This window comes from Arthrobacter sp. HS15c, from assembly GCF_040812005.1.
In the GTDB taxonomy this organism is placed as follows: Bacteria; Actinomycetota; Actinomycetes; order Actinomycetales; family Micrococcaceae; genus Arthrobacter.
Window position 1 is genome coordinate 230,685 of record NZ_JBFOHM010000007.1, and the last position, 95,312, is coordinate 325,996.

87 protein-coding genes, 3 tRNA genes, 1 rRNA gene and 3 pseudogenes (1 of these 94 only partly in view) are annotated in these 95,312 nt (G+C 63.4%); 48 read left to right on the top strand and 46 right to left on the bottom strand.

All coding sequences use genetic code 11. The features are described 5' to 3' along the window. A protein-coding gene (locus ABV518_RS13560; protein WP_367767598.1) for an FMN-binding negative transcriptional regulator crosses the window boundary here: on the top strand, positions 1 to 350 show its 3' portion. The gene continues 280 nt to the left of window position 1, outside the view; 350 of the gene's 630 nt are visible here — the last part of the coding sequence; the start codon falls outside the window, past its left edge; the stop codon is at positions 348 to 350. A 10-nt stretch (positions 351 to 360) separates the two neighbouring features. Here ABV518_RS13560 and ABV518_RS13565 read toward each other — a convergent pair whose 3' ends face one another. After that, entirely contained in the window at positions 361 to 2,097 is a 1,737-nt protein-coding gene (locus tag ABV518_RS13565) for a lipase family alpha/beta hydrolase (protein WP_367767599.1), read from the bottom strand. 172 nt (positions 2,098 to 2,269) lie between these two features. On the opposite strand from ABV518_RS13565, the gene ABV518_RS13570 reads away from it, so the two are divergent. Next, a complete protein-coding gene (locus ABV518_RS13570) occupies positions 2,270 to 3,016 on the top strand; it encodes a hypothetical protein (RefSeq protein WP_367767600.1) in 747 nt (248 codons plus the stop codon). A 132-nt stretch (positions 3,017 to 3,148) separates the two neighbouring features. Here ABV518_RS13570 and mmuM read toward each other — a convergent pair whose 3' ends face one another. Next, a complete protein-coding gene (gene mmuM, locus ABV518_RS13575; protein ID WP_367767740.1) occupies positions 3,149 to 4,114 on the bottom strand; it encodes a homocysteine S-methyltransferase in 966 nt (321 codons plus the stop codon). A 127-nt stretch (positions 4,115 to 4,241) separates the two neighbouring features. On the opposite strand from mmuM, the gene ABV518_RS13580 reads away from it, so the two are divergent. After that, positions 4,242 to 5,027 carry an IclR family transcriptional regulator gene (locus tag ABV518_RS13580; RefSeq protein WP_367767601.1) on the top strand — a complete coding sequence of 262 codons (786 nt, stop codon included), beginning with the start codon at positions 4,242 to 4,244 and terminating at the stop codon, positions 5,025 to 5,027. Positions 5,028 to 5,073: 46 nt separating this feature from the next. On the opposite strand, the gene ABV518_RS13585 is transcribed toward ABV518_RS13580, so the two are convergent. From ABV518_RS13585 to ABV518_RS13610, 6 genes are all read right to left on the bottom strand, one after another. After that, positions 5,074 to 5,655, bottom strand: coding sequence for a hypothetical protein (locus tag ABV518_RS13585; RefSeq protein WP_367767602.1), 582 nt, complete (start codon positions 5,653 to 5,655; stop codon positions 5,074 to 5,076). A 32-nt stretch (positions 5,656 to 5,687) separates the two neighbouring features. Next, complete coding sequence (locus tag ABV518_RS13590) at positions 5,688 to 6,455, bottom strand: IclR family transcriptional regulator (protein WP_367767603.1); 768 nt, start codon at positions 6,453 to 6,455, stop codon at positions 5,688 to 5,690. 61 nt (positions 6,456 to 6,516) lie between these two features. Further along, positions 6,517 to 7,956: an amino acid permease gene (locus tag ABV518_RS13595; RefSeq protein ID WP_367767604.1), complete on the bottom strand. Its 1,440-nt coding sequence runs from the start codon at positions 7,954 to 7,956 to the stop codon at positions 6,517 to 6,519. A 193-nt stretch (positions 7,957 to 8,149) separates the two neighbouring features. After that, positions 8,150 to 8,968, bottom strand: coding sequence for an SDR family NAD(P)-dependent oxidoreductase (locus ABV518_RS13600; RefSeq protein ID WP_367767606.1), 819 nt, complete (start codon positions 8,966 to 8,968; stop codon positions 8,150 to 8,152). Between the two features lie 127 nt (positions 8,969 to 9,095). Beyond that, positions 9,096 to 9,791, bottom strand: coding sequence for an ABC transporter ATP-binding protein (locus ABV518_RS13605; RefSeq protein WP_367767607.1), 696 nt, complete (start codon positions 9,789 to 9,791; stop codon positions 9,096 to 9,098). A gap of 52 nt (positions 9,792 to 9,843) precedes the next feature. After that, positions 9,844 to 10,977, bottom strand: a complete 1,134-nt coding sequence (locus ABV518_RS13610) for an FtsX-like permease family protein (protein WP_367767608.1) — start codon at positions 10,975 to 10,977, stop codon at positions 9,844 to 9,846. A gap of 238 nt (positions 10,978 to 11,215) precedes the next feature. On the opposite strand from ABV518_RS13610, the gene ABV518_RS13615 reads away from it, so the two are divergent. Beyond that, positions 11,216 to 12,493, top strand: a complete 1,278-nt coding sequence (locus ABV518_RS13615) for a sensor histidine kinase (protein ID WP_367767742.1) — start codon at positions 11,216 to 11,218, stop codon at positions 12,491 to 12,493. Beyond that, positions 12,490 to 13,143: a response regulator gene (locus tag ABV518_RS13620; RefSeq protein ID WP_367767609.1), complete on the top strand. Its 654-nt coding sequence runs from the start codon at positions 12,490 to 12,492 to the stop codon at positions 13,141 to 13,143. Before ABV518_RS13615 ends, ABV518_RS13620 begins: the two co-directional genes overlap by 4 nt. 135 nt (positions 13,144 to 13,278) lie before the next feature. Here ABV518_RS13620 and ABV518_RS13625 read toward each other — a convergent pair whose 3' ends face one another. Both ABV518_RS13625 and ABV518_RS13630 read right to left on the bottom strand, forming a co-directional pair. Next, positions 13,279 to 14,682 (bottom strand): GntP family permease, encoded by a 1,404-nt coding sequence (locus ABV518_RS13625; protein WP_367767610.1) that lies wholly within the window; start codon positions 14,680 to 14,682, stop codon positions 13,279 to 13,281. A 57-nt stretch (positions 14,683 to 14,739) separates the two neighbouring features. Further along, positions 14,740 to 15,285 (bottom strand): gluconokinase, encoded by a 546-nt coding sequence (locus ABV518_RS13630; RefSeq protein ID WP_367767611.1) that lies wholly within the window; start codon positions 15,283 to 15,285, stop codon positions 14,740 to 14,742. Between the two features lie 190 nt (positions 15,286 to 15,475). Between ABV518_RS13630 and ABV518_RS13635 the strand changes: the two genes are divergently transcribed. Beyond that, positions 15,476 to 16,210 (top strand): FadR/GntR family transcriptional regulator, encoded by a 735-nt coding sequence (locus ABV518_RS13635; RefSeq protein ID WP_367767612.1) that lies wholly within the window; start codon positions 15,476 to 15,478, stop codon positions 16,208 to 16,210. Positions 16,211 to 16,305: 95 nt separating this feature from the next. Then, a complete protein-coding gene (gene ctaD / locus ABV518_RS13640; protein WP_367767744.1) occupies positions 16,306 to 18,060 on the top strand; it encodes a cytochrome c oxidase subunit I in 1,755 nt (584 codons plus the stop codon). 27 nt (positions 18,061 to 18,087) lie between these two features. Here the strand turns inward: ctaD and ABV518_RS13645 are convergent, their stop codons facing one another. The 4 genes and pseudogenes from ABV518_RS13645 to ABV518_RS13660 form a co-directional block, all read right to left on the bottom strand. After that, the gene (locus ABV518_RS13645; RefSeq protein ID WP_367767613.1) at positions 18,088 to 18,426 is read right to left on the bottom strand and encodes a hypothetical protein; all 339 of its coding nucleotides are present in this window, start codon (positions 18,424 to 18,426) and stop codon (positions 18,088 to 18,090) included. After that, positions 18,312 to 19,082, bottom strand: a complete 771-nt coding sequence (locus ABV518_RS13650) for a plasmid pRiA4b ORF-3 family protein (RefSeq protein ID WP_367767746.1) — start codon at positions 19,080 to 19,082, stop codon at positions 18,312 to 18,314. The genes ABV518_RS13645 and ABV518_RS13650 overlap by 115 nt, the downstream gene beginning before the upstream one ends. Before the next feature lie 116 nt (positions 19,083 to 19,198). Further along, positions 19,199 to 19,486, bottom strand: a pseudogene (locus tag ABV518_RS13655) (hypothetical protein); the annotation flags it as partial. A 3-nt stretch (positions 19,487 to 19,489) separates the two neighbouring features. Further along, complete coding sequence (locus ABV518_RS13660) at positions 19,490 to 19,624, bottom strand: hypothetical protein (RefSeq protein WP_367767615.1); 135 nt, start codon at positions 19,622 to 19,624, stop codon at positions 19,490 to 19,492. 28 nt (positions 19,625 to 19,652) lie between these two features. Here ABV518_RS13660 and ABV518_RS13665 point away from each other — a divergent pair, with 28 nt between their 5' ends. Continuing rightward, positions 19,653 to 19,871, top strand: coding sequence for a hypothetical protein (locus ABV518_RS13665; RefSeq protein ID WP_367767616.1), 219 nt, complete (start codon positions 19,653 to 19,655; stop codon positions 19,869 to 19,871). Between the two features lie 33 nt (positions 19,872 to 19,904). Here ABV518_RS13665 and ABV518_RS13670 read toward each other — a convergent pair whose 3' ends face one another. Both ABV518_RS13670 and ABV518_RS13675 read right to left on the bottom strand, forming a co-directional pair. Continuing rightward, positions 19,905 to 20,486: a dihydrofolate reductase family protein gene (locus ABV518_RS13670; protein ID WP_367767617.1), complete on the bottom strand. Its 582-nt coding sequence runs from the start codon at positions 20,484 to 20,486 to the stop codon at positions 19,905 to 19,907. Between the two features lie 163 nt (positions 20,487 to 20,649). Beyond that, a complete protein-coding gene (locus ABV518_RS13675; protein WP_066274236.1) occupies positions 20,650 to 20,853 on the bottom strand; it encodes a cold-shock protein in 204 nt (67 codons plus the stop codon). Positions 20,854 to 21,181: 328 nt separating this feature from the next. On the opposite strand from ABV518_RS13675, the gene ABV518_RS13680 reads away from it, so the two are divergent. The 8 genes from ABV518_RS13680 (at position 21,182) to ABV518_RS13715 (ending at position 31,561) form a co-directional block, all read left to right on the top strand. Continuing rightward, positions 21,182 to 21,568, top strand: a complete 387-nt coding sequence (locus ABV518_RS13680) for a TfoX/Sxy family protein (RefSeq protein ID WP_367767618.1) — start codon at positions 21,182 to 21,184, stop codon at positions 21,566 to 21,568. A 2-nt stretch (positions 21,569 to 21,570) separates the two neighbouring features. Continuing rightward, positions 21,571 to 22,851 (top strand): flavin-containing monooxygenase, encoded by a 1,281-nt coding sequence (locus tag ABV518_RS13685; RefSeq protein ID WP_367767619.1) that lies wholly within the window; start codon positions 21,571 to 21,573, stop codon positions 22,849 to 22,851. Between the two features lie 254 nt (positions 22,852 to 23,105). Beyond that, a complete protein-coding gene (locus ABV518_RS13690; protein ID WP_367767620.1) occupies positions 23,106 to 23,963 on the top strand; it encodes an alpha/beta fold hydrolase in 858 nt (285 codons plus the stop codon). Positions 23,964 to 24,028: 65 nt separating this feature from the next. After that, positions 24,029 to 25,540, top strand: a complete 1,512-nt coding sequence (locus tag ABV518_RS13695) for a DUF3375 domain-containing protein (RefSeq protein WP_367767621.1) — start codon at positions 24,029 to 24,031, stop codon at positions 25,538 to 25,540. Further along, positions 25,537 to 26,187, top strand: coding sequence for a DUF4194 domain-containing protein (locus tag ABV518_RS13700; protein WP_367767622.1), 651 nt, complete (start codon positions 25,537 to 25,539; stop codon positions 26,185 to 26,187). The genes ABV518_RS13695 and ABV518_RS13700 overlap by 4 nt, the downstream gene beginning before the upstream one ends. Further along, positions 26,184 to 29,624 (top strand): ATP-binding protein, encoded by a 3,441-nt coding sequence (locus ABV518_RS13705; RefSeq protein ID WP_367767623.1) that lies wholly within the window; start codon positions 26,184 to 26,186, stop codon positions 29,622 to 29,624. Before ABV518_RS13700 ends, ABV518_RS13705 begins: the two co-directional genes overlap by 4 nt. Beyond that, positions 29,614 to 30,903: a Wadjet anti-phage system protein JetD domain-containing protein gene (locus tag ABV518_RS13710; protein ID WP_367767624.1), complete on the top strand. Its 1,290-nt coding sequence runs from the start codon at positions 29,614 to 29,616 to the stop codon at positions 30,901 to 30,903. The genes ABV518_RS13705 and ABV518_RS13710 overlap by 11 nt, the downstream gene beginning before the upstream one ends. 37 nt (positions 30,904 to 30,940) lie before the next feature. Further along, complete coding sequence (locus tag ABV518_RS13715; RefSeq protein ID WP_367767625.1) at positions 30,941 to 31,561, top strand: hypothetical protein; 621 nt, start codon at positions 30,941 to 30,943, stop codon at positions 31,559 to 31,561. 18 nt (positions 31,562 to 31,579) lie between these two features. Here ABV518_RS13715 and ABV518_RS13720 read toward each other — a convergent pair whose 3' ends face one another. Next, on the bottom strand, positions 31,580 to 31,831 hold the full coding sequence (locus tag ABV518_RS13720) for an antitoxin MazE-like protein (RefSeq protein ID WP_367767626.1): 252 nt from the start codon (positions 31,829 to 31,831) through the stop codon (positions 31,580 to 31,582). Positions 31,832 to 32,027: 196 nt separating this feature from the next. Between ABV518_RS13720 and ABV518_RS13725 the strand changes: the two genes are divergently transcribed. Together ABV518_RS13725 and ABV518_RS13730 are read left to right on the top strand one after the other, a co-directional pair. Further along, the gene (locus ABV518_RS13725; RefSeq protein ID WP_367767627.1) at positions 32,028 to 32,756 is read left to right on the top strand and encodes a hypothetical protein; all 729 of its coding nucleotides are present in this window, start codon (positions 32,028 to 32,030) and stop codon (positions 32,754 to 32,756) included. Between the two features lie 110 nt (positions 32,757 to 32,866). Then, positions 32,867 to 33,340, top strand: a complete 474-nt coding sequence (locus ABV518_RS13730) for a hypothetical protein (RefSeq protein ID WP_367767628.1) — start codon at positions 32,867 to 32,869, stop codon at positions 33,338 to 33,340. 14 nt (positions 33,341 to 33,354) lie between these two features. Here the strand turns inward: ABV518_RS13730 and ABV518_RS13735 are convergent, their stop codons facing one another. Both ABV518_RS13735 and ABV518_RS13740 read right to left on the bottom strand, forming a co-directional pair. Continuing rightward, positions 33,355 to 33,909, bottom strand: coding sequence for a hypothetical protein (locus ABV518_RS13735; protein WP_367767629.1), 555 nt, complete (start codon positions 33,907 to 33,909; stop codon positions 33,355 to 33,357). Between the two features lie 212 nt (positions 33,910 to 34,121). Next, complete coding sequence (locus ABV518_RS13740; protein WP_367767631.1) at positions 34,122 to 34,700, bottom strand: DUF6318 family protein; 579 nt, start codon at positions 34,698 to 34,700, stop codon at positions 34,122 to 34,124. A gap of 518 nt (positions 34,701 to 35,218) precedes the next feature. On the opposite strand from ABV518_RS13740, the pseudogene ABV518_RS13745 reads away from it, so the two are divergent. Beyond that, positions 35,219 to 36,805 (top strand): annotated as a pseudogene (locus tag ABV518_RS13745) (alkaline phosphatase). 103 nt (positions 36,806 to 36,908) lie between these two features. On the opposite strand, the gene ABV518_RS13750 reads toward ABV518_RS13745, so the two are convergent. After that, the gene (locus ABV518_RS13750; protein WP_367767632.1) at positions 36,909 to 37,283 is read right to left on the bottom strand and encodes a hypothetical protein; all 375 of its coding nucleotides are present in this window, start codon (positions 37,281 to 37,283) and stop codon (positions 36,909 to 36,911) included. Positions 37,284 to 37,446: 163 nt separating this feature from the next. Between ABV518_RS13750 and ABV518_RS13755 the strand changes: the two genes are divergently transcribed. The 4 genes from ABV518_RS13755 (at position 37,447) to ABV518_RS13770 (ending at position 41,239) form a co-directional block, all read left to right on the top strand. Continuing rightward, positions 37,447 to 38,088, top strand: a complete 642-nt coding sequence (locus ABV518_RS13755; protein WP_367767633.1) for a response regulator — start codon at positions 37,447 to 37,449, stop codon at positions 38,086 to 38,088. Continuing rightward, positions 38,085 to 39,833, top strand: a complete 1,749-nt coding sequence (locus tag ABV518_RS13760) for a sensor histidine kinase (RefSeq protein ID WP_367767634.1) — start codon at positions 38,085 to 38,087, stop codon at positions 39,831 to 39,833. Before ABV518_RS13755 ends, ABV518_RS13760 begins: the two co-directional genes overlap by 4 nt. Positions 39,834 to 39,928: 95 nt before the next feature. Continuing rightward, entirely contained in the window at positions 39,929 to 40,654 is a 726-nt protein-coding gene (locus tag ABV518_RS13765) for a hemerythrin domain-containing protein (RefSeq protein ID WP_367767635.1), read from the top strand. Positions 40,655 to 40,693: 39 nt separating this feature from the next. Beyond that, positions 40,694 to 41,239 carry a hypothetical protein gene (locus ABV518_RS13770; protein ID WP_367767636.1) on the top strand — a complete coding sequence of 182 codons (546 nt, stop codon included), beginning with the start codon at positions 40,694 to 40,696 and terminating at the stop codon, positions 41,237 to 41,239. Between the two features lie 386 nt (positions 41,240 to 41,625). On the opposite strand, the gene ABV518_RS13775 is transcribed toward ABV518_RS13770, so the two are convergent. Both ABV518_RS13775 and ABV518_RS13780 read right to left on the bottom strand, forming a co-directional pair. Then, on the bottom strand, positions 41,626 to 42,135 hold the full coding sequence (locus ABV518_RS13775; RefSeq protein ID WP_367767637.1) for a hypothetical protein: 510 nt from the start codon (positions 42,133 to 42,135) through the stop codon (positions 41,626 to 41,628). Positions 42,136 to 42,188: 53 nt separating this feature from the next. Then, positions 42,189 to 43,415, bottom strand: coding sequence for an exonuclease domain-containing protein (locus tag ABV518_RS13780; RefSeq protein WP_367767638.1), 1,227 nt, complete (start codon positions 43,413 to 43,415; stop codon positions 42,189 to 42,191). Between the two features lie 163 nt (positions 43,416 to 43,578). Between ABV518_RS13780 and ABV518_RS13785 the strand changes: the two genes are divergently transcribed. After that, on the top strand, positions 43,579 to 44,466 hold the full coding sequence (locus tag ABV518_RS13785) for a GntR family transcriptional regulator (RefSeq protein WP_367767639.1): 888 nt from the start codon (positions 43,579 to 43,581) through the stop codon (positions 44,464 to 44,466). Here the strand turns inward: ABV518_RS13785 and ABV518_RS13790 are convergent. Continuing rightward, a complete protein-coding gene (locus tag ABV518_RS13790; RefSeq protein WP_367767640.1) occupies positions 44,368 to 45,642 on the bottom strand; it encodes a S8 family serine peptidase in 1,275 nt (424 codons plus the stop codon). The genes ABV518_RS13785 and ABV518_RS13790 overlap by 99 nt on opposite strands. Positions 45,643 to 45,722: 80 nt before the next feature. Here ABV518_RS13790 and ABV518_RS13795 point away from each other — a divergent pair. Then, a pseudogene (locus ABV518_RS13795) lies at positions 45,723 to 45,827 on the top strand (ribokinase); the annotation flags it as partial. Between the two features lie 386 nt (positions 45,828 to 46,213). Here the strand turns inward: ABV518_RS13795 and ABV518_RS13800 are convergent. Then, positions 46,214 to 47,458, bottom strand: a complete 1,245-nt coding sequence (locus tag ABV518_RS13800; RefSeq protein WP_367767641.1) for a DNRLRE domain-containing protein — start codon at positions 47,456 to 47,458, stop codon at positions 46,214 to 46,216. Positions 47,459 to 47,968: 510 nt separating this feature from the next. On the opposite strand from ABV518_RS13800, the gene ABV518_RS13805 reads away from it, so the two are divergent. Continuing rightward, positions 47,969 to 48,235 carry a hypothetical protein gene (locus ABV518_RS13805; RefSeq protein WP_367767642.1) on the top strand — a complete coding sequence of 89 codons (267 nt, stop codon included), beginning with the start codon at positions 47,969 to 47,971 and terminating at the stop codon, positions 48,233 to 48,235. Between the two features lie 84 nt (positions 48,236 to 48,319). Here the strand turns inward: ABV518_RS13805 and ABV518_RS13810 are convergent, their stop codons facing one another. Further along, a complete protein-coding gene (locus ABV518_RS13810; protein ID WP_367767644.1) occupies positions 48,320 to 49,186 on the bottom strand; it encodes a GyrI-like domain-containing protein in 867 nt (288 codons plus the stop codon). Between the two features lie 190 nt (positions 49,187 to 49,376). Between ABV518_RS13810 and ABV518_RS13815 the strand changes: the two genes are divergently transcribed. From ABV518_RS13815 to ABV518_RS13860, 10 genes are all read left to right on the top strand, one after another. Next, positions 49,377 to 49,772 carry a hypothetical protein gene (locus ABV518_RS13815; RefSeq protein WP_367767646.1) on the top strand — a complete coding sequence of 132 codons (396 nt, stop codon included), beginning with the start codon at positions 49,377 to 49,379 and terminating at the stop codon, positions 49,770 to 49,772. Between the two features lie 268 nt (positions 49,773 to 50,040). Beyond that, positions 50,041 to 50,799 carry a prolipoprotein diacylglyceryl transferase gene (locus ABV518_RS13820; protein WP_367767648.1) on the top strand — a complete coding sequence of 253 codons (759 nt, stop codon included), beginning with the start codon at positions 50,041 to 50,043 and terminating at the stop codon, positions 50,797 to 50,799. Further along, a complete protein-coding gene (locus ABV518_RS13825) occupies positions 50,796 to 51,125 on the top strand; it encodes a hypothetical protein (RefSeq protein WP_367767650.1) in 330 nt (109 codons plus the stop codon). The genes ABV518_RS13820 and ABV518_RS13825 overlap by 4 nt, the downstream gene beginning before the upstream one ends. A gap of 1 nt (position 51,126) precedes the next feature. After that, positions 51,127 to 52,731, top strand: coding sequence for a radical SAM protein (locus ABV518_RS13830; protein WP_367767652.1), 1,605 nt, complete (start codon positions 51,127 to 51,129; stop codon positions 52,729 to 52,731). Between the two features lie 20 nt (positions 52,732 to 52,751). Next, entirely contained in the window at positions 52,752 to 53,126 is a 375-nt protein-coding gene (locus tag ABV518_RS13835) for a hypothetical protein (protein WP_367767654.1), read from the top strand. Positions 53,127 to 53,208: 82 nt separating this feature from the next. Then, the gene (locus tag ABV518_RS13840) at positions 53,209 to 53,913 is read left to right on the top strand and encodes a hypothetical protein (RefSeq protein WP_367767656.1); all 705 of its coding nucleotides are present in this window, start codon (positions 53,209 to 53,211) and stop codon (positions 53,911 to 53,913) included. Positions 53,914 to 54,143: 230 nt separating this feature from the next. Continuing rightward, positions 54,144 to 55,136 (top strand): 2-keto-3-deoxygluconate permease, encoded by a 993-nt coding sequence (locus ABV518_RS13845; RefSeq protein WP_367767658.1) that lies wholly within the window; start codon positions 54,144 to 54,146, stop codon positions 55,134 to 55,136. Further along, complete coding sequence (locus ABV518_RS13850) at positions 55,133 to 56,338, top strand: four-carbon acid sugar kinase family protein (protein ID WP_367767660.1); 1,206 nt, start codon at positions 55,133 to 55,135, stop codon at positions 56,336 to 56,338. The genes ABV518_RS13845 and ABV518_RS13850 overlap by 4 nt, the downstream gene beginning before the upstream one ends. Next, a complete protein-coding gene (pdxA, locus tag ABV518_RS13855) occupies positions 56,338 to 57,342 on the top strand; it encodes a 4-hydroxythreonine-4-phosphate dehydrogenase PdxA (protein WP_367767662.1) in 1,005 nt (334 codons plus the stop codon). Before ABV518_RS13850 ends, pdxA begins: the two co-directional genes overlap by 1 nt. 159 nt (positions 57,343 to 57,501) lie before the next feature. After that, entirely contained in the window at positions 57,502 to 58,275 is a 774-nt protein-coding gene (locus tag ABV518_RS13860; protein ID WP_367767664.1) for a DeoR/GlpR family DNA-binding transcription regulator, read from the top strand. Here ABV518_RS13860 and ABV518_RS13865 read toward each other — a convergent pair. The 8 genes from ABV518_RS13865 to ABV518_RS13900 form a co-directional block, all read right to left on the bottom strand. Then, entirely contained in the window at positions 58,272 to 58,964 is a 693-nt protein-coding gene (locus ABV518_RS13865; RefSeq protein WP_367767666.1) for a hypothetical protein, read from the bottom strand. The genes ABV518_RS13860 and ABV518_RS13865 overlap by 4 nt on opposite strands. A 46-nt stretch (positions 58,965 to 59,010) precedes the next feature. Then, positions 59,011 to 59,298, bottom strand: coding sequence for a putative quinol monooxygenase (locus ABV518_RS13870; RefSeq protein WP_367767668.1), 288 nt, complete (start codon positions 59,296 to 59,298; stop codon positions 59,011 to 59,013). A 111-nt stretch (positions 59,299 to 59,409) separates the two neighbouring features. Continuing rightward, the gene (locus ABV518_RS13875; protein WP_367767670.1) at positions 59,410 to 60,582 is read right to left on the bottom strand and encodes a Gfo/Idh/MocA family protein; all 1,173 of its coding nucleotides are present in this window, start codon (positions 60,580 to 60,582) and stop codon (positions 59,410 to 59,412) included. Between the two features lie 66 nt (positions 60,583 to 60,648). Continuing rightward, the gene (locus ABV518_RS13880; protein WP_367767672.1) at positions 60,649 to 61,470 is read right to left on the bottom strand and encodes a sugar phosphate isomerase/epimerase family protein; all 822 of its coding nucleotides are present in this window, start codon (positions 61,468 to 61,470) and stop codon (positions 60,649 to 60,651) included. Between the two features lie 45 nt (positions 61,471 to 61,515). Then, positions 61,516 to 62,502: an ABC transporter permease gene (locus ABV518_RS13885; RefSeq protein ID WP_367767674.1), complete on the bottom strand. Its 987-nt coding sequence runs from the start codon at positions 62,500 to 62,502 to the stop codon at positions 61,516 to 61,518. A 3-nt stretch (positions 62,503 to 62,505) separates the two neighbouring features. Beyond that, positions 62,506 to 64,014: a sugar ABC transporter ATP-binding protein gene (locus tag ABV518_RS13890; RefSeq protein WP_367767675.1), complete on the bottom strand. Its 1,509-nt coding sequence runs from the start codon at positions 64,012 to 64,014 to the stop codon at positions 62,506 to 62,508. A 55-nt stretch (positions 64,015 to 64,069) separates the two neighbouring features. After that, positions 64,070 to 65,230, bottom strand: coding sequence for a substrate-binding domain-containing protein (locus tag ABV518_RS13895; protein ID WP_367767677.1), 1,161 nt, complete (start codon positions 65,228 to 65,230; stop codon positions 64,070 to 64,072). Between the two features lie 44 nt (positions 65,231 to 65,274). Further along, on the bottom strand, positions 65,275 to 65,757 hold the full coding sequence (locus ABV518_RS13900) for a hypothetical protein (RefSeq protein WP_367767679.1): 483 nt from the start codon (positions 65,755 to 65,757) through the stop codon (positions 65,275 to 65,277). Positions 65,758 to 65,955: 198 nt separating this feature from the next. Here ABV518_RS13900 and ABV518_RS13905 point away from each other — a divergent pair, with 198 nt between their 5' ends. Then, positions 65,956 to 67,023, top strand: a complete 1,068-nt coding sequence (locus tag ABV518_RS13905) for a LacI family DNA-binding transcriptional regulator (RefSeq protein WP_367767680.1) — start codon at positions 65,956 to 65,958, stop codon at positions 67,021 to 67,023. 112 nt (positions 67,024 to 67,135) lie between these two features. On the opposite strand, the gene ABV518_RS13910 is transcribed toward ABV518_RS13905, so the two are convergent. Next, on the bottom strand, positions 67,136 to 67,924 hold the full coding sequence (locus ABV518_RS13910; protein WP_367767681.1) for an IclR family transcriptional regulator: 789 nt from the start codon (positions 67,922 to 67,924) through the stop codon (positions 67,136 to 67,138). A gap of 174 nt (positions 67,925 to 68,098) precedes the next feature. On the opposite strand from ABV518_RS13910, the gene ABV518_RS13915 reads away from it, so the two are divergent. Both ABV518_RS13915 and ABV518_RS13920 read left to right on the top strand, forming a co-directional pair. Next, complete coding sequence (locus tag ABV518_RS13915; protein WP_367767683.1) at positions 68,099 to 68,917, top strand: Asp/Glu racemase; 819 nt, start codon at positions 68,099 to 68,101, stop codon at positions 68,915 to 68,917. A gap of 12 nt (positions 68,918 to 68,929) precedes the next feature. Beyond that, entirely contained in the window at positions 68,930 to 70,321 is a 1,392-nt protein-coding gene (locus ABV518_RS13920; protein ID WP_367767684.1) for an SLC13 family permease, read from the top strand. A gap of 103 nt (positions 70,322 to 70,424) precedes the next feature. On the opposite strand, the gene ABV518_RS13925 is transcribed toward ABV518_RS13920, so the two are convergent. After that, positions 70,425 to 71,045, bottom strand: a complete 621-nt coding sequence (locus ABV518_RS13925; protein ID WP_367767686.1) for a flavin reductase family protein — start codon at positions 71,043 to 71,045, stop codon at positions 70,425 to 70,427. A 58-nt stretch (positions 71,046 to 71,103) separates the two neighbouring features. On the opposite strand from ABV518_RS13925, the gene ABV518_RS13930 reads away from it, so the two are divergent. Further along, a complete protein-coding gene (locus ABV518_RS13930) occupies positions 71,104 to 71,658 on the top strand; it encodes an HAD-IA family hydrolase (RefSeq protein ID WP_367767688.1) in 555 nt (184 codons plus the stop codon). A 562-nt stretch (positions 71,659 to 72,220) separates the two neighbouring features. On the opposite strand, the gene ABV518_RS13935 is transcribed toward ABV518_RS13930, so the two are convergent. After that, on the bottom strand, positions 72,221 to 72,430 hold the full coding sequence (locus tag ABV518_RS13935; protein WP_367767689.1) for a hypothetical protein: 210 nt from the start codon (positions 72,428 to 72,430) through the stop codon (positions 72,221 to 72,223). 478 nt (positions 72,431 to 72,908) lie between these two features. Beyond that, complete coding sequence (locus ABV518_RS13940; RefSeq protein WP_367767691.1) at positions 72,909 to 73,052, bottom strand: hypothetical protein; 144 nt, start codon at positions 73,050 to 73,052, stop codon at positions 72,909 to 72,911. A gap of 34 nt (positions 73,053 to 73,086) precedes the next feature. Between ABV518_RS13940 and ABV518_RS13945 the strand changes: the two genes are divergently transcribed. Then, a complete protein-coding gene (locus tag ABV518_RS13945; RefSeq protein WP_367767693.1) occupies positions 73,087 to 73,509 on the top strand; it encodes a hypothetical protein in 423 nt (140 codons plus the stop codon). A gap of 187 nt (positions 73,510 to 73,696) precedes the next feature. Here ABV518_RS13945 and ABV518_RS13950 read toward each other — a convergent pair whose 3' ends face one another. From ABV518_RS13950 to ABV518_RS13960, 3 genes are all read right to left on the bottom strand, one after another. Continuing rightward, the gene (locus ABV518_RS13950; protein ID WP_367767695.1) at positions 73,697 to 74,275 is read right to left on the bottom strand and encodes a hypothetical protein; all 579 of its coding nucleotides are present in this window, start codon (positions 74,273 to 74,275) and stop codon (positions 73,697 to 73,699) included. A 683-nt stretch (positions 74,276 to 74,958) separates the two neighbouring features. Then, entirely contained in the window at positions 74,959 to 75,192 is a 234-nt protein-coding gene (locus tag ABV518_RS13955) for a helix-turn-helix domain-containing protein (RefSeq protein WP_367767697.1), read from the bottom strand. Positions 75,193 to 75,202: 10 nt separating this feature from the next. Then, entirely contained in the window at positions 75,203 to 77,968 is a 2,766-nt protein-coding gene (locus ABV518_RS13960; RefSeq protein ID WP_367767699.1) for an ATP-dependent RecD-like DNA helicase, read from the bottom strand. Positions 77,969 to 78,143: 175 nt separating this feature from the next. Between ABV518_RS13960 and ABV518_RS13965 the strand changes: the two genes are divergently transcribed. From ABV518_RS13965 to ABV518_RS13985, 5 genes are all read left to right on the top strand, one after another. Beyond that, positions 78,144 to 78,290 (top strand): hypothetical protein, encoded by a 147-nt coding sequence (locus ABV518_RS13965; RefSeq protein WP_367767701.1) that lies wholly within the window; start codon positions 78,144 to 78,146, stop codon positions 78,288 to 78,290. 51 nt (positions 78,291 to 78,341) lie between these two features. Then, on the top strand, positions 78,342 to 78,950 hold the full coding sequence (locus ABV518_RS13970) for a helicase associated domain-containing protein (RefSeq protein ID WP_367767703.1): 609 nt from the start codon (positions 78,342 to 78,344) through the stop codon (positions 78,948 to 78,950). Between the two features lie 663 nt (positions 78,951 to 79,613). Beyond that, positions 79,614 to 81,893: a site-specific DNA-methyltransferase gene (locus ABV518_RS13975; protein WP_367767705.1), complete on the top strand. Its 2,280-nt coding sequence runs from the start codon at positions 79,614 to 79,616 to the stop codon at positions 81,891 to 81,893. After that, on the top strand, positions 81,890 to 84,466 hold the full coding sequence (locus ABV518_RS13980; protein WP_367767707.1) for a DEAD/DEAH box helicase: 2,577 nt from the start codon (positions 81,890 to 81,892) through the stop codon (positions 84,464 to 84,466). The genes ABV518_RS13975 and ABV518_RS13980 overlap by 4 nt, the downstream gene beginning before the upstream one ends. A gap of 368 nt (positions 84,467 to 84,834) precedes the next feature. Continuing rightward, the gene (locus tag ABV518_RS13985) at positions 84,835 to 85,044 is read left to right on the top strand and encodes a hypothetical protein (RefSeq protein ID WP_367767708.1); all 210 of its coding nucleotides are present in this window, start codon (positions 84,835 to 84,837) and stop codon (positions 85,042 to 85,044) included. Between the two features lie 88 nt (positions 85,045 to 85,132). Here the strand turns inward: ABV518_RS13985 and ABV518_RS13990 are convergent. From ABV518_RS13990 to ABV518_RS14005, 4 genes are all read right to left on the bottom strand, one after another. Further along, positions 85,133 to 85,207 (bottom strand) — tRNA-Val (locus ABV518_RS13990). A gap of 40 nt (positions 85,208 to 85,247) precedes the next feature. Beyond that, positions 85,248 to 85,318, bottom strand: a tRNA-Cys gene (locus tag ABV518_RS13995). Positions 85,319 to 85,365: 47 nt separating this feature from the next. Next, a tRNA-Gly gene (locus ABV518_RS14000) sits at positions 85,366 to 85,438 on the bottom strand. 1,120 nt (positions 85,439 to 86,558) lie between these two features. After that, positions 86,559 to 89,627: a DUF3427 domain-containing protein gene (locus ABV518_RS14005; protein WP_367767710.1), complete on the bottom strand. Its 3,069-nt coding sequence runs from the start codon at positions 89,625 to 89,627 to the stop codon at positions 86,559 to 86,561. A 330-nt stretch (positions 89,628 to 89,957) separates the two neighbouring features. On the opposite strand from ABV518_RS14005, the gene ABV518_RS14010 reads away from it, so the two are divergent. Next, entirely contained in the window at positions 89,958 to 90,992 is a 1,035-nt protein-coding gene (locus ABV518_RS14010; protein ID WP_367767712.1) for a DUF262 domain-containing protein, read from the top strand. 1,023 nt (positions 90,993 to 92,015) lie between these two features. Here the strand turns inward: ABV518_RS14010 and ABV518_RS14015 are convergent. Next, positions 92,016 to 94,154: a DUF262 domain-containing protein gene (locus ABV518_RS14015; RefSeq protein ID WP_367767715.1), complete on the bottom strand. Its 2,139-nt coding sequence runs from the start codon at positions 94,152 to 94,154 to the stop codon at positions 92,016 to 92,018. A gap of 502 nt (positions 94,155 to 94,656) precedes the next feature. Here ABV518_RS14015 and ABV518_RS14020 point away from each other — a divergent pair. Further along, positions 94,657 to 94,953, top strand: a complete 297-nt coding sequence (locus ABV518_RS14020) for a hypothetical protein (protein ID WP_367767717.1) — start codon at positions 94,657 to 94,659, stop codon at positions 94,951 to 94,953. A 238-nt stretch (positions 94,954 to 95,191) separates the two neighbouring features. On the opposite strand, the gene rrf is transcribed toward ABV518_RS14020, so the two are convergent. Continuing rightward, a 5S ribosomal RNA gene (gene rrf, locus ABV518_RS14025) occupies positions 95,192 to 95,308 on the bottom strand. Positions 95,309 to 95,312: the final 4 nt, after the last annotated feature.

The window sequence follows — 95,312 nt, forward strand, 5'->3', positions numbered from 1 at the left end:
ACGGCCGTGTAGTGCCCACGTGGAACTACTCCACGGCGCACGTGTACGGCAATCTGGTGGTCCACGACGACCCAGCCTGGCTTGCCGGCCAGGTCAGGCGGCTCACCGGACTTAACGAAGCCGAATTTGAGCACCCATGGAGCGTGGACGACGCGCCGGAGCGCTACATCTCCGGCCAACTGCGCGCGATCGTTGGCCTTGAGCTGGTCATCACCCGGATCGAAGCGAAGACTAAGCTGAGCCAGAACAGACCCGACGCCGACATCGACGGCGTGGTCGCCGGGCTCAGCGTCCGGGGGCAGTCCGAGAGCGCCGCCGACGTCGAGCGGGCCCGTCCGTCGCGCGCCTAGGCAAGAGTCGCTACAACTGGTTGGCGACAAATACTCCGACGTAAATCAAGGCGCCAGCGGCGATGAAGTACCAAGATGCCCCGGCAATGACGGCTATGACGATGAGACCCGCCAGCACGAGCGCGCCGGTCTTGGTGACCTTGCCAAGGATGCGGCTGACCCTGCTAAAGATCGGCGCTTCCTCCGTTGCAGGGGAATCATGCGAGGCATCCACCCTGATGAATTCGGCAATCTCGTGCATTCGAGCGCTCAGGGCTTCGATCCTGTGTGCCTTGTCTACTTTCGGCGCCAGCATATGCCCGTGGCCACCGGGATATCTGTGCTCCATGGAATTGGAGGCCAAATCATCGAATCCGTCGAATCCCCCTGTACCTACGTCCTGACTTCCAAGACCGTTGAGCATGGAGCACAGCCAGCCAACGGGAACATCCCGTCGACCGCGGTCGCAATGGATGTTGCCGTTTTTCCACTTACTCGTAGCAGCGGAAAAATGACCGAGTTGCTGCTTCGAGATAATTTCACCCCACGGAAATTCTTTGGGTAAGACAGAAGCGGCCAAATAGATTCTCCGGAAACGCATACTCGGCACATTCAACAGACTTCGGCCAAGCATGTATGTACCGTTGCTGTGTCCAACGAAGAACATCCTGTTCGGATCATGAGTAACAAAGTTGTCCCCGTACCAGCGCAGTAACCGCCGCGCATTCCTTCGCCGGATCCAAGGTAATGCGAAGTTTCCCGCTCCGAAGTACCCATACGTCGGTGCAATCACCTTTGCTGCTGCCCAGTCGAGATCGGTCTCGTCAACAAGAGGTTCTATGTCGGGGTTCGCCGGTCTGCGGATAAATCCCTCAAGCCTACTTATCCAACCTTCCGTCTTGGATGAGCGGATTCCGTGAACGATGAACACCACCGGATCCTGACTTTCCGCCGCTCTAGTACCCATCCCAGGGACGTTTCCGCAGATTGCCTGCCGCAGGTTCCCGTACCGCGCATCCGCATCGCCAGCTTGGCGCAAGTCGACGATATCGTCGTGGCCGGCATTACTAATCTTGACGGTGGCAGCCTGGAGTATGAATCTCGCGTCCAAGATGTTGTCCTCGGATATGAGCTCGTCGTTTGTACCCAGGACTTGCACGATGTCGGGGACCACGGCGGCCCGGCCGTCCGCGGGGTTTCCCTCACTCATCATGTATTCAAACCACCTCAAGCGCAGGTCCGTAATGTACTCCGACCCTTCTTCCAACTGCTCGAACATGTAGTCGCCGAACAAGGAAGCCAGACGCACGCCCCACCTGAGACGGCGATTCATTCGGTGGATCTCGTATCCCGCGTTAGGGCTGGCAATGAGCACGACTCTGGAAACGCGGCTTGGCCAAGGGGTTCTTGGCTCCGGAATGAACCTGCGAGCAGCGTCCTCTGCATCCTGCAACAGTGCCTCTCGCACCAGAAGCCCGCCCAGGCTATGTCCAATCAGAATTATCTCTTCGGGACAGTTTTCGCCCGCAACTTCACCGGCCCAATCGCGGATTTGAACTGCCAAACCTTCAGCAGCCTCCCGCGGCCTCGCTTTACTGAAATAGCCGATGCCGTGCTCATACACCCGAAACTGCCACCCGAAAAAGTACTCATCCGCCTTTAAGCGTTCAAGAAAGTCATGACTTTCTTGAGGATCCCACTGGAGACTAGGCACATAGACAACCAATCCTGTCTTTTTGGTCGTGGCGGATTGATCGTCGTCATTCATTCTGCAGCTCCAAGCAACGGAAATCTATATCGTGGACCTGACCGTATGCCTCTGCGAGGTCAGTGTCTAGAGGCAAAACAGGGTGGCAATTCTCGGGCTTGCAGTTTTTTGTTGACACCCCGGACCGCCCTTGCTATACCGAGAAGCCATCGGATTCCCGCTAGGAGCAGCAATGGAGCAAAAACGAATGACGCCCATGCGCATTACCGGCATCGTGTTCCTTGCTTCATTCCTGCTGATTTCAGTTACGGCGTGCGGTGCAATTCGTTCTGCTTTCGCGAATCTTGGTAAGGGCACCGACGAAACCGTTCAACTCGCTACTCATCTCCAGCCGCCCGTCAGCTTGAATGGGGCGGCCAAGAAACTCGACGACCTCATCGCCGAATCCCCCACAACAAATATGTCGGCCGAAGAGCAGCGAATCCTCGATGCGGCCAAACGGCGGAGCGCGCTACTGAAGGAACTTGCGTCGATGATTGGGGTCTCCGATGAAATCACTGAGTATATTAGTGATGATGCTGTGGTCCTCGTGGAAGGCTCGCTTCGCCGAAAAGTCACCCCGGAATTTGCCGCTCAGATGCGGCAGCGAGAATCCGCACTGTTGAAGGATGCTCTCTGCTCATCCTTCTCAGACATGATGTCGCCCCAAGATGAAGCAGACGCGGCGTCAGCGACCAAAAACTTCACGGAAATCCCGAACCCCGACCGGGAACTCCTGGACGAACTGAATCGGCGCATCGAAGATGCGGGCTACGCCTTGGGTGAGTTCAACTTATTTGTGGACCTCAAAGGATTGTCTTCAGCCTCGATGACAAGGGTAGAGGGTTATCTGGATGCGCTGCAGGACACCATGTCTGCGGCGACGTGGGAGAGCTCTGGCGCCTTTAATGCATATATGAGGCACTGCGTCCTGAAATGAACCGAACCACGAAGCCGTGGTCGACGCCTTCGATCCCTACTGCAACACTCCATACCCCCGGCATGACACCGCGGCAGCCAGGGCAGCGGAATCATCAGCCACCCCGGACCGCCCAAGTGTTCGTAACGACGCTTACCGCTGCCTAAGGCGGCCAGAAGCCAGGGCGGCGATGTCCCGGGGCGTGGTGCGGCAGCAGCCTCCCACGATCCGGGCCCCGAGCTCCCGCCAGGCGCCGGCTCCTGCCGCGAGGCCACTGGGCTCGGCCTGGACCATTTCAGCGCCGTCGCCGGATGCAGATGCCCAGGTCTTAGTGGCGGCGTCGTAGCTTTCGCCGGAGTTCGGATACGTGACCAGCCGCTTCGAGCCCGCCCCGCCGAGGACTGCGAGGGCGGCCGGGACCAGGTTCAGCGGCACGCAGTTCACGCCCACTGCCACGACGCGCGGCTCGGCCCCGCAGAGTTCCGCTACCGCAGTCAACGGGGTGCCGTCGCTGATATGCGCACCGTCCCGCAGCGAGAAAGAAAACCAGGATTCGACGTCGAACTCCGCTGTCAGGGCCAGCAGTGCCTCTGCTTCGGCAAAGGACGGCAGGGTCTCGCAGGCCAGGAAGTCGGCACCTGCCTCCACCAAGGCCGCGATGCGGGGGCGGTGGAAATCCTTGAAGGCCTCGGCGTCCAGGACATAGTCCCCGCGGTATTCAGAGCCGTCCGCGAGGTAGGCGCCGTAGGGGCCCACGGACCCGGCGATCAGCAGCGGCCCGGCCTGTGGGTGCACGGCAAGGTGTGCGCGACGGGCGTCGTCCGCCAGCTGGACCGAGAGCCTGACCAGGTCCAGTGCCGCGTCCTCGGAAAGCCCGCGCTGCGCGAACCCGAGGGGCGTGGCCTGGTAACTGGCGGTGGTGGCCACGTTGGCGCCGGCGTCGAAGTAGTCCCTGTGCACTTCACGGATCAGCTGCGGATGTTCCAGCAGGACCTTGGCGGACCAAAGCGGGTCATCCAGGCTGCAGCCACGCGCTTCGAGTTCGGTAGCCAGGGCGCCGTCCGCGATGAGGTGCGCTCCGGCATCCAGCAGGCGGGACAGCGTGGTGTTGCGGGGCATGGCAGGCACTCCGGGAATTTACGGCGGGGAAAGGCTTCTGTTCATCATAAGCAATTTGAAATGCCTTTAACGAGCATAGCGAACTGTGACCGCCCGGGAGCCCGGCAGCTCCATTAGACTCTCGCTTATGTCGAAAACCTCCAGCATGGGCCGCGGCATGCTGGCCATCCTGGCTCTCGGTGCACGGCATGGGGCCGGCCTTTCGGGCGGCACCGTCGCAGGGATCGCCGCGGACCTGGGCAAGGACCGCAGCCAAGTGTCGCGGAACCTCCGCACCGGTGAGCAGGAGGGATTCCTCGGCCGGACCGGCGAGCGAACCTACACCCTGGACTGGTCCGTCCTGGCCGACGCCCAGCAGTTGACGGCGCAGAGGCTGGACTCAGACGGCGCCGTGGCGCTGGAGCAGCTGGCCCGCGACACGGACGAGGGGTGCTTCCTGGGCGTCCTGCACGGCGCGAGCACCGTGACCATCGGCGAAAGCGTTCCGGCCAGCAGTAACCTGGTGGGCTCATGGCTGGGCAGGCCCTACCCCGCGTACTGCAGCGACGCCGGCCAGGCTGTGCTCTGGGAGTCGTCGGACGCCGAAGTGCGGACCGTGTTCGCCGGCGTCGATTTTGTTCGGCACGGCCCCAATACCCCGTCCGACGTCGGCGATTTCCTCAAGCGGCTGGCTGCGGCCCGGGTGCGGGGTTTCTCAGTGGTGGATCAGGAAGCGGAGCCGGGGCTCTATTCGCTGGCCGTCCCCATCCGGGATTTCAAGGGCGATGTGGCGGCGGCGCTGCAGATCGTGGGCACCAGGGCACGCCTGGAACCGCGCCGGACGGAGTTCGCGGCTGCCCTGCTGGAGCAGGGACGTTGGCTTGAAGCCAGGCTTGGCTTCCAGCCCCGGGAAGGCAGCCAGAACATTTCCTGACGTCCTAGGGCAACGCCAGCCCTTCAGGCCAGAATCGGCTTCGCGATCAGATTGTCCGACCCCGCGGAAGTTTGCCTTCTCCCAGGTTTTCGAATTGTCGAACGGCGATTGCCGCTCCCGCAGTGGCCCAAGAAAGTCCGATGAGAAGAATTGGAAACTCTGCGTGGATGAACCCGGTCAAAGCAGCGGGTGCCTGCATTAGCGCCGCGAACAATGGAATGACGGTCCTCCTAAACGGCTGGCCTGGGTTGTAGCAGGCGATTCCCAGGGCAAGCATTCCGATGAACACCCCGACTCCGCCAAGCAGCACCAGCGCCGAGTAGGGGAAGACGAACGCATCACCACGGGAAATTGGAGCGCCGGGGACAATTTCCATCACCCCCGCCGCACCGGCGGAGGCGAAGGCAGCGCCAGCAGCAATCGCCCCCCAAATTGCTAGAGCCCTTCGGGGTCCTTGGAACCCGGAAAGGAGAATGCATAGACCCAGCGCGCAGACTAGCAAGCCGGCTGGAAATAGAAGGTCCGGCTGCTTGCCCGTCGTAATAATGACCATGGCTTTGATGATCCAGACTGTGCCTGCCGCAACCAGCAGGACTCCCGCAGTGGGTTTCTTAAATTGGCCACCCATGAACGAAGGCTACTGCCCCACGGCGTCAGCATCTAGCGGGCGGCAGCGGCGGCGCCGAGGCGGTCCGCGGCCCCGCGCAGGACAGCGGCAACGCCCGCAGCGTCATCTCCCACATCGGCCCGGCGTCCCAGCACACTGAGTGCGGCCAGGATGTTGCCGCCGGCGTCGCGGACGGGGACGGCGAGTTCCACGATGTCGTGCTCAAATTCCTCGTCGCAGGTGATGTAGCCGCGCGGCAGGTCGCGGGCCATCAGTTCCCGGACCTCATCGACGGAGTGCGCGGCGCCCGGGCCGCCCACGCCGATGAAGTTCACCTCGTGCAGCAGCTGGTCGAGGGCAGGCTGGTCGTGGTCCCAGAGCAAGGCCCTGCCGGCGCCGGTGCACCAGACCGGCGTCACCATGCCCGGGGCAACAAAACTGCCCAGGCTGGCGTCGTTGCTGGAGGCGCGCAGCAGGATGGCCCGGTAGCCGTCCCGGACAGAGAGCCTGGCCCGCAACCCCAGGGCGGCAACCAAGGACTCGAGTTCGGGCTTGGCGTCACGCACCCATCCGGTGTTGAGCGAGGCGGCAAGGCTGAAGTACCGCGGCCCGGTCCGGAACGGACCCCGGTCCACCCGCTCCAGCAGGCCCAGCTCACACAGTTCCTGCGTCAGCCTGGAGACACGGCTTTGGTCCATGTCCAGCTCCGCGGCCAGCTGGGAAACGCCCACCAACTGCCGCCCGCGTTTCTCGCGGTCAACCACCAGCCGGACAATCCGAAGTCCCTGCGCCAGCGATGACGCTTCAGCGGACGAATCCACGCTTTATTGCCCCTCCCGGCCGGTGACTACGCCCTATTCTTCCACGGTGACCCGGGGCCGGTTACTGGACTGCCGCCGTCGAACGTTTGCGGCCGTGCCGGAAGTAGAAGTAGGCGTAGCAGGCGGCAACGAACGGGATGCCGAAGTAGAGGGCAGCCACCTGGTTGGGGTCCAGCGCGATGCCCACCAGCGAGATGACGCACAGGGTGAACGCCAGGATGGGCACCAGCGGGAACAGCGGGGCCTTGTAGGCGAGGGCGCCAACATCTCCGCCGTTCCGCACGAAGGCGCGGCGGTGGAAATAGTGCGCGGCGGTGATGGACATCCACACGCCCACCACGGCGAAGCCGGCCACGGACACCAGCACCAGATACACCGTTTCCGGGGCCACCACGCTGCTGACCAGCGACGCGATGCCGCCCACCATGCTCACCGACAGGGCGATCAGCGGGATGCCGCGGCGGGTGAGGCGCCGGAAGGCCTGGGGCGCGTGGCCTTCGTCGGCCAGGGAGTAGAGCATCCTGGCGCAGGAGAAGAGGCCGCTGTTGCCGGCGGAGAGCAGGGCCGTGATGATGACAAAGTTCATGATGTCTGCTGCGAACGGGATCCCAATGGCGGAGAAGACCGTGACGAAGGGGCTCTCGTCCAGCCCCACCTCGGTATACGGGATGGTGGACGCAATGACGGCGATGGCGCCGACGAAGAAGATCAGCAGCCGGATCACCGTGGTGCGCATGGCTTTGGGTATGGCCGTGGCGGGGTCCTTGGTTTCGCCCGCTGCCACGCCGATCAGTTCCGAACCGGAGAAGGCATAGAAGACTGCGAGCACGGTGACCAGGACGCCGGTGAACCCGTTGGGGAACAGCCCGCCGGCCGTGTTGAAGTTTTCGAAGAGGAACGGGTGGCTGCCGCCGTCGCTGAGTGGCCGGAAGCCGAACAGCGCGGCGCCGCCGAGGACGATCAGGCCGATGATGGCGCCCACCTTGATGATGGCGAACCAGAATTCGGACTCGCCGAAGAACTTGGCGGACACGGCGTTGAAGCCGAACAGCACGGCAGCGAAAACCAGGCACCAGACCCACACGTCAACGTCCGGGAACCAGCGCTGCATCAGCAGTCCGGACGCCGTGAACTCGGAGCCGATGGCCACCGCCCAGCACAGCCAGTACAGCCACGCCGTGGCGAAACCGGTGGCGGGCCCGATGGAGCGGGCAGCATAAATGTGGAACGCGCCGGACACCGGGTACGCGATGGCCAGTTCACCCAGGCACGCCATCACCAGGTAGACCACAAACGCGCCCACCAGATAGGCGAGCACCGCGCCCAGCGGACCCGCCTGGGAAATGGTGTACCCCGAGCTGAGGAACAGGCCGGAGCCGATGACGCCGCCCATCGCGATCATCACCAGGTGCCTGGCGCCCATGGACCTCCGAAGTCCGGGTTCGGCCGGCGCAGGCCCGGCGGGCGTCGCGTCGAGCGTCAGGGGTGATGGGGATTCCACGGGCGTCTCCAGGAGGGGTGTGTCAGCAGGTGTGCGGCAAATGGGCGCACTCCCCTGCCCGTCCCGGGTCACGAAGATGTGCACGTCAACAGAGAGAAATTAGCACAATCACCGAATTTCGCTCGTTAAAATCATGCCAACTTGCTCATATTGCACACTTGTTACCCAGCGTGACCCGCCACCGGCTGGAGACTCAGCCGGCCACCAGCGCTTCGCTGGCCTCCCACAGTCCCTGCGCCAGCCCGGCGTCGTACGCCTGCGCGTTGGCCTTGGCAAGGGCGCGCTTGTAGTAGTACGCGCCCGAAACCCAGTCGGTGCCGGCGGTGCCGTTGATGAGCCAGAGCAGGGTGTCGGCGCCCTGGTCCGGGCTGAGCATAAAGCGGTTGGCCAGGGTCTTGTAGGCGTGCCGCCACGGGCTGGTGGAGTCCGCCGCGAAATTGGTGCGGACTACGCCCGGGTGGAATGCCGCCGTCGTGATTCCCTGCTCGCCGAAGCGCCGGTGCAGCTCGGACGTGAAGATGATGTTGGCCAGTTTGGCGGTGCCGTAGGCGCGGTGGGTGGAGTAGCTGTGCTCAGCGTTGAGGTCGAAGAGGTCCAGTTTGCCGAAGCTGTTGGCGCCGCTGGCGGTGTTGATGACCTTGGCGTTGCTGGCGCTGAGGACGTCCATAAGCTCGGTGGTGAGCAGGAACGGGGCCAGGTGGTTGATCTGGAAGGTGGATTCGTTGCCGTCCACGGTGAGCTGGTGCTTGCCCATGATGCCGCCGGCGTTGTTGGCCAGGACGTCGATCCGGTCGTAGTCGTCCCGAAGCTGCGCGGCGAGGGTGCGGACCTGGTCCAGCTCCGCGAAGTCGCAGACGAAGTAGTCGGCGTCCAGCTCCTTCGCGATGGCCTGCGTCTTTTCCTCGGAACGGCCGACGACGACCACCCGGTCCCCTGCTTCGGCCAGCGTCCGCGCGGCTGCTGCGCCGATGCCGTCGCTGGCGCCGGTGATCACGATGGTGCGTTGGGTCAAGGGGTGTCCTTTGGTTGCGCTTCAGCGCTCGGGTGGAACACGCTGCCTCTGGCACAACGACGGCGGGACGGCCGGTGTTCCCCGGCCGTCCCGTCCTGCGGATGGCCCGGTTGGTCCGGGCAGGGTTTCAGATGCCCGCCGGAACGGGGGCGGTGAGCCGGCCGTCGCGCATAGTGGCGACCGAATCGGTCAGCGGGACGAATTCGGTGTCGTGCGTGACCATCACTGTGGCCACTCTGAAGTCGTCCGTGACGCGGCGTAGGAGCCGGACGATGGAGTCGCTGCGTTCGTGGTCCAGGGCGGCGGTGGGCTCGTCCACGAGCAGGACCTTGGGGTCGCCCATGAGGGCCCGGGCGATGTTGACCCGCTGGCGCTGTCCGCCGGAGAGCTGGTGCGGACGTTTGTCCGCGCTGGAGCCGAGTCCGACGACGTCGAGCAGCTCCGCAGCTTTCGCGCGGCCGGCTTTGACCGACTTTCCGCGCAGGTGGTCACCTATGATGAGCTGTTCGGCGGCTGTCAGGGAGGCGAGCAGGTTGGGCTGCTGGAAGATGATGCCGATCTTTTCCCGCCGCAGCGCGGTGAGGTCCTTGTCGCCGAGCCCGGTTGCGTCGGTGCCGTCGATGAGCACCAATCCGTGAGTGGGGCGGACGAGTGTGGCGGCCGCGGCCAGGAGGCTGGATTTGCCGGAACCGGAGGGCCCGACGACGGAGACCATCTGGCCCGCCTGGACAGTGAGGTTCACGGTGTCCAGGGCTTTGATGGTTCCGTCCCCGTCCGGGTATTCGAGAGTGACGTTGACGAGGTTCAGGGGGCTGGTGGACATTGTGTTTTTTCCTTTGAGAATGGGCTCGGGGCGGACTCTGGCTCCGGAGGGTTTAGTTCCCACCGAGGGCGATCAGGGCGTCGACCTTGGTGACGCGGCGGACGGCAAGGGCCGCACCGGCCAGGCCGAGGGCGATGATTCCGAGGATGGGCAGGAGCGTCGTGGCGGGGGTGACCAGGAAGGGGGCTGCCTGCGCTGCGAAGAAACCGCCGAGGATGCCGATCCCGCCGCCGATGCCCGCACCGGCCAGCAGGACGATCGCGGCCTGGGTGATGGCGTCACGCAGAATGTAGGCGCTCGACCCGCCCATGGCCTTCAGGACCGCGATGTCGCGGGTCCGCTGGACCGTCCAGACTGTCAGGAAGGCCACGATGACCAGTGCCGAGATGCCGTACAGAAAGGCCTGCATCAGGGTCAGCGAGCCGTTCTCGCTCTTGTAGGAGCCCAGCGCCTGGAAGGATCCGGTGCGCGAAGCGCTCACGGTGTGTGCCGCGGCGTTGGCGGCCGCCTCGTCAACGGCGGCACCGTCCTGATAGGTGATGGCGGCGACGGTTCCGAGCTGCTTCGGGTCGGTCAGGTGGGCGAGTTTGGTCCAGGCGGGCAGCGCGGTCCAGACCACGCTGGTGTGGGAGTACCACTGGTCCTCCACCACGGCACTGATGGTCAGTTCGGTTCCACCGACGCTGGCCTTGTCGCCAACAGCGAGGGAAAGGGCCTTGGCGACTGTTTTGCCGACTACTACGGTGTCCGCGGTGACACGGGACGGCGCCAGCCGGCCGTCCGGTGCGACGCCGAAGACGGCCACATTGGTGGTTCCGGTGCCCAACCCGGTATCCGAGGCCACGGCCTGGAACCGGGTCTGGCTGATGCCCAGGGCTTCGGCGGTTTCGACGCCGTCGCAGTTCTTCCAGTACTCGACCTGCGCGGCGGTGACTTCGCTTTCGGTGAAGGAGGCCTTGGGCCCGTTCGTGCCGGGTGCGCCGAAGACGATGCTGTCCACCGGCTTGGAGTCGGCGCCGCTGCCGGTGACGGCCCCGAGTTTGTCGATGGCCGACGTCGACTGCTCGCCCAGGCCGGCTGTCAGACCTGAGAGCATCACCAGCAACAGGGTGATCAGGGCGACGACGGCGCCCATCAGGGCGAACCTGCCCTTGGCAAAGCGGATGTCGCGGATAGCAAGAAACACGTTTTCTCTTCCTTCGGTGGGTAAGACCGGGGCCGTCGGGGCCCTTGTTCCACCCTCCCGCGGCCGGGTGCCGACGCCATCGCGCAGGCGGTTGAGCGGCGGCGGAAGAACGGTCGATCTCCGGGTCAACCATTTGGTTGATCCGGCGTTAGCCGGACGCGCATAAGCTGGTCAAATGCCCGCCACACAATCCCCGCCGACCCTGGATGGGACCGGTCCTAAAGGACCGGACGACGCAATGCTCAGCGGCCTGGATACTGCGCCGACTGTGGCGATCCTGCACGTGCTGAGAGTGACGCTGCACGTCGGTTTCGCCGCCCTCCTGGGCGTGGCCGTCATTAGGCTGCTGGTATTCGGTGGCGGGGATCCCCTGCTGCCTGTCTGGGCCGGGACGGCACTGCTGCTTGCCGGCGTCTACCTGGCCGGAACCATCCTGGAAAAGCGCTTCGCCACAAACGGCACGGGATTCGACCCGCGCCGCTACGGCGTCCTGTGGCTGGGACTCGTCACTGCGCTGTGGGCGGTTCTGCTGGCCGCGAGCGCGGACTTCGCCTGGGTGGCCTTCCCCCTCTTTTTCCTGCACCTGCACCTGCTCCCGCGGCGGATTGCGCTGCTGACCATCGCGCTGATGACGGCGGCGGTGATTGCCGCCCAGTGGGCTGTCAGCGGGCTGGCCGTCCCGCATCTCGCAGTCGTTTTGGGCCCTATGTTCGGCGCGGCGTTCTCTGTGGCGACCGGGCTGGCCTACCGCGCGCTCTACCGCGAGGCGGAGAACCAGCGCCGGGCAGCAGATGAACTCCGCCGGACGCGTACGGAGCTGGCGGCATCACAGCACGACGCCGGTGTCCTGGCTGAGCGCGAACGGCTGGCCCGGGAAATCCACGACACCCTCGCCCAGGGGCTGTCGAGCATCGTGCTGGTTGCCCGCGCGGCGGAAAAATCGCTGGCCGCCGGCGACACCGCCACCGCTGCCGCGCGCTTCGCACTGGTGCAGCAGACGGCGTCGGAGAACCTGGCTGAGGCCCGGAACTTTGTCCGCGGGCTCTCCTCACCACAGCTGCACGAGTCATCCCTGGTGGAGAGCCTGCGGCGGCTCTGCGTGAGCACCGAAACCAGCGCAGCCGCCGAGGGCCCGGGACTGCGGTGCCGTTTTGAGCTCGACGGCGACCCCCTTGAGCTGCCGCAACCGTACCGGGTGGCCCTCCTCCGGGCCGCCCAGGCGAGCCTCGCCAACGTCAGGGACCATGCCAAGGCAGGCAACGCCGTCGTGACCCTCGCCTTCCTGGGCAGCGAAGTCACCCTGGACATTTACGACGACGGTGTCGGCTTCGACCCGGCCGGGCTGGCCGCGCGGATGGATGCCCGGGCAGACGGGAGCGGCTTCGGGATCCCGTCGCTGCGGGAACGGGTGACCGCGCTCAAGGGCTCCCTCGAACTCGAATCGGCACCGGGCGAGGGGACTGTGGTGGCCATTCGCCTGCCCCTGAACGACGTCCCTGGGAGGGACGGACAGTGAACCAGATCCGCATTCTGCTGGTCGATGACCATCCGGTGGTCAGGGCCGGGCTGCGGGCCATGCTCAGCGACTTCGAGGGCATCTCAGTGGCGGCGGAAGCAGCCGACGGCGACGCCGCACTCAGGGAACTGAAACGGCTGCAGACCCTGGGTGACCCGGTCGACGTCGTGCTGATGGACCTGCAAATGGGTGCCGGCATGGACGGCGTCACCGCGACGGCGCAGATCAGGCTGCTGGAGGCGGCCCCGCCGGTCCTGATCCTGACCACCTACGACACGGATGCGGACATCCTGGCCGCCGTTGAGGCAGGCGCCAGCGGTTACATGCTCAAGGACGCCCCGCCCGAACAGATCCGGCAGGCCGTGCTGGCAGCCGCCGCCGGCCAGACAGCCCTGGCTCCCAAAATTGCGGCCCTGCTGATGAACCGGATCGCGAATCCCGCCCCTGCACTCACGCCGCGGGAGATCCAGTTGCTCGAACTGCTGGCAACCGGACTGTCCAACCGGGCCATCGCCAAGAAGACCTTCATCTCCGAGGCGACCGTCAAAACCCACCTGGTGCACATCTACGGAAAACTCGGCGTGGACAACCGCACCGCGGCCATCTCCGAGGCAACCCAGCGACGCATCATCCGCGCCCCCGGCCAGTAGCTGCCTGCAACTGTCCGACGATGGCGGGACCGCCCGATTTCCCGGCTATTCCGTTAAAAGTAGGTAGCAGCACATGCCGTTTTGAGGGTTCAAAACGACATGTGCTGCTACTTAGTTGGGCTGGCGGCGGGGAGGTTAGCCGGCAACCCCGGCGAGGAAGAACAGGGCCGCGGCGATCGCGAAGCCCATGACGCCGATCAGGGTTTCCATCACGGTCCAGGTCTTCAGGGTGGTCTTGACGTCCATGCCGAAGAAACGGCCCACCAGCCAGAAGCCGGAGTCGTTGACGTGGGAGACCACCACAGAGCCGGCGGCCACGGCGATGACCAGCGCGGCAACCTGCATGCCGGTCAGACCCGCCAGTGCCACGGCCGGGGCGATGAGGCCCGCGGTGGTGGTCAGTGCCACGGTGGCGGAGCCCTGGGCGATGCGCAGGATGGCGGAGATCAGGAAGCCGGCCAGGATCAGCGGGATACCCAGGTTGCCCAGGACGTCGGCCAGCGCGGCACCGATGCCGGAGGCGCGGAGCACTCCACCGAACATGCCGCCGGCGCCGGTGATCAGGATGACCGAGCAGACCGGGCCCAGCGAGGATTCGAGCAGTTTCTCGATGGCGCCGGCGTCCTTGCCGCGGCGGGCACCCAGGACGAACACGGCCACGAGCACGGCGATCAGCAGGGCCACCGGGGTTTCGCCGATGGTCCGCAGGATCTGGAACCACTGCTCGGACTTGACGGTGTCGGACAGCGCACCGGAGGAGGCCAGGGTGTTCAGTCCGGTGTTGATGAAGATCAGGACCAGCGGCAGGAGCAGCAGTCCGATGATGGTGCGAAAGCGCGGCGGGTGGGACTCGGCGTCGGCGCTGGCGTGGCCCAGGATTTCCGGCACGGGGAGGACCAGCTTTTTGCCGGTCCACAGACCGAACAGGTAGGCAGTGACGTACCAGGTGGGGATGGCGGTGATGAGGCCGGCGATGAGGACCAGGCCGATGTTGGCGTCAAAGAACGCGGCCGCGGAGACGGGGCCGGGGTGCGGCGGCAGGAAGATGTGCATCACGGAGAACGCGCCGGCGGCCGGGAGGCCGTAGCGCAGCACTCCCCCGCCGAGGCGGTGGGCGACGGCGAAGACGACGGGCAGCATGACTACCAAGCCGGCGTCGAAGAAGATGGGGAAGCCGAAGATCAGGGAGGCGAGGCCCAGGGCGAACGGGGCACGCTTCTCGCCGAAGACGCCGATCAGGTAGTCGGCCAGGACCTTGGCGCCGCCGGACGTTTCAACGATGCGGCCGAGCATGGCGCCCAGTCCGACCAGGAGCGCCACGGTGCCCAGTGTGGTGCCGAAGCCGTTGATCAGCACCGGGACCACCTGGTTGGCGGGGATCCCGGTGGCGAACGCCGTCGCGAGGCTGATCACGATCAGGGCGACGAGTGCGTGCATCCGCAGCTTGATGATCAGGAACAGCAGCGCAACGATCGCAGCCGCCGCGATGAGCAGCAGGGGGCCTGCGCCCAGCGTTTGGGTCCATCCTTCGATGACCATGGTTCTCCTTTGAAACAGAATTTATTGGGGAATGGGGAGTTGGAACTGAGCGAACGCTCAGGAGTTGGAGGGCGCCGGATCCGCCGGCAGCTTGAGCGCCGCGATCACCGCGGCGACGATCTCCTCCGGGGAGAGCGAGATGTCCAGGCGCAGGCTGCCGGCGGCGAGTTCGCCGTCGCTCAGCGGCTCCAGCGTGGCCAGCTGGCTGGGCAGGAGCGTCGGCGGCATGAAGTGGCCCTCGCGGCCCTGCATGCGCTGGCCGATCAGGTCGGCGCCGCCGTCGAGGTGGATGAACAGCACCCGGCCCTGCGCTGCGGAGAGCAGCTGGCGGTAGGTCTGCTTAAGCGCGGAGCAGGTCAGGACGGTGCTCCGGCCGGCCGCGGCCTGGGCGGTCATCCAGTCCTGGATCTCCTGCAGCCAGGGCCAGCGGTCCTCGTCCTGCAGGGGAATGCCTTGGGTCATCTTGTCGATGTTGGACTGCGGGTGGAACTCGTCGGCCTCGGCGCAGGCCCAGCCAAGCTGCTGGGAGAGTGCTGCCGCGATGGTGGACTTGCCGGACCCGGCAACGCCCATCACCACCAGATGCGTGGCTGGATTCTGCATGTTTGTACCTCCGGTGAAGACGTCGTTGGCTAAAGGAAGAAGCTCGCCGCGCACCTGCTGGAAAGTGCGCTGGAGATAAGGTATCACCATTTGGCACCACAGATACTATCTTTGAGTGTCACAAGTCATACCTTTTGCTTAATCTTCGATATCCTGTGAGGGCGCTGCAGCGCATAGAGAGGCAGGAAACATGTCGACGGCGACAGAGGGCACCGCGGATACCGCAGACGACGGCGGGGCCTCCCCCGCGATGCACGAACGCGTTCTGGAGGCGGTTGGCGTTGCCATCGCGTCCGGGAGCCTTCCGCCCGGCAGCCGGCTGACGCTGGACGTGCTGCAGCAGGAGTACGGGATTTCCCGCACTGTCGCCCGGGACACCATGAAGGTCCTGGAGTCGATGAACCTCGTGTACTCCCGCCGCCGCGTGGGCATCGTGGTCCAGGAACGCGCGCTCTGGAATGTCTACGACCCCAAGCTGGTCCGCTGGCGCCTCGCCTCGGACAACCGCGCCGAGCAGTACAGCAGCCTCACCGAGCTGCGCATCGCCGTCGAACCCATTGCCGCCGCCGGGGCTGCCCGCCGTGCCAGCGCCGCCGAACGCGCCAAGCTGCTTTCCCTGGCGGCCGACCTGCGCCGCCTGGGCGAGGCAGGCGAACTTGAAGCCTTCCTGGCGGCGGACATCGAGTTCCACCGCCTGCTGCTGCACAGCTGCGGCAACGAGATGTTCACGGCGCTGGAAGGCATGGTGGCCGAGGTGCTCACCAGCCGCACCCAGCAGGGCCTCATGCCGTTCAAGCCGCGGAACGAAGCGCTGCAGGCACACGAGGACGTAGCCGCCGCAGTGGCCGGCGGGGATGCGGTCACGGCCGAGACCGCAATGCACTCCATCCTGGACGAGGTCCGGAACGCGATGGGCCTGAACTGACTCTTCCCGCGCGCCGAGCTCCTGGAGTAGCCTGCAAATAGGGGCTCACGCAACGGGCCCATCAGCGCCGTCAAGGCGGATCTGTGAGGTGGAAAATGGCCATCACCGGGCATTCACGTCCAGGGACCGCGGCACCTGCCGCGCCTGCCGTTGTACCGCGGCGCAAAGGCAGCATGGTGGTCAGGTGGATCACCTCCACGGACCACAAGATCATCGGCTACATGTACCTGATCGCGTCGTTCGTGTTCTTCATCATCGGCGGCATCATGGCCCTGCTGATCCGTGCCGAACTGTTTGAACCCGGCATGCAGATCCTGCAGACCAAGGAGCAGTACAACCAGCTCTTCACCATGCACGGCACCATCATGCTTCTGATGTTCGCCACCCCGCTCTTCGCCGGATTCGCGAACGTGATCATGCCGCTGCAGATCGGGGCTCCGGACGTGGCCTTCCCGCGGCTGAACGCCCTGGCTTTTTGGTTCTTCCTCTTCGGGTCCACCATCGCGGTCTCCGGTTTCATCACTCCCCAGGGTGCGGCCGCATTCGGCTGGTTCGCGTATGCGCCGTTGAACAACACCACGTTCACGCCCGGCGTGGGCGGTGACCTGTGGGTCTTCGGCCTGGCGCTGTCCGGTTTCGGCACCATCCTGGGCGCGGTCAACTTCATCACCACCATCATCTGCATGCGCGCCCCGGGCATGACCATGTGGCGGATGCCGATCTTCACCTGGAACACCCTGGTCACAGCCATCCTCGTGATCATGGCCTTCCCGCCCCTCGCCGCGGCGCTCTTCGCCCTCGGTGCGGACCGGAAATTCGGCGCCCACATCTATGACCCGGAGAACGGCGGTGCGGTCCTCTGGCAGCACCTGTTCTGGTTCTTCGGCCACCCCGAGGTGTACATCATCGCCCTGCCGTTCTTCGGCATCGTCTCCGAGATCTTCCCGGTCTTCAGCCGCAAACCGATCTTCGGCTACAAGGGCCTGGTCTACGCCACCATCGCCATCGCGGCCCTGTCCGTGACGGTGTGGGCCCACCACATGTACGTCACCGGTTCGGTGCTGCTGCCGTTCTTCGCGTTCATGACCATGCTGATCGCGGTGCCTACCGGGGTGAAGTTCTTCAACTGGATCGGGACGCTGTGGCGCGGTTCCCTGACCTTTGAGACGCCCATGCTGTGGAGCCTGGGCTTCCTGGTCACGTTCCTCTTCGGCGGCCTGACCGGCATCATCCTGGCGTCGCCGCCGCTGGACTTCCACGTCTCTGACTCGTACTTCGTGGTGGCGCACTTCCACTACGTGGTGTTCGGGACCGTGGTGTTCGCGATGTTCGCCGGATTCTACTTCTGGTGGCCCAAGTGGACCGGCAAGATGCTCAACGAGCGGCTCGGGAAGATCCACTTCTGGATGCTGTTCCTGGGGTTCCACGGGACGTTCCTGATCCAGCACTGGCTGGGAGTCATGGGCATGCCCCGCCGCTACGCCGACTACCTCGTGGAGGACAACTTCGCGTGGATGAACCAGTTCTCCAGCTACGGCTCCTTCCTTCTGGGCGCGTCGATGATCCCCTTCTTCTGGAACGTGTACGTCACGTCCCGCCCCGGCGACAAGGTCATGGTCGATGATCCCTGGGGCTTCGGCGCATCGCTCGAATGGGCCACGTCCTGCCCGCCGCCGCGCCACAACTTCACCTCGCTGCCGCGGATCCGTTCGGAGCGTCCCGCCCTGGACCTGCACCACCCTGAGCTCCGCGTCCGCGAGCACGACACCACCCACAGCCCCGCGGCAGCAGCCCTGGGCGCCGCCGACATCGGCGAAAAGGACGTCCGGAATCCCAATCCGGACCAGTAGCGGGGGCTGAGCCCGTCGAAACACCGGTTACTTCGCGCCTGAAATCTCGCGCTCCACGTCCCGGACCTCCAGCAGAAACTTCGCGCCGCCGTCAGTCAGCTGTGCCTGGTCGAAGTACCCCTTCTTCGGCTCCATCAGGTGCAGGCATCCCAGCTTCCACCTCACAGTCCGGTTGATGTCGGCGACCCAGTCGTCGGGGATGGGGTGGGCGGACCGGGTCGCAAAGCCCGCGCTCACCATGGCATCGCGGATCACTTCCGTCTGGCGGTTCCATGGCGGTTCGATGCCGCTGAGGCGCCACTCCGCATACAAGCGCGTGACCAGGCGGACGGCGTCGTGGTCCGGCCGGGCCACCGTGTCCACCATGTAGTCCCACAGATTAGCCGGCCGTTCGAGTGCGCGTCTCCCGGGGGCGTGAGCACGAGCCTGCCCTTGAACTTCCGGAGCAGCTTCCACGCCAAGACGTGCTCGCGCAGTTCCCGGACGGGCAGCACGTTTGCCTCACGGTTCCCCTTGCCCATGACGGCATCAAGCCAGCCGAGGTCGTCGAGGGCACGCTGGACCATGGCCGGCTTCAGATAGCCGTCCTTTGTCAGCTCAATCCCGTCGCCCGCAGCGTTGTCCAGGAGCCAGCGGACCGGCCGGATCGCGGCGTCCCGCTCCTCGTCGGGGACGGGCTGTGGCCACCATTGGAGGCTGAGCAGCCGCAGCTTCCGGTTGGCGGCAGCGGAGTCGAACTCGGCGGCATCAAAGGACGGGCTGAAGTCGCCGGTAACCGTATAGGTCCACTGCGCAGCTTCCTGGTGTTCCGGATGCGTTGGGTCCCCGAGGATCTGGACCAGCCGCTGGTAGCCGTGGGGGCCGCCGGAATCCTCCACAGGTCCCCGGTTGGCGCCGTCGACGCAAACCAGTTCGCCTGCCGGCAGCTCGGCCGAACCGAGCAGTTGCACCTGATGTGTCCAGCCGTCACCGAAGTCGTAGTCGTATTCAAGCGCGGACGTGGGTGCCTCGGCATCAAGCAGGTCGGAAGCACGACGTCGGAAGCCGGCTCTGCGTCCAGGTCCTCCATTCCGTCGCCGGGACCGATGATCACGCGCGCCTTTCCGGCGGGATCCTCACACCGGCCGCCGTAGAGGTGGCGGTTTTCCCAGCCGAAAGCGGCCTGGACGGCGAGGTGGAACTCGGCAACGGTCAGCAACGCGGGCACTTTCAGCCGGCGCCAGATCAGCGGCTCGGTGTCCTCGATGCTGATCCGGAGGTCAAAGGCAGGGACGGTACCGTCTGATTGCATGCTGGCCATTTTGCCAGACCCGGCGGCGTAGACTCCCACCATGAAATCGGGGTGGGGGATCCTGGGTGTCTTGGCGGCGATAGCCGTCGCCGTGGTGCCCTCTGCGGGGTGCACGATCAATGCCTGCCCGGCCATCGGCTACGTCAGGACCCTGACGGTGAACATCGAGGGAAATGTGGCAGCCGTCAGTGACGTTAGCGTGTGCAATGAGACCGGATGCTCCCAGCCGGAGCCTACGGCCGCCTCGCCGGCCCCGCTGAAGTCGGTGGTCACGGAGTTCTCCCCCGAGCCGCAACCGACTGTGAGCCATCCACCGTTCTACGGCCACAGGTATGACCGGGACACGTGGGTTTTCAACGTGGCTTTTGGCGACCCCGCAAAGGTGACGGTGAAGGCCCTTGCCACGGACGGCACCGTGTTGGCCGAAGAGGAGCACGACCTCGTCTGGACCAGGGTGGGCGGAACTGCACACTGCGGCGGGCCCGTGACTACGCCGCCAATACAGCTTTCCGTACCCTAAGGCGGTGGACGTCGGTTCCCGCCGCTCAGACGGTCAACGGCGCACCCGAAAGCGCAGGTGAAGCACCCGGTCGCCTTGAATCACCACGTCAGGATCCTCCAGCATGTGTTGCGCGTGGACGGACCCGAAGTAGCGCTTGCCGGACCCGAACATGACGGGTATGACGTCCATGCGCACCTCGTCGACCAGGCCCGCGGCAAGCGCCTGGCCACCGACGTCGCCGGCGGCGACCTCGACGATGCGGTCACCCGCGAGCTCCTGCGCCTTGGCCACGGCTGCCTCGACGCCGTCGACGAAGTGAAACGACGCCTCGGGGTTCCAGCCCTCGGGCTCCGGCCGGTGCGTCACGACGACCACGTGGTCGACCCCGCCCGGAGGCTTCCCGTCCCAGCCGTCCGTCATGTCGAAGACATGGCGGCCGGCGATTGTCGCCCCGATCTGGTCCCAGTACTCCCGGGTGTAGTCGTAGGACGCTTGGGACACCTTCAACTCGCCGCTCTCGTCCAACGGGACGTCACCGCTGAGCAACCAGTCAAACAGCGGTCCGGGCTGGTCGTCCTCGTCCGCGATGAAGCCGTCTATTGACACCGAGGCGTACATGACTACTTTGCCCACGGGAGCTCCTCTGCTTTGGGGTGCCCCCAATATTAGTTTGCATTGACGAAGCTCCATAGCGTCCCCGCAAAAAGCACATCCGGATTAACAAAAGCAGGGCCGGTCAAATGACCGGCCCTGCTTTGAAAATATGAAACCCTAAGGCCTCAGTTTCTCTAAGGAATTAGAGGGACTGGATGTTTACGGCCTGGGGACCCTTGGGGCCCTGCTCGGTTTCGAAGGAGACCTTCTGGTTCTCTTCGAGTGAGCGGAAGCCGGAGGAAGCGATCGCAGAGTAGTGTGCGAAAACGTCCTGTGAAGAGTCATCGGGGGAAATGAAGCCGAAGCCCTTTTCAGCGTTAAACCATTTGACGGTACCAGTAGCCATTATTTTTGTCCTTCGTGAAGGTAGAGGAAAAGTCCCGACTTTCGGGTCCTCCGGTGTGGGGTGTTCAAAACCGCTACTTCAGAAGAACGCGGACTTTCGACCGCGCGTACTGCCTGAACTACCAACTGCATAAACACAACAACAAAATCAACTGTACAGGAGTTTCCGGACAGCATTTACCACAACTCAATACAGCGCAGTGACCGAGCGTCCGGCAGCCCAGCCGCGCGCCGCCGTCGTGCCTTGCCTTCCGCGCCCTGTACGCGGCGGCGACGCGGGCATATCCTGCCAACAGACCCAGCCCGCCCCTACCCCCGGGAGAACAGCCATGGAGATGCCCAAGGCGTCCGACGCCGACAAGGAACGCTTCCGGTCGGTGGTCCCGGACCGTCCGGACGTGGTGGTGAAGCCGATGTTCGGCAACCTCGGCGCGTTCGTAAACGGCAACATGTTCGCCGGACTGTTCGGCCCTGTCATCGGGGTGAAGCTCGACGACGAGGCCCGGGTGCAGCTCGAAAGCACTGAGCGGACGGTCCCTTTCGGGCCGGCCGAGCGGCCCATGGCGGGCTACGCCGGGTTGCCGGAGGTGTGGAACGCAGAGGGCGACGGCGACGACGCCCGGGTGCGGGCGTGGGTGGAGAAGGCCCTGGACCACGTCGCCACCCTCCCGCCCAAGGAACCAAAGGAACGCAAGCCCAAGGCCGCCAAGAAGTAGCCATGACCTCCTCCGATGCACTACGCGAACAGGCTCCGCAGAGGGTCAACACCGTGGTGCTCGGCGCCGGGCAGGCGGGCCTGGCCACCAGTTACTGGCTCACCCGGCACGGCGTGGAGCACGTGGTGCTGGAGAAGCGGGACGCGCTCGGCGGGGCGTGGCAGGGCCGGTGGGATTCGTTCTACTTGAACACCCCCAACTTCCTGTTCAGGCTGCCGGACCTCACCTACGACGGACCCGAGCCGGATGCCTTCCTCCCCCGCGATGCCGTCATCGACCTGTTCCGCGACTACGCGCAGCGGATCGCCGCGCCCGTGCTGCTGGGAACGGAGGCCACACGGATCGCCCGGGCGGACGGACAATTCAGCGTGGAAACCAACGGAGGGTGGTTCGCGGCGGAAAACGTGGTGCTGGCGAACGGTGCGTTCCAGCGCCCGCGCATCCCCTCGGCGTCGTCGAACATCCCCCGGCACGTGCACCAGTTGCACAGCCAGGATTACCGCAACCCGCAGCAGCTGCCGGAGGGTGCCGTGCTGGTGGTGGGCACCGGCCAGTCCGGCGGGCAGATCACCGAGGACCTGCTGGCGGGCGGCCGCACCGTCCATCTCTCCGTTTCGAGCTGCCCGGAGGCGCCCCGCCGGTACCGCGGCCAGGACATCCTGCACTGGATTCTGCAGATCAACCTGCACGGTCCGGAGCACGGCCTCAACGGCTTCCGGGTGGAAAATCTCCCCTCCCCCGCCGGACGCTTTATGTGCAACCCGCTGGTCTCGGGCCACGGCGGCGGCCACAGCGTCCACCTGCGGGAGCTGGGGCGCCGCGGGGTGCAGCTGCACGGCCGCTTTGAGGGGGCGGACGACGGCGTACTCGCGTTCAGCGACGACCTCACCGAACGCCTGGCCATGGTGGAGGCCGGGTTCGGCCAGCGCCTCAAGGCAATGACGGACGCGTATATCGAGAAAGCCGGCATCGACGCGCCCGCCGCCGAACCGGTCCCTGTTGATCAGTGGCTTCCCGGGGAGTCAGGCGCACGGCTGGACCTGGACGCGGAGAACATCGGGACCGTCATCTGGTCAACGGGCTACGGGCTGGACTTCAGCTTTCTGGATATCCCGGTGCTGGACGAGTGGAACTACCCCCGGCACACCGCCGGCGTCACCGAAGTTCCCGGCCTGTATGCGGTCGGGCTGCCCTGGCTGACCCGGCAGGCGTCGGCAACACTGGGACTGGTAGGCGACGACGCCAAGTACGTGGTGGAGCACATCGCAGGCCGGGGTACCTGAGCCAGACCCACGACGCTCTCTCACTTCCTGCAGGTTTTTGGGCCACCCTCTCTCACTTTCTGCAGGTTTTTGGGCCACCCTCTCTCACTTTCTTCAGGTATTTGGGCCACCCTCTCTCACTACCTGCACCTCAAGGGGCATCCGGCCGCGAGTCAAATCGCGGTTTAGAGCGGCAACGCCCCAGAGTTCAGGGCGGGCCCGGGTAGATGCAGCCGACCCTGTCGAACCCCACCGTCCGGGCGTAGCATCCTGCCATGGAATCTATTCGGGTCATCCTGCTTCCCGGGAGCGTGCTCCCAGCGCAACCCGCCTACGACGAACTGATCAAAGCCCTGGGACCGGACGTGCAGGCCGTCGCCAAGGACCTGGAGCTCTACGCGGGCGACGAGCCTCCAGCGGATTGGAGCCTGGACACCGAGGTCGACGGCGTGCTGCGGGAGGCCGAAGCCCTCGGCTGGGAGACCTTCCACCTCGTCGGATATTCCGGCGGCGGGGCAACCGCGCTGGCGTTTGCCGCCAAGCACCCTGACCGGCTGCTCAGCCTGGCGCTCCTCGAACCCGCCTGGGCCGGAAACTGGGACTGGAGTCCCGCCCACGCGGCGCTCTGGAAGCAGTACGAGCAGCTGGAGACTCTCCCTCCGGAGCAGTTCCTGTCCGCCTTCATGAGGCTGGGAGTGAAGTCCAACGTCGTCCTGCCGCCACAGCAGCCCGGTCCGCCGCCGCCGTGGATGGCCAAGCGGCCCGCCGGCATCAGGGCCTTCCTGCAGACATTCAAAAGCTATGACCTGGACAGGGCGCGTCTGGCCGCGTTCCGGCCGCCCGTGTTCTTCGCCCTGGGCGGCCTGAGCAACCCGGATGACTACGGCGAGATTGCCACCCGGCTGGCACGGGTGTTCTTCCCGGACTTTCATCTGGAGGTGTTCCCCAAGCGCCACCACTTCGACCCGGCGCACCGGATCGAACCGCAGCGGCTGGCTGAGCTGCTCCGGCGGCACTGGGATCAGGCGGAAGGCAGCCCGGCGGCGGGACCTAGCGACTTCAGGGAACTGCCGCGCGTCACCTCTGAATCAAGCACGGCGGAGATTCTGGATGACCTTCGTGGCGACCGTTGATCGTTCATCTGCACACCACAGCCGTAATCGGCAGGTAATCCACTACTCCTCCGCAGAAATTGTCGGTGGCGGCGTGTAGCTTTGGGCTGACCAGTCATCCCGCGCTGCTGCCACAGATCCGCCCCGAGGACGCCATGGATTTCTACGCCATCAACAACCTGCGTGAGAACCACCCAGGATGGTCCCTGCTCCGCGCGCAGAACGCCCCGCTGGCCATCAGTTTCTTTATGAAGGCCTTCACCGGACCCAACCAGCGGGACATTGGCCGGCAGGAACTCGTAGACCACCTGGACGACGTCCTGTTCGGGCTCCGTGACGTTTACGGCGAGGACAAATTCCCCCGCCCTGCTTCCGAATACCTCGATGACTGGGCCGCCACGGAACGGGCCTGGCTGCGCAAGTACTACGTGCCCGGCCAGGACGAGCCGCATTACGACCTCACCCCTGCAGCGGAGGACGTGGTCCGCTGGGTGGAGAACCTGCGGGGCCGGGACTTCGTGGCCACCCAATCAAGGCTCACCAGCATCTTCGCCGTACTCAAGGCCCTGGTGCAGCAATCCGAAACCGATCCCGAGGTAAGGCTGGCCGAGCTCCAGCGCCAGCGGGACGGAATCGACGCCGAGATGCAGCGGATCAGGGACGGCAATGTCAGGGTGATGACAGCCCCGGAAGCCCTGGACCACTTCCAGCAGTTGACCACCCTCGCCAAGGACCTGCTGGCCGACTTCCGCGAGGTCGAGCAGAACTTCCGCAAACTGGACCGCCAGGTCCGTGAACAGATCGCCACGTGGGAGGGTGGGCAGGGCGAGCTCCTGGAGACCATCTTCGCCAACCAGCAGGGCATCAGCAGCTCCCTCCAGGGCCGCACCTTCCAGGGATTCTGGGACTACCTGATGTCGCCTCAGCTCCGCTCCGAACTGCAGGACCTGCTGGAGCGCGCCACCCGGATCGAGGCGCTGTCCGGCGTCAAGGACCTGCACGCCGTCACCAAGCTCCACCAGGACTGGCTGCCCGCCGTCGACCAGACCCAGGCCACGGTCCGGCAGCTCTCCGAGCAGATGCGCCGCCTCCTCGACGACAAAGTATTCCTCGAAAACAAACGCATCATGCGGCTGATCCGCAGCATCGAATCCGGCGCACTCGGCACGCGGGAGGCGCCGCCGTCCGGCATATTTATGGAGATCGCCGCGCAGTCGGTGGACGTGGCACTGCCTTTCGAGCGGCCGCTCTATGAGCCCAGCCGGAAGGTGATGGTGGACGACGACATCGTCACCGCCGATGACGCGGACGTGGACGCAGGTGCCCTGTTCAGTCAGTTCCATGTGGACATGGAGCGCCTGAAAACCAATGTGGATGCCGTCCTGGCGGACGCCGAACAGGCCACGTTGGTAGAGGTCATCCAGGCCCACCCGCTGCAGCAGGGGCTCGCCGAGATCGTTGCGTACTACCAGCTGGCCAGCGAATCCCCGTGGGCCAGCATCCACGACGATGTGCCCCAGCAACTGCAGTGGGAACTCCCGGACGGCAGCATCCGCGAAGCGACCATCGATCAGATCATCTTTGTGAGGCCGGCATGAATCCCACGGACACCACTGCAACACAGGCCCGCACGCCCGAGGAACTCCCTGGCGTTGTCACGAGGCTGTTCCGCGGCGTGGTCTACGCCGAGTCGGACGAGAAGGTCTGGCAGTCGCTGATCACCCTGGAGTCGCAGACCCGCGACTACGTGGCAGTGCTCGGGCTGGACCTGATCCTGGACGAATCGGAGGGCTATGCGTTCCTCAGGTCGCGGGAGGATCCGGAGGGGGACCTCCCCCGGCTCATCCCCCGCCGCCGGCTCACCTTCGACGTGAGCCTCCTGCTCGCCCTGCTGCGCGGCCGGATGCTCGAATTCGACACCAACAGCAGCGAACTGCGCCTCATCATGTCCCAGCAGGAGATCACGGACATGGTGGCCGTCTTCCTGCCCGAATCCAGCAACCAGGCCCGCATCCTGGACCGGCTCGGCGCCAACATCAAGAAAGTGGTGGAGCTGGGCTTCCTCCGGAAACTCCGCGGCCAGGCAGACACGTATGAGGTGGCCCGGATCCTAAAGGCCTACGTCGATGCCCAGTGGCTGGAGGAGTTCGACGCACGGCTCGCCGACTACCGCGCGTCGCTGGACGGATCACCGGGCGCCGCCCTGGAAACACGCGAAGGCACCACCGAAAGGGAAGTCCCGTGACCGCCAATCTGCAGGACAGCCTGTTCAGCCTGGAGGACCCGGAGGAGCCGGGCGAGAACACATCGGACGACGCCGGCACTCCCCCGGGCTACCGGTTGCACCGTTTGGAACTGCTCAACTGGGGCACGTTCCATCAGGGTGTGCGCACGTTCCGGCTGGACGGCGCCAACAGCCTCCTCACCGGCGACATCGGCTCCGGGAAGTCCACCGTAGTGGACGCGATCACCACCCTGCTGCTGCCCGCCAACAAGATCGAGTACAACAAGGCAGCGGGCGCGCAGAAGAAGGAACGCAGCCTCATGTCCTATGTGCGGGGCTACCACAAGAGCACCCGCAGCACCGGCGGCGAGAACTCCAAACCGGTGTCGCTGCGCGAAACGGGTGCGCTCACCGTGGTGCTTGCGGTCTTCCACAACGCCGTGCTGGGCAAGTCGGTCACGCTGGCCATTACCCTCTGGGCGGTCCAGGAAGCCGGCCAGCCCAACCGTTTCTACTCGCTGGCTGAGGCGGACCAGTCCATCGCGCAGGACTTCGCCAACTTCGGCCAGGATCCCTACAAGCTGAAGAAGAAGCTCAAGGCGGCGGGCGTAACGGTCCATGACACCTTCGAGCCGTACGCGGCGGCTTTCAAGCGGCAGTTCGGCATCAGCGGGGACCAGGCCATGGAGCTGTTCCACCGCACCGTGTCCATGAAGCAGGTGGAGAACATCACCCACTTTGTGCGCACCAACATGCTGGACGACGACGACGTCGACGCCCGGATCAAGAAGCTGATCAGCCACTTCGAGGACCTCAAGAAAGCCCACGGCGCCGTGCTGCGCGCCAAGGACCAGATCGCCCTGCTCTCGCCCATCCGGGACGGTGCCGCCAGGCACGCGAGCCTGACCCATGAGGACGCGGAGGCCAGGGCCCAGCGCGACCAGCTGCACCCCTGGTTCACCAACCAGCGCCTGATCCTGAGCCGGGCACACGCGGCCGAACTGGAGAGCACCGGCAAGCGCCTGGGTGAGGACAACGCCGCCCTCACAGCAAGGATCACGGAACTCCGGCACGAGCTCAGCGCCGTCGCGGAGGACATCCGCTCGAACGGCGGCGGCCGGCTGGCGGCCATCGACGCGGACGTCGCGAGGCTGGGCGGCGAAGCCGCGGCGCAGCGGACGCGCTACCAGACCTACGCCGCTGCCGCGGCGGAACTGGGCCTCCGCGCCCCGGAGGACCGGGTGCTGTTCGACGCCAACCGGGACGGGCTGGCGGCAGTCGAATCAGGGCTGGCCCACCAGTACAACGGGCTTCAGGAGAGCCGCACCGAGCTGACCATGACGCGCACGGTCCTCAACGGGCGCGCCGCCGACATCAAAGCGGAGCTGACCAGCCTCCAGTCCCGGCGCAACCTGCTGCCGCTGCAGCAGCTGGAGATCCGGCGTCGGCTGTGTGAAGGTACGGAAGTGCCGGAGAAGGCGCTGCCGTTTGCCGGCGAACTGCTGCGGGTCCGCGACGGCGAAGCAGGCTGGGAAGGCGCGGCGGAACGCACCCTGCGTGGCTTTGCGCTGTCGCTGCTGGTGCCGTCAGAACACTATGCGGCGGTGAGCAGCTGGGTGGATGCCAACAATCTCCGCGGCCGGCTGGTCTACCTGAAGGTGGGCGAGGCCTACTCCCCCAAAACGGCGGAGCCGGGCACGCTGGCCGCCAAGATTGCCATCAAACAGGGCACGCCGTTCCGAGATTTCCTGCTGGAAGAACTGGCCGGCCGGTTCGACTACGTCTGCTGCGACAACCTGGCGGATTTCCGCCGCCACCCCAAGGCGCTCACGGCCAATGGCCAGTTGAAGGGTGGCCGCGGCCGGCACGAGAAGGATGACCGGAAGGACCTGGCGGACCGCCGGAACTACGTGCTGGGCTGGGACAACCAGGACAAGATCAACCGTTTCCTGGCGGAGCTGGACGACGTCAAGGGCCAGCTGCAGGTGGCGGGGACGCAGCTGGGCAAAGTGGACGGGCAGCTCGGTGACATCGGGCGCAAAAACCAGCAGCTGGGAACCGTCCGGTCGGTAGCGGATTTCGGCGAGATCAGCTGGGAGCTCACGGCCCGGCGCGTTGAGGAGCTGAAGGAGGAGCGTCGGCAGCTGGAGTCGGCCAGCGACGTATTGCAGCAGCTGGCAGTCCGGGAAACCGCCCTGAATGCCGACCTGAAGCGGTTCGAAGAGCGCGCCGGCAAACTCCAGCAGCGGCTCGGCGCCAATGAGAAGGATTCGGAGAACCTAGCGGAGGCCATCGCGGAGTGCCGTGCGTTGCTGCAGGACGAGCCGTTGACGGACGACGGCGGGCTGCTGGCTGCCGTCGCCGGCCTCGCCGCCGCGGCGCCCGGGGAGAAGGTCCTCACCTACAAGAACACGGTGGCGGTGGAGAGCGCGGTGCGGGCCGGTCTCACGGCCACCATCGACGCGCTGTCCAAGCGGCTGGCCAGGGCGGAAGCCGACACGGTGCGGCTAATGGCTGACTTCCGGAACAAGTATCCGAATGAAACCACCGAAATCGACGCCTCGCTGGACGCCGCGGGTGATTACGAACGGCTGCTGGACCAGCTGGAGAAAAACGATCTCCCCAAGTTCGAGGCGCATTTCAAGGACTCGCTGAACCAGAACACCATCCACGAGGTGGTGGCCTTCAACGCGTTCCTGGACAGCCGCCGGCAGGACATCGTGAACCGGATTACCGAGATCAACCTGTCCCTGGCCAGCATCGAGTACAACCGCGGCCGGCACATCCAGCTGGAGCACCAGAACAGCACCGACCTGGACGTCCGGCAGTTCGGGACGGACCTGCGGGCCTGCTCGGAGGGGACTATCGGGGACGAGGACCAGTACTCCGAGCAGAAGTATCTGCAGGTGGAACGGCTGATCGAACGGTTCCGCGGGCGGGACGGCTTCACCAACCTCGATGAACGGTGGACGGCGAAGGTCACGGACGTGCGGAACTGGTTCACCTTCTCCGCGTCCGAGAAATGGACCGAGACCGGCGAGGAACTCGAGCATTTCACGGATTCCGGCGGCAAGTCCGGTGGCCAGAAGGAGAAGCTGGCGTACACCATCCTGGCCGCGGCGCTGGCGTTCCAGTTCGGCCTGGGGGCAGGGCAAGGTGCGGGCCGGGGCGCCGCCACGGGCCCGGGCCGGAGCGCGGGCAAGGGCCGCAGTTTCCGGTTCGTGGTGATCGACGAGGCGTTTGGCCGTGGATCCGACGAGTCGGCGCGGTACGGCCTGGAGCTGTTCCAGCGGATGAAGCTCCAGCTGCTGATCGTCACTCCCCTGCAGAAGATCCACGTGATCGAACCTTTTGTGGCACACGTGGGCTTCGTCGCCAACACCAACGGCAACGATTCCAAGTTGCGGAACCTGACCATCCAGGAGTACCGGGAAGAGCAGGACCGGTATGCCGGGTGACGGCCCAGCGGTCCGGGCGCATGCAGGGCGGGCGCAGGGCTGGACGTCTTTGGCGGACCTGCGCGCACTGTCATTGAAGTCCTGGAACAGCGGTGCGCTGCTCCGCGAACTGCTGGAACCCTCCGGACTGCACCCCCGCCGTCGAACGTTAAAGCGTCCGACGGCGGCGGGCCTCCTCCGCGATTATGCGGCGGCCCGCGCGTGGGCAGCTGAGCTGGTGTCCGCCGTCGGCCCGTTCAGCCTGGAGACTGCGGAGGTGGGCAGCAGGACGATCGGCTCCAACCAGCTGCCGGCGGTTGCCGTGTTTGCCACCGTTGACGATGAGATTGGGTTCACCGGTAAGGCGAAGGACGCGGCCCGGTTCGTGGCGCTTGCGGAGAAACTGTCCGCGCTGGACCCCGCGTTCCGCGGATGGGCGCTGCGGCGGCCGCTCCAGCTGCTGGATCTGGACGCGGACGCGCTGACCGCGGCCCGGGTGGCGTTGTGGCTTCGCGATAATCCGGAGCCCGGCGTCTACGTCCGGCAGCTCAGCCTGCCGGGAGTGCACACGAAGTTCATCGAGAACCACCGGAAGGTGATCGGCGAGCTGGTGGAGGCGCTGGGCACTGACGCAGCGAGCGCTGCGGTTGAGTCCGCCGATGAGACGCTTCCGGAGGTGCCGGCGGAACCCGGCTCGCTTTTGGGCCAGCCACCCGCGCGGACGCCTGGTGCCCGCTTCGCGGCGCGGCATGGTTTCCTGCATCAGCCCGAGCTCGTGCGGTTCCGGGCGCTGGATCCCGGGATGCAACTCTTGGGCGAAGCCCGGGACATCACCGTCACCGCTGAAGCGTTTGGCTCGCTGCGGCTGCCTGTGAAGGCGGTAATCGTCACGGAGAACCTGGTGAATTTCCTGGCTCTTCCGGACCGCCCCAAGACACTGGCCATCTACGGCGGAGGTTACGGTTTCTCCTCCGTGCGCGATGCCGGTTGGCTGCGGGACTGCGAAGTCCTTTATTGGGGCGATCTGGACACGCACGGCTTCCGGATTTTGGATGAGCTGCGGGCCGTCCACCCGCACGTGGTCAGCGTGCTGATGGACGAGGCCACACTGTTGGCCCACCGCGAAGCGTGGGGCAGGGAGCCGTCGCCGTCCACGGCGTGGCTCAAGAGGCTGACGGCCGAGGAGTCCGCGCTCTACGAAGCGCTGGGCAACGATGCCTACGGCCCATCCGTCAGGCTGGAGCAGGAACTGATTCGCTGGGACTGGGCGCTGGAGCGGCTTGGCACGGCTGGAGGTTGAGCCCGCCTCAACGAATCCAGTTCGCTAGGGTGTCAGGATGGATAGGAACGACATCTCCGAAGAAGAACTAAAAGATGCGGTAATCCACTCGTTATCTGCCCAACTCGTGGCTGATGGCTTGATCGACCCCAGCGGACTGTCGAAGTATGAGTACAAGGCGGCTGCGCTCGCAGCGTTGAGGCGTCTTAAGAGTGAGGGAGCGGAATTCTACCTCATCGTCGATCACAAAGATTCCGTCTTGGAGCAGGCCAAGGAATTTGCCGAAGCAGGCAAAGCTGATTTTGCCATTATGTTCTACGCCATGTGGATCGAGCACTGGCTGAACGGTATGTATGTTTGGAAATCAACAAGCCGGGGTGCACCGCAAGAAGAGGTAGTCGGCCAACTGCGCAACAGCAGTATGAAGCAGAAGCTCACGTCAAAGTGGAACACGGCATTCGGTGACGAACTCCCCGCCAACTGGGTCCATCTGATGCTCGATATCGCAGGCCATCGCAACGATTACGTCCATTACAAATGGCGGGTTCAAGGCGAATTCGAGGAATTGTCGAAAATGAAGGATATGAAGATAGAGCTGCTGCGCAAAGCAGAGTGGATAGTAGGCGAGCTCGAATCCCTGGAGCATCAGATGGTTTATGGAGGATTCCCTCACATCTGACGGCTTGGTCATGAAAACTCAGGCCGCTCTCGATCGCATCAGCCTGAAACCCTGCACAACTCGCCTCGGTTCACTCCGGCCAGTCTTCCGAAATCTGCTCAACGAAATCCTGGTCGTCACCGGCGCGGTAAGCGGCGACAACTGCCATAGCTTGCCGGCGCGCTTCACTCCTGAATTCCTCCGTGCGTCCAGCACCCACATTTGAATCTGTCGGAAGCCGCGCTCGCGCATGGCGAGCCTGTGGCATGCAACGCGATCCCTTACGCTCATAGGTCAATGTCATATGTAACGCGTCCGCTCCGATCAAAAGTTCAACGGCCCGGACCGCGGTCGCGGCTGCGTCCTTGAGCCCGTCGAAACCCGGCGGTTGGGTTGTCAATCCCCTGCCGGAGACAATGGCGGCGTCGAGATTTAGAATGACTATTCACAAGTAGAAGCGCACCACGCTCCTGCTCGGGGATCATGAATGGGATGGATGATCATGGGCAACAGCGCACCTGACTCCGGTGAAGAACCACGCTCTGTCCCGCCGCGGATGCCGACCACCCCACCGAGGACCGGAGCAGCAGAGGAGTTTACGGCGCCCGCCAATGAACCCGCGGGCAGCCCCTCCGTTCAGCTGGCCGGCAGGGACGAGGCGTCAGCGGCACCGCTCGACAACTATGCCGAATTCATCCGCCGGTTGGAAACAGCGGCGGGGAACCTCATTCCCCGGCGGGATGCCCTGAGCGCGGCCCTGGACGCCGCCGGACTCCTCGTAAACCAGAACAACGCAGGCGTCGAGCTTTGGGGTCAGCGGCGCACTCGCATCCGTCAGCTCCTCAACCTTCAAGCTGCAAAGCAGCAGGCCCGGACCTACCGGAGCCTCACCGGGCTCCATGAGGTTGCCCTGAAGATGGAGCAGATGTTCAGCAATCGCGCGCAGCGTGTGCAGCAGGTGTGCAGCAGGCTCCAGGCGCGCCGGGACCAGATCAACGCGTCCCTTGTTGAACTGGACAAGAGCAAGGCCAAATTGACGTCCTCGAGAAGGATCGCGCAGGAGCGGGAGAATCTCAGCAAAATCGCCGCGGACCTGTCGGTCTCCACCGATAACCTCAGCTTCGGTGTTCCCGACCCCAGCCTTCGTGACAGCCTCCGTGAGGCCCGGGAGGCAATAGTTTTTGCCGAGGCCCTCCTGGAAGTGAAAGGGAACTGATCATGCCGAACCCACAAACCAAGCACCGGGTTGTCTGCAGTTTCACGGACAGGGAGTGGACCGGGAGGCCGGACGATGGAGCGGGTGCTTTGTTCGGCAAGTTGTCGGTTATGGGACTCGCACTGTGCTTCCTCCTGATGCTCCTGATTCCTGGCCTGAGGGATGTGGCCGCCGTGGCGTTGTTCGTAGCCATGTTTGCAACCACTTTCACCGTCCTGAGCATCCTCGCCAAGAGTTCCCGGGAGCGGGGATTTCTCCAGGGCGTGACCGCGTCTGTGAACGACGTGCTGCACGAACTCTCCGTCGGCAGCGCTGCCGGGCTCGGGGCGGACGATCTGCGCCTGCTGCTCGTCAATGGCGGAACCAGGCCACTGTCAGTGAACGGGGTGGCCGGCCTGGAACTCAAAATCATTCGGAGTACGTCACCGAAGGCTTCGCTGCACGCCAAACCCATCCTGAAACCCGTAACCACCACATACGTCGTGCTGGCAGCCACCCCGCCCGATTACGGAGTGGAAAGCTTCGACCGCCTGCTCGAGGCAGTCACCGCAGACCCGGGCGCTGCTTCCCCCGGAGCCGACTGAGATCTGAACCGGCATCACGTCGCTCCCGCGGCGTGCGGCGCGGGACGGCGCCAGTCACGGAACCAGGCATGATAGGCGGCCAGAAGCAGAAGCGCCGCTGCGCCCACACCCATGGCAAATGACAGGAGCAAAACGCCGACGGTGATCGCAAGGAGCAGGATGCCTTCGACCTTGTCCACCCTGGGTGCTGCCAAACGCAGGCCGGTCGCACACAGCAGGCCCAGGAGGAGTGCGAGCGCACCAATCACGAACGTCAGCCCGAACCAGCGCAGCCGCAGGTAGTCCTCCAGGAAGTTGGAAACCGAAACGAGCACAGCGGCGAGGGCGGCCAAGCGGACCGCGAACCGACTCAGCTTGGCAGCCCGTCCAGGCAGGTGATCGTGTGTGGCCCAAAAGCTCCCAAGAGCCCACAGGGTGGCCCCCAGGAACACCATCGCCACGGAAAGCAGTGCGACGGCGGTGTATTCGAGCGGAGTCTCGGGATTCCAGTACCGAATTTCCCCAAAGGCATTTACCGCGGCACGAGCGCCGAAGGCGAAGCCGGCAAGTGCAGCAGTAACAACGACCAACCGTGATTCCGCCAGGGCGACCCCCGGGAGGTACTGACCGGCACCTTTTCGAGGCTGAGGAAGATCTTTTTCCAACATCGGTCACACCCATCCTTTATATAGGCGTGGCGTCCTGTCTCGGCAGATGACGCCGTGGTCCACAGATTGGCCCTGCCGCTGATTCTTGTCAAGACGATTGCGTAACTACACTTCTCGCCGAATCAGTAGTGACGTCAACCCACCAGGTGCCCCATGTCGTCGACAAACCATCCGCCGTCGCGATAACTGAGGAAGACCACGATGGGCTGGTTCACAAGCTCGTGAGGCTCCTGCTTTTCCTCCCCGGCTGCGTTGAAGAACCGGATCTCCTCCTGGCGGACGAGGAGGGTGACATCACCGGTCAACGACCCGTCCTTGACCATCGCCGACACACTTTCGGTGAAAGTCCGACCGCCGCCAAGCCAACCGCCGTCGGCGTAGCCGGCCTTGATGCCGTCAGCCAGCCGTATACAGAACTTGCATTCCTGGCCGGTGTAGCTCAACCATTCGTCAGTCTGTCCCGTCTCAAAACCATAGCCGGATAGTTCGATGAAGTACCGGACAAAGTTCTCCAGCCCCTCCTTGGTCTCGGCATCCGAGTCTGGTCTCTTTATCGGCTTCTGGACATGCCGCGCAGGCCCTTGCGGACCGCCCGCAATCCGCGAAGGTGTGGGAGTGGACGCTGCGGGGAAGGTCTCCGGCGCTGTGACCTCTTCTGAGGAAACCTGCGGCCGGGCCGCTTCGGGATTTCCGCAGGCTGAGAGTAAACACATCAAAGTGATGCAAGCGGCGGTCATACTGAGTGAGCACAGTGAATGAGGCATGGATGTCCCCCCCCCCCCCCCGACATTCCGGATTTGTGAGCTGTCCCGTAACGGTAACCGAAACGGCGCGTCCGGCCGGAAAGTTATCCACAGGAACATCGCTGAGAGCTCCTCCCCATGGCCCGACTTCTCCCAGGCGATCCGAAACACTTCCGCGCACAGATCCTCGGCGGTGGAAGCACTCTCAGCGCGGCGGCGAAAGTAGCGGTAGATGCGGTCGTGGCAAGCAGCGTGGGCCGCCATGAACCGCTTTGTCGTTCCAGTTCCACACGCTCCCCCAGATGCGTTTGTGAGCTCATACCCCGTTAATGTCCGGCAGCCCGGCAAGTGTAACGGGGATCCTAGATTCCCTCCGCCCCGGAGCCGATTGAGCCGCCGCAGCCGGTTAACAACTCTTGTCACGCAGTTAACCGCCCATTCACACCGTCCTCAGAGCCCGTCCAACCGGCCGCCGTAGGTTCGAAGCCATGGACAACATCTCACGCAGATCCCTGATTTCCGCAGGCCTCGGGGCCGGCCTGGTCGCCGCCCTGCCGGGTGCCGCCGTCGCCGTTTCAACCGCGGACGACGCCGGTCTCCGCACCGATCCGTTCCTGCTCGGCATCGCCTCGGGCGAGCCGTGGCCGGACGGCTTTGTGATCTGGACGCGGCTGGCGCTGGATCCCATCGCGGAGAACGGCCTGGGCGGCATGCCTTCCCGCGACGTCGCGGTCGCCTGGGAAGTGGCTGAGGACGCCGGCATGCGCACCGTAGTAGCCCGCGGCGTCGAAACCGCCCGGATCGAAACCGGGCACTCCGTCCACGTGGAGCTCAAAGGCCTGCGGTCGGGGCGCGAGTATTTCTACCGGTTCCGTACTGGCCGCCACGTCAGCGCAGTGGGCCGCACGCTGACCAGCCCGGCGCCGCACGAGACGCCGGCGGCGCTGGCCATGGCGTTCGCCAGCTGCTCGCAATACGAGCACGGCTACTTCACCGCCTATTCCCGGCTGGCACAGGACCACCCAGACCTGGTGCTGCACCTGGGCGATTACATGTACGAGTACAAAAAGGGCAGCTACGTGATCGGCGGCGGCAACCCGCGCGACCACCAGGGCCCCGAGACGTCCAGCCTTGCCGGCTACCGGCAGCGGCACGCGCAGTACAAGTCCGACGCCGACCTGCAGGCCGCGCACGCGGTCGCACCGTGGCTGGTGGTCTGGGATGACCACGAGGTGGACAACAACTGGGCGGACGAGGTCCCGGAGAACACGGACGCCGCCCAGCTGAACGACACCACCGAGCGGTTCCGGCAGCGCCGCGCCGCCGCATTCCAGGCGTACTACGAGAACATGCCGCTGCGGGCTTCATCGGTGCCGGCCGGGTTCGACATGAAGATCTACCGGACCATCCAGTGGGGCCAGCTCGCCAACTTCCACATGATGGACACCCGGCAGTACCGCGACGACCAGCTCGCCGGAGATGGCTGGAAGAAGAACGTTACCGAACGCCTGGCCGAGGACCGCACCATCACTGGCGCCGAACAGGAGAACTGGCTGCTGGACGGCTTCCGGAACTCCACCCAGCGCTGAGACATCCTGGGCCAGCAGGTGTTCTTCGCCGAGCGGGACCGCGCCCAGGCACTGGACGTCGACGACGTCTCCATGGACGGCTGGGACGGCTACGCCGCGTCGCGCCGCCGCATCACCCAGGGCTGGGTGGACGCAAACGTCCGCAACGCCGTCGTCCTCACCGGCGACGTGCACCGCAACTGGGCCAACGACCTCAAGGCCGACTACAAGGACCCGGCCTCCCCCGTGGTCGGCTCGGAACTGGTCTGCACGTCCATCACCTCCACCGGCAACGGCACCGGCTCCACCGCCGATCCGACGATGGCCTGGAACCCGCACCTGAAGTTCTACAACGACAACCGCGGCTACGTGAACACCCGCATCACGAAGGATGCGATGACCGCTGACTTCCGGACGCTGGACTACGTCACGACGCCGGGATCCCCCGTCAGCACGAAGGCCTCCTTCGTGATCCAGGACGGAGTGCCCGGCCTGGTCGGTGGTTGAGCCTGTCGAAAGGGGTTGACGACGGCGGCGGGGCGGCCAGGTCTCCAGCTGACCGCCCCGCCGCTGTTGTTGGCGATAAGATCCGTGACGGCTGCGAACAGACTCAGTCCAGGACCGGCGTCGGGCGGCGCCCCGGCGAGAACATCAGCACGACGGCCGCGATCGTGACCAACACGAACACGCCAACCAGCAGCTTGATGCCTGCCGGCACGTCGACGAAGAACGCCGGCAGGGTGGTGAGGGTGATGAGGATGATCGCGCCGGCAGCGACGCGGAGCGCGGCGCGGTTGCCGGTACGCCACGTAACGATCACGGCGGCCAGGCCAACCAGGCCGAGCACGCTGTCGATAATGAGGATGCCGCTCGGCGGGCCAACCTGGCCGTCCGGAGTGGGGAACAGCACGCTCAGGATGTTAAACGCGCTGTAGATGCCGGCCAGCAGGAGGCCGGTCCTCTGACGTTTCGATGCGGTGTTCATGGTTTGCTCCTCAGATGGGTCGGATGAAGTGGACAACTCCACTGTCGGCCCGCGCCGCCTCCCTCCACGAGGGACGGCCTGCCCCTCCATCTTCCCGCGGATCCCCGGCGAAAGGGAGGAAGTTCCCGGATCAACCGGGAGCGTACGTGCCCATAATGGGTTCATGAACCTCAGGGTGCTGATCGCGGACGACCATCCTGTGGTGCGCGGCGGGCTCCGGGCGCTGATCGAGACCCTGGAAGGACTTGAGGTGGCCGGTGAGGCAGGCGACGGCGAGACCGCCGTGCGGGAGGCACAACTCCTGCGGCCCGACGTCGTACTCATGGACGTCCGGATGCCCGGTATCGACGGCGTGGAAGCCACCCGCCGGATCCGTGCCGCGGTGCCGGAGACGGCAGTGCTCATGCTGACCATGTACGACGACGACGCGACAGTTTTCACCGCGATGCAGGCCGGAGCCCGTGGCTACCTGCTCAAGGGAGCCGGGCAGGAAGAGATCGTCGCTGCCATCCGCGCGGTGGTCACCGGTCAGGCGATCTTCGGGCCGGGAGTGGCGGCACGCATCCTGGGCTACTTCACTGCACCACCCACACCAAGTCCCGCCCCCTTCCCGGAGCTCACCGCCCGCGAGCGCGAGATCCTCGACCTGCTCGCGTCCGGACGGCGTACGACGGCGATCGCCGAGGCGCTGTTCCTCTCCCCCAAGACGGTCAGCAACCATCTGACCAGCATCTTTGCCAAGCTCGAGGTGTTGGACCGGGCCGCCGCGATCATCCGTGCCCGTGAAGGCGGGCTCGGCACGTGACCGCCTCTCCTGCACTGCTCGCGCTGGCCGTCCTTGGTTTGAGCGCGGCCGTCAGCGGGTTGGCGTTGCTCGGCGTGCGGCGGGTCCGGCCGAGCGCCGTACTCATGATCCTCGCAGGACTGACCATCATCTCGGGGGCCGTTCTGGAAGCGACGGGGGGAGGCTACGCGCCGCGCCTGGCATTCATCATCGGCGGCATTTTGCTGGCGCCGCTCGCACTGACCGCGTACCCGGCGGTCACCTGGCGCCACCCGGTGGACTTCGTCTCGCTGGTGGTGATCGGAGGCTCGGGCGTACTGGCGGTGGCCTGGGCAGAGAGCGACGCGGCTGTCTTCGCGATGCTCCTGGTGACCGTTTGTGCCCTGACAGCGCACACCTGGTGGAAGATCGAACGTGCCACGGACCCCGACCGGTGGGCCCTCAAGTGGATGGCGCTCGCGGGTTCACTGGTGGGGATCACCGCGTTCATCACCCCGTTTATGCTGCTCGGCACGGCCGGAGAGGTGACAGCCTACCTCGCCATGAGCACCGTCGCACCCGCCCTGTACGTCGGGGTCCGCCGGCCCGAGGTCGTCGATGTCAGGGGCCTGATGGTGCGGTTCGTGGTCTTAGTGACCGCGGTGGTCGGCTACGTGGCCCTCTTCATGACCGTCGAGTCCCTGGCCGAGATCCTGGGAGGCCGTGTGCCGCCTGTGGGCACGCTGGCGATCATCGGCGCCGTCGCGGCGATGACCTTCCATCCGCTGCAGGTTGTTCTGCGGGCCGTTGTGGACGAGCTCCTCTTCGGCGCGCGTCCGGACCCGCTCGGGGCGGCCACCCGGGTGGTCGGCCACATCGGTGACGACCCGGTGCTCGCACTGCGGGCGATTCGCGAAGCACTGGTCCTCCCGTACTCTGCGCTCCGCCTGGACGGGAAGACCGTCGCCGAGTCCGGGGCAGCGGTCACCCACACCAGGACCCTCGCGCTCGCCCTGGGCCCGGACCGGTCGGGGGAGCTCGCGGTGGGCCTGCGGCCCGGTGATCTGGCCCTGTCTGCGGGTGACAGCCACGTGCTCAGCCTGGTCGCGCCACTGCTGGCCCAGACCCTGCGCGCCCGGGCATTGGCCGACGAGCTGCGGGAGTCACGTGGCCAGGCCATCACCGCAATCGAGGAGGAACGCCGCCGGCTGCGCCGCGACCTCCACGACGGCCTCGGCGCCCGGCTGTCCGGGATCGCGTTCACGTCGGACGCCATACGTAATACCCTGCGCAACGACCCTTCAGGAGCAGAGGACCTGCTGCGGACCCTGCGCCAGGAGACAGCGACCGCGCTCGAGGACATCCGGGGGCTGGTCTACGCGATGCGCCCGCCTGCGCTCGACGAGCTCGGTCTCGTCACGGCCCTGCGGCAGCAGGCACTGGCCCTGCGGGCTCCTGACGGGACACCACTGCGGGTCGATCTGCGCGCAGACAGGCTGCAGGTGCTGCCCGCGGCCATCGAGGTGGCGGTCTACCGCATTGTCGTCGAGGCGCTGACCAACGTGGCCAGGCACTCGACGTCAACCAACGCGACGGTCAGCCTCACACTCCGTGAGGAGGCCCTCGAGGTCGAGATCACCGACGACGGGAGCACCGGTACGACGTGGCAGGCCGGCGTCGGCATTGCCTCCATGGGAGAGCGGGCGGCCGAGGTCGGCGGCACGCTCTCCGCCGGGAGCACCCCCCGGGGCGGCCGGGTGCATGCAGTGCTGCCAATCCCGCCGTGACACGTCCCCGGGCCATTGTGCGGCAGGAGGGCCAGGGATACGATGCTGGCGGGGAGAGGTCCTGGTCCGGCATGACGACCGTTAGGGGCAATCCAATGACCGACTTCTTCACCATGAATCCCGGCGAGACCGCGGCTCCTCTGCCGCCCGGGCCCGTCCTGTGCACCGGGACGGCAGGCATGCGGCGCATTCACCGCGTCTTCCTGTGGGCCTACGAGGAGGCGCCCGGCCTGGTCCGGTCCGCCACGGCGGGCGACACCGTCCGCGCCGCCTACGTGGGTGAAGTGCTCGGGAACTTCGACAAGCTGCTCCACATCCACCATGAGAGCGAGGACGAACTCATGTACCCGCAGCTGGCGGAACGGGCGCCGGCGTGCGCGCTGCACGTGGGGCAGATGCTTGAGCAGCACAGGCAGGTGACACAACGGCTCGAAGTGATCGAGCCGCTCCGCCTGCGCTGGACGGAAACGGCGGACGCAGCGACAGGCGAGGAACTCGCTGGGCTCTACGAGGACCTGTCGGCTGTCCTCAACGTGCACCTGCGGCGCGAGGTCACTGAAGTGATGCCCGCCGTCGACAGGGTGCTGACCCAGAAGGAAATGCAGGCAGCCGCGGAGCACGGAAGCAACCAGGTCTCCAACAAGTTCCTGGTGGGCTACCTCGGGATGGTGCTGGCCACGAATCCGCCCGCAGACCGGAGGGAACTGTTCAAAGAGATCCCGGCACCGGTCCGTCTTGCCTACCGTCTGATCGGGCGCAGGATGTACCGGAAGCAGTACGCGACGCTTTTCCCGGGACGCCCTATTCCAGAGACCCTGTAGCCTTCTGGATCCAATGCTGTATGGGGGTAGGATACAAGCATGTCGGCAGAGGTGACGGATGAGCTCATCCGTATAGCGGTGGATGCTGGGGCGGCAGCTGAGAAATACCGTCGAGAGATGCTTGCGGCCTCGGATCGGCGCGCTGAAGCAGTTTTCGCGCTTTGGGCGGAAGGCATGCCTGTTCGCAAGATCGCCGAGGTCATCGGTGTGAGTCCCTCCGTCAGCCAGCGCTTGCTTGAGAAAGCCAGGGAAAGCCGGCCACGCCTGCTACGCCGTGAAGATCGAGTCTCTTACGAGCTGCATCGAGCCGTCGCGGCAAAAGTCACCGTGGATCCCGACCCGGTACTCCGCAAGGCGCGGACAAACCTGCTGAGGATGACATCGCGCACGCGCGATGTTTACGCTCAGGGCTGGGTGGCCGAGTGGGACGAACTCGTCAATGGCGGTGACATCAGCCGGCTTGTGGAGAGCATGCTGCGCCCGGACGAGCGTGGTATCGAACTTCGCCAGATGACACCGTTCGCCGGCGTCCTCTCCCAGGACGAGCGGCTCGTCGCAATCCACAAGGCCGCGCGTGCGGCGTAGCGAACTCGAGCACGCTATCCGCGCGGCCACCGAAATCATCCGCCGAGATGAAGTTTTTGTCATTGGCAGCCAAGCCATACTCGGGTCGTTTACAGAAGACGAACTACCAGCGGAGGCAACCCTTTCCGACGAAGTCGACATTGCTCCCATTGACGGATGATGACGCCCAGTCTCTGGCCACTGAACTGGACGCGGCGATCGGCGAAATGTCCCACTTCCACGAGACCCACGGCTTCTACGTCCAAGGTGTCGGCCAAGACACGGCGGTCCTGCCGACAGGATGGACGGACCGCCTAGTCACGTGGATCAGAAACACGTCCGGGACCTGACGGGGCGGCCCGATGAGCCGGATCCCGGACCCGCGTTGCCGCGTTGTACTCGGCGGTCTAAATGTCCTCAGCCCGGGCTTGGATCAGGTTGGCGAAGGGAAGCCTTCCGTAGAGGCTGACAAAGGCTTCGTGATAAGCAGCTTCGGCCGAATTGACGTCCGCCGCCGCCAATTCTTTCCAGGCGATGACCAGTGACTGAGATTCCGCAAGCTGCCAGAGAAGCCGCCCGCCCCAATGCCCAACCGGCTTCCCGCCGCCGAAGTCGACAAACTCCTGAATGCGCTTTCGTAGGCCACGATTACCGGTGCTTCCTGGACCGGCTTTACCGACATAGAGGACATCCGCGTCCCCGACCCACTCCTTCTCCAAGGCGGCTTGAAGCATGGACGGATCCCGGTTCTTGAACCAGCCACCCACGCTCTTCGCAAGGAACAACCGTTCGAAGCCCTCAGGTTTGAGGACTGCATAGATTCCGGGAACCCGCGGAACGCTATTGATGTCCAGCTGCTCGAACGACCGAAATCCGGCGAATCCGTCATCTTTGAGCGTCAGTTTATTGATCTGCACCAGTAATTCCTCATCTCAAGACGCTGTGGAGGTTACTTGGAAACAGGCCCAGCTCAATTTCGCAGCAGCGTTGCCAGGTAGCTCTCCCCCACCACCGGAATTCCATAACCGCGCGCCTTCTTGGCCTTGCCGGACAGGCTGTCCGGGTCGGCTGCGACTAGCAGTTTCACGGCTTTGGTGACCCCCGGGTGAATGGAAAAACCCGCGGCACGAAGGTCAGCTTCGATGTCAGAACGATCCCGCGACATCTCCCCGGTGAGGACAACCTTGTCACCTGCTGTGAGCACGAGGGACTGTACCGCAGCGCCCGTCTGCTCGTCCTGCCCAATGACAGGTCCTGCAAGTCCCTGCGTAATGGACTCTTGGCTGATGTCCAGGAGGTCGCCCACTATGCGGAGGTCAGATTCCTCCTCAGGAGTGATTATTCCGTCTTCCCAGGCCGCCGCGAGCATGGAAATCATGTAGCTAACGTGGAGCTGGTCCGCCACATTTCGGCTGATGCCCAGGGAATCGGTCAGGGCCACCAGCCCGTCTGCCTCGGACGCCGAAATCTGCCAGTCCAGGAGCGCCCGGTCCAGCATTGCAAGATATGCGTTGTGCTCGTCCGGTCCAGTAACTTCCGGCAGGCGGTCCACGAGCCTTTCCAGGAAGTGGGGCTGGGGATCACTTCCTGAACGACGAAAAGCCCGTGGTAACCGTTTAGGTTCGGCGATCGGCCACGACGCAAAGTAAGCCCTGTCCAGGGCCGTGAACCATTCCGGATTCTCGGCGTCCATACGAATGTAATTACCGAGAACGTGTGCAGCCGCCTCTGCGTCGTCACCTGCGGAGTGCGCGTTCGCCAATTCCAGTCCGAAGCTGTCGCAGCAGTCTTTCAACGACCTGCCCGCGCCCGGAAGGTAACGGCGGGCCAGCTTCATCGTGCAGAGGCATTCGTGGGCTTCGAATGGCAATTCCAAGCCGGCCCGGTCCATCTCATGTGAAACGAAGCGGTAGTCGAAGTGCACGTTGTGAGCGACCAACACCCGGCCGGTCAACAACTCCATAACGTCATGGGCGATGTCACCGAAGAGGGGAGCATGCAGGATGTCGGCAGCCCTGATGCCGTGGATGTGTTGGGGCCCAAGATCGCGCTGTGGATTCACCAGCGTCTCCCACCGGTTACTGACGGTACCGTCCGGCTCGACATGCACCACAGCGATCTCAGCAATGCGGTGGCTTCCTGGGAAGAGCCCTGTTGTTTCCACATCGATGACGGCGAATCCTGCGTCCATGGTCATGTCCCCTTAATGACTACTGCGTCTGGCGTGGGCAGACGCCTTCGTCCCCCAGAGGCCACTATTGCACCCGGTTCAGACATTCTCGGGTACGACATGTCAGCCTTCGTGTCTCACTCATCCGCGTGCGCCGCGTCCCTTTCACCACCACTCGGCAAGCCTCTGCGTGTCCAACAAGCGCGTCACACCGGTAGGCTCGGATTCCCCAGACCACGAAGCGAGGCATAGCGTGCACGAGGACGCCGCCAGGTTCCTGTCCCAGCCGGTGGAGGCCCAGCCCGGCTCGATGCTCCCCACCGAAACCGAGTTCGGCTCGGACATGAAAGTCAGCCGCACCGTTGTCCGTGAAGCCCTCATGCTCCTCGAAGAGGACGGCCTCATCCGCGCCCGCCGCGGCGTCGGCCGGTTCGTCGCCGACACCCTCCCCCGCATCGGCATCGAGCGGATCCGCCCTTTCGAGGAAGTCCTCGGCGGCCCCGGCCAGCACCTCGAAATCGAACGCATCCAACGCGAGCGGCAGCCCGCCTCAGAGTTCGTCGCCCCCGGAGTCGGCGTGGAGCCCGGCGCCGACTGCTGGCTCTGGGAATCCGTCCTAATCCGCGACGGCGAGGCCATCGCCCACCTGCAGGAGAACATCTCGGCGCTGCCCGTGAGCCTCGGCAGCAGTTCCGCGGCCGCTGCACCGCTGGAAATAGACGACGGCGGCAGCACCCTGCTTGCCAGCCTCAACACCCGCTTCGGCAAGGTCCTCGGGCCCCGCGAGTGCCAGATCAGCCTCAGCCAGGTGGGGCCCAGCCGCGCGAAGCTGCTGGACCTGAGGGCTGCGGACCCGGTCCTCGTGCTGACGCAGTACGTCAGGCACGGGAACCGGCCCTTCTCCCTGGCCAAGTGCCTCATCGCCGCCCGCGCCGGGCACATGTCAGTGATGCAGTCCCTCCAGTCCTTACAGGAGCGTTCAGGGTTGGGGCCGCACGCAACCGACCGCATCGCAGGCGTTCACAAGGCCGTTGGCCCAGTACGTGCCAGTGCCGTTAATCTTCTCGTCTGCGGATGATTCGACCTTGGCGCGGACTGATGCATTTCCGGTCCCGGCAGGAGAAATGCTCCAGACGAGCGCAGCAACGCCGGCGGCGATGGGTGAGGCCATCGAGGTGCCGCTGGCGATGTCGTATCCCTCGGAGCGGCCGTTCGTGCCACCGAGGGCGAACGGGTGCTTCGGGAACGTCGAGTACACGCTGACACCGGGAGCTGCCAGATCCACCCACTTACCGTAGGTAGAGAAGGAGGCCTTGACGTTCCTGTTGTCGGTGGCGGCCACGGCAATAACGTTGGGGTAGGCGCCCGGATAGATCTTGGCCTGCGTGCCGGCGTTGCCGGCCGCAGCAACGATCACGACGCCTTTGTTCCAGGCGTCATTGACGGCATTTTCCAGGGTCCGCGAGGAAACGCGCTGCCCCAGGCTCATGTTGATCACCTTGGCACCATTATCGACAGCCCAGCTAATGCCCTTGGCAATGGCCGAGGAGGAGCCGGACCCTTGGTTGTTCAGGACTTTGCCGTCCAGGATCGAGCAGCCCGGGCACACACCGGAGACACCGGACCCATCATCGGCGGCGGCAATGATGCCGGCCACATGCGTGCCGTGGCCGTAATAGTCCACCAGATCCACACCGGCCGGCGGAGCCGAATCACTGAAGTTCGCGCGGGCAACAACCTTTTCCGAGATGTCGCTGTTGTCTGTGGTGACGCCGGTATCGAGCACGGCGACCTTGATGTCGGCACCCTTGGTGGTGCCCCACGCCTCGACCGCGTCCACATCAGCGTCGGGTGTACCCTCGTCCATGACCAGCTTGTCGGCGGTGTTGTAAATAGCCTGACCCGTATTTTGCAGTGCGTACTGCCGGGGGAAATAGTCGGTGTCAGCGACCGTCACCACCTCGTCCGGCTCGGCATACTCAACGTTCGGGTTCCGGCTGAGGGCGTCGACGAGCTGGAGTTCCTTGCCCGCCGGAACCCTGATGAGGCGGGCGCCGGTGCTGCCAATCCCCGGGCCGTCGCCGAGGCCATGGCGGCTCAGTACCCCGGCGGCCGCCGCACCGTCACGGAACTTGACCATGATCTGCCCCGCGACGTGCGACGGCCCGGGCGCTGCGTTGCCTGGGCCGGCGAAGGAGATGGCGCCGAGCCCCATGATGAGTGCCGCGAAACCGGCGATAACTGTCTTATTCATGGGGTAATCTTGCGCCTGCCCGGACCGGCTGGATAGTGGTTGCGGAAAGTCTGCGGATATTCAGGCGGCCGGTGCACGCTGACGTGGCGGTGCTTCCCGGGGCCACGGGCGCGGCGCTGATTGTGGTGGACCGCGACGGCGAGAACCAGATCGTCATCTGCCCGGGCGCCAACTCGAACCTGTCCCGCACTGCGGCGGGCGTCGCCGTCGGACTTCCCGGACGTCCGCCGCATCACCCGCGAGGCGTACCTCCGCGCCGGCCATTTCACGGCGGACCATCCCTACATGAGCGTGCTGGAGGACGTGGAACACCGGGCCGAGCACGCGCAGGTGTGGGTGGCGGAGGCCGCCGGGCAGGTAGCATGACGAGTGCAATGTTCATGGAGCGTACCCACGCCTGCTGTGGGTGTTCCGGCTCACTCAAAGTCGCAGACGTGATCATTGCCGAAACCGGCGCGGACATGTCCCGCTTCGAAACAAAGCTCAACAGCCTCGGCTTCGACGTCACCATCACCCCGGCCACCGCAGCCTGAAAGCAAAGCAAACAGACTTCATTTTCACGTTAGACCCTTCAGGCAGCAGCGTACACGCGTACCCAGTCAACCCTCATTTCACCTGTGCCGTTGGTAGTTGAATCAGGGAACCAGTCCAGTTGCAAGGCCTGGTGCATCGGACCGGGAGGCTGATGTGCCGGGTCGGTGTCCCTGAACCATTCCGCACCATCCACGTAACCGACAATCCCGGTGGCAGACCAGTCGACCGCGTAGTTATGGAACTGCGAAACGTCCAGCTTCCGGCTGGCTGTGGTTTGCTTGTTTTCGCAAGAGTAGTGGTGGAAGAAATTGATGATGTTCCAGTCACCGGTGGTCTCGGCGTAGTCGATCTCACCGTCGCAGGGCCAGTTCTCGGAGTCAGGCCACAGGATCGATACCATGTGGTATTCGTTGTCGCCTGAGCCTGCTGCCCGGACCTCCCAGCGCCCGTACTTCTGGTTAGCGAACTTGGCACCCATCCCGGCAGTGGTGCCGTCAGCGGTGCCGTTGATGACCATCTTGGAACCGTCCACTGTTACCTGCTGCGGGCTGCGGATACCATTACCCGCGTGTCCCGGGCTGTTGTAGACATTCCACTTGTTAGCGTCCGGCGCGCCAGTGTAATTGAACTCGTCGCCGGCTGCAGGCGTTCCCCAGTTGAACGTGGCAGCAGCAGTAGTGCCGTCACCCGAAGGGGGCGGGGGAACGGTAGGGTCCGCTTCCGTTGTCACTACCAGCTTTGGCCGAAGCGCCTGGTTAGTGTACTCATCGGACTTGAAGCCAAACCACTTTTTCGCATTGGACTCGAGCTTGAAATTCCTGTCACCACTGCCTTTACCCATACCAGCCGTGACGTCCCACTCAACCCATCTGCCGGCGCCGAACCCGCCGGCTTTACCCAGCCAAGTTCCGCGTGCCGGGGCGTTGTTCCACGTAACGCCGGTTTCCGTCCAACTGCCGGAAGTTGTGTAAATGTCCACAAACTCGGTGGGCGACGCAGACGATTCGGAATAGGCCCGGAGCTTCGCCGACGCGATACGTTCCCCGGCAGGAACCTGTACATTGAACCGCAAAAGCGCGTTCCGCCAGACACCTTTACGTCCATCAGTGGACCAGCGGATGCTATTACCGTGGTTCACCGATGGGCGGTCAGCCTGCACGAATGTATCCGCAATTGGAGCCAATGTGACCGTGCCGGCTGCGGTCGCGCTGGTGCCTGTCACAACAAAGGCAACCAGCATCACCAATGACACTGCAGCGGAAGTAATCCGGCGTGGATGCATTGATTTTCCTTTTAGACTCATGGTTCCGGCATCCGTTCAGACATGGCTACTGGGCCATTCCAATTCTTCCCAGGGTGATCCTGTGCCTGGACCCCAGAAGGCCGCCCGAGGCGACCCAAGTCAGACCGAAAGGTATGAGGAACGGAATCCGCTCGCTCGGTGAGGTGTGGGAACAGCCGCTCCGCTGTCTCGCCCAACCTGTTCGCTCCTGTCGGGGCATCCGCAGCAATCTTGTCTGCGGTACAACGACATGCCACGCGATATCCAGCATGGCCAAGGTCATTGACATCCAGCACTTTGGGCCCAGACGGTGACGGTATGCAGCGATTCGGGAGATTGCGCACAGACATGGCGACCTACTTTTCTGCCAAGTCGCGGGAGTCCCAGCGTGCCAACCGTGAGCTGATGTTGGATGTTGTGAGGTGTTTCAGAGTTCACGCCAGCAACGGAATGAATTCAGTGCTTTGAGATTGGCCCCACCGTTTGGTTTTGTCAAGAGATTGTATAAATGTGGTTCGCGCATCCCAGTTTCTGCTGCTGACTCTCGGCTCGACTATGCAGGAGGCCGGGAAGCACGGGATCGATCAGCTCGACAAGAAGTTCCTGGTGGGCTATCTCGGGATGGAGTTGGCCACAAATCCACCCGAAGACCACAGGGAAATGTTCAATGAGATCCCCGCTCCTGTCCGCCTTGGCTACCGTCTGGTGGGGCGCAGGATGTACCGGGAACAGTACGCGATATTCTTCCCCGTACGCCCGACGCCCAAGACACTGTAGTTGGCGCGCGGGCAGCCTGATCGCTGCCCAAAAGGAGTAACGCGTAGCAGCCACAAGGCTGCGCGTGCAACCTAGCACTCGTCGTCATGCCCGCTCCACCGGCAGCCACAGCTCGGTGGTTGCGGTGCTGAAGTCCTCGGCCCGGTCGAGAATGGCAACGACCGACGGGCCGGGCCTCAGCCGCCAGGGGTTGGACGGGAACCAGTCGGCGGCGGTCGCCGCCCAAGTGGACTGGAGGGCTGCCGGGTAGGGTCCGGCGGTGCGGAACACCGCCCAGGTGCCGGCCGGGACCTCAATGGCGTCGAGGTCTTCGGGCACCGGCGTTCCTTCGCTGACGGCAACGCCGTGCAGGTACGTCAGCTCGCTGCCCTCGGTGTAGTCGGGGTCGACGTCGGCACTCACCTGCAGCAGTCCGTCCGGTTCGGTGTTGCTCATCGCCCTAAGGCGAAGGTGCTCCGCCGCGGGCAGCGACGCAATATGCGCCTGGATGTGCGGGTTAGGGCCCTGGTGGATGAGCGGCACGCGGGCCGTGTGGCCAACGAGCCGGAAGGCCGGTCGATCGGCGATTCGAGTATCCATCGTGGTATTTCCTTCTATCGTCAGGCGGAACCTGAGCTGCGGTTGTGTCCGAAGGGGGCCACCGTCCCGGCGCACATCGGCGGGGCCGACGCCATGCACCGCCCGGAAAGCCCGGTTGAACGCTTCGGTGGAGCCATAGCCGAAGCGCACCGCAGTCCCCAACAGGTCGTGGCCACCTATGACATCGGCCGCGGCGACGGTCATGCGCCGCCGCCGGATGTACTCGGACAACGGCATGCCGGCCAGTGACGAGAACATCCGGCGGACGTGGTATTCCGTCGTGCCGAGGCCGCTTGTCAGGCCGGCGACGTCGATCTCCTCGGTGAGATGCTCCTCGACGTAACCGAGGACTTCGTTCAGAACTGCGATCACGGTTTCCCCCTTCCGCATCAAGCCTCGCTCATCGACGCAACCCCGCACCCAACTATTGCGGTTCGATCCGATCGGGCTCAGCTTCGCCGTGGGCGCGTCGACCCACCTGCGTTGACGGAGCTATATGCGCCCGCTACGCTTCACTCACTGCGCGCTGGGGAGCCCGACAAGAAATGGAAGGATCCCCGCAATGAACCCTCTGATCCGCTTGGTCCTCGCCTCCGGCGCCGGCCTGGCTCTCGCCATCACTGCCTCGCCGGCCTTGGCCGCGCCGCCGTCCGACTCTCGGAACAGCCCCGCCGTGGTGCAACACGTCGAATACAACTTCCCCGATGGGTCATCCATGGAGTACCGCGCCGCGACTCGATACATCGGGAACGAGTACTACACAACCAACGCCCGCGATCAGTCGACTATTGGGGACTCGTCGTTCGACTACAAAACGCATTACATGCTGAACCCCAAGGTGACCAAGTTGACCAGCCAGAACACGCTTACCGAGGATGGCGTCACGTGCCGCGCCAACTCCCAGTCCGTCAGCACCAACGGTGAGACACGCACACAGAAGACGAATTCGAGCTGCTAGCACCCGCGGAGGCGAACACGGTTTATTCGCCTGCTGCTACACACCTAATCCGCCCGGCGGTACGACGAGCCCGACCGCATCCTGGGCCCCGAGACCAGCACCCTAGGAGGGCTACCGGCAGCGGCACGCCGCCGGGTTCCAGGCGTACTCCGAGAACATGCCGCGACGACCAGCTGGCCGGCGACCTCGATCTCCTCCGATCATGCTCCGCTCCGCCGCCCAGATGTGGGACCGGAGGGGCAGCAGTGGTCACTGTTACACTCTGCTCATGATCGGGCTTCCCTTCGCGGGAGACGGGCTGGTGCACGCCGGCTTTATGGGGCTGGGAATCTTCGCGGCCCTGCTGTTCTACGCCTGTGAGAAGCGCCGGCGCGGCCTGTCTGACCCACGGCTGTGGCCCATTGCCGGTTTCGCTGTCGCCTTCGGGGCCATCGGTTCAAGGGTCCTCACGTGGGATGTTTCCCGGCAGGTCTCCTTGGCGGACTGGTGGGGCAACGGCGACCGAAGCATCCTCGCGGGCCTGGTGGGCGCGTGGCTCGGCGTTCATTTGGGTAAACGGCTGACGGGTTACCGCGAGTCCACCGGGGATTTGCTGGCGCCCGCGGTCGCCTTGGCACTGGTCATCGGGCGGGTGGGCTGTCTTCTCACGGAACTGCCCGGCACCCCGACTGGCGGCGCGTGGGGGATATCGCTCACGCCCGGGCAGGCTGCGATGCTGGGCGGACTTCCCGGTGTAGGGCTGCACCCGTCCTTTGCCTATGAAATCGTGTTCCATGTTGCAGCATTCGCCCTCATGTGGCGTTATCGGGACCGCCTGCCTGCTCCTGGCGACCTCTTCATCTGCTACGTGACTTCCTACGCCTTGTTCCGGTTCGGAGTCGAATTCGTCCGCGGCAACGAGGTGCTCTGGCTGGGGATGAGCCGGCCCCAATGGTTCCTCCTCATGATTCTCCCCCTGCTGTCCTGGCGGATGCTGCGGGTCTTCGGGAAACCACTCCGCCCGAAGGTGGAAGGAAGAGTGGCATGAGCAAGGACAACCCACCGCTCAAAAAAAGTGAGGAGAACCCTGAACCAGGGCTCGGCCCCATGGGGTTCGGAATCCTGTTGGGGACTGCTGCCCTTTATGCCCTCTATCTCGTGTTACCGATAGTTTTCGGCGGACCGTACAACATGCGTTTCCTGACCGGGCCGTCCGCCTTCGTTCCCATCGCCGGCTATCTGGCGATAGCGATCATATTGGCGGTCAGGCCCCGCACGTCCCGGTGGGGTGCGGGACTGCTGATTGGTCTGGGGATTTTCACCCTGCTCGGCGGCGGGCTATGCGTTGGCAGCCTCGCGCAGTGGAGAGCCTGAGATGAATCCGTCACCGTACTCTTCCCGGCAGGCGCTGCCCGGCCCCGGCCAGCCGCTCCGCGGTGACCGCATCCACCGGTACGTCACAGCGTTCTGTCCCCACTGCCACGAGACAAACCCCCCGCTCGCACAGGTGCGGCGCCTCTCCGGCGCGCTGCTGATCCGCGATGACCGGGTTTGGCTCGAACGCGGCTGCCCGGACCACGGACTTGTCAGCACCTTGTACGACGAGTCACCGGAAATCCTGCGCTACCTGGAGAAGTGGCAGGCGCCGACCAAGCAACACATCCCGGACCAGGCCGACAACTACCGCCTGATACCGGAGGCCTACGCCTACGGGCTGCCCGCCATGCAGACCCAGCACACGTGCATCCTCCTGCAGGACATCATCGAGCACTGCAACCTGCGCTGCCCCACCTGCTTCACCGCCTCCGGCCCCCAGCTGCAGGGAGTGGCGCCGCTCAGCGAAATACTCGAGAATATCGACACCAGGCTTGCCCGCGAAAACGGGCGGCTGGACGTGCTGATGCTCTCCGGCGGCGAGCCGACGCTTTATCCCCAGCTCGCCGAACTCCTGGATGAGCTCGTCGCCCGCCCGATCGTCCGGATCATGGTGAACAGCAACGGCATTCTCATGGCCACCGACGACGAACTCCTCGCACTGCTGGCCAGGCACCGGGACCGCGTGGAGATATACCTCCAATACGACGGCCCGTCCAAAGAAGCATCCATCCACCACCGAGGCGGAGACCTCACCCGGTTCAAGGACATGGCCATCGCGCGGCTGTCCGAGGCAGGTATTTTCACCACCCTGACGATGACAGCGACACTCGGCGTCAACGACGGCGAGGTCGGCGCCGTCGTCATGAGGGCATTGGAAACCCCGTTCGTGGGTGGGGTTGCGCTGCAGCCGGTATTCGGTTCAGGACGCGGCCACGGCATCGACCCCACGGACAGGCTCACCCACACAGGGGTCCTGGACCGGCTCGAGGAGCAAACCGGAGGGGTGGTCTCATGGCATGACCTCACAGCACTCCCCTGCTCACATCCGCATTGCGCGTCCGTGGGCTACATGCTCAAGGACGACTCAGGGGTCTGGCGTTCGCTGACAGCCCTCATCGGGCACGACCAGCTGCTCGCCTGGCTGGAACTCAACCCTGACAGCATCGCCAACCGCATCGCCGACAGCACCATCCCGCTCGAGCTGCGCAACCTCATGAAGTCCTCCCTGCTGGACCTGCTCAGCGAGCAGTCCTCGCTGTCCCACCCGCGGACAATGGATCTTTGGAAGAACATCTGCACCCAGTGCGACCTCGGCATCGGCACACTCACCACCCTGGCAGCCGGCAAGCTTCCAGGGCAGCAACAGCGGCTGCGCCGGCTCCTCGCCGAACGGATCACCCGCATCATGGTCAAGCCCTTCATGGACATCTCCACCATGATCGAGGAACGGCTCACGCAATGCTGCGTCCACGTGGGCACCAAGAGCGACGCCGGCGATCACCAGTGCGCTCCGTTCTGTGCTGTCCAGGCGTGGCCGGCCCTGGCTAGGCAACGAATAAGCACAGCCACGGGCACACGGCTTCTCCCAGTCCGCCAGGTCTGAGTCAGCGATAGGGAGGAATCATGAGTTCCGCTTCTGACGCCCGCCGCATCGCAGCCGGGCCGTTGCCCTCGCAGCTGGTGCGCTCCAAGCACGCAGGCCGGCGCGGACACAGTCCCGACCCTGAAACGGATCCGCAGTCCCCCCAGGCCTTCGATCCGCTGCGGCTCTGCATCTTCGCGACCGTTGCCCTGCTCGGCTGGGCAGCCGGTCCGGTGGCACTGGCCGTGTTCGCCGCAGTCGGCTTCGCGGGCTATTGGAAAGCGCGACGGAAGGGCCTGACGAAGTCGAAGTGCTACCTCCGCGATACGAGGCTGGTCCTGGCCTACCTGGGCATCCTGTTAGCGGCTGGGTTGTGGGGAATATACTCGCTGGCAGCCCAACTGTTCGGCTTCTAAGCCACCAGCAGTGTGTCCGCTTCCGGGGCGGCCGTCGACCCATGTACAGCAGGTCAGGCGGGACCTACACTAAGCCATGCCCATGACCGGCCGAGCTGTCTCTGTTGTGATACTGCTCGCCGTTGAGGGAGTACTGGCACTCCTGGCGGTGCTGGTCCACCAGGGCTTCATGGCGGTGTACGGCGATGTGACCGCTACCGCGTTCGAGGGGTTCGCGTGGGGTTTGACGTCCGGTCCTTCAGGAATGGCACTGGGTCTGGTAGCGGTGGTTGCCATTGTCAGTTTGGTCCTCTCGCCACGGCTGTGGATGCGTCTGACAGCCGTGGCCATCCCGGTTCTCATGCTGCTCGTGATGCTCGCTGTCACCCCCTTGGCCCTGGGGCAGAAGACCGGGAAGTACGACTCCTCTCCGCAGTGCGTGACCGAGGGTACGGATGAGCCCATGGCCAGTGCAGACCGCGAGTCCCAGCGGGCATTCGATTCCATCGAACACATTGGCCTTTACAGCGGTGGCGGCATGAGCGGCGTGGGCGGCTGCAGCCGCTGGTTTGCGATCTCGGAAGGCGTCGACGTGTTGCAGCACTATCGTGCTGCGCTGCCAAGGGCGGGCTGGGAAGTGGTCGAGGATGACGGGAGCCACCTGCGGGCCCAGCATGAAGGTCTGGCGTTCGAGGTGATGCCCTGCCCTGGAGGCGGTATCGTCTGGGCCGGAAATGACGACGACCCCGCATTCGGACAAGGAATTCCTGGGCTGGCGGGCACCGAAATTTGTCCGCACGACCTCTGACACCGGCAGCATGCCAACGGAGAGCGCAAACCCTGCAGCTATCACCAGGGTGGTCTCTCTGTCCGGGTGCCGGCACGACTCAACAGTGATCCGCTTCCGGGACATTTAGGTTAGATTGCGCATTTCGCGCAATGAAGGTTGCGCTAAACGCGCATCGTCCGTATGATCTTAATCATGATGTGAGCCGGGCGGCTCAATCCCCACTCCCCCACCAACAATGAGGTTGCTAGATGTCTGTTCCAATCAAGGCCACCATGGAAAAAATCCCGGGCGGCATGATGCTGATTCCGCTGCTGATCGGCGCTCTGCTGGCCACCTTCGCACCGGATTCCGCCAAGTTCTTCGGATCGTTCACCGGCGCGCTGTTCACCGGGGGCACCACAATCCTGGCCGTGTTCTATGTGTGCATGGGTGCAAGCATCGACATCAAGGCCACCCCCTACATCCTGAAAAAGGGCGGCGTCCTTTTCGGCGCCAAGGTGCTCTTTGCAGTCATCATCGGCGTCATCGCCGGCAGGTTCCTGGGCGAACTTCCCATCGACGGCGGCCTGCTGACGGGCCTGTCGGTCCTGGCCATCCTGGCAGCCCTCAATGACACCAACGGCGGCATGTACATGGCGCTGATGGGCCAGTACGGCAAGCCCAAGGACGTTGCTGCCTACTCCGTGATGACGCTCGAATCCGGGCCCTTCCTGACGATGGTCACCCTTGGCGTGGCCGGCCTGTCGGCGTTCCCGTGGCAGGCACTGGTTGGCGCCATCATCCCCCTGCTCCTTGGAGTTCTGCTGGGCACCCTGGACCCGGCCATGCGCAAGTTCCTTTCCTCTGCGGCCCCCGTTCTTATTCCGTTCTTCGCCCTCGCCCTTGGCTTCGGCCTGAACCTCGAAAAGGTCCTCAGTGCCGGCCTGCTCGGTGTCGGGCTTGGCCTGTTCGTACTGATCGCCGGCGGCGCGGTGCTGTTCTTCGCCGACAAGCTGAGCGGCGGCAACGGCATTGCCGGCCTGGCCGCAGCCACCACCGCGGGCAACGCTGCCACGGTCCCCATGCTGGTGGCCGCAGCCAACCCTGCGTACCTCCCCGCAGCCGGACCAGCCACCGTCCTGGTTGCCGCATCCGTAGTGGTCACCGCCATCGGCTGCCCGCTCATGGTCGCCTGGTACGCCAAGCGCCTCAAGAACAAGGAAACGGCAGCGGCAACTCCCGAGGTGTCCGCAGCGGTATGAGCACCAACGCAGCCACGCGCTGGGCAATCATCGCCGACGACCTGACGGGAGCGGCAGATGCTGCCGCAGCCTACGGACCCACGCACACCAGTTCCGTGATCTTTGACCTCGAGGGCGTCTGGCCCGACGCCGAGATCCTGTCGATCAACACGGAAAGCCGCTACCTGCCTGAGGCGGAGGCCGCCGCGGCGGTCACGGCCGCGGTCGGGCACGCCCTGGGGCAGCACCGGCGGATCTTCAAGAAGATCGATTCGCTGCTTCGGGGCAACGTCGGGGCGGAAGTCGCCGCAACACTGGCGGGAATCACCCCGGGCAGCAACAAGGGCCTTGCCATTGTTGCTCCGGCCTTTCCGGCGACGGGAAGGACCACCCACGGCGGCATCGTCCACGTAGGCGGTGTTCCGAACACTGAAGGAAACTTCGGCGGTGACGTCGCCCGGGCACTGGAAGCGGGCGGCCTCACGGTCGCGGTGGTTCCCGGACAATCCGGACGCACGCCGGAGGAACTCGCACAGCACCTGCGGGACGCGCAGGAACGCGGGAGTGCCGCCGTCGTACTTGATGCAGAGCACGACGGCGACCTCAGGATCATCGCGGCCGCTGCGGACCTGCTGGGCTTTCCGGCGCTCCTGGTCGGCTCCGGCGGTCTGGCGGGGCATATCGCGCCGCGCCGCGAGGATAGGACTGCGCGGAACGCGCAGGTGCGGCCCGTCCACCGGACCCTGACAGTGATCGGCAGCTACTCGGCCCTCGCCCGGCAGCAAACCGACGCACTCGTCGCCGCCGGGGCCGAGCACATCACCCTGGACCACGCCACCCTGGATGACGCAGCGGTCCCCCGCCGGGTTGCCGAGGCGATGTCCCGGAACGATGTGGTGCTGACGCCGGACCCGATGGGCACCATCGACAAGTCGCAGGCACTGGTGGTAGCTGAAGCCCTGGCCCGCGCCACCGCTGCAGGCATTGGGCACTGTGACGCCCTCGTCATGACCGGCGGGGAAACGGCCACGGCAGTCCTGAAGGCCCTCGGTGCCGGCAGCTTCACCGTCCTGGGTGAGATTGAACCCGGCGTCGTGATGAGCCTGCTGCCTGAACCCCTCCCCCTGCTGGTCACCAAGGCCGGCGCGTTCGGCGACGCCGGCACGCTGGCCCGGACCACACAATTTCTCACTGCCACAACGACTGAAATGAGTATCAAATAATGGGACGTCCGATAGTTGCCATCACCATGGGCGATGCGGCCGGCATTGGCCCGGAAATCATCGTCAAGGCCCTGGCCGACACGGAACTCCGGTCGAAGGCCCGCATGCTTGTTGTGGGCGATCTTCGCCGGCTGCAGCTCGCCGCGGACATCGTCGCCAGCCCGCTGGCCCTGCGCAAGGTTTCGGAACCGTCCGAGGCCCTGTTCGCGGAAGGCACCATTGACGTGCTGGACATCGACTGCATCCCGGAGGACCTCGCCTGGGGCGAGCTTTCGGCCGCAGCCGGACACGGTTCGTTCCTCTTCATCGAGAAGGCCGTTGCACTGGCCATGGACCGCCAGGTGGATGCCATCTGCACCGGCCCGCTGAACAAGGCTGCGCTGCACGCCGCGGGCCACAAGTACCCCGGACACACCGAACTCCTCGCCGAACTGACCGGCACCGAAGAAGTGTCCATGATGCTGACCGCGCCGAAGATGCGCGTCATCCACGTGACCACCCACATCGGCCTGATCGATGCGATCGCCAAGATCAACGGGGACCTGGTGTACCGGACCATCAAGCGCGGGTATGAACTGCTGCGCGCCTCGGGCATTGAGAACCCGCGGATCGCCGTGTGTGCCATCAACCCGCACGCCGGCGAGAACGGGCTGTTCGGCTATGGCGAAGAAGCCGAGAAGATCCAGCCGGGCATCGAGAAGGCCCAGGCGGACGGCATCGACGCCTTCGGTCCGCTCCCGGCCGACACCCTGTTCTTCCTGGCCGGCCGCGGCGACTTCGACCTGGTGGTGGCGCAGTACCATGACCAGGGCCACGGCCCGGTGAAGGTCCTCGGCCTGGAAAACGGAGTGAACATCACCGTGGGCCTGCCCGTCGTGCGCACGTCCGTGGATCACGGCACGGCTTTCGACATCGCGGGCAAGAACATCGCGGACCACGAGTCCCTTCTGGAGGCCCTGCGGCAGGCAGTGGACCTGGCGCCGTCACGCGAAGAAGCTCCCTAAGCTCCCGCGAGGGACGCACGGCCGGTCAGCGTAGAATTGCTGACCGGCCGTTGCCCGTGGTGGAGCGTGCCGAACCCCCGGTGGTTGAGCCTGTCGAAACCCGCTCCGGGCGGGGGCCGCAACTAACATGGAAACCATGCCCACGGGAAGGAAACCGGAATGCTGAGCGCAAACGCGCGGCGCGAGGAGATCTACCACCTTGCCGTGACCACCGGCCTCGCGTCCGTGGAGGAACTCTCCGCCCGGTTCGAGGTCACCGCGTCCACCATCCGCCGCGACCTGGCGCTGCTGAACGGGCAGGGCCGGCTGGCCCGCACCTACGGCGGCGCGATGGCGCTGGGCGCGCACCCCGAGGCGTCGCTGCGGCAGCGCACCGGCCAGGCGTTCGAACAGAAGCACGCCATCGCCCGCTGGGCTGCCTCCGTGATCCGGCCGGGTGAGAACATCCTGCTCGACGCCGGTTCCACCGTGGGTGCACTGGCCCACGAACTGCGCGGGTTCGACAAGCTGTCCGTGACCACCCCGGGCATCAACACCATGCAGGAACTGGCGGACTCGGAGGGCATCGAGGTGGACTGCCTGGGCGGACGGCTCCGCACCGTCAGCCAGAGCTTCGTGGGTCCGCTGGCCGAGGCCGCACTGGAACGGATGAGCTTTGACCGGGTTTTCCTGGGCGCCGACGCGGTCACCGCCGAGGACGGCATCTGCGAGGCCAGCCACGAGCAGACCCGGCTCAAGGAGCTCATGGCCCGGCGCGGGAATGCCGTGTATGTGCTGGCGGACTCGTCCAAGTTGGGCCTGCGGCCCTTCCACGCCTGGGCGCGGTTGGCGCTGCCGTGGACGTTGGTGACGGACGACGGCGCCGACCCTGGGCAAGTGCAGAAGTTCCGGGACGCCGGGGTACAGGTTGAGGTGGCAAAGGTTTCTGGCTAAGGCGGGCCCTGCAGCAGGCTGCTGATTTGTACCAGTGCCACCGCTTCGACGGCGGAGCGGGGGCTCGTGAGGACCGGCGCTGCGAGCCCGGTCAGCAGGGCCGCCGCGGGTTCCATGCTGGCCTGGGCAAGGACGACGACATCGGAGCGGCTTGCGAGCGTGTCCGCCGCCTGGGCGATCCTCGAGTGGTAGAGCTCCGCATCCCCCGCCAGGAAGGCGTCCCACGCCCCCTCCACAACGCTGACCTCCACGGTGATGTCGGCTTCCGCGTCCACAGCCTCCTCGGCGAGGACACGGCTGGTTGGCTCCACGGTGCTGGCGAGAGCCACGAGGACTCCGATGCGTGGACCGAGCGTGACGGCCCGGCGAAGCATCGGCCGATCAATCCGAATCACTTCCAGCCCGTCGCCGGACAGGCCCTCCGCTACTTCGCCGAGGGTGGAGCAGGTGCACAGGACCACCTGGCATCCAGCACCTCGAAGTTCCACGAGATGGGCGGCGACGACGGCCCGCACGCTCTCCTCAGTTCCGTCTTGCCGGGCAAGCTCCAGGGCATCGGGGTCCACCCGGTGGACGGTGGCGGCGGAAGGCAGGTACTCCCGGGCAAGGGCCTCAAACCCGGCCTCATGGACCTGCGCCGTGTGGAGGAAGCCGACTTTACCGGCGGCATCGATGCGTGGATCGGTCATGGTTCCCGACTTTAACAGGCCTGCCGGCCCGCCCGGCTCAGCAGGTTCAGCTGGAAGCTCCGGTAAGAGGGGTTATGGGAGTTACGGAGAACGGTGCGGCCAGCAGGGACTCCACCCCTTTCACGAACCCCTTGACATAGTCTTTTTCATTGTGGGCCTGGAGGTCCTCGCGGCGGGCCCATCCCTCAAAGAGGACAAACGTACCGGGCGTGTGGTCGTCGGAGAAGACGGTGTATTCCAGGCATCCAACGTCTTTGCGGCTCGCGAACTCGAGCTCGGCGAGGGCTTCCCGCAGCACTGCTTCGCGCCCCTCCTTTGCGATGAACACTGGCATGAGCCAGACTTCCGTTTCTTCTTGACTGACTGTTGTGTGTGGCAGTGTGACGTCCTCGAGTGGTCCTGTGCTTTCGGGAGGGGCGGCTTGGCCGCCGCCCCTCCCGTCGGGTCATGAATTGATCTGCGGAACCTCTACCCACGATTCCTTGGCGGCGGATTCGACGATTGCGTCATCGATCAGCGCCACTTGGTAGCCGTCGGCAAAACTCGGGCTGACGCTGCCGCCCTCCGCAATGGCCTTGAAGAAGTCGTAGGCCTCGATGATCTTCGTTTCGCCGTATCCAATGCCCAGGGCAGGGATGGGCCAGAGCCCTTCTCCGTAAGGGTGGGCCGGGCCGGTGTAAACGGTGCGGAAGCCGCGGCGGTCGGACTGGTCTGAAGCGAAGCAGACCTGCAGCTCGTCGCGCCGCTCGTAGTTGAAGACGATGCTTCCCTCCGTTCCGTGGATCTCGAAGGTGATGTAGTTGTTCCGGCCGTGGGCGTTGCGTGTTGCTTCCACGGAACCCACGGCGCCGTTGGCGAAACGGATCATGGTCATGACTTCGTCGTCGACGTCAACGTCGCCGCGGGGCCCTTCTTCGCCGCGAACGGTGCCCAATGCGTCGGCACCGCCGGACTGGAGCGGCCGGTCGGGGATCCAGGTGGACAGGACGGCGTTCACGGCGCTGAACTCGCCGACGAGGTAGCGGGCCATGTCGAAGACGTGCGTTGCGATGTCACCAAGGGCACCGGAACCTGCAATGGATTTCTGGAAGCGCCAGGAGAGCGGCGAGTTGGGGTCGGCGCTCCAGTCCTGCAGGTAGGTTCCGCGGAAGCTGAGGATGCGGCCAATGGCGCCTTCCTCGATGTATTTCTTTGCCAGCGCAACGGCAGGGGTCCGCCGGTAGTTGAAGGCAACCATGTGGACGATGTTTTTGTCTTTGACCGCGTCGTACATGGCCTTGGATTCTTCAGCGGTACGGGCCAGGGGCTTTTCGCAGATGATGTGCTTGCCGGCTTCCGCCGCGGCAATGGCAATCTCGGCGTGGAGGTGGTTCGGCGTGGCAATGTCCACCACGTGGATGTCCGGATCGTCGATGATGCTGCGCCAGTCCGACGTGGATTTTTCGAAGCCGAAGCGTCGGGCTGCTTCGGCAGCGAGGTCTTCGTTGGCTTCGGCAATGACCTTGCGGACCGGCATTGCCGGCGCGGGCCAGAAGAACATGGGCATGGCGGCGTAAGCCAGTGAATGGGCCTTGCCCATGAAGCCGCCTCCGATGAGGCCGACGTTGAGGTTCTGCATGTGAATCTTGTTCCTTCCGGAAGGCGGGGCAGATGCCGGCTGTGGCACTCCCCTGCGGTTGAAAAATCAGTTGGAGAGGAGCTTGTCCAGGTACTTCTTGCTCAGGGCTGCTGCCTCGCGGGGGTCACCGTCGTAGTTGTCCAGTTCCACCATGAGCCAGCTGTCATACCCGCTTTCGCGGATGGCGGCGATGATGTCCGGGAAGTCCAGCTCGCCCTGCCCCAGCGGGAGGAAGGCGAAGGGATCCTGCTGGAAGTCCTTGAGGTGGACGTGCCGGATACGGTCCGGGTATTTCCGGATGACCGCGGCCGGGTCCGCCCCGCCGGCAGCAAGGTGGGCGGTGTCCGGGCAGAATCCGATCCGCGTGAGTGGCATCAGCTTGTCCAGCTCGTCCGGGCCCTCCACGATGGTGCTCAGATGCGGGTGGTAGCTGGCTGACAGCCCGAAGCTTTCCGCGATATCGGTTACTTGGTTCAGCCCTTCGGCGAGCCGCCGGTAGTCTTCCTCGGTGGTACCGGCCGCGCGGCGCGCTCCGCCTCCCACCACAAGCCGTTCCGCTCCGAAGCCCGCAGCCAGCTCGGCGGCACGGTGGATCCGGTGCAGCTCGTCCGGAAGGATGTCCGCGTAGATGAAGTTCGCCCCGGTGTAGACGCTTGTCAGTTCGACGCCGGCGGTACCCAGGATCTCCTTGAGTTCTTCGGTGTTTTCCGCATATTCCGCGAGGTTGCCGTCGAACATTTCAACACCCTGGTAGCCCACTGATGCGATGTCCGCGACGGCGTCCCGCATGGATCCGTGGGTCAGGTAGAAAAGGTCCTTCACACTGGTTACACCTTGGGGGTGGCCTACGACGCCGCCCCAGGTGATGGAACAGTAACCGAGTTTCATTGCTTCTGCCTTTCAGCTGCTGAGGAAGATGTGGGGGTCACGGTGCTACTTCTTGCGTGCGAGCGCGACGGCCAGGATGATGATTGCGCCGCGGACCACCTGCTGCTGGCTGCTGTCGAGGCCGGCGAGGATCAGTCCGTTGTTGATGAGACCGATCAGCAGGGCGCCGAAGAGGGTGCCGATGATGGAGCCGAACCCGCCGAAGAGGCTGGTTCCACCCAGGATGACGGCTGCGATGGCGGATAGTTCATCGCCGGCTCCCCATTGGAACCGGCCGGACTGCAGGCGGCCGGCGTACAGCATGCCGGCAACGCTGGCCACCATGCCCGAGATGAGGAGCACCTGGAATTTGATCCGCCTGGTGTTGATGCCGGTGAACTCGGCCGCGTTGCGGTTGCCGCCCGTGGCGAGGACCTGCCGGCCGAACCTGGTGCGGTTCAGGACGACGGCGCCGATGGCGACGAAGATTGCGCTCCAGACCACCAGGCCGGGAACCGGGCCAAAGTCTCCGGATCCGAACAGCATGTTGAAGGTGTCGTTCAGGATCGGCTGCGGGGCCGAGGCGGTGATCCACTGCGCGACGCCGACGGCGATTCCCAGCATGCCCAGTGTCACCAGGAAGGAGGGGATCCCGAGGAGACTGACCAGCGCACCGTTGACGGAGCCCACCACGAGTCCGACGGCGAGGCCCGCGAGGATGCCGGGAACAATGCCCCACTGTGCCAGCGCCATGGCTGTGCAGACGCTGGAGAGGCCGGCCACGGAGCCCACGCTGAGGTCGATTTCCGCGCACGAGATGACGTACGTCATGCCGACGGCGATGACCGTGATGGTGGCCGTCTGCCGGAAGATGTTGAGCAGGTTCTGCGGGGACAGGAAGCCCTGGTCGCGCAGCAGGACGGCGAAGAAGATGAAGACGACGACGAAGCCGATGTAGATGACGTAGCGCCGCCAGTCCAGCTCTTTCAGCTTGGACCCAAAATTGCGGGTTACCGCGGCATCGCGGGGGGTGATGGTGTTGGCGTTGCTCACTGGTCAGACTCCCTGGACTGCAAGTTGAAGATATTCCTCGTCAGCGATCTCGCTGCGGGGGATGTCACGGATGACGGAGCCGTCCTTGAGGACGAGGACGCGGTCGCTGACCGCGAGTAGTTCGGGGTACTCGGATGAGATGACGATGACGGCTTTGCCGGCACTGGCGAGTTCGCGGATCATGTCCAGGATTTCGCTTTTGGTGCCGATGTCGACGCCGGCTGTCGGTTCATCCAGGATGAGGATGTCCGGGTCGGTGCCCAGCCATTTGGCGATGACCACCTTCTGCTGGTTGCCGCCGGAGAGCAGCCGCACGGGACGGTGGGGGTGGGCCGCCTTGACTGCGAACTTCTTGATGAGGGACGCCGAGAGCTCCTTGCCTTTGGTGGCGTCCAGCAGCGGTCCGCGCCTGATCTGGCCCAGCAGCGGCAGCAGGAGGTTGTCACGGACCGAATGGTCCAGGACAAGGCCTTGCGCCCGCCGGTCCTCGGGGATGAGGGCGATGCCGGCGTCGATGGCCTGTTGCGGTGAGGCTATGGTGCCTTTTTTCCCCCTGATGAGGATTTCACCGCTGTCAAGCCGGTCGATGCCGAACAGTGCGCGCGCGAGTTCCGTGCGCCCGCTTCCCATGAGTCCGGCCAGTCCCAGGATTTCGCCGGGCTGAAGCGTGAAGGAGATGTCCTTCACCCGCCGCCCGACGTTCAGGCCGCGGACCTCGAGCAGGGGTACTCCGTCGTGGGCCACGGTGTCCCGTTCGCGGTACGCAAGCTGGCCTTCGATTTTCTTGCCAACGATGCCTTCCACGATCTGTTCGGGCGTCACTGCGCTCAACGGTTCGGTCAGGAGCCGGCGGCCGTCGCGGAGAATGGTGATCCGGTCCGCGAGCCGGTAGACCTCGTCCATGCGGTGGGAGATGTAGATGATGGAAATGCCGCGCTGCTTGAGCCGGTCAATCAGTTCGAACAGCGCTTCGGACTCGTGCCGGGCAAGGCTGGCGGTGGGCTCATCCATGATCAGTACCTGGGCGTTCTGCGAGAGTGCCTTGGCAATCTCGGTCAGCTGCCAGTACGCGGTACCGAGCCGGGAGACCTCGGCGTGGGGGTCCACATCCACTTCCATCTCGGCGAAGATTTCCTTGGCCCGCCGGGCCGAGGCCCTGTCGTCAATGAATCCGCCCGCGCTGAGGGGCTCGGCGGCAAGGAAAATGTTCTGGGCCACGGTCAGGCTGGGCACCAGGCTGAATTCCTGGAAGACCATGCCGATGCCGGCTGCCTTGGCTTCCTGGATCGAGTTGATGACGGTGGGTTTCCCGCCGATGAGGATCTCGCCCGCGTCCGTCTGGTAAACGCCCTGGAGGATCTTCATGAGCGTGGATTTTCCGGCGCCGTTGCCGCCTGCCAAGGCGTGGACTTCGCCCTTCCGGACGTCGAAGCTGACGTCCTTCAGCACGGAGACACCGTTGAAGCCTTTGGAGATCGAACGCATTTCGACGGCATTGTCTGCGGTGTTCATTGTTGCCCTTTCGGGACCGTGCGGGGGCAGGCAGCCCCCGCACGGTCAGGTCTGGCTACTTTTTGTAGGACTCTTGGATGTCCTTGGGAGCGTCCTCGTGGTAGACCTGCTTCCAGGCCTCCAGGACGTTGGAGTGGTCCACCGGCAGTGCGCTCAGCGCCACGTAGGCCGGTGCCTGCTTGCCGATGAGGGCTCCTGCGGCCAGCCGGGCCTCAGTGACGCCCTGGTCGAAGGGAACCTGGGCGCCGAGGCCGACGATGAGCTGGTCTTTGGCCAGGGCGATGGCGACGTTCTTGCCGAGGTCCTCGGTGGCGATCTTCAAGTCCGGCCGGCCCGCGGCGCGGGCGGCAGCCATGACACCTTCTGCCGGGACGTCCCATACCGCCCAGATGCCGGAGAGGTCGGCGTACTTGCTCAGCATGGCGTTGGCGGCTGCCTGCGCGTCGCCGGCGAAGTCCGGACCCGCGATGCCCTTCTCTTCGACGATCTGGATCTCGGGGTATTCCTTAGTGATGGTTTCCTTGAAGCCCTGGTAGCGCTGCTTGGTCACAAAGAAGTCAGCCTGGTGGAATACAAGCCCGATTTTGCCCTTGCCGCCGGTGGCCTTGGCCATCTGGTGCGCGGAGACGACGCCGTTTCCGTAGTTGTCCGCGGAAACGACCGAAACGTAGTCGGTGCCGGCGGTCAGTCCCTGCGGAATGTTGTCCATGAAGACGATCTTGGTTCCGGCGGCCGCGGCCTTCTTGTAGGCCGAGGCGGTGGCCACGGGGTCGGTGGGGATGGACACAATAATGTCCGGATCCTGCGTCATGACGGTCTCGATGTCCGAGACCTGCTTGTCCGGCTTGAAGTTCGCGTCGGTGGTGGCAATCACCTGGATGCCGAGCTTTTCGAACTCGCTCTTGAGGCCGTTGGTCTGGGCAGTGGCCCAGTCGTTGCCGCCGTAGTGCATCACGATGGCGGCTTTGGCATTGAGTGCCTTGACCTTTTCAATCTCCTGCGGCGTCAGGTCTGCAACTGAGGCCGGGGACGGAGATTCACCGTTGGGACCCTTGCTCAGGACCTGTCCCTTGATCTTGTCGAGGGCCTGCTGGGCCTTCTCGGAAACGCCGGCATCAGGGGCGTTGGAGGTGCTCGCGGTTGAACTGCTGCAGGATGCGACGGAAAGGGACAGAGCTGCGGCCAAGGCCACCAGGGGAAGCCTGCGGATCATCATTGTTCTCCAGTGCTTGTATGGAATGGGTGGTGTGGTTGTTTGGGTCAGGCCAGCGCTATGGCGAGGGCAGGGGGAACCGGCGACAGGACAAGGCCGCCTGCGGCTGCGGCTGTGCGGACAGCGGCCGCCTTATCGGAAGCCTTCACGAAGGCTTCCGCGTGGACTTTGTCTATGAAAAGGCCCAGCGAACACGGTCCGCGGTGGGCTTGGACCCACCTGACCGCCTCCCCTGCTGCCTTTGCCATCCCTCCGGCGGCGTCGGCTACTGACCCCTGGATGGTCGTCAGTGACACAGGCGCGCCGGATTGGTCGAGGGAAACAACCAGGCTTGCCCACAGGGTGTTGTCATCGAACACGCCGACAACAGCCGAGGAACCGGCGGGGACAAAAGTGCGGACAGCTGCTGCGAGATCATCACGTGCTGTGCCCGTAAGCAGTACCTCAAGATGTGCCCACTGGGCTTCATCAATGTTCCGGAAGCCGGTTCCGGGATGCAGCGAAAGAGCGGCCGCGATTGTGTCGCTCATCCCGCTCACTCTCTGTCCCGGTTGCCTTCCGTGAACGCTTACGAAGCTTCCGTGAACGTTTACGGTACTTAGCGTAAACGCTAACGGAGATGGTGTCAACGATCACGTGGCAGGCTGGTGCGGGGGCAGGGACGTAAGCTTAAGCAGGCTCACAAGCTGTCCCAGGCTCAGCTGGCACAGTGCAGGACAAGGAGAGGCATGGCAGGCATGGCAGTCCGCCGGGAGGGCAATGACCGGCCTCCGGCAACGCCGTCGCGCAGGAAACCCACCATCAATGATGTGGCGCAGCTGGCCGGCGTCTCTTTTGGCACTGTCTCGCGGGTCCTGAACGACGCGCCGGATGTCAGCGCCTCGACCCGCGAACGCGTTCTCCAGATCATCAAGGACATCGGCTACCGGCGGAACCGGGCGGCCACGGCACTGGTTACCAGCCGCTCGACGTCCATCGGCATACTTTCCGACGGCTCGCCCCGGTTCGGCCCGGTGGGAACGCTGCTGGCGCTGGAAAACGTGGCACGGAAGAAGGGCTACGCCGCAACGGTCATCAGCGTTGAGAAGCCCTACGAGGAGTCCGTCCAAGCCGCCCTCGACAGCCTTGACGATACCGGCGTGGGAGGGATCATCGTCATCGCCCCGGTTGTTGACATGGCGGCAGCCGTTTGGAACGCCACATGCCGCGTACCGGTGGAGATGATCGCCGCCGGAGCCTCGTCAACCCCCAATGTCTTCACCTACTCCGAAAACCAGGAGCTCGGAGCCAGGCTTGCCACCCAGCACCTCATAGACCTGGGCCATAGGGACATCGCCCATATTGCCGGTTCCATGGACTGGTTCGATGGACGGGTCCGCAAGCGCGGCTGGGAAGCGACGCTGCGGGATGCAGGGCTGGAGCCGGGGCTTTGCGTCGAAGGTGACTGGAGCCCCAAATGGGCCTACGAAACGGGACTCCGGCTGGTACGCGAGGAAAAGGTTCCGCAGGCCATTTTTGCCGCCAGCGACCACACCGCGCTGGGGCTGATCCGCGCTTTCACCGAAAACGGCATCCGGGTTCCGGATGATGTCAGTATCGTCGGATTTGATGACGTTGAGGGGTCGGATTATTTCCTGCCTCCGCTGACGACTGTGCGGCAGGACTTCAACGCGCTGGCGCTGATGAGCACCGAGGTGCTCCTCGGTGCCATGGAGGGACGGGACGTGGACCGCACGCCCATTCCGCCCACCCTGGTGGTGCGCGACAGCGCCCGCCAGGCAAGCTCCCGCAAGTAGCAACCTGCAGGGGCTTTCCGCCGCGAAGAATCAGGAACGACGACGGCGGCACTTGCGTCCCGCCGTCGTGCCTCCCTGGCGTCCGCGCACCTCCGGCAGAGGGTGGGGCGGATTACATCGGGGCGGCCTGGCCGCCGTCATACCCCAGCGCGCGGCTGGCTTCGAGCCCCGCCCGGGCCACCACCGGCCCCAGCCGCTCGACGTCGCCGGGCCCGATCCGCTGCGTGGGGAATCCCAGGCCGATGGCGCACGCGAGCCGTCCGGCATGGTCAAAGACGGGCGCGCTGATGGAGCCCACGTCCTCGTTCCGTTCCCCGAACGCCGCGTAGAACCCCTGCTCCTTCGCCGCCGCGGCCTGCTGCCGGAGCAGCTCCAGGGAGGCCGGCGTGTCGGGGGTAAACCGGTCCAGGCCGTGCTCGTCCAGCGCGGCCCAGGCCTCGGGGTCGAACGCCAGGAAGATCTTTCCGGGGGCGCCGGCATGCAGCGGCATCACCATGCCCACCATGAACGGCCGCATCACCACGTGCCGGGTCTCGGCCACGGCAATGATGGTCCGGAACGCGCCGTCCCGGACATACAGGCATGCCGTTTCGCCGGTCTCATCGCGCAGCTGCTGCAGGACCGGCTTCACCAGCCGGACCACGTCCAGCCCGAACGTCCCGGGGGTAGCCCAGCGGACCAGCCCGATGCCGATCCGGTAACGGTCGCCGTCGCGGTCCAGGAAGCCCTCCCGCAGCATGTTCTGCACCAGGCGCTGGCAGGTGCTGGACGGCAAACCGGTCTTCCGGATGATCTGCTGCAGCGTGGGCTCCGGCTCCTGCACCGAAAAACAGTCCAGGATCTCCGCCACCTTGTGCAGGACCAGCAGGGGTGAGGCCCCAGCACCCGCTTCCGTCGCCACTGTCTTCAAATTTCCCTTCCGAACTTTTCCACGAACCTTCAGTTTAGTGAGCACTGAGCGGGCCTTTCGCATGTGACCCATTTGACATCCTCACCGGATAACCCACATCATGGGATCAGAACCCACTTTATGGGTTGTACACAAAAACCCCCATCACAACGACGTGGAGAAGCCATGAGCACCCCCGACATCACCTGCGAAACCGCTCCCGAGCCCAAGCGTCCCGGGACCAGCCGGGTGGGACTGATCGTCCCCAGCTCCAACACCACCATGGAGACCGAACTGCCCGAACTGTTCCGGCGCCAGGCAGAGGCGACCGGCCACAAGTACACCTTCCACTCGGCCCGCGCCGGCATGAAGAAGGTCACCCGGGAAGAGCTGCTGGCCATGGTGGGCAAGGCAGCCGGCTGCGCCGAGGCAGTGTCCGACGCCGATGTGGACGTCATCGCCTACGCCTGCCTGGTTGCCGTCATGGCCCAGGGCCCCGGAGCCCACGAGGGCTCGGAGAAAGTCATCGCCGACGCCGCCGCCGGCAACGGCCACCCCGCCCCCGTCACCAGCAGCGCCGGCGCCCTGGTGCGCACCCTGCAGGAAATCGGCGCGCTTAAGGTGGCCATGATCACGCCCTACATGAAGCCGCTCACCAAGATGGTGGTGGACTACATCGAGGGCTCCGGCATCACCGTTCTGGACGCCATCAGCCTCGAGGTGGCGGACAACCTTGAGGTCGGCTGCCTTGATCCGCAGAACCTGCCCGCGCTTGCCCGCAGCCTGCAGCGCGAAGGCGCGGACGCCGTCGTGCTGTCCGCCTGCGTCCAGATGCCGTCGCTGGCTGCGGTCCAGGCAGTGGAGGACGAGCTCGGGCTGCCGGTCATCACTGCGGCCACTGCCACCACGTATGAGATCCTTAAGGCTCTCGGCCACCAGCCTGCCATCACCGGGGCCGGCAGCCTGCTGTCCGGCGCCGGCGTCCTCACCCCGGCCAACTCCTAGGCGGACGGCACCATGTCCCTGTCACTTATCGCGTTCCTGGTCCTGGTGGCGGCTTTTGCCATCGGTTCCTTCACCAAGATCAACGCCGGCCTGCTGGCCACCGTTGCCGCGTTCGGTGTCGGCACCCTCCTGGCAGGCATGTCCATCAAGGACGTCATCGGCCAGTTTCCTGCCGGGCTCTTCTTCATCCTGGTGGGCGCCACCCTGCTCTTCGCCATTGTCCGGATCAACGGCACCATCGACCTGCTGGCCTACTGGGCTGAACGGCTTGCGGGCGACCGGAAGATCCTGGTGCCCATCCTGATGTTCCTGCTGACGGCCGCTCTCGCTTCGGCCGGTGCGTTCACCCCCGCCGCGATCGCCATCGTGGCGCCGGTGGGGCTGGCGCTGGGCATGCGGTTCGGCATCAGCACCCTGGCCATGGGACTGGTGATCGTCCAGGGCGCCAACGCCGGTGCTTTCTCCCCGGTCAACCCTTTCGGTGTGCTGGCCAACAAGATGCTGGACGGCGCCGGTGCCGCGGACGGTTCCTTCAAGCTCTACGCCTACTGCTTCGTTTTCAATGCCATCCTGGCCGCAATCGCCTACGTCCTGGTGCAGGCCATCATGAAGCGCCGGGCAGCCAAGGAGGAGGCGCGTCTCCAGGGCGGTGAGACCGGCGGCGCAAAGCACGACGGCGGCGCTGCCGCTCCCGCTGTCAGCAGCGCTTCGGCCCCATCCGGTTCGGGAACGGCTGTGCTCACCGCGCCCGCGCAGACTTCCGTGGCTGCCGGAAGCGCCACCAGGACCGGCCCCGAGAAGGTGGCCGCAACCCCCATGCGCATCCTCACCTTGGTAGGCATCGCCGCCCTGCTGGTGCTCACCACCGTCCTGGGCATTGACGTCGGCGTCGCTTCGCTGGTCATTGCCACGGTGCTGATCGTCCTGGACTCGGACGTGCAGAAGCCGGCAGTGGAAAGCATGCCGTGGTCAGCCATCATCCTGGTGACCGGCATCGTCACCTACGTGGGCATGCTCGAAGAGATGGGTGCTCTGAAGGAGCTGCAGGAAGGCATCGCCGGCCTGGGCAACAGCTCCCTTGCCGCCCTGATCACCAGCTATGTGGTGGCGATCGTCTCGGCCTTCGCCTCCACCACCGGCACCCTCGGCGTCATCAGCCCGGTGGTGGCACCCATCGCCATGGATCCGTTGCTGACGCCCATCGGGGTAGTGACGGCCATCGCCATCAGTTCCTCGGTGGTTGACGTGAGCCCGATGTCCACCAGCGGCGCGTTGCTGATGGCGAGCGCGCAGCCCAAGGACGAGCGGATGTTCTTCCGGGCGCTGTTGCTCTGGGCCATCGCGATGATCGGCGTGGTGCCGCTCCTCGTGTGGTTCGTGTTCGTCCAGTTGGGCCTCGGCTGATCACCGGACATCGGACGGGATAGGGGTGTCCTGCGTGGCAGGGCATCCCTTTCCTTCTTTACGCGGCCTGGCTTCCCTTGGCTCTGCCTGGCTTCCGCCGGTTTCAGGCCTTCGGGCGGAAAGGCCCCGGCCAGTCCTTGAGCCGGATCCGTTTGAGGTCTTGGACGGTGCCCAGCATGCCCCACTCGTCCAGGCCCAGCCGGGACAGCGGCTCCAGGAGGTCAATCCGAGGGTGGCTGCCGTCCAGAACGGCGTCACTCACGGCGGCGTGTGTCACTTCGCCGAAAACCAGGATGGAGTCCCCCATCGGCAGGACCGAGTGGAGGCGGCATTCGAGTACCGCCAGCGATTCCTTGACCCGCGGCGCAGCCACGGTGAGGCTCGGCTCCCGGGTGAGGCCGGCGGCGTCAAACTCACTGACATCGGGCGGAAAATTGGTGCCGGTGGCGTTGACCTCCTCCAGCAGCGCTGCCGGGGCGAGGTTCACCACGAATTCTTTGGACTCGGTGATGTTGCGGAGCGAATCCTTCTCCCCCACCGAGGTGAACTGCACGATGGGCGGATTCGTGGACGCCACGGTGAAGAACGAGTGCGGGGCCAGGTTGTCAACGCCCTCCGGCGAGACGCTGGATACCCAGGCGATGGGCCGGGGCACCACCACCGCGGTGAGCAGCCGGTAGAAATCACTGGCGGACGTGGTTGCCGGATCGAAATCAGTGCGCATACTGCCAGACTAACGGTCAGGGAAGTTTGGGGAAGGAGACAGCCTTTACCAGCCGGCGATGGAGGCCATCGGCATCGGGTCCCGCGAATTCGCCACGCTGGACACACTCCACCGCGAGAACCTGGACCAGGTGCTCCGCCATCACGGCTTCGATCCGGACCGGCTGGACGCAGGAAACCTGGAGGCGTTGAACACATCGTGGCACCGTCTGCCCCCATGGCCGGAGAGCGTGGAAGGCCTGGCCGCCGTCCGCCGTAGCTACACCGTGGGTCCCCTGTCCAATGGCAACACCTCGCTGTTACTGGACATGGCCAGAAACGCCGGCCTTCCGTGGGACGTGATCATCGGCTCGCACATGACGCGCACGTACAAGCCGCTGCCGGCGGCCTACCTTCGGACTGCGGAGTTCCTGGACCTCAGGCCAGGTGCTGTGATGCTCGTGGCCGCCCACAACAACGACCTGCGTGCTGCCCGGGAGGCCGGCCTGGCGACTGCGTTCATTGCCCGCCCCACCGAATACGGCCCTGGCCAGGTTGCGGATCTGACGCCGGAGAGCGACTGGGACCTCTCGGCGGCAAGCATTCCGGACCTGGCGCACCGGCTCGGAGCCTGAACCGGGGGACGGGGCAGGCCTGCTCCAGCTCTTGCGGCCACAGTCCCTCTTCGGGAGATTCAGCCCTTCCCTTAACCGCGGCCACGTTTTCTCCGCGATCGGCTTCCTGTTGTGGATTGCCGTCCTGTTCGCCGCGATGGTCCTGTGCGGCATCATCTGACGTGCTGCAAGCTGATTTTCTGGGCGACGGACCTGAAGCCTCTGCCCGCCGGGCCCGGGACCCGGCCAAAAGCGCTGGCCAGGCCAGCCGTGGGCAGCGGACGGAACGTGCAGCGCGGGCCCTCCCCGCCGAGGATCCCCCGCATCCAGGACCGGCCGCCGGCGCATGCACAGCCCGCGTCCGGGATCTGGCCAAAATGGAGCCCGTCGCACAGGCTCTAAGGCCCGCGAGCTGTCCCTCTGGCAAGAGCAGTTCGACGCCCTGGACTGCCGCGGCTGGAACGACGGCGGCGGGAGCACCTGCCGCCGTCGGCCTCCGTCAGCATAGGCGAACGGCCGCCGCTGCCCTGAGGCAGAGCTCCAACAGGCCGCTCGCGGTCAGCCCGCCACTATGGTGTGCGGGTTACCGCCCGTTCTCCCCAGCTTTGGCAAGCGTGAATATCCCGTAGCGCATGGCACCGGTGCGGGCGACGCGGCGGCTGACATCCTCATAGCCGGTGACCGTAAAGCCATCCGCGACCACCAGTTGGAGCGGATGAGCCTTAATCGGCTGTTCCTGGGCGTCGACGCCGTCACCGGGGAGGACGGCATCTGCGATGCCGACTACGCCCAAACCCGGCGCAAGGAACTCATGGCCCGCCGCGGCCGGGCTGTAAGGAAATGGAGCGAAGCTGAGTCATTGGTCCGTCCGTGTTCCTGCGCGAAAGCTGGGAAGAAACTGCGGAGGCTTTGAGACAGGAGGGTCAGGCTTGCTTCCATGTTCCTGTTCTTCCCGCGTTCAGCCGACGCACATCCCGTGCTGACTCAACGGCATACTCGCCCAGCAATTTCACTCGGTCTCCACCGCTGGTCGCAGCTAACAGCCGGTTCGTGGCGATGACCAGGTCCCGCAGCACAACAAGGGCGTGCCATCAATTCGAACCATGGGGGCAATAAATGAATACACATTCTCGGCGCAATCATCGGCGAAAGCCGGCCCAAAGTGAGGTTCCCGAGGCCGTCGGCACCTCGCCGGGTTCATGGATTTCCCGACGTCGAGTGGCTGGTGCTGCCCTAGCTGTCGCCGTAGTGCTCTCAGCGACGGCTTGCGGTCAATCGGCCGTCTCGTCCACTGCCGCGCTGACAAGCGAGTCCGCATCCGCGACTGCGACGCCGACACCCACTCGAACTGCGCCGGCTTCATCCGCCTGCGTCACCGAAAATGCGACCGAGACGTACGCGCCCAAGGTCGTCATTTGCACGAAGAACGATGCAGGAAAGCTGCTGTGGATGGAGCAGTCAGAATCAAAGAAGTTAACGGACGCGCGGGCCGCGGCCGAGAAGGCAGCTGCAGACAAGGCAGCGGAAGATGCGGCGGCAAAAGCGGCCCAGGAACAGGCTGCTGCGGAGGCGGCCCGCCAACAGGCTGCAGCCGATGAGGCGGCACGCCAGCAAGAGGCCGCCGCGGCCGCAGCAGCCGCAGCGGCGTCCGCAGCGGCGCCGAAAGTCCAGCCGCCCGTTCAGCCTGCCGCCCCCGCGGCTCCGTCCGGATGCGATCCAAACTACGCAGGGCCGTGTGTGCCGATTGCATCTGACGTCGATTGCGCCGGAGGAAGCGGCAACGGTCCCGCGTACGTACGCGGACCTGTCACCGTCGTCGGATCTGACATCTATGGCCTCGATCGGGATGGCGACGGCGTGGGATGCGAGTGATGACCTGCTAATCCATCGAGCAGGTCCGTCTCCAAGGGCCCGGGGTACCTGAGGAGACGGACCTGCCCGGACGCGCTTGACGCTACTTCTTGACTGTCATGCAGTAGACATGATAGTCCGCGCCGCCGCGTGGGTTGTCGTCCTGACCCTCACGGCTGCAAGCTCAACCACATGGATTTCGAGAAGCTCACCACCGGGTTTTAGCCGGGATCTTTTCATCTGGGTCTCGACAGGCTGAACGTGTGGCGGAAGCTAGAAATGGCAGATACCGTGCACCCCCGCGACCTACCAGCCGTCTCAGTGCTTCAACTGCGTCGAGATCGGCTGCCCCCATATCTGTGGAAAGCCACCGGACCAGCAGTCCGGCATCACTACTGGACCGCACCGCCGAGCCAACAGCAAGGTCCAGCTGGTCCCGCAGCAGCTGCACAGCCAGAACACGCGACCGTCTGAGCAGGGGAGCGGTGTACGACTCGAGCATCTCGGCCAGAAGACCCTCGCGAAGCAGCCGCAGCACCCCCGCATCCGAGCACGCGGCCAGCCCGGCGGCCAGCCGGTACGGGGTCGACGTCGCGGCATCGCCCAGGATCGAGGGGACCCGGAACATTTCAGTCCGGAGGGCCTGGGGTGTGCCCGCGTCGCCGTGCAGCTCGTACGCCAGTTCCTCGGCGCTCCAGCCCTGCGAGCGTGAGTCCAGCAGCGCCAGGATTTCCGCCCGACGTAGCGCAACACCAAGCCGCCGCGCACTCTGCCGGGACGCAGGCACGGAAGATGAGCAGCCAGGGAGGCGCCCCCGTCGTGCGTTCCCTACATGGCCGGCTACGTCGGCGCGTACGCGTTCCGCTGTTCCCTCCTGTCTGGCAAGCTCCAGAGCATCGGGATCCACCCGGTGGACTGTGCGGGCGGATGGCATGAACTCCCGGGACAGGGCCTCGAACGTCGCCAGAGATGACCACTTCGTGTGCCCGCAGTACGAGTCCCGCATTTGGGCCGACCCCCGGTCAAAGTTGGCGCTTACGCCTGGCTGCTCTGTTACAGTCGGGCCCCATGATGGAACTTCGTCCCGACTGTGCCGGCACAGTTGGCTTTCTCCACACAGCGCAGGTCCACGCATCCCGCGCCCGGAGATCTCAAACGATCTGGCAGATTCGTGGCGCCGCTGGCACTGGGCATCAGCCCGGACCGACACAGCCCCCGGCACCTGCACGAGGTGGCCGACGTCTTGAAGCTGCGCCGGGATCACCGGCTGCAGCAGGTGATGCCGGCGCAGCACGGCCGAGTACGCCAAACGCAGGGCCTGCCGTGTTTGCTGACGGAAGCCGGGTGCTGCTGACGGTGGAGCGGCTGGAGGTGCTGGGCGAGAAGCCCGTCGCGGTGTCAGAGAGGACGCTTGACGCCGCGTTCGATCATGCTGGCCACATTAAGCGCGCCCGGAATCAACAATCACGGCTACTTAGCGTCGAGCTCCACATCTTCCACAAGCTCCCCTGCAGCGATGCGCTGGCCGGTGTCCCGGTAGGCTTCAGCGATGTCTTCGAGGTCGTTGACCCCAATGCGCCACAGGCCCCTTCCGCCGACCTGGATGGCGCGCAGCTCTCCGTTCTTCAGTAGAGACCGGATTTGGTTGGGGCTCACATTCAACTCTTCAGCTGCCTCCGTGCTCGTCAGGAAGCGGTGTACCACCGCTTTACCTCTAGAGCACTCGACGGGCCTTCTGAAGTTTCGGACGCTTGGCGACAGGCAATACGCCCCGCCGTACGCGGAGCAGACTTTCGTCCTTGATGTTCTCGCGCACTTCAAGCCGGTCCAGAATCCGCTTCTGCGTCTCTGGTGTCCAAAACACTTCAAGTTGCTGACGCGCTCGGGTGATCGCGGTGTAGAAGATGCTGTGCGAGATGTTCTCCTCGTTTGCGTCAGTGATCACGACTTTCACCGAGTCGTACTCAAGGCCCTGGGCCTTGTGTATAGATACGGCATAAGCGATCTGGAAGGGCACGATTGTATTCGCCGTGTCATCATCGTCATCTGTGTTTCCTCGCTCGAAGACATCGAATTGCACAATTGAGTCCCCAACTAGGCGAAGCTCAGTCCATCGGACGTCATCACCAGACACCTCATGATGGATATCGACATCGAACGTGATGCGGCCTGGTACGCGATCAATCTTGACGATCCTGCCCTTCATATTGTTGAAGATGACTCCACTGAAGCGGTCGGACTCATTGAACAGAATCGGATCGTCAACCTTGTAGACGGCTTCACTCCAGACCACCGAGGCGTTTACGTTGCTTGCTTGTAGGAACCGATTTATGTTGTTGATCCCGTAGAGACCGTCATAGTTCAGGCATAGGACGATTTCGTCATCGCCATGGTGATGGAAGAGCGTCTCCCCAAGCACCTTTGAATACCCGTTCTTCGCAAGCGACTCTTCAATGCTGTCGTCGAGCTTCCGCACTCTGTCCCAGAGCGTGAGAAGGTTTTCGTCCGTAGTGCGGTACGGATGCTTCAGCTCAAACACTGATTCTTCCGGCAGATAAGAGCGAATAGTACTGAACCAGTTTCCGAACTCAATTGATTCGATCTGGTAGACGTCGCCAACGAGTACGAGGAGATCGAATGAAGTCCCCTCAAGGACCTTCAGGAGATCCGCGTTGCTCACGGTGCTGCACTCGTCGATGACGAGCACGCCGTAATGGAAGCCCCCGGACCAGCCGCCCTTCGCATGCTTCGTGATGGTGCTGAAGGACGAGTTCGAAGCATTGACCCGTCGTTTGAGGTTGTCTACCGCCGGGTTGGTGTGGGCAAGGAAGAGCTTGCGCTCGTCCGTGAAGTAGTTAGCGATGTAGTTGACCATCGTCGACTTGCCGGTACCAGCAGCGCCATAGACGAGAGCCACCTTCGAATGTTCGAACAGCGATCTCAGGGCGTCTGCTTTCAAAGGGTCATCTATCTTTTGCGGGTCAGAATCCGGCAGTTGCGCGTTCTCGTCAAGCCAAGCTTGCGCATCCGTCACGTGATCAAGGACACCTTCGGACGCGACGTCCTGCAGCTTGTTGATGATCGAGACCGTATCGTCCTCGTAACCTTTGATAAACACGTGTCCATTAGCGTGAACCAGCGTTCGCGGGGCATGGCGCACCGTCTTCGGCAACAGTTGGTTATGGCGCAGGATGAGAGTATCGACGTCGCCGAGGTCTTCTAGTTCCGTTGCCGGCGTGTAAATCTTGCCGTGTTGCTCCACATTGTTCCGCACACGTCGCGCCAAGAGCTCGTGCTTCCGATTCAAGGCGTCAATGCTCTCCGCAACGTCGGCGAAATGAGTATTATGCCGGGCCGGGGAGGTGCAGAACGGCATTGTGTCGAAGGGACTACTGGTGCTCGTCACGCGCAGGTTCGAAAGCCATCTGTTCTGCTCCGAATGGAACTGGTCTTTTATGACTTGATTATTCATTCTCAGCAAGAGATACCGCAGGAGACGAGAACCTGGCCGATCAGCTTGGATCAACTGCCGGGCGCTGTCCAAGGCGGGGAAGATTCGTAGCGGGCCCTGGGTATTTCTTGCTGTCCACGTCCTGATCCCGCTGTACGCATCATCCGGCATGTCCACCAAGTCGAGGAGATTGCCTCTGGTTGTCGTGAGGTACTGCATCAAGTTGCGGTACTCGGCATGGCTTGATTGAACACGGATCGGCTGGTTAAAAAACCGTGCAAAATTATCAAACTCGCAGGGACGGATCGAGACAGACCAATCGCGGATGATGAGGATCGGCATGGTCTGCCCGAGTACATTGATGTCGTCGGCCAATAAGTCAAGGCTCGCCGCATACTTGTCTGTCATATCGATGTCGGTGAACCCGATGGCCCGATCGAATTTGCTCGTCCGGTTGTGAGCCAAAGTAAAGGTGACTTCGTAGTGGATCCTGCCGCCGACAAAGAATGGCCGCGAGCTGTGGATGTAGTAGCGCTCTCGCCTATTGGACGACAGGGACGACTTCGTCGCTTCAATTCGTGCTGCGATCCCCTCATAGTACTCTCGCAGTGACGGGTCTTGATCGATGGGGAACTGCTCAAGGTTCTGGAGGATAGCGATTCCCAGCTGCTCTTGGGCGACTTTGCGAGTCTGCAGCAGATACCCGTAGTACTTGAGCATCAGACGTTCTGAAGGATCACCTTCCAGCGTGTAGTGCGAAGCACTGATTTGGAGCAGCGAGTGAAACCGAGTCAGAATGCTGAATCTCGCATTTGCCTTTGCCGCATCCCGCGCTGAGTCAAACTGAGTCTGGTAGTTGAACGGAACGGACGAATCGCGTAGATGTGTCCAGACAATCAATGCTTCGACAAGATCACGCAGGTACTGCATCACATTCTGGGAAAGGAAACCACGGTCTGTAGTGATCATCAAGATGTTGCGGTCGATCGCGTCACTTACTGATCGAACCTGTTGCTCTACCGTCGCCATTGCTTAGCCGCTCCCCCAGACGTGCCATTGACCTGTGTATCGGTCATTGTCATCGATCTTAGTCCGACCCTCAGGTTCCCTCCATTGAAGCGGCGCGGCTGCACCGTGCTTGGCGGACTTCGCCCCGGACCTGGCGGGTTCTCGTCGCCAACCCGGAGCCGTTTAGGCTGATCCAGTGGAACACATCGGAACGACCCAAAGAGCCGACGGCAGCATCAACTACATCACCGCCCACGGTGACAGCTACGACACCACCAAGGCCGCCATCGAAGCGGCCGTCCCGGAAGGCACGAAGCTGATCGCCATCCGAAAGGACAACTGACCTGCCATGCCCGGACACAGGCGAAAGGCACCGCACCCAGAATGGGTCCAGATGTACCGCCAAGGCATCCCCTCGCCGAAGATCGCCGCCGCAGCAGGCGTAGCCAAAAGCACCGTCCGCTACCACCTCCACATCGCAGCCCAGGCAGTGCCATCCATCCGGGATGAGCATCGGGCGGCGGCCGGCGCACCGGGCCAGCCTTCCAGCGCGGGGCTGCGGAACATGGAAAACATCATCGCCCTGTACAGATCGGAGGACAGACTGCCCACCTTCAAGGGCAAATCCCCCGGTGAACGGGCACTGGCAGTGTGGCTCCTGCGGCGGCGGCAGGACGCGGACCGGGGCGCCCTCTCCCCCATCTACAGGGAAGGCCTGAAGGCAATACCTGGCTGGAATCAACAACCGACCCGCAAGACCAGGGATGCAGCACGTTGGCACCAGCGCCTGACCGAGCTGATCAACTATATGGCCGCCGGAAACGACTGGCCCCGGCACAAAACGACCGACAGCGAACAAGAGCGGACCCTGGGCATCTGGCTACACACCCAACGCATGAAACACCGATCCCGCGAACTGGACCAGAACAAAGAAACGCGGCTGAATACAGATCTTCCCGGCTGGCGCGGTGGCAGGGTCCGCGGGCGCAAGCCCCGCACATAAATCCTGTTACCGCGTACCATCTGTTCTACCCGCCATCAGAAATGGGGAACCGCGTCCTTCCGGCACCACTTGCCGATTCTCAGGGCCGGCGCCCGGCCGATGTCATCCTGCCATGCAGACTTTCACCCGGTTAGCGATCCCTGCGAATGGCTAGGAGGTTCTGGCCATCTTCGAGAAGCACGCAGTTTCTCGCGCGCTTCTTCATATGTGTCGCTTTCTGCCTCAATGTGTCCATAGCTGCTGTCCGGGATAGTGATGGTAGCGGCGAGTCCCGCAAGATTCTAATTGTCCGTGGGCGCAGCTGGCTCGATGAGCTCGGGCCCGTTGTTCCGGACCTATTCAACCTCGTACTGACAACCTTGGAGTAAGGCGGCTCAGGCAGGGAGTGAGGCGGAGGCAAGTAGTAATTCATCAACTTCGGAGAGAATTGAACCGCCGCGGGGAGCCGGGGCTCACTTTTCGACCGTCACCGAGACCGACGGTGTGCCGTTCTCAGTGGTGCGCGACTCACGAGGCAGAGGCTGTTGGATTTGTCCTAGACGAGTGCACCGCTTAGTTACTGTGAAGGTAGAGCATTCCACCTTCACGCAAGCCTGGGTTGCACGCACACACGCGGTACTGGCGTGAACGAACATCAAGACAGCACGAGATTGAAGGTAGTAGATGGCACCGGATGACACCGCCTCCCCAAATGAAGCGTTGATGAGTGGCGATCGCAGGTCCACCAACGCGCTGGACACGGATATCGCTGCCATCGAAGATCCCTCACTTCGGAGACGGATCGCTGCCGCATTCGAGCGCTTGCGTAGTCAAGCTGAATATGGGCTGGTATTCGAGAAGCACACGCCCGAGTCGGTTGTCTTGCATGGGCAACAGATCCGCGAAGACCGGTACGCCACCCTGCGCGACAATCCAGGACCGAAGAACGCGTTCCGGGTTGTCGCGATTGATGGTGGCAAGGCGACCTTACGACCAGTCACGGAGCACTTCCGCGCCGTCGCTGGTCCGATCACTGAGGCCGTCGAGGCTTTAGTGCCGCTCGCCCGGTTCGGGGATCCGATCTTCCCGGGGCTTGAGCGAACGGGCGAGGTTCTCGGCGCGGTCGATGAAGACGGTAACCCGACCAAGCCGTTCCATACTGTGATCAACGGCGAGAACTTTCATGCGTTGGAGACGCTGCTTTATGCCTACGAGGGACAGGTGGACTGCATCTACATTGACCCGCCATATAACTCGGGAGCACAAGACTGGAAGTACAACAATGATTATGTTGACAGGGAAGATTTTTATCGGCACTCGCGGTGGCTTTCCTTCATGGAAAAGCGGCTGAAGTTAGCAAAGCGGCTACTCAACCCGAACAACTCGACTCTCATTGTCACCATAGATGAGAAGGAGTTCCTACGGCTCGGCCTCCTGCTGGAGCAGATCTTCAAGGGCTGTCCGATTTCGATGGTGACTAGCGTCATCAGCGCCAAAGGAGCAGCTCGCCAGCGCAGTTTTTCCCGGGTTGAAGAGCATATTTTCTACGTGTTGATCGGTGAGGCAGCCATTGCTCACGGCGCAAGCAACATGCTTCCGGGATACTCAGTGTCCGACGCGGAGGAGGCTTCTGCTGATCAGGAAGCCTCGGAACCTCAGCCAGAACCCCTCGATTGGCTCGGGTTGCGCAGGCGTGAACCGTCGAGCAAGCGCGGTGCGCGACCAAACCAGTTCTATGCCATCTTCGTGGATGAGGCTACCGGTCAACTGCGTAAAGTTGGTGAGGCACTCAGTGACGACGTGGATCGTCACACCGTCAAAGTCCCGAAGGGGACGGTACCGATCTGGCCGCTAGATTCCAAGGGCCGCGAAACGCTCTGGGGACTGACACCAGACATTCTGCGAGACAACTGGGAAAAGGGGTACGCGCGGGTCTACAACTGGAATGCCACGAAGAAGAAGGGGACGGTGCAGTACCTGACTACGGGAACCATCGACAAGATCCGGAATGGACACATCACCATCACCGGGAAGGCGCAGGACGGACACGCTCAGGGCTATGCCAACACGGAGGTCGAGACGACCGTTCGTCCAAAGCGGGTCTGGCACCAAAAATCCCACAACGCCGAGACCGGTGGGACAAACATGTTGGCAAAGATGATCCCCGGACGGCGCTTTGATTACAGCAAATCGCTTTACGCCGTTGAGGATACAATCCGTTTCGCAGTTGGAACCAAGAGGGACGCACTCGTTTTGGACTTCTTTTCTGGGTCCGGCACAACGGCGCACGCTGTCATGCGACTCAACAGACAGGACGGTGGTCGCCGTCGTTCCATCCTCGTGACGAACAACGAGGTGTCAATCAAGGAGCAAGTAGCGCTCACAGCGAGGGGTCTCCGCCAAGGCGACGCCGAATGGGAAGAGCTTGGAATCTGCGAATACATCACGAAACCACGCATCCAGGCGGCCATCACGGGCCGAACACCTGATGGCGATGAGATCCAGGGCAAGTACCAAATCCGCGGCGCGAATGTTCCCGATCCTTTTCCAATGAGCGATGGCTTCGAAGAGAACGCCCGGTTCTTCAACCTTGTGTATCTCGATCCAGAAACCGTCGAAGCGAAGCAATCGTTCGAACAAATCGCACACTTACTGTGGTTGATCGGAGGCGCGGAAGGACCGGTTATAGACAGGGAACCGCGAAGCGGCTGGGCTTTGCCTGACCTCGCGACCTACGGCGTTCTCTTCCGTAACAAGGGTAGGTCGGCTCTCGCCGAGGCGTTACAGGCCCGAATCCAGGCAGGCGACTCGCCACGGCACGTCTTTATCGTCGCTGACTCGACAGAAGAGTTTCATCGGAGCCTTGAGGCGATAGGGGCAGACCCGAAACGTACGACGCGGCTCTACCGGAGCTACCTCAAAAACTTCCGAACAAACGTGATCGATCTGAAGGACGAGATGTGAAGGTCCCGCTGAAGAACTTCCAAAAAAAGACCGTACGCCGACTGCTCAAGGCACTCGACGATGCATACCGAATATGGGTTGAGGATGACGATCACTCAGCTGTCCTGTTGGTAGCCCCCACCGGTTCGGGGAAGACGGTGATGGCAACTGAAGTGATTGAGGGACTACTGGATGGCAGCAACGAAGCTCAGGAACGACCAACGCTCCGTGTTTTGTGGCTAACAGACAGTCCTTCGTTGAATCGGCAATCCGCGGACAAGATGGACCGATACGGAGAGCATCTCTCCTATGGGAAGAACCTGGTGGTCGTTGACGAGACTTACGACGAAGAAGTGCTTGCGTCCGGCACCGTGACTTTCGCTCATATTCAACAATTGACGTCGTCGGCATCCTCGTGGCGTCCGAACGAGTCGAAGGGCAAGAGGAACGCACTCTGGTACGCCATCGCAAAGACTGTCCACGACCACGGCGACGAATTTCTTCTCGTGATCGACGAGGCGCACAAAGGCATTGGCAAGGAGAAAGTGAATGGCGACCGCGACACAATCATCAAGATTTGCCTTGAGGGCGGGAAGAATCTTTACAACGGTGCCGAGCACCCCGCAGCGCCCGTTGCGCTTGTAATGACGGCGACGCCTAAGAACTTCAAAGACGCGATGGTGGCCAGTAACCGTCGCACTCCTGAGGAGAAGGTTGAGGTTCCTGAAGTCCAGGACGAGGGTCTCCTTAAGCCCCGGGTGCGTGTCGAGTTTGCCGAGGAGAACCAGAAGGCTCATCACACGTTGCTGGAGTCCGCCACCGAGGATCTCTATCGATCCCAGAAGTGGTGGAAGGAGGCTGAGGACGACGGGTTCCAGCCCGTCCTGCCAGCGCTGGTCCTCCAAGTCGAGAACTCGATCTCGAAGGCTGAGTTGGGCGAGCGGATGAGGACCATTTCTGACAAGTGGGCCGAGCTGACCGGCGCAGGCCTTCCCGAGCACTCGTTTGCCCACGCCTTCGGGGATGACGGTAATTTCACCATTGGCGAGATGACGTTGAGAAAGGTCGCGGCCGAGCAGATTGAGGCGGACACTGCAGTCCGGGTTGTCTTCTTCAAGGAGGCGCTCACCACCGGGTGGGACTGTCCGCGAGCCGAGGTCATGGTTTCACTTCGTCCTGCGACGGACTCGACCACCATCGCGCAGTTGGTCGGACGGATGATCCGAACCCCGGGTGCGACCCATGCGCCGGACCCCCGGCTCGAGAGCGTGATGCTCTACCTGCCGTACTACAACAAGACAGAAGTTAAAAAAGTCGTCGATGAGATCGCCAAGGACACCGAAGGTGCTTCGGTCATCGAGCTGGCTAGTGAGACGACTGAGCAGAACCCGACGGTGTCGACCGAGGTCTTCAACAAGATCAACGGGCTACCGAAGTACACGAAGCCGAAGCAGGGTTACGCCGATGACGTGGAACGTGCCTCCGATCTTGCAGAACGCTTGGTAGACAGGAAGATCGTCACCGTCATGGAGGAGGAGGATTCTCCCGAGGACGTCCTCCGCGGCCTGCTCGTCGCCGAGATGCGGCGTGTCGACGGTGCGAACAGGCAAACGGTCGACAAACGCGTGAAGGATCTCCTGGAGATTGATACACATCGTAGCGACTTCCAATACGCCGGCGCCGGAACAGATGACGTTCAAGACGATGAAGTCATAAAGAAGACCGTCCATTTTCGGGACCTGGACAGCTACTTCGAAGATGCGAAACGTCGGTTGCCTGGCGGTACCGGCGCTTGGTACTACGAAGCATTGATCACTGACGGCGTGCCTGGCAAAAAGGCAAAGATGCGCGTCGCGGCCTTGGCGGAGATCGCTGACATCAAGAAGCTGCTTAACCAAGTCGCAACCGGCCAAATCGAGGAAACGCAAAAGGACTACGAGGATCGCGTCGAAACTCTCGGGCTGTCTGAGCAATTTAAGGCCATATGGTACCCGGCCACCAAGCCAGTCGACGGAAGGTTGGCGATAACCAACCCTGGACGGGTAGCTACCCAGAGGGCACGTAAGAAGGGCACCGAGGTTGAAATCACGAACTACTCGTTAGTCCAAAAGCACATCTGGGGATTCGAGAGAGACGGCACCTGGCTCTATCCGCAAAGCGGCAACAGCTGGGAGGACGCGGCGCTCCAGCTCGAATTGGACCCGTCGCGCAACGTAGTCGGTTGGTACCGGAACCCCGATTCCGGAAAATCAGCCTTGTCGGTGCCGTACTACAAAGGCAGCGGCATGAAGCGACAGTTGATGCTTATGCATCCAGACTTTATCTTCGTCCGCAACGTTGAGGGCGAGCTGGTCGTTGACATCATCGACCCTCATCTTGACCACGGAGACTCCCGTGACAAGTGGCAAGGACTCGCGCGATACGCGGCCGACCACTCGGACGTGATCCGGCGTGCGATTGCTGTGATCCGGATCGGTGAGACCGATTGGGGTCTTGACGTGGCAAAGCCGTCCGTACGTGAAGCCCTGGAAGGTAACGACGAATCTCTTGAAGAACTATTCCGTCGTCTGGGACATCGGAGGATCGCGGGCTAAGGGACGCCAGTAGCCTGGTGCCCGTAGGCGGTCGACCAACGGGCGCAAGAATTCGAACGTATCGCCCATGCCGAGGCCCATGCCGAGATGACCGCATACCCCGCTCGATTTATTGCGCCTAAGGTCCCGACCTGCACAGCCATGCCAAACGAACGGCAGTGTCTACTCCCCTGGAACGGGACACCATTTCCGGTGAGATCATAAGTTCGTCAGAACGAATCAAATGGCGGCGGAACTGATGGCGTTCAAAGCGGTCGTTGACGGCGGGACAATTGCCGGAGCGGACTAGTTCTCGGCCGCTCTAGGATCACCCAGGCCAGGTGATAGGGAGCTGGCACGAGTAATTCTTGGGCGCGGGTGACGTTGGGTTGGAGCTGCCGACATGTGCGGGCAAGACCATGGTTGCCGGGGTGATCTGTGAGTTTCAACGTCGCATAGCCGGCGATCTGGTGGCCTACCTGTGCTTGACCAAACAGCTCGCCGCACAGACTGCCGACCGGCTCAGCGGTTTCGGCATCCCGACCGTCCTGCCGACTCCGACAAAAGCCAATCAAGCCCGCCGCTATGTGGGCCGGTAGTCGCGGAGGGCAATCTGCCCAAGGCTGCTGACGAGGACGCGTGAGCTGCCCAGGTGGAGGTTCGTTGGCGACAAAGTCGCGGACGAGTTGGTGGGCGATACTGGGATCGAACCAGTGACCTCTTCCGTGTCAGGGAAGCGCGCTACCGCTGCGCCAATCGCCCATTGCCATCCGGGATTAACCGGAAACCATGGTTTTCGCCGAGGTGGGTACGGGATTCGAACCCGTGTATACGGCTTTGCAGGCCGCTGCCTCGCCTCTCGGCCAACCCACCGTGTAAGCGCCGGTTCATAAGAGCCGTTGCCGTGACAGTGTCCTGCGAGCGGACGACGAGATTCGAACTCGCGACATCCACCTTGGCAAGGTGGTGCTCTACCAGCTGAGCTACGTCCGCACTTTAGACTGCAATTCGCCCCAACAAAATCGGAACTTCGTCGTCTACCAACGAGTAAGAACTGTATAGGAGGATCAACGATCAGCCAAATGTGGTTTGTGACGGGTTTAGATTGCCCTCCCCGTCTGAAGTTCCTCGCATAGCTCTTTTGCCCCATTCCCTTACCCAAAATTGGGACAATCCCGCGGCCCGGCGGCACAGAATGAGGCGCAACTTGGCTGTCCGGGAAGTCGTCGGTATCGTCAGTTCCTCAGAGCTCTCTGTGTAAGAATCGTGAAGATCCTCGCCGTGAGCAACTGTTGGCGTGAATCCTGCGGGGACCGTCCCACTTCCTCGTGACCCTCATAGAATCGCCGACCAGCAAGCCGAGCAAATGCTGTTCTCTTCGTCAGCGGCCATCAGGTCATCGCATCGGTCGCATCGTTGCACGTCCTCCTGCTCGAACACTTCAGCACATGAAAAACAGCCGAAGGCGATCTTAGGGCGGTTGACAACTTGAACACCGGAAACGAACGCATTTGAGTCGCAACTGATGCAAGTCTGGACGGGATCTTCCCAAGCCTCCCGCATATCCTTGGCGCATCAGCCCGTTCCCCCTCCAACTAGATCCAGATCACTCGACTGACTTGCTCTTGCCCAAAATTGGCCTGCCGGAATCGTCTGGCACTATACAAATGCAGCTGGTCTGCCAGGAATCCTCAGGGAGAACGTACTCCGGGCCAGCTCGACGGCGTACAGGATGACCGTCACGAGATGCGGGAGCAGGAGGTCGAGCAGCCGGAATCATTTCCTCCCAGTTGCCGCTCTAGGCGATCCAGAGACCATTACGCACCCGACCGTAGGATTGGAGCTGCAGGGTGACGAAAAGGGCCGTACACGGCTGCCGAGGGCCTCACTGTTGCCAAACCAGACCCGGCCAGTGCCAGGAGCAGCCATTTAACAGCCACTCCACAGAGAAATATGATGGTTTTCGGGGGAATCTAAGAGACACCTCTTATAGACGAGTCGTCATCCAAGACAAAAAGCCCCCGGAATCTCGGGGATTCCGGGGCTTAGGCTGTAGCGGTGGGGAGGTTACATCTCCCGACCTCACGATTATGAGTCGTAAGGTCGGGGCAGATCAGTTAGTCACGGCCGCCGCTGCTGCGAACACATCAGCCGGCATGGCCCGGTGCAGCTTCCACGTGATTGCGATCGGCTTCTCGCCGGCATGCTGCACGTAATCCACCTGTCCCAGGCACGTGTACGGAACAGTCAGCCCGGTCTCGTCGTCCGCGGTGTCCCTCGTAAAAATCAGCACCCTCGAACCATGCGAAGCCCGGTCAAGATAGCGGCGGCCCGTCGGGCTCGTCGGTGAGGTCGCGTTCTGGGACTCCCAGTGGAACAGCTCCGGGCTGATGGCATAGTCCTTGTACATGGTTGTCGCCGAGTGCTTCTTGTCGTCCTTGTTCAGGGTGACGAAGAAAGCATCCGTGGACGTCGCCGGACACCAAGCAACCCCCTCACGGTGCTGGACGTTCTTGCCCTGCTCCAGCGAGCCGTATTGCAGCGCCGCCAGCACCTCCTCACGCCGGTACGTGGCGTGCGAAAGCAACGGAATGTGCTGCAGTCCCACACCGAGGCTCTTCGCTGCGTGTTTGGACGCGGCCACGCCCAGCTTTACGACCTGGCGAATCTCACGGCACACAAACAGGTAGCCGCGCAGGTGGTTCAGGCCGTCGTCGTACGTCGTGAACCCGCCGCCGTCATCCCACAGCGTATAGAAGAGCATGCGGGCAAACGCCTGCTCCCGCATGCCAAGCTCCGCGTAGCGCGGCGCATCGGGAGCAACCAGCATCGAATAGGCAGCCCCACGCTCCGGATCGTCCACGTGGGTCAGCGCGGCCATGCGGCCCAGCAGCTTCTTCTCCTCCGCGTCGGACAGCTCCTCAATCTTCCCGCGGAGCACGGTCTCCAGGGGCGAAAACCCCTCGATCAGCCCTGCCTGTCGGAGGTAACCGGTCCACGAATACCTGGTGGAACGGTAGATCGTCTTCACGTCGTTCCCCGACCTCTCCAGATAGGCCGCCAGCTCGGTCTCGGCGTACGAGGCAATGTCCCGGACCAGCTGTGCCCGGTTGAACCGCAGCTGTGCCTTGATGTTGTCCAGCACCACCTTCTGCGCCACCCGGTCCAGCACGATCTGCGAGCCGGACGGCAGGTACGGGAATTCGTCCTCGACAGCCTTCTCCAGCTCCTTGCGGCCGTAGCCGGTCAGCGCCCGGTAGCGCAAATCGAAGCGGAACTCCCGCCGCTGCTGGCCGATGAAGTCCATGACTGTCAGCACGGCTTTGCCCTCAGCACGGCGTAGCCCCCGCCCGAGCTGCTGGAGGAATATGGTGGCGCTCTGCGTCGGCCGGAGCAACAGGATGGTGTCTACCTGCGGAAGGTCCAGTCCTTCATTGAAGAGGTCGACTGCGAAGATGCAGTTGATCTCCCGCCGTTGGAGCCGTTCCAGCGCCGCTGCCCGGTCGCCGTCGTTGGTGCTGCCGTCGACGGCGACGGAGACGATTCCGGCGCCGTTGAACACCTCGGCCATGTACCGGGCGTGCTGGACCGAGACGCAGAAGCCGATGGCCCGCATCTGGTCCGTGCTGGTGACCTTGTCACGGAGCTCGCGGATCACCTTGGCGGCGCGGGCATCGTTGCCGGTGTAGAGGTTGCTGAGCTGCGCGGCGTCGTAGTTGCCGCGCTTCCACTCCAGCTGACTCAGGTCGACATCGTCCGAGACGCCGAAGTAGTGGAACGGCACCAGCAGGTCAGCGTCCAGGGCGTCCCACAGCCTCAGCTCACTGGCGGTGCGCCCGTCGAAGAACTGCTTGGCTACGTCGACCCCGTCGCCGCGTTCCGGCGTAGCCGTAAGTCCGAGAAGTTGCTGCGGCTTCAGATGGTCCATCAGGCGTCGGTAAGTGGGCGCCATGGCGTGGTGGAATTCATCGATGACGACGACGTCGAAGAAGTCCGGTTCCAGCTGTTCGATGCCTAGCGAAGACAGCGACTGGACGGAGGCGAAGATATGCTTCCACTCTTGCGGCTTGTGGTCCCCCACATAGAGTTCGCCGAAGGCACCGTCCTGCAGGACGTCACGGTAGGTCCGCATAGCCTGTTTGAGGATCTCCTGCCGATGGGCGACGAAGAGCAGCTTGAGATCGCGGCCGGCCGCCTCGCAGAGGCGTTTGTAGTCCAGGGCGGCGATGACAGTCTTGCCTGTGCCGGTGGCTGCCACTAAGAGGTTGTGGTTGAAGCCCTTGAGGCGCTCCGCCTCCAGTTCTTCGAGCATCCCCTCCTGGTGGAGGAAGGGCTGTACGTCGAGGCCCGTGGTGGCATCTGGCGCCGCGGTACGGCGGCCACCGTTGCGTTCCAGGGCGGCATCCAACTTTTCGCCGTCGCGTTCTGGATCGTAGGCCTGGAATGCCCGCTGCTCCCAGTAGCTGTCGAAAGTGACTACGAACTTCTGCAGCAGCGTGGGCGTTCCGACTGAACTGAGTCTCACGTTCCATTCGAGGCCGTCCAGGAGGGCGGCCTGGCTGAGGTTGGAGCTGCCGACATAGGCTGTGTCGAAACCGGAGTCTCGACGAAACAGCCAGGCCTTGGCGTGCAGACGGGTGGCCTGGGTTTCGTAGTTGATCTTGACTTCGGCGCCGTACCGCGTGGCGAGCTCGTCGATAGCCCGGCGTTCAGTGGCGCCCATATACGTGGTGGTGATGACCCGGAGTTTGGCGCCGCGTTCCCTGAGCTGTTCCAGCGCCGGCTGGAGAAGGCGGAGGCCCGTCCAGCGGACGAAGGCGCAGAGCAGATCGACGGTGTTGGCGGACTCAATCTCTGCCCGGAGCTCCGCAGCCAGGTTCGGCTCGTCCTTGCTATTAGTGAGCAACGCCGAGTCACTGAGCTTGGTACTGGGGCGGCGGAGTTGTCGGCGTTTGAGTGCATCCGGGCGGTGCAGGGACTGGAGCTGGGTGGGGCCATCTGCGATGAGGTCCGGGGTGTTTAGTTGCTGAAGAAGGCGGTTGGCCAGGGCTACTCTATTCGCCGGGTTGGCTGCGGCAAGAGCTTGGCGAACGGAGTCAGCAATGTGGCGAGTGAGGACGTCGGGTATGTCCTCATCATCTATCTCTACAAAGACCGGCTGGAGCTCCGACTCTTGCTCCAATAGATGTCCGAGCCCCTCAGTGCTGAGTAGCTCGTACAAGCCTTCGGGCAAACGTTCTACAGATTTTCCCCCACCAAGTTTCTTCACCTCGCCAGGCTATGCGCAGCGAGTGACAGACACGAGCACCTGGCCCGTATCGGTCCTGGGATTTGCTCCGAGCGGACCACTGATCAATCTCAGGGGGGCTAGTCGCGGCGAGGAACCTTGAGTCCTTGCCTCGCGATGACAGCCCACCATGCGAAACACAACCCAATTGTCGCATCGAACCTACGTGTCACGGACAGCTGGCAAAACCAAAATTGGCGCTCCACATCTACGTATACTAGTCGCATGGACAATCCCCTTGGCGTAAGCAAAACAACGTATAGTGTTGTCGACTTTTTGGAATGGCAACGCCAAGGAAGCCTTGACCTACAGCCTTTCTATCAGCGTAGAGCGGTTTGGAACCCACGCGTTAAAAGCCTCCTGATTGATTCCCTGCTGCGCGGTTTTCCGTTGCCCCTATTATTTCTCCACAATCGGCTGGATATTTCTACATCCAAGACCATTCGCCAAGTTGTTGATGGTCAGCAACGACTGCGGACAATCCTGGCATATATTGACATAGACAGCCTGACAGACGTCGATGACTGGGATCGATTTACTGTCATGCGAACCCATAACCGCGAATTCTCCGGTCTTGGTTTCCAGCAGTTACCCTCGGATGTTCAGGGAAGGATCTTGCAAACACCCCTCTCCGTTAATGTACTGCCATCTGACATCGACGACGTAACTGTTCTGACAATATTCCAGCGAATGAACTCGACTGGACTAAAGCTGAATGATCAAGAAATACGTAACGCAACGTACTTTGGTGAGTTCAAGGACAGCTCTTATTATTTGGCATACAGTCAGAACCAGCGGTGGCAGTCTTGGGGAATATTTAGTCGACAAGATGTGGCTCAAATGAAGGAAGTAGAACTAACGGCGGACCTGATGGGCTTTCTAATTCGCGGAGTAATCGCTCGGAGTAAGGCCTCAATCAGCGGACTCTACAAGGCATTTGATGAGACATTCCTCGAGCGCGAGCATGTTGAAAAAGAATTCCTGGAGCTTTTTGACTTCCTGGAAGAGGTATACGGTGAGGGTGAGTCGAAATCTGGCTTGCGAAGGTTTCGGTCGACGGCATGGTTTTACTCTGTGTTCGCCGTAGCTTCAGAACAATTTGGTCAGATTACACCCGCAGATATGGTCGCCCGTCTCGAGCGTGCCGAAGTCGAGCTCAGATCAAGCTCGCTCGACGACGAGTTATTGAAGACGCTCAGAGGGGCAACTGCCGACCGAACGAGTCGGCAGGCACGCATTAAGTTCCTTGCGTCTGTTTAGATTCAAGGATCGGGAACCTGAACATAGTGGCTGCAAGCGACGAGCTTTTAAAGACCCTTAGGGAAGATATAGAGGCCCTAAAACTCACGATCCAGGACGCACAGAAACGAGGCGTGGCCCCGGAAACGCTGAGCAATGTGGTCGAACTCGCTACGCTCAGAGTATTCTCTGTGCTGGAAAGCTTTCTTCAGGAATTGTTTTACCTATGCATGATGAACGATGCAAGCGTCGCGGGTTCTGGATCCAGAGTGCCTGTGACGACGCGGGATCAAGTGGATCTTCTGCTACTTACGGCCGGCGCACGGAGGGAGAAATTTCTATCCTGGCTGCCCATTGAACGAACGCTAGACCTCGCGGAAACTTTCCTCGAGAGCCCACACCCGTTCGATCGGCTACGGTACCGGCACACTGAAAGGCGGGCTCTCGTTGAGCTAACAACAGTTCGTAACGCCATCGCTCATCCGAGTGACCATGCAAGGGACGAATTGGTGACCCTAGCCCGCGGTAAGGGATATCCCACTCGACGCGCAGCCGACTACCTTCTCAGCACTAGGGCGGGCAATCAGGAGGCCCTAATTCTGATGACTAGAGTAGAACTAGTTGCCGCCGGCTTAGCCGCTGACACGGACGTGGCTGCAGGCCTCGCACTAGACCCCGAGTCACCATTCTTGGCTCAGGCGAAAGCTCCGCCCGGCACTTTCGAGTGTGTTCGATGCAAGAATCGAGTCAGTCAAGCAACAGCCGCCAAATTGGGAGCTTGCCCAGACTGTGAGCCCCTTAGTGCCTGCACCGAGTGTGGCAAACTGCCCGCAGCGAGGAGTACATGGAACAGGGTTAGCGAGTAGGCCAAGGAAAACATGGCGGCTATTCCCCTTCCTTTGGTGACCTCTGCCTTCCAAACTTAACCCTGGGCTCGACACGTGTTTCGAGACATGTCTACCTGAAAAATGCGGGCACACCTGCGGTGCGTCCTGGCTGCCTCGCGGGATGTATCGCAAGAAATTGGTATAACTACGCCAGCGGCTACAGAGTCTGTTGGTTTCCCATCGAAGCTTGATAGGCCGCGCGAAGGTGACTCAGTCGTCTACCGTCAGGCAGGGCCCAGAATTCCCAGCCGTTTGTTGCGCCCTTGCGCAGATGGTGTGCCGCGCCTGAAGGTGTTCCGAAGACTTGCCCATCGTCGAGGCGAAGTTCCCCTGTGGCCATAACTTCACAGTACCGTTGGCCCCACTCGCCGTGACGTGCCTGCAAGCGGGCCCCAGCAGCAAGATGTCCACTGGCTACCAGCTCCCTGATGGAGGTATCTAATGTTGCGCTCGACGTCCCGCTACTGATAATGCCAGCGTGACCAGCCGGAACCGGCCAAGTCGCAATGAGGGCATTCAGAAGCTCTGACGTACGAGTATTAATTTCTTGTTCTGACCATCCACCCTCAGAATTCTGTCGAATTCGCCGGTTGATGAGAAGCACATCATGTTGCTCGAGCTTAGACCGCTTGCCCTTCTCACCAAGCCAAGCGGCGTTCGAAACGCTGGAATTCAGGGAGCTTGTAATGAGGGTGAGGTTGCCGAGTCGATGCACGTGCGCGTTCCTGTCCAATTCGGCTTCTAGGTCTGCAACCGGCCAATTGGTCGACCAAGCCTGCGGCATTAGGTGTTCTATTGGAAAGGTTTGACGAAGCACCCGCATTCCGGTTTTGGATCCGTTAGAACCGGCAAAACCGCGGTAGTGATCCTCGACGGCTTCTAGGAACATGCGTAGACGCCCTCGCTTGAATCGGCGATAGGCCGGGTCGGTGGACAGCACACGGCGTAATTCTTCGTCGCCGGGCCAGTAGGTGCTAACTGCGTTCAAGCGAGCCAGGTAAGACTCGACGCGAGAAACGAGTTGGTCGTCCGGAACGTTCAGGTGAGTCTTGATCAGGTCAGCTACGACTCGACCCGAGTCGCCGAGAGACAGACGCAACAGGGCGCGACGCATGAGCCAGCTTTCCACTCGTGCGACAACGCCATCGATGGTGCCCGGAGAGTAACTCGCTTCAGCCGAGTGAAGCCACAAGATGGCAGGCTTCAGCGCCTCAATTTCGGCCGCTTGGGAACGGTATACACTCAGCTCCACCCTGTCGAGGCTGGCTTGGGGGTCAGCTGCCTTTTCGGTCCAGGCCTGATACCGACGGGCTTGTTCTTGAACAGCAGCCAGCAGCTCTGCCATCGGATGAGGGGTTTCGTGTTCGACGTAATGTTTGAAGCGACTAAACGTATTCTTTGGTCCGACTTCCTCGCCCACTTGAGACACCAGCCATTGATTTAGAAACAAGGATCCTCGAGAGACAGGGTAACGGCCTGCGCTTACTTCCTTTTCCCAAAATTTGCTATCAAATGGCCACAACTCTCGGTAGGCGCGTTTGGTATCAACGCCTTCGATCTCGAGGCGTTGAAAAATGAAGTTCTTAATCAAGTCGGCGGCAGTTAGCGGCGTCCCACGAGCGTTCAGGGTTTCAAAGATCTCCTGAGAATTCTCTTCAGCTTTCAATGCTATGACGACTATTTGGATTGATTGAGCGAGGACACTAGCCAACACGTTCGCTCGTACACCCACCATCTCATCACCCGCATCGGCAACCCACGCCGTTACCTCCTCGCAAAAGTACCGGTGGGCGCTCGCCAGCAGCGAGCTACCGTGGCTCAGCGCCTGATATACAGTCGGCGGGTCGGCCAACATGACTTCGTCATAGGCTGCCCGGTCGCGGTTCGAATGCCGCAATTTGAGCAACGCATCGTCCCCCTGTACGTACGACCGTGGGTTGTGCGTGAGGGCTTCCAGCCTGGCGGTCAGCTGCTCAAATCCTAGGGACTCGAAAACGGAAGCGGTTGCGTCAAACATGAGCTGGAGTGTCGTGAGCCTTTGCTGACCATCTATGACCGACCACGCCTGAAGTGACCCGACTTGGCCGGGCATGGCTTGCAAAACAACAGCTCCCAAGAAATGCGTAGCCGTGCTGTCGGGTCGCTGGAGACCTAGCTCTGCAAGCCGGCGGATGTCCTGCCAAAGGGGAACCCACTGATTGTCCCTGTCCCACACATATGGACGCTGAAACAAGGGCACTACGAGATGCTGCGGCAGCGAAAATACTTCAAGCGGAGTTCGAACATTAGTTTCCATTACAAATTCCCCCTGCAGGTGCACAAGAACTGAGACTGGAATACTTTCCAATTTGAAGCTCCAGGCACCATTTTTCGATGCCCACGGTGTCGTGAACGACCGATCCCAAGTTTAGTACTGCCGACGCTTCACTCCTGTGGTGCCTTGCCGCTGCAAGTGAGGGCTAACCAGAACTCGAACTCGCCGAAGTTCGCCTGCTGCGCCAGCGCACTCACGGAGAACGGAAGCGCGGTCCGGCGCAGCCCCTCGCGGCACCATGATCAGGTCAGGACGATCGCGCCGCCAGTCAGGAAGCCCATTGAGCAGCTCAAACTCGTCGTCGCGGTCGGAGGCCGCCGCGGCGGCCTCCAGCCAGTCCGGGTTGATTCTGCGTCATAGACGATTGTTGGCCACCCCGTGGGCGGGACGGCCTTCGCCACCCATGCCGAAAACGGTGGGAGATCGATCGTTCCCACCCGTTCCTGGATTTAGGCGCTGGCACACCACCAAGGAGCGGCACCCGGTGCATCTGGACTTCTTCGAGCGCGGCGCCGCCCAAGAGTGCTGGGGCGAATTCCGTCCACGGGAATCCGAGTTCAACGGCCATGTACTGGGCTTCAAGGGGCTGGAACTGTCCCTGGTGGTGCTCTGTTTCAACACTTTCAAGGACATAGACCGGGCAGCCGAGCAGCTCTATGTCGGGCTGTTCCGTGCCCTGAGCCTGCTGGTGGTGGTTGGCGATTCCACGCTGCTCGACGAGGCGGGCGGCCGAGAGCCGCTAAAGCTTGCCTTGGGACGAGCCCAGGCGCGCAAGCCCTGAGTCGACAGTCAACCGAACTCCTTGAAGGTTCATCCGTCGGCGACATAAACAGCACCTACCACTAGACTCTCGCGACGTGTTCGAAGGCGTTGCCATACGCCGTGACCCGACCGGACGCTGTAGTCCATTGCCCACTACACCCTAGCGCGGCCACAACGGGGGGCTGCAGTGCCGTCCGGCCCCTTAAATGGGTCAGGCCCCGACGTTTCGTTGTCGGGGCCTGGACCTTTAATAGTTGTTCCGGCGGTGACCTACTCTCCCACACCCTCCCGGGTGCAGTACCATCGGCGCTGTGGGTCTTAGCTTCCGGGTTCGGAATGGGACCGGGCGTTTCCCCCACGCTATGACCGCCGTAACCC

What these genes read in the sequence shown, in the direction of transcription:
- ABV518_RS13685 (WP_367767619.1), top strand. Translation starts at nt 21,571, where the DNA reads ATGACCTCCTCCGATGCACTACGCGAACAGGCTCCGCAGAGGGTCAAC.
- ABV518_RS13850 (WP_367767660.1), top strand. Translation starts at nt 55,133, where the DNA reads ATGAGCACCAACGCAGCCACGCGCTGGGCAATCATCGCCGACGACCTG.
- ABV518_RS13945 (WP_367767693.1), top strand. Translation starts at nt 73,087, where the DNA reads ATGGAGCAGTCAGAATCAAAGAAGTTAACGGACGCGCGGGCCGCGGCC.
- ABV518_RS13815 (WP_367767646.1), top strand. Translation starts at nt 49,377, where the DNA reads ATGAACCCTCTGATCCGCTTGGTCCTCGCCTCCGGCGCCGGCCTGGCT.
- ABV518_RS13630 (WP_367767611.1), bottom strand. Translation starts at nt 15,285, where the DNA reads ATGCAGAATCCAGCCACGCATCTGGTGGTGATGGGCGTTGCCGGGTCC.
- ABV518_RS13740 (WP_367767631.1), bottom strand. Translation starts at nt 34,700, where the DNA reads ATGTGTTTACTCTCAGCCTGCGGAAATCCCGAAGCGGCCCGGCCGCAG.
- ABV518_RS13970 (WP_367767703.1), top strand. Translation starts at nt 78,342, where the DNA reads ATGTACCGCCAAGGCATCCCCTCGCCGAAGATCGCCGCCGCAGCAGGC.
- ABV518_RS13680 (WP_367767618.1), top strand. Translation starts at nt 21,182, where the DNA reads ATGGAGATGCCCAAGGCGTCCGACGCCGACAAGGAACGCTTCCGGTCG.
- ABV518_RS13905 (WP_367767680.1), top strand. Translation starts at nt 65,956, where the DNA reads ATGGCAGGCATGGCAGTCCGCCGGGAGGGCAATGACCGGCCTCCGGCA.
- ABV518_RS13890 (WP_367767675.1), bottom strand. Translation starts at nt 64,014, where the DNA reads ATGAACACCGCAGACAATGCCGTCGAAATGCGTTCGATCTCCAAAGGC.
- ABV518_RS13570 (WP_367767600.1), top strand. Translation starts at nt 2,270, where the DNA reads ATGGAGCAAAAACGAATGACGCCCATGCGCATTACCGGCATCGTGTTC.
- ABV518_RS13580 (WP_367767601.1), top strand. Translation starts at nt 4,242, where the DNA reads ATGTCGAAAACCTCCAGCATGGGCCGCGGCATGCTGGCCATCCTGGCT.
- ctaD (WP_367767744.1), top strand. Translation starts at nt 16,306, where the DNA reads ATGGCCATCACCGGGCATTCACGTCCAGGGACCGCGGCACCTGCCGCG.
- ABV518_RS13720 (WP_367767626.1), bottom strand. Translation starts at nt 31,831, where the DNA reads ATGAGCGTAAGGGATCGCGTTGCATGCCACAGGCTCGCCATGCGCGAG.
- ABV518_RS13925 (WP_367767686.1), bottom strand. Translation starts at nt 71,045, where the DNA reads ATGCGCACTGATTTCGATCCGGCAACCACGTCCGCCAGTGATTTCTAC.
- ABV518_RS13975 (WP_367767705.1), top strand. Translation starts at nt 79,614, where the DNA reads ATGGCACCGGATGACACCGCCTCCCCAAATGAAGCGTTGATGAGTGGC.
- ABV518_RS13860 (WP_367767664.1), top strand. Translation starts at nt 57,502, where the DNA reads ATGCTGAGCGCAAACGCGCGGCGCGAGGAGATCTACCACCTTGCCGTG.
- ABV518_RS13845 (WP_367767658.1), top strand. Translation starts at nt 54,144, where the DNA reads ATGTCTGTTCCAATCAAGGCCACCATGGAAAAAATCCCGGGCGGCATG.
- ABV518_RS13645 (WP_367767613.1), bottom strand. Translation starts at nt 18,426, where the DNA reads ATGGTGGACACGGTGGCCCGGCCGGACCACGACGCCGTCCGCCTGGTC.
- ABV518_RS13715 (WP_367767625.1), top strand. Translation starts at nt 30,941, where the DNA reads ATGGATAGGAACGACATCTCCGAAGAAGAACTAAAAGATGCGGTAATC.
- ABV518_RS13750 (WP_367767632.1), bottom strand. Translation starts at nt 37,283, where the DNA reads ATGAACACCGCATCGAAACGTCAGAGGACCGGCCTCCTGCTGGCCGGC.
- ABV518_RS13940 (WP_367767691.1), bottom strand. Translation starts at nt 73,052, where the DNA reads ATGACGACCTTGGGCGCGTACGTCTCGGTCGCATTTTCGGTGACGCAG.
- ABV518_RS13790 (WP_367767640.1), bottom strand. Translation starts at nt 45,642, where the DNA reads ATGAATAAGACAGTTATCGCCGGTTTCGCGGCACTCATCATGGGGCTC.
- pdxA (WP_367767662.1), top strand. Translation starts at nt 56,338, where the DNA reads ATGGGACGTCCGATAGTTGCCATCACCATGGGCGATGCGGCCGGCATT.
- ABV518_RS14010 (WP_367767712.1), top strand. Translation starts at nt 89,958, where the DNA reads ATGGACAATCCCCTTGGCGTAAGCAAAACAACGTATAGTGTTGTCGAC.
- ABV518_RS13780 (WP_367767638.1), bottom strand. Translation starts at nt 43,415, where the DNA reads ATGACCATGGACGCAGGATTCGCCGTCATCGATGTGGAAACAACAGGG.
- ABV518_RS13920 (WP_367767684.1), top strand. Translation starts at nt 68,930, where the DNA reads ATGTCCCTGTCACTTATCGCGTTCCTGGTCCTGGTGGCGGCTTTTGCC.
- ABV518_RS13900 (WP_367767679.1), bottom strand. Translation starts at nt 65,757, where the DNA reads ATGAGCGACACAATCGCGGCCGCTCTTTCGCTGCATCCCGGAACCGGC.
- ABV518_RS13730 (WP_367767628.1), top strand. Translation starts at nt 32,867, where the DNA reads ATGGGACTCGCACTGTGCTTCCTCCTGATGCTCCTGATTCCTGGCCTG.
- ABV518_RS13605 (WP_367767607.1), bottom strand. Translation starts at nt 9,791, where the DNA reads ATGTCCACCAGCCCCCTGAACCTCGTCAACGTCACTCTCGAATACCCG.
- ABV518_RS13625 (WP_367767610.1), bottom strand. Translation starts at nt 14,682, where the DNA reads ATGGTCATCGAAGGATGGACCCAAACGCTGGGCGCAGGCCCCCTGCTG.
- ABV518_RS13895 (WP_367767677.1), bottom strand. Translation starts at nt 65,230, where the DNA reads ATGATGATCCGCAGGCTTCCCCTGGTGGCCTTGGCCGCAGCTCTGTCC.
- ABV518_RS13635 (WP_367767612.1), top strand. Translation starts at nt 15,476, where the DNA reads ATGTCGACGGCGACAGAGGGCACCGCGGATACCGCAGACGACGGCGGG.
- ABV518_RS13700 (WP_367767622.1), top strand. Translation starts at nt 25,537, where the DNA reads ATGAATCCCACGGACACCACTGCAACACAGGCCCGCACGCCCGAGGAA.
- mmuM (WP_367767740.1), bottom strand. Translation starts at nt 4,114, where the DNA reads ATGCCCCGCAACACCACGCTGTCCCGCCTGCTGGATGCCGGAGCGCAC.
- ABV518_RS13870 (WP_367767668.1), bottom strand. Translation starts at nt 59,298, where the DNA reads ATGCCAGTGTTCATCGCAAAGGAGGGGCGCGAAGCAGTGCTGCGGGAA.
- ABV518_RS13565 (WP_367767599.1), bottom strand. Translation starts at nt 2,097, where the DNA reads ATGAATGACGACGATCAATCCGCCACGACCAAAAAGACAGGATTGGTT.
- ABV518_RS13755 (WP_367767633.1), top strand. Translation starts at nt 37,447, where the DNA reads ATGAACCTCAGGGTGCTGATCGCGGACGACCATCCTGTGGTGCGCGGC.
- ABV518_RS13960 (WP_367767699.1), bottom strand. Translation starts at nt 77,968, where the DNA reads ATGGCGACGGTAGAGCAACAGGTTCGATCAGTAAGTGACGCGATCGAC.
- ABV518_RS13615 (WP_367767742.1), top strand. Translation starts at nt 11,216, where the DNA reads ATGCTCAGCGGCCTGGATACTGCGCCGACTGTGGCGATCCTGCACGTG.
- ABV518_RS13710 (WP_367767624.1), top strand. Translation starts at nt 29,614, where the DNA reads ATGCCGGGTGACGGCCCAGCGGTCCGGGCGCATGCAGGGCGGGCGCAG.
- ABV518_RS13830 (WP_367767652.1), top strand. Translation starts at nt 51,127, where the DNA reads ATGAATCCGTCACCGTACTCTTCCCGGCAGGCGCTGCCCGGCCCCGGC.
- ABV518_RS13770 (WP_367767636.1), top strand. Translation starts at nt 40,694, where the DNA reads ATGTCGGCAGAGGTGACGGATGAGCTCATCCGTATAGCGGTGGATGCT.
- ABV518_RS13930 (WP_367767688.1), top strand. Translation starts at nt 71,104, where the DNA reads ATGGAGGCCATCGGCATCGGGTCCCGCGAATTCGCCACGCTGGACACA.
- ABV518_RS13880 (WP_367767672.1), bottom strand. Translation starts at nt 61,470, where the DNA reads ATGAAACTCGGTTACTGTTCCATCACCTGGGGCGGCGTCGTAGGCCAC.
- ABV518_RS13835 (WP_367767654.1), top strand. Translation starts at nt 52,752, where the DNA reads ATGAGTTCCGCTTCTGACGCCCGCCGCATCGCAGCCGGGCCGTTGCCC.
- ABV518_RS13725 (WP_367767627.1), top strand. Translation starts at nt 32,028, where the DNA reads ATGGGATGGATGATCATGGGCAACAGCGCACCTGACTCCGGTGAAGAA.
- ABV518_RS13675 (WP_066274236.1), bottom strand. Translation starts at nt 20,853, where the DNA reads ATGGCTACTGGTACCGTCAAATGGTTTAACGCTGAAAAGGGCTTCGGC.
- ABV518_RS13765 (WP_367767635.1), top strand. Translation starts at nt 39,929, where the DNA reads ATGACCGACTTCTTCACCATGAATCCCGGCGAGACCGCGGCTCCTCTG.
- ABV518_RS13825 (WP_367767650.1), top strand. Translation starts at nt 50,796, where the DNA reads ATGAGCAAGGACAACCCACCGCTCAAAAAAAGTGAGGAGAACCCTGAA.
- ABV518_RS13865 (WP_367767666.1), bottom strand. Translation starts at nt 58,964, where the DNA reads ATGACCGATCCACGCATCGATGCCGCCGGTAAAGTCGGCTTCCTCCAC.
- ABV518_RS13800 (WP_367767641.1), bottom strand. Translation starts at nt 47,458, where the DNA reads ATGCATCCACGCCGGATTACTTCCGCTGCAGTGTCATTGGTGATGCTG.
- ABV518_RS13840 (WP_367767656.1), top strand. Translation starts at nt 53,209, where the DNA reads ATGACCGGCCGAGCTGTCTCTGTTGTGATACTGCTCGCCGTTGAGGGA.
- ABV518_RS13690 (WP_367767620.1), top strand. Translation starts at nt 23,106, where the DNA reads ATGGAATCTATTCGGGTCATCCTGCTTCCCGGGAGCGTGCTCCCAGCG.
- ABV518_RS14015 (WP_367767715.1), bottom strand. Translation starts at nt 94,154, where the DNA reads ATGGAAACTAATGTTCGAACTCCGCTTGAAGTATTTTCGCTGCCGCAG.
- ABV518_RS13875 (WP_367767670.1), bottom strand. Translation starts at nt 60,582, where the DNA reads ATGCAGAACCTCAACGTCGGCCTCATCGGAGGCGGCTTCATGGGCAAG.
- ABV518_RS13585 (WP_367767602.1), bottom strand. Translation starts at nt 5,655, where the DNA reads ATGGGTGGCCAATTTAAGAAACCCACTGCGGGAGTCCTGCTGGTTGCG.
- ABV518_RS13915 (WP_367767683.1), top strand. Translation starts at nt 68,099, where the DNA reads ATGAGCACCCCCGACATCACCTGCGAAACCGCTCCCGAGCCCAAGCGT.
- ABV518_RS13820 (WP_367767648.1), top strand. Translation starts at nt 50,041, where the DNA reads ATGATCGGGCTTCCCTTCGCGGGAGACGGGCTGGTGCACGCCGGCTTT.